General features: G+C 67.7%; 106 protein-coding genes and 2 tRNA genes (1 of these 108 cut by a window edge). 44 read left to right on the top strand and 64 right to left on the bottom strand.

What is annotated here, in order from left to right; translation table 11 throughout:
* The first annotated feature begins 71 nt into the window (after nucleotides 1–71).
* Together ACQHI0_RS24020 and pth are read left to right on the top strand one after the other, a co-directional pair.
* A complete protein-coding gene (locus ACQHI0_RS24020) occupies nucleotides 72–683 on the top strand; it encodes a 50S ribosomal protein L25/general stress protein Ctc (RefSeq protein ID WP_427904085.1) in 612 nt (203 codons plus the stop codon).
* Between the two features lie 21 nt (nucleotides 684–704).
* Complete coding sequence (gene pth, locus ACQHI0_RS24015) at nucleotides 705–1,283, top strand: aminoacyl-tRNA hydrolase (protein WP_266293272.1); 579 nt, start codon at nucleotides 705–707, stop codon at nucleotides 1,281–1,283.
* A gap of 418 nt (nucleotides 1,284–1,701) precedes the next feature.
* Here pth and ACQHI0_RS24010 read toward each other — a convergent pair whose 3' ends face one another.
* Nucleotides 1,702–3,345 carry a fatty acyl-AMP ligase gene (locus ACQHI0_RS24010; protein WP_427904084.1) on the bottom strand — a complete coding sequence of 548 codons (1,644 nt, stop codon included), beginning with the start codon at nucleotides 3,343–3,345 and terminating at the stop codon, nucleotides 1,702–1,704.
* Between the two features lie 116 nt (nucleotides 3,346–3,461).
* Nucleotides 3,462–4,124, bottom strand: coding sequence for a lysophospholipid acyltransferase family protein (locus ACQHI0_RS24005; RefSeq protein WP_427904083.1), 663 nt, complete (start codon nucleotides 4,122–4,124; stop codon nucleotides 3,462–3,464).
* Between the two features lie 96 nt (nucleotides 4,125–4,220).
* Here ACQHI0_RS24005 and ACQHI0_RS24000 point away from each other — a divergent pair, with 96 nt between their 5' ends.
* Nucleotides 4,221–4,781, top strand: coding sequence for a TetR/AcrR family transcriptional regulator (locus tag ACQHI0_RS24000; RefSeq protein ID WP_427904082.1), 561 nt, complete (start codon nucleotides 4,221–4,223; stop codon nucleotides 4,779–4,781).
* On the opposite strand, the gene ACQHI0_RS23995 is transcribed toward ACQHI0_RS24000, so the two are convergent.
* Nucleotides 4,771–5,949 carry an aminotransferase class V-fold PLP-dependent enzyme gene (locus tag ACQHI0_RS23995; RefSeq protein ID WP_427904081.1) on the bottom strand — a complete coding sequence of 393 codons (1,179 nt, stop codon included), beginning with the start codon at nucleotides 5,947–5,949 and terminating at the stop codon, nucleotides 4,771–4,773. The two genes, ACQHI0_RS24000 and ACQHI0_RS23995, sit on opposite strands and share 11 nt — an antisense overlap.
* Nucleotides 5,950–6,071: 122 nt before the next feature.
* Between ACQHI0_RS23995 and egtA the strand changes: the two genes are divergently transcribed.
* From egtA to egtD, 4 genes are all read left to right on the top strand, one after another.
* Entirely contained in the window at nucleotides 6,072–7,361 is a 1,290-nt protein-coding gene (gene egtA, locus ACQHI0_RS23990; protein ID WP_427904080.1) for an ergothioneine biosynthesis glutamate--cysteine ligase EgtA, read from the top strand.
* Between the two features lie 244 nt (nucleotides 7,362–7,605).
* A complete protein-coding gene (gene egtB, locus ACQHI0_RS23985; protein ID WP_427904079.1) occupies nucleotides 7,606–8,940 on the top strand; it encodes an ergothioneine biosynthesis protein EgtB in 1,335 nt (444 codons plus the stop codon).
* On the top strand, nucleotides 8,940–9,914 hold the full coding sequence (locus tag ACQHI0_RS23980; protein ID WP_427904078.1) for a class II glutamine amidotransferase: 975 nt from the start codon (nucleotides 8,940–8,942) through the stop codon (nucleotides 9,912–9,914). The genes egtB and ACQHI0_RS23980 overlap by 1 nt, the downstream gene beginning before the upstream one ends.
* On the top strand, nucleotides 9,911–10,882 hold the full coding sequence (egtD, locus tag ACQHI0_RS23975) for an L-histidine N(alpha)-methyltransferase (protein ID WP_427904077.1): 972 nt from the start codon (nucleotides 9,911–9,913) through the stop codon (nucleotides 10,880–10,882). Before ACQHI0_RS23980 ends, egtD begins: the two co-directional genes overlap by 4 nt.
* 38 nt (nucleotides 10,883–10,920) lie before the next feature.
* Here the strand turns inward: egtD and ACQHI0_RS23970 are convergent, their stop codons facing one another.
* From ACQHI0_RS23970 to ACQHI0_RS23945, 6 genes are all read right to left on the bottom strand, one after another.
* Nucleotides 10,921–11,295: a hypothetical protein gene (locus ACQHI0_RS23970; RefSeq protein WP_427904076.1), complete on the bottom strand. Its 375-nt coding sequence runs from the start codon at nucleotides 11,293–11,295 to the stop codon at nucleotides 10,921–10,923.
* Between the two features lie 54 nt (nucleotides 11,296–11,349).
* Nucleotides 11,350–12,015 carry a DUF2461 domain-containing protein gene (locus ACQHI0_RS23965; RefSeq protein WP_427904075.1) on the bottom strand — a complete coding sequence of 222 codons (666 nt, stop codon included), beginning with the start codon at nucleotides 12,013–12,015 and terminating at the stop codon, nucleotides 11,350–11,352.
* A 73-nt stretch (nucleotides 12,016–12,088) separates the two neighbouring features.
* Nucleotides 12,089–12,706 (bottom strand): hypothetical protein, encoded by a 618-nt coding sequence (locus tag ACQHI0_RS23960; RefSeq protein ID WP_427904074.1) that lies wholly within the window; start codon nucleotides 12,704–12,706, stop codon nucleotides 12,089–12,091.
* 207 nt (nucleotides 12,707–12,913) lie between these two features.
* Nucleotides 12,914–13,894, bottom strand: a complete 981-nt coding sequence (locus ACQHI0_RS23955; protein ID WP_101465805.1) for a ribose-phosphate diphosphokinase — start codon at nucleotides 13,892–13,894, stop codon at nucleotides 12,914–12,916.
* A complete protein-coding gene (glmU, locus tag ACQHI0_RS23950) occupies nucleotides 13,891–15,381 on the bottom strand; it encodes a bifunctional UDP-N-acetylglucosamine diphosphorylase/glucosamine-1-phosphate N-acetyltransferase GlmU (RefSeq protein WP_378940722.1) in 1,491 nt (496 codons plus the stop codon). Before glmU ends, ACQHI0_RS23955 begins: the two co-directional genes overlap by 4 nt.
* A gap of 91 nt (nucleotides 15,382–15,472) precedes the next feature.
* Nucleotides 15,473–15,543 (bottom strand) — tRNA-Gln (locus ACQHI0_RS23945).
* A gap of 225 nt (nucleotides 15,544–15,768) precedes the next feature.
* Between ACQHI0_RS23945 and ACQHI0_RS23940 the strand changes: the two genes are divergently transcribed.
* Nucleotides 15,769–16,407 carry a TetR/AcrR family transcriptional regulator gene (locus ACQHI0_RS23940; RefSeq protein WP_427904073.1) on the top strand — a complete coding sequence of 213 codons (639 nt, stop codon included), beginning with the start codon at nucleotides 15,769–15,771 and terminating at the stop codon, nucleotides 16,405–16,407.
* Between the two features lie 160 nt (nucleotides 16,408–16,567).
* Nucleotides 16,568–17,215 (top strand): TetR/AcrR family transcriptional regulator, encoded by a 648-nt coding sequence (locus tag ACQHI0_RS23935; RefSeq protein WP_358071707.1) that lies wholly within the window; start codon nucleotides 16,568–16,570, stop codon nucleotides 17,213–17,215.
* A gap of 1 nt (nucleotide 17,216) precedes the next feature.
* Here ACQHI0_RS23935 and ACQHI0_RS23930 read toward each other — a convergent pair whose 3' ends face one another.
* Nucleotides 17,217–17,840 (bottom strand): TIGR03085 family metal-binding protein, encoded by a 624-nt coding sequence (locus ACQHI0_RS23930; RefSeq protein ID WP_427904072.1) that lies wholly within the window; start codon nucleotides 17,838–17,840, stop codon nucleotides 17,217–17,219.
* 60 nt (nucleotides 17,841–17,900) lie between these two features.
* A complete protein-coding gene (locus ACQHI0_RS23925) occupies nucleotides 17,901–19,184 on the bottom strand; it encodes a hypothetical protein (RefSeq protein WP_427904071.1) in 1,284 nt (427 codons plus the stop codon).
* A 218-nt stretch (nucleotides 19,185–19,402) separates the two neighbouring features.
* Between ACQHI0_RS23925 and mfd the strand changes: the two genes are divergently transcribed.
* The 4 genes from mfd (at nucleotide 19,403) to ACQHI0_RS23905 (ending at nucleotide 24,998) form a co-directional block, all read left to right on the top strand.
* Entirely contained in the window at nucleotides 19,403–23,011 is a 3,609-nt protein-coding gene (gene mfd, locus ACQHI0_RS23920; protein ID WP_427904070.1) for a transcription-repair coupling factor, read from the top strand.
* On the top strand, nucleotides 23,008–23,745 hold the full coding sequence (locus ACQHI0_RS23915) for a MazG family protein (RefSeq protein WP_427904069.1): 738 nt from the start codon (nucleotides 23,008–23,010) through the stop codon (nucleotides 23,743–23,745). The genes mfd and ACQHI0_RS23915 overlap by 4 nt, the downstream gene beginning before the upstream one ends.
* Nucleotides 23,746–23,898: 153 nt before the next feature.
* A complete protein-coding gene (locus ACQHI0_RS23910) occupies nucleotides 23,899–24,384 on the top strand; it encodes a hypothetical protein (protein ID WP_427904068.1) in 486 nt (161 codons plus the stop codon).
* Nucleotides 24,385–24,422: 38 nt separating this feature from the next.
* A complete protein-coding gene (locus tag ACQHI0_RS23905) occupies nucleotides 24,423–24,998 on the top strand; it encodes a TerD family protein (RefSeq protein WP_301903359.1) in 576 nt (191 codons plus the stop codon).
* Between the two features lie 55 nt (nucleotides 24,999–25,053).
* Here the strand turns inward: ACQHI0_RS23905 and ACQHI0_RS23900 are convergent, their stop codons facing one another.
* From ACQHI0_RS23900 to ACQHI0_RS23880, 5 genes are all read right to left on the bottom strand, one after another.
* Nucleotides 25,054–26,445: an MATE family efflux transporter gene (locus ACQHI0_RS23900; protein ID WP_427904067.1), complete on the bottom strand. Its 1,392-nt coding sequence runs from the start codon at nucleotides 26,443–26,445 to the stop codon at nucleotides 25,054–25,056.
* 118 nt (nucleotides 26,446–26,563) lie between these two features.
* On the bottom strand, nucleotides 26,564–27,595 hold the full coding sequence (locus ACQHI0_RS23895) for a PLP-dependent cysteine synthase family protein (RefSeq protein WP_427904066.1): 1,032 nt from the start codon (nucleotides 27,593–27,595) through the stop codon (nucleotides 26,564–26,566).
* Between the two features lie 36 nt (nucleotides 27,596–27,631).
* Complete coding sequence (locus ACQHI0_RS23890) at nucleotides 27,632–28,921, bottom strand: Y4yA family PLP-dependent enzyme (RefSeq protein WP_427909276.1); 1,290 nt, start codon at nucleotides 28,919–28,921, stop codon at nucleotides 27,632–27,634.
* Between the two features lie 143 nt (nucleotides 28,922–29,064).
* Nucleotides 29,065–30,075, bottom strand: a complete 1,011-nt coding sequence (locus ACQHI0_RS23885) for an ornithine cyclodeaminase family protein (RefSeq protein WP_427904065.1) — start codon at nucleotides 30,073–30,075, stop codon at nucleotides 29,065–29,067.
* Nucleotides 30,047–31,123, bottom strand: a complete 1,077-nt coding sequence (locus tag ACQHI0_RS23880) for a TauD/TfdA family dioxygenase (RefSeq protein ID WP_427904064.1) — start codon at nucleotides 31,121–31,123, stop codon at nucleotides 30,047–30,049. The genes ACQHI0_RS23885 and ACQHI0_RS23880 overlap by 29 nt, the downstream gene beginning before the upstream one ends.
* A 327-nt stretch (nucleotides 31,124–31,450) precedes the next feature.
* Between ACQHI0_RS23880 and ACQHI0_RS23875 the strand changes: the two genes are divergently transcribed.
* From ACQHI0_RS23875 to ACQHI0_RS23835, 9 genes are all read left to right on the top strand, one after another.
* Complete coding sequence (locus ACQHI0_RS23875; RefSeq protein WP_427904063.1) at nucleotides 31,451–32,956, top strand: ABC transporter substrate-binding protein; 1,506 nt, start codon at nucleotides 31,451–31,453, stop codon at nucleotides 32,954–32,956.
* A 5-nt stretch (nucleotides 32,957–32,961) separates the two neighbouring features.
* Nucleotides 32,962–33,891 (top strand): ABC transporter permease, encoded by a 930-nt coding sequence (locus ACQHI0_RS23870; protein WP_427904062.1) that lies wholly within the window; start codon nucleotides 32,962–32,964, stop codon nucleotides 33,889–33,891.
* Entirely contained in the window at nucleotides 33,888–36,314 is a 2,427-nt protein-coding gene (locus tag ACQHI0_RS23865) for an ATP-binding cassette domain-containing protein (RefSeq protein WP_427904061.1), read from the top strand. Before ACQHI0_RS23870 ends, ACQHI0_RS23865 begins: the two co-directional genes overlap by 4 nt.
* 179 nt (nucleotides 36,315–36,493) lie before the next feature.
* The gene (locus ACQHI0_RS23860) at nucleotides 36,494–37,600 is read left to right on the top strand and encodes an LppU/SCO3897 family protein (RefSeq protein ID WP_427904060.1); all 1,107 of its coding nucleotides are present in this window, start codon (nucleotides 36,494–36,496) and stop codon (nucleotides 37,598–37,600) included.
* 40 nt (nucleotides 37,601–37,640) lie between these two features.
* Nucleotides 37,641–38,369, top strand: coding sequence for a lytic transglycosylase domain-containing protein (locus tag ACQHI0_RS23855; RefSeq protein ID WP_427904059.1), 729 nt, complete (start codon nucleotides 37,641–37,643; stop codon nucleotides 38,367–38,369).
* A 114-nt stretch (nucleotides 38,370–38,483) separates the two neighbouring features.
* A complete protein-coding gene (gene eno / locus ACQHI0_RS23850; protein WP_427904058.1) occupies nucleotides 38,484–39,770 on the top strand; it encodes a phosphopyruvate hydratase in 1,287 nt (428 codons plus the stop codon).
* A 23-nt stretch (nucleotides 39,771–39,793) separates the two neighbouring features.
* Nucleotides 39,794–40,372 (top strand): FtsB family cell division protein, encoded by a 579-nt coding sequence (locus ACQHI0_RS23845; protein WP_427904057.1) that lies wholly within the window; start codon nucleotides 39,794–39,796, stop codon nucleotides 40,370–40,372.
* Nucleotides 40,369–40,884, top strand: coding sequence for a DUF501 domain-containing protein (locus ACQHI0_RS23840; RefSeq protein WP_427904056.1), 516 nt, complete (start codon nucleotides 40,369–40,371; stop codon nucleotides 40,882–40,884). The genes ACQHI0_RS23845 and ACQHI0_RS23840 overlap by 4 nt, the downstream gene beginning before the upstream one ends.
* Nucleotides 40,885–40,923: 39 nt before the next feature.
* Entirely contained in the window at nucleotides 40,924–41,883 is a 960-nt protein-coding gene (locus ACQHI0_RS23835; protein WP_427904055.1) for an exopolyphosphatase, read from the top strand.
* Between the two features lie 52 nt (nucleotides 41,884–41,935).
* Here ACQHI0_RS23835 and ACQHI0_RS23830 read toward each other — a convergent pair whose 3' ends face one another.
* Both ACQHI0_RS23830 and ACQHI0_RS23825 read right to left on the bottom strand, forming a co-directional pair.
* On the bottom strand, nucleotides 41,936–42,955 hold the full coding sequence (locus ACQHI0_RS23830) for a hypothetical protein (RefSeq protein WP_427904054.1): 1,020 nt from the start codon (nucleotides 42,953–42,955) through the stop codon (nucleotides 41,936–41,938).
* A 26-nt stretch (nucleotides 42,956–42,981) separates the two neighbouring features.
* Nucleotides 42,982–43,248 carry a YdeI/OmpD-associated family protein gene (locus ACQHI0_RS23825; protein WP_427904053.1) on the bottom strand — a complete coding sequence of 89 codons (267 nt, stop codon included), beginning with the start codon at nucleotides 43,246–43,248 and terminating at the stop codon, nucleotides 42,982–42,984.
* A 96-nt stretch (nucleotides 43,249–43,344) separates the two neighbouring features.
* On the opposite strand from ACQHI0_RS23825, the gene ACQHI0_RS23820 reads away from it, so the two are divergent.
* The 3 genes from ACQHI0_RS23820 to ACQHI0_RS23810 are packed head-to-tail and all read left to right on the top strand — an operon-like array spanning nucleotide 43,345 to nucleotide 46,472.
* Nucleotides 43,345–44,577, top strand: coding sequence for a cytochrome P450 (locus ACQHI0_RS23820; RefSeq protein ID WP_427904052.1), 1,233 nt, complete (start codon nucleotides 43,345–43,347; stop codon nucleotides 44,575–44,577).
* A gap of 43 nt (nucleotides 44,578–44,620) precedes the next feature.
* The gene (locus ACQHI0_RS23815; RefSeq protein ID WP_427904051.1) at nucleotides 44,621–45,199 is read left to right on the top strand and encodes a TetR/AcrR family transcriptional regulator; all 579 of its coding nucleotides are present in this window, start codon (nucleotides 44,621–44,623) and stop codon (nucleotides 45,197–45,199) included.
* Between the two features lie 52 nt (nucleotides 45,200–45,251).
* Entirely contained in the window at nucleotides 45,252–46,472 is a 1,221-nt protein-coding gene (locus ACQHI0_RS23810) for an acyl-CoA dehydrogenase family protein (RefSeq protein ID WP_427904050.1), read from the top strand.
* A 49-nt stretch (nucleotides 46,473–46,521) separates the two neighbouring features.
* Here ACQHI0_RS23810 and ACQHI0_RS23805 read toward each other — a convergent pair whose 3' ends face one another.
* The 3 genes from ACQHI0_RS23805 to ACQHI0_RS23795 form a co-directional block, all read right to left on the bottom strand.
* A complete protein-coding gene (locus ACQHI0_RS23805) occupies nucleotides 46,522–47,070 on the bottom strand; it encodes a carboxymuconolactone decarboxylase family protein (protein ID WP_427904049.1) in 549 nt (182 codons plus the stop codon).
* Between the two features lie 123 nt (nucleotides 47,071–47,193).
* On the bottom strand, nucleotides 47,194–48,108 hold the full coding sequence (locus tag ACQHI0_RS23800) for an NAD-dependent epimerase/dehydratase family protein (protein WP_427904048.1): 915 nt from the start codon (nucleotides 48,106–48,108) through the stop codon (nucleotides 47,194–47,196).
* Nucleotides 48,109–48,137: 29 nt separating this feature from the next.
* Entirely contained in the window at nucleotides 48,138–48,953 is an 816-nt protein-coding gene (locus tag ACQHI0_RS23795; RefSeq protein WP_427904047.1) for an SDR family NAD(P)-dependent oxidoreductase, read from the bottom strand.
* Between the two features lie 125 nt (nucleotides 48,954–49,078).
* Between ACQHI0_RS23795 and ACQHI0_RS23790 the strand changes: the two genes are divergently transcribed.
* Together ACQHI0_RS23790 and ACQHI0_RS23785 are read left to right on the top strand one after the other, a co-directional pair.
* Entirely contained in the window at nucleotides 49,079–49,831 is a 753-nt protein-coding gene (locus ACQHI0_RS23790; RefSeq protein WP_427904046.1) for an IclR family transcriptional regulator, read from the top strand.
* Between the two features lie 229 nt (nucleotides 49,832–50,060).
* Nucleotides 50,061–50,768, top strand: a complete 708-nt coding sequence (locus ACQHI0_RS23785) for a histidine phosphatase family protein (protein ID WP_427904045.1) — start codon at nucleotides 50,061–50,063, stop codon at nucleotides 50,766–50,768.
* 39 nt (nucleotides 50,769–50,807) lie between these two features.
* On the opposite strand, the gene ACQHI0_RS23780 is transcribed toward ACQHI0_RS23785, so the two are convergent.
* From ACQHI0_RS23780 to ACQHI0_RS23770, 3 genes are all read right to left on the bottom strand, one after another.
* Nucleotides 50,808–50,881 (bottom strand) — tRNA-Leu (locus tag ACQHI0_RS23780).
* Between the two features lie 116 nt (nucleotides 50,882–50,997).
* On the bottom strand, nucleotides 50,998–52,509 hold the full coding sequence (locus ACQHI0_RS23775) for an APC family permease (RefSeq protein WP_427904044.1): 1,512 nt from the start codon (nucleotides 52,507–52,509) through the stop codon (nucleotides 50,998–51,000).
* Nucleotides 52,510–52,563: 54 nt separating this feature from the next.
* Nucleotides 52,564–54,051, bottom strand: coding sequence for a peptide MFS transporter (locus ACQHI0_RS23770; RefSeq protein ID WP_427904043.1), 1,488 nt, complete (start codon nucleotides 54,049–54,051; stop codon nucleotides 52,564–52,566).
* A gap of 164 nt (nucleotides 54,052–54,215) precedes the next feature.
* Between ACQHI0_RS23770 and ACQHI0_RS23765 the strand changes: the two genes are divergently transcribed.
* A complete protein-coding gene (locus ACQHI0_RS23765) occupies nucleotides 54,216–54,662 on the top strand; it encodes an SRPBCC family protein (protein WP_427904042.1) in 447 nt (148 codons plus the stop codon).
* A gap of 123 nt (nucleotides 54,663–54,785) precedes the next feature.
* Here ACQHI0_RS23765 and ACQHI0_RS23760 read toward each other — a convergent pair whose 3' ends face one another.
* The 9 genes from ACQHI0_RS23760 to ACQHI0_RS23720 form a co-directional block, all read right to left on the bottom strand.
* Nucleotides 54,786–54,998, bottom strand: coding sequence for a hypothetical protein (locus ACQHI0_RS23760; protein WP_427904041.1), 213 nt, complete (start codon nucleotides 54,996–54,998; stop codon nucleotides 54,786–54,788).
* Between the two features lie 35 nt (nucleotides 54,999–55,033).
* The gene (locus tag ACQHI0_RS23755; RefSeq protein WP_427904040.1) at nucleotides 55,034–55,189 is read right to left on the bottom strand and encodes a DUF6131 family protein; all 156 of its coding nucleotides are present in this window, start codon (nucleotides 55,187–55,189) and stop codon (nucleotides 55,034–55,036) included.
* 148 nt (nucleotides 55,190–55,337) lie between these two features.
* The gene (locus ACQHI0_RS23750) at nucleotides 55,338–55,610 is read right to left on the bottom strand and encodes a hypothetical protein (protein ID WP_427904039.1); all 273 of its coding nucleotides are present in this window, start codon (nucleotides 55,608–55,610) and stop codon (nucleotides 55,338–55,340) included.
* Between the two features lie 86 nt (nucleotides 55,611–55,696).
* Nucleotides 55,697–56,428 (bottom strand): GntR family transcriptional regulator, encoded by a 732-nt coding sequence (locus ACQHI0_RS23745; RefSeq protein ID WP_427904038.1) that lies wholly within the window; start codon nucleotides 56,426–56,428, stop codon nucleotides 55,697–55,699.
* 107 nt (nucleotides 56,429–56,535) lie between these two features.
* A complete protein-coding gene (locus tag ACQHI0_RS23740; protein ID WP_427904037.1) occupies nucleotides 56,536–57,843 on the bottom strand; it encodes a serine hydrolase domain-containing protein in 1,308 nt (435 codons plus the stop codon).
* Between the two features lie 81 nt (nucleotides 57,844–57,924).
* Nucleotides 57,925–58,464: a hypothetical protein gene (locus ACQHI0_RS23735; protein ID WP_427904036.1), complete on the bottom strand. Its 540-nt coding sequence runs from the start codon at nucleotides 58,462–58,464 to the stop codon at nucleotides 57,925–57,927.
* Nucleotides 58,465–58,620: 156 nt separating this feature from the next.
* Nucleotides 58,621–59,220, bottom strand: coding sequence for a DUF305 domain-containing protein (locus tag ACQHI0_RS23730; RefSeq protein WP_427904035.1), 600 nt, complete (start codon nucleotides 59,218–59,220; stop codon nucleotides 58,621–58,623).
* A gap of 65 nt (nucleotides 59,221–59,285) precedes the next feature.
* A complete protein-coding gene (locus ACQHI0_RS23725; protein WP_427904034.1) occupies nucleotides 59,286–59,846 on the bottom strand; it encodes a hypothetical protein in 561 nt (186 codons plus the stop codon).
* Nucleotides 59,847–59,870: 24 nt separating this feature from the next.
* Nucleotides 59,871–60,452, bottom strand: coding sequence for an AMIN-like domain-containing (lipo)protein (locus ACQHI0_RS23720; protein ID WP_427904033.1), 582 nt, complete (start codon nucleotides 60,450–60,452; stop codon nucleotides 59,871–59,873).
* 402 nt (nucleotides 60,453–60,854) lie between these two features.
* Between ACQHI0_RS23720 and ACQHI0_RS23715 the strand changes: the two genes are divergently transcribed.
* Both ACQHI0_RS23715 and ACQHI0_RS23710 read left to right on the top strand, forming a co-directional pair.
* Nucleotides 60,855–62,003, top strand: coding sequence for a class I SAM-dependent methyltransferase (locus ACQHI0_RS23715; RefSeq protein ID WP_427904032.1), 1,149 nt, complete (start codon nucleotides 60,855–60,857; stop codon nucleotides 62,001–62,003).
* Nucleotides 62,004–62,144: 141 nt separating this feature from the next.
* Nucleotides 62,145–63,002, top strand: coding sequence for a Bax inhibitor-1/YccA family protein (locus ACQHI0_RS23710; protein WP_427904031.1), 858 nt, complete (start codon nucleotides 62,145–62,147; stop codon nucleotides 63,000–63,002).
* A gap of 188 nt (nucleotides 63,003–63,190) precedes the next feature.
* Here ACQHI0_RS23710 and ACQHI0_RS23705 read toward each other — a convergent pair whose 3' ends face one another.
* Nucleotides 63,191–64,411, bottom strand: a complete 1,221-nt coding sequence (locus ACQHI0_RS23705; protein ID WP_427904030.1) for an acetyl-CoA C-acetyltransferase — start codon at nucleotides 64,409–64,411, stop codon at nucleotides 63,191–63,193.
* 62 nt (nucleotides 64,412–64,473) lie between these two features.
* Nucleotides 64,474–65,343, bottom strand: a complete 870-nt coding sequence (locus tag ACQHI0_RS23700) for an SGNH/GDSL hydrolase family protein (RefSeq protein WP_427904029.1) — start codon at nucleotides 65,341–65,343, stop codon at nucleotides 64,474–64,476.
* A gap of 160 nt (nucleotides 65,344–65,503) precedes the next feature.
* Here ACQHI0_RS23700 and ACQHI0_RS23695 point away from each other — a divergent pair, with 160 nt between their 5' ends.
* Complete coding sequence (locus ACQHI0_RS23695) at nucleotides 65,504–66,886, top strand: cystathionine beta-synthase (RefSeq protein ID WP_427904028.1); 1,383 nt, start codon at nucleotides 65,504–65,506, stop codon at nucleotides 66,884–66,886.
* A gap of 82 nt (nucleotides 66,887–66,968) precedes the next feature.
* Here ACQHI0_RS23695 and erm read toward each other — a convergent pair whose 3' ends face one another.
* From erm to ACQHI0_RS23680, 3 genes are all read right to left on the bottom strand, one after another.
* Nucleotides 66,969–67,793: a 23S ribosomal RNA methyltransferase Erm gene (gene erm, locus ACQHI0_RS23690; RefSeq protein WP_427904027.1), complete on the bottom strand. Its 825-nt coding sequence runs from the start codon at nucleotides 67,791–67,793 to the stop codon at nucleotides 66,969–66,971.
* Between the two features lie 203 nt (nucleotides 67,794–67,996).
* Complete coding sequence (locus tag ACQHI0_RS23685) at nucleotides 67,997–69,175, bottom strand: NAD(P)-binding protein (RefSeq protein ID WP_427904026.1); 1,179 nt, start codon at nucleotides 69,173–69,175, stop codon at nucleotides 67,997–67,999.
* On the bottom strand, nucleotides 69,172–69,837 hold the full coding sequence (locus ACQHI0_RS23680; protein ID WP_427904025.1) for a TetR/AcrR family transcriptional regulator: 666 nt from the start codon (nucleotides 69,835–69,837) through the stop codon (nucleotides 69,172–69,174). The genes ACQHI0_RS23685 and ACQHI0_RS23680 overlap by 4 nt, the downstream gene beginning before the upstream one ends.
* Before the next feature lie 196 nt (nucleotides 69,838–70,033).
* Between ACQHI0_RS23680 and ACQHI0_RS23675 the strand changes: the two genes are divergently transcribed.
* Complete coding sequence (locus ACQHI0_RS23675; protein WP_427904024.1) at nucleotides 70,034–70,867, top strand: mechanosensitive ion channel family protein; 834 nt, start codon at nucleotides 70,034–70,036, stop codon at nucleotides 70,865–70,867.
* 55 nt (nucleotides 70,868–70,922) lie between these two features.
* On the opposite strand, the gene ACQHI0_RS23670 is transcribed toward ACQHI0_RS23675, so the two are convergent.
* Nucleotides 70,923–71,267, bottom strand: coding sequence for a DUF6401 family natural product biosynthesis protein (locus ACQHI0_RS23670; RefSeq protein ID WP_427904023.1), 345 nt, complete (start codon nucleotides 71,265–71,267; stop codon nucleotides 70,923–70,925).
* 158 nt (nucleotides 71,268–71,425) lie between these two features.
* On the opposite strand from ACQHI0_RS23670, the gene ACQHI0_RS23665 reads away from it, so the two are divergent.
* On the top strand, nucleotides 71,426–72,727 hold the full coding sequence (locus tag ACQHI0_RS23665; RefSeq protein WP_427904022.1) for an NtaA/DmoA family FMN-dependent monooxygenase: 1,302 nt from the start codon (nucleotides 71,426–71,428) through the stop codon (nucleotides 72,725–72,727).
* Nucleotides 72,728–72,839: 112 nt separating this feature from the next.
* Entirely contained in the window at nucleotides 72,840–73,142 is a 303-nt protein-coding gene (locus ACQHI0_RS23660) for a hypothetical protein (RefSeq protein ID WP_427904021.1), read from the top strand.
* 1 nt (nucleotide 73,143) lies between these two features.
* Here the strand turns inward: ACQHI0_RS23660 and ACQHI0_RS23655 are convergent, their stop codons facing one another.
* The gene (locus ACQHI0_RS23655; RefSeq protein ID WP_427904020.1) at nucleotides 73,144–74,325 is read right to left on the bottom strand and encodes an acyl-CoA dehydrogenase family protein; all 1,182 of its coding nucleotides are present in this window, start codon (nucleotides 74,323–74,325) and stop codon (nucleotides 73,144–73,146) included.
* 98 nt (nucleotides 74,326–74,423) lie between these two features.
* Here ACQHI0_RS23655 and ACQHI0_RS23650 point away from each other — a divergent pair, with 98 nt between their 5' ends.
* Complete coding sequence (locus tag ACQHI0_RS23650; protein ID WP_427904019.1) at nucleotides 74,424–75,566, top strand: cystathionine gamma-synthase; 1,143 nt, start codon at nucleotides 74,424–74,426, stop codon at nucleotides 75,564–75,566.
* Nucleotides 75,567–75,656: 90 nt separating this feature from the next.
* On the opposite strand, the gene greA is transcribed toward ACQHI0_RS23650, so the two are convergent.
* Nucleotides 75,657–76,148, bottom strand: a complete 492-nt coding sequence (gene greA / locus ACQHI0_RS23645) for a transcription elongation factor GreA (protein ID WP_056813695.1) — start codon at nucleotides 76,146–76,148, stop codon at nucleotides 75,657–75,659.
* 225 nt (nucleotides 76,149–76,373) lie between these two features.
* Nucleotides 76,374–76,835, bottom strand: coding sequence for a DUF4307 domain-containing protein (locus tag ACQHI0_RS23640; RefSeq protein ID WP_427904018.1), 462 nt, complete (start codon nucleotides 76,833–76,835; stop codon nucleotides 76,374–76,376).
* 120 nt (nucleotides 76,836–76,955) lie between these two features.
* On the opposite strand from ACQHI0_RS23640, the gene mca reads away from it, so the two are divergent.
* Both mca and ACQHI0_RS23630 read left to right on the top strand, forming a co-directional pair.
* Nucleotides 76,956–77,822, top strand: coding sequence for a mycothiol conjugate amidase Mca (mca, locus tag ACQHI0_RS23635; RefSeq protein ID WP_427904017.1), 867 nt, complete (start codon nucleotides 76,956–76,958; stop codon nucleotides 77,820–77,822).
* Nucleotides 77,822–78,070 carry a hypothetical protein gene (locus ACQHI0_RS23630; protein WP_427904016.1) on the top strand — a complete coding sequence of 83 codons (249 nt, stop codon included), beginning with the start codon at nucleotides 77,822–77,824 and terminating at the stop codon, nucleotides 78,068–78,070. Before mca ends, ACQHI0_RS23630 begins: the two co-directional genes overlap by 1 nt.
* On the opposite strand, the gene ACQHI0_RS23625 is transcribed toward ACQHI0_RS23630, so the two are convergent.
* The 8 genes from ACQHI0_RS23625 to ACQHI0_RS23590 form a co-directional block, all read right to left on the bottom strand.
* Nucleotides 78,067–78,261: a hypothetical protein gene (locus ACQHI0_RS23625; protein WP_427904015.1), complete on the bottom strand. Its 195-nt coding sequence runs from the start codon at nucleotides 78,259–78,261 to the stop codon at nucleotides 78,067–78,069. The genes ACQHI0_RS23630 and ACQHI0_RS23625 overlap by 4 nt on opposite strands.
* Nucleotides 78,262–78,331: 70 nt before the next feature.
* Complete coding sequence (locus ACQHI0_RS23620; protein WP_427904014.1) at nucleotides 78,332–78,730, bottom strand: NUDIX hydrolase; 399 nt, start codon at nucleotides 78,728–78,730, stop codon at nucleotides 78,332–78,334.
* 75 nt (nucleotides 78,731–78,805) lie between these two features.
* Entirely contained in the window at nucleotides 78,806–79,687 is an 882-nt protein-coding gene (eutC, locus tag ACQHI0_RS23615; protein WP_427904013.1) for an ethanolamine ammonia-lyase subunit EutC, read from the bottom strand.
* A gap of 62 nt (nucleotides 79,688–79,749) precedes the next feature.
* Nucleotides 79,750–81,162 carry an ethanolamine ammonia-lyase subunit EutB gene (locus ACQHI0_RS23610; protein WP_427904012.1) on the bottom strand — a complete coding sequence of 471 codons (1,413 nt, stop codon included), beginning with the start codon at nucleotides 81,160–81,162 and terminating at the stop codon, nucleotides 79,750–79,752.
* A gap of 72 nt (nucleotides 81,163–81,234) precedes the next feature.
* Complete coding sequence (gene eat, locus ACQHI0_RS23605) at nucleotides 81,235–82,662, bottom strand: ethanolamine permease (RefSeq protein WP_427904011.1); 1,428 nt, start codon at nucleotides 82,660–82,662, stop codon at nucleotides 81,235–81,237.
* Nucleotides 82,663–82,825: 163 nt separating this feature from the next.
* Nucleotides 82,826–83,203, bottom strand: coding sequence for a DUF779 domain-containing protein (locus ACQHI0_RS23600; RefSeq protein ID WP_427904010.1), 378 nt, complete (start codon nucleotides 83,201–83,203; stop codon nucleotides 82,826–82,828).
* Nucleotides 83,203–84,720, bottom strand: coding sequence for an aldehyde dehydrogenase (adh, locus tag ACQHI0_RS23595; RefSeq protein WP_427904009.1), 1,518 nt, complete (start codon nucleotides 84,718–84,720; stop codon nucleotides 83,203–83,205). The genes ACQHI0_RS23600 and adh overlap by 1 nt, the downstream gene beginning before the upstream one ends.
* A gap of 87 nt (nucleotides 84,721–84,807) precedes the next feature.
* Entirely contained in the window at nucleotides 84,808–86,010 is a 1,203-nt protein-coding gene (locus ACQHI0_RS23590) for a transcriptional regulator (protein WP_427904008.1), read from the bottom strand.
* Nucleotides 86,011–86,596: 586 nt separating this feature from the next.
* Between ACQHI0_RS23590 and ACQHI0_RS23585 the strand changes: the two genes are divergently transcribed.
* Nucleotides 86,597–87,172 (top strand): Fic/DOC family protein, encoded by a 576-nt coding sequence (locus tag ACQHI0_RS23585; RefSeq protein WP_427904007.1) that lies wholly within the window; start codon nucleotides 86,597–86,599, stop codon nucleotides 87,170–87,172.
* 114 nt (nucleotides 87,173–87,286) lie between these two features.
* On the opposite strand, the gene ACQHI0_RS23580 is transcribed toward ACQHI0_RS23585, so the two are convergent.
* Nucleotides 87,287–88,072: a helix-turn-helix domain-containing protein gene (locus tag ACQHI0_RS23580; RefSeq protein ID WP_427904006.1), complete on the bottom strand. Its 786-nt coding sequence runs from the start codon at nucleotides 88,070–88,072 to the stop codon at nucleotides 87,287–87,289.
* Nucleotides 88,073–88,158: 86 nt separating this feature from the next.
* On the opposite strand from ACQHI0_RS23580, the gene ACQHI0_RS23575 reads away from it, so the two are divergent.
* Nucleotides 88,159–88,779 (top strand): alpha/beta fold hydrolase, encoded by a 621-nt coding sequence (locus ACQHI0_RS23575; protein ID WP_427904005.1) that lies wholly within the window; start codon nucleotides 88,159–88,161, stop codon nucleotides 88,777–88,779.
* 178 nt (nucleotides 88,780–88,957) lie between these two features.
* Here the strand turns inward: ACQHI0_RS23575 and ACQHI0_RS23570 are convergent, their stop codons facing one another.
* Genes ACQHI0_RS23570 through ACQHI0_RS23555 form a run of 4 tightly spaced genes read right to left on the bottom strand, consistent with a single transcriptional unit; the run spans nucleotide 88,958 to nucleotide 92,836 of the window.
* Nucleotides 88,958–90,385 carry an MmgE/PrpD family protein gene (locus tag ACQHI0_RS23570; RefSeq protein WP_427904004.1) on the bottom strand — a complete coding sequence of 476 codons (1,428 nt, stop codon included), beginning with the start codon at nucleotides 90,383–90,385 and terminating at the stop codon, nucleotides 88,958–88,960.
* Nucleotides 90,382–91,221: a cyclase family protein gene (locus tag ACQHI0_RS23565; RefSeq protein ID WP_427904003.1), complete on the bottom strand. Its 840-nt coding sequence runs from the start codon at nucleotides 91,219–91,221 to the stop codon at nucleotides 90,382–90,384. The genes ACQHI0_RS23570 and ACQHI0_RS23565 overlap by 4 nt, the downstream gene beginning before the upstream one ends.
* The gene (locus ACQHI0_RS23560; RefSeq protein ID WP_427904002.1) at nucleotides 91,218–92,057 is read right to left on the bottom strand and encodes an HpcH/HpaI aldolase/citrate lyase family protein; all 840 of its coding nucleotides are present in this window, start codon (nucleotides 92,055–92,057) and stop codon (nucleotides 91,218–91,220) included. The genes ACQHI0_RS23565 and ACQHI0_RS23560 overlap by 4 nt, the downstream gene beginning before the upstream one ends.
* A complete protein-coding gene (locus ACQHI0_RS23555) occupies nucleotides 92,054–92,836 on the bottom strand; it encodes an IclR family transcriptional regulator (RefSeq protein WP_427904001.1) in 783 nt (260 codons plus the stop codon). Before ACQHI0_RS23555 ends, ACQHI0_RS23560 begins: the two co-directional genes overlap by 4 nt.
* A 242-nt stretch (nucleotides 92,837–93,078) precedes the next feature.
* On the opposite strand from ACQHI0_RS23555, the gene ACQHI0_RS23550 reads away from it, so the two are divergent.
* Genes ACQHI0_RS23550 through ACQHI0_RS23535 form a run of 4 tightly spaced genes read left to right on the top strand, consistent with a single transcriptional unit; the run spans nucleotide 93,079 to nucleotide 98,501 of the window.
* The gene (locus tag ACQHI0_RS23550; protein ID WP_427904000.1) at nucleotides 93,079–94,446 is read left to right on the top strand and encodes an FAD-dependent oxidoreductase; all 1,368 of its coding nucleotides are present in this window, start codon (nucleotides 93,079–93,081) and stop codon (nucleotides 94,444–94,446) included.
* 39 nt (nucleotides 94,447–94,485) lie between these two features.
* Nucleotides 94,486–95,946, top strand: a complete 1,461-nt coding sequence (locus ACQHI0_RS23545) for a dihydroorotase (protein ID WP_427903999.1) — start codon at nucleotides 94,486–94,488, stop codon at nucleotides 95,944–95,946.
* Nucleotides 95,947–95,957: 11 nt separating this feature from the next.
* On the top strand, nucleotides 95,958–97,175 hold the full coding sequence (locus tag ACQHI0_RS23540; RefSeq protein ID WP_427903998.1) for a CaiB/BaiF CoA transferase family protein: 1,218 nt from the start codon (nucleotides 95,958–95,960) through the stop codon (nucleotides 97,173–97,175).
* A 33-nt stretch (nucleotides 97,176–97,208) separates the two neighbouring features.
* Nucleotides 97,209–98,501: an MFS transporter gene (locus ACQHI0_RS23535; protein WP_427903997.1), complete on the top strand. Its 1,293-nt coding sequence runs from the start codon at nucleotides 97,209–97,211 to the stop codon at nucleotides 98,499–98,501.
* Between the two features lie 92 nt (nucleotides 98,502–98,593).
* Here the strand turns inward: ACQHI0_RS23535 and ACQHI0_RS23530 are convergent, their stop codons facing one another.
* The 8 genes from ACQHI0_RS23530 to ACQHI0_RS23495 form a co-directional block, all read right to left on the bottom strand.
* Nucleotides 98,594–100,201, bottom strand: coding sequence for a dipeptide ABC transporter ATP-binding protein (locus tag ACQHI0_RS23530; RefSeq protein WP_427903996.1), 1,608 nt, complete (start codon nucleotides 100,199–100,201; stop codon nucleotides 98,594–98,596).
* Nucleotides 100,198–101,067, bottom strand: a complete 870-nt coding sequence (locus ACQHI0_RS23525; RefSeq protein ID WP_427903995.1) for an ABC transporter permease — start codon at nucleotides 101,065–101,067, stop codon at nucleotides 100,198–100,200. The genes ACQHI0_RS23530 and ACQHI0_RS23525 overlap by 4 nt, the downstream gene beginning before the upstream one ends.
* An 88-nt stretch (nucleotides 101,068–101,155) precedes the next feature.
* Nucleotides 101,156–102,166 (bottom strand): ABC transporter permease, encoded by a 1,011-nt coding sequence (locus ACQHI0_RS23520; RefSeq protein ID WP_427903994.1) that lies wholly within the window; start codon nucleotides 102,164–102,166, stop codon nucleotides 101,156–101,158.
* Nucleotides 102,167–102,346: 180 nt separating this feature from the next.
* A complete protein-coding gene (locus tag ACQHI0_RS23515; protein WP_427909275.1) occupies nucleotides 102,347–103,984 on the bottom strand; it encodes an ABC transporter substrate-binding protein in 1,638 nt (545 codons plus the stop codon).
* Nucleotides 103,984–106,152, bottom strand: a complete 2,169-nt coding sequence (locus ACQHI0_RS23510; RefSeq protein WP_427903993.1) for a biotin carboxylase N-terminal domain-containing protein — start codon at nucleotides 106,150–106,152, stop codon at nucleotides 103,984–103,986. The genes ACQHI0_RS23515 and ACQHI0_RS23510 overlap by 1 nt, the downstream gene beginning before the upstream one ends.
* Nucleotides 106,149–107,714 (bottom strand): acyl-CoA carboxylase subunit beta, encoded by a 1,566-nt coding sequence (locus tag ACQHI0_RS23505; RefSeq protein WP_427903992.1) that lies wholly within the window; start codon nucleotides 107,712–107,714, stop codon nucleotides 106,149–106,151. The genes ACQHI0_RS23510 and ACQHI0_RS23505 overlap by 4 nt, the downstream gene beginning before the upstream one ends.
* Nucleotides 107,711–108,946 carry an aminotransferase class I/II-fold pyridoxal phosphate-dependent enzyme gene (locus ACQHI0_RS23500; RefSeq protein ID WP_427903991.1) on the bottom strand — a complete coding sequence of 412 codons (1,236 nt, stop codon included), beginning with the start codon at nucleotides 108,944–108,946 and terminating at the stop codon, nucleotides 107,711–107,713. Before ACQHI0_RS23500 ends, ACQHI0_RS23505 begins: the two co-directional genes overlap by 4 nt.
* Before the next feature lie 5 nt (nucleotides 108,947–108,951).
* A complete protein-coding gene (locus ACQHI0_RS23495) occupies nucleotides 108,952–110,130 on the bottom strand; it encodes an MFS transporter (RefSeq protein WP_427903990.1) in 1,179 nt (392 codons plus the stop codon).
* Nucleotides 110,131–110,394: 264 nt separating this feature from the next.
* Here ACQHI0_RS23495 and ACQHI0_RS23490 point away from each other — a divergent pair, with 264 nt between their 5' ends.
* Entirely contained in the window at nucleotides 110,395–112,446 is a 2,052-nt protein-coding gene (locus ACQHI0_RS23490; RefSeq protein ID WP_427903989.1) for a thioredoxin domain-containing protein, read from the top strand.
* Nucleotides 112,447–112,464: 18 nt separating this feature from the next.
* Here ACQHI0_RS23490 and ACQHI0_RS23485 read toward each other — a convergent pair whose 3' ends face one another.
* Nucleotides 112,465–112,905 carry the final stretch of an adenylate/guanylate cyclase domain-containing protein gene (locus ACQHI0_RS23485; RefSeq protein ID WP_427903988.1) on the bottom strand. 1,041 nt of this gene lie beyond the right edge of the window, so only the last 441 of its 1,482 coding nucleotides appear in the window; the start codon falls outside the window, past its right edge; it ends in the stop codon at nucleotides 112,465–112,467.

Genomic DNA, 112,905 nt, shown 5'->3' with positions numbered 1-112,905 from the left:
TCTTTCGTCCGACGAGTAGACCTTGACCCCGGAGTTGGGTCACCCATGACCAGCCGTAGGAGCGCATCAGTATGTCCGACGCCAATCTGATCGAAGCCGCCGTTCGCACCGAATTCGGTAAGGGTGCCGCTCGCCGTACCCGTCGCGACGGCAACGTGCCCGCCGTGCTGTACGGCCACCACGCCGAGCCGCAGCACCTGTCGCTGAACGCCAAGGCGTTCGCCGCGATCCTGCGTCTGCACGGCACCAACGCCATCCTGAGCCTGCAGATCGACGGCAAGCCGCAGCTGGCGATGACCAAGTCGGTCGTCGTCCACCCGATCCGTCGCTACATCGAGCACGCCGACCTGCTGATCGTCAAGCGTGGCGAGCGCGTCACCACCGACGTCAACGTCGTGGTCGTCGGCGACGCCGTCTCCGGCGCCCTGATCACCCAGGAACTCAACACCCTGTCGATCGAGGCCGACGCGATGAACCTGCCCGAGACCATCGAGGTCTCGGTCGACGGTGTCGCCACCGGCACCCAGATCCTGGCCGGCGCCATCGCGCTGCCCGAGGGCGTCACCCTGGCCGGTGACCCGGAAGCGCTGATCGTCAACGTCATCGAGGCGCCGTCCGCCGCGAAGATGGACGAAGAGGGCGAAGAGGCCGCGACCGCGGAGACCGCTCCCGAGTCCGAGTAATACTGCGCTACGGTTCGGCCTGTGACCGAATCTTCCGGGCCCGCGCTCGTAGTCGGACTGGGTAACCCCGGCCCCGAATACGAGCGCACCCGCCACAATGTGGGCTTCCTGGTCGCCGATGTGCTCGCCGAGCGCGTCGGCGGCCGTTTTGCCGTGCACAAGAAGTCCGGCGCCGACCTGCTGCAGGCGCGGCTGGACGGCCGTCAGATCCTCATCGCGAAGCCGCGCACCTACATGAACCTGTCCGGTCGGCCGGTCGCCGCGCTGGCGAAGTTCTTCTCGGTGCCGGTGGACCAGGTGATCGTGGTCCACGACGAGCTGGATCTGCCGTTCGGGACGCTCAAGCTCAAGCAGGGCGGCGGCGAGGGTGGGCACAACGGGCTGCGGTCTATCTCGCAGGCGTTGACCACGAAGGAGTACCTGCGGACGCGGATCGGGATCGGACGTCCGCCTGGGCGGCAGGATCCGGCCGATTATGTGTTGAAGCCGTTCGCCGCGCCGGAGCGTAAAGAGGTTCCGGTGATTGTGGAGCAGGCGGCTGATGCGGTGGAGTTGCTCTTGAAAGTCGGGCTGGAAGCGGCTCAGAACAATCTGCATTAGGGGGTTTGGTGGTCCCGGGGCGGGTTGTGTGGCAGGGCTCGGGGGCGGGTTGTGTGGCAGGGCTCGGGGGTTTGAGTAGTCCCAGGCAGGTTTGACGCTGTGTTTATTGGAGCGCTGGCGCGCTCGAGTCGCGGCCCCGAGGGGCCGCCGGTTAGCCACCGGGGCTTGCTCCTTCGTCGCGTACGCCCCGGCGGCTAACCGGCGACCCGGCCGCGACCGGCCACTTCGTGGCCGCCGCTCCCTATGGGTCGCGGGTGGGGGCTGGGAGTGCGGTCATGGCGGATCTGGGGTGGGGCTATGTCGACTACGCCCCGGCGGCTAACCGGCGGCCGGCCGTGACCGGCTAACTTCGCGCCGCCGCTTCCTATGGGTCGCGGGTGGGGGCTGGGGGTGCGGTCATGGGGGGTCTGGGGTTGGGCTACCGGAGGTGCACCGCCGTGGCGGAGCGGCGGAGTTTGCCCGATGACGTCTTCGGGAGGGCTCCTGGGCCTAGGACGGCTACGGTGCGGGGGCGCGAACCTACTTCGGCGAAGACCTCGTGCACGATCTCGCGCTCGATGCGTTTCACCTCGTCAGGGTTCTGGTAGTCGTTGGTTTCGACTACCACCGCGAAGCTTTCGCGCTTCTCGCCCGCGTCGAGGCGCACCGCCACCGCGTTGCCGGGGCGGACTCCGGGCACGCGCAGGGCGGCTCGTTCGATGTCGGTGGGGTAGATGTTGCGGCCGCCCATGATGATCACGTCCTTCATGCGCCCACACACCACCATCAGGCCACCTTCGGTGAAGTAGCCGATATCGCCGGTGTCGAGCCAGCCTTCGGCGTCCTGGGCGGGGCGGAAGCCGTCGACGGTGACGTAGCCCGAAGTGACAGCGGGGCCGCGCAATTCGATGACACCGACCGAGCGGACCGGCAGCGGCTGACGTTCGGCGTCGACGACGCGACCCTCCAGGTCGTCGACCAGGTGCCCCAGCGTCGGCAGCCTGCGCGGGGTGCCGTGGTGACCGTCCTCGGCGATCGGTACCGCCTTGCCGACAACCTCGAGCAGGTCGGCATCGATCACGTCGAGCACCTGTCCGTGGCCGGGGTCGGGAATCGATACGGCCAGGGTGGTCTCGGCCATGCCGTACACCGGCGTGAGGGCCATCGGGTTGAGCCCGAACTGTTTTCCGGCCGCCGCGAGGGCGATCATGGTGTCGGGGTCGACCGGTTCGGCGCCGTTCCACATGTAGCGCACGCTGGACAGATCCATGGTGCCCGGTTCGGCCTGACGCAGCCGCCGCGCCAGCAGGGAATACGCGAAATTGGGTGCGGCGGTCACGGTTCCGCGATACTTGTCGATCAGCTCGGCCCACAGCAGTGGCCTGGCCAGGAAGTCCAGCGGCGTCACGCATACCACTTCGGCACCGAATTGCATGGGCACGCTGAGGAATCCGACCATGCCCATGTCGTGGAACAGCGGCAGCCAGCTGATCATCACGTCGTCGTCGGTCTGGAATTTCACCCGGTTGAACATCGCGTACGCGTTGACGTAGAAGTTGCCGTGGGTTATTCGCACCGCCTTGGGCGATCCGGTCGACCCAGAGGTCAACTGCTGCAACGCGATATCGCTCTCGGTGGTGGGCACCGGGTCGGCGTCCGCGCCGGTGTGCAGGTCCTCGATCCGCACCACAGTGATTCCGCGTTCCAGCAATACGGGCTCGGCCGCCGCGAACGGCGCGCCGAGGACCACGGCCTTCGCGTCGATCATGCGCAGCACCGTTTCGGTGTCGCGCACCCAGACCTCGAGGTCGGTGCGCGGCGTCGGCTGATGCAACATCGTGATCGACGCGCCACGCATCCAGATGCCCTGGCAGGCGGGCGCGATGTCGACGGGCAGACCCGCCAGCACGCCGACAGCGTCGCCGTGCCCGATCCCGGCGGCCGCGAGACCACCCGCCATCCGCCGCGCCTGCCTGTGAATGTCCCCCCAGGTCTGCCGCAGTGGCGCCTCCGGCTCTCCGGTGACCAGCCCCTTCGAGCTGGTCAACGCTGTGCCAAACATTTCGTCGGTGAACCTGCTCAACGTCGGTCTCCCTTTACGCCAACGATCGGTTACGGCCGTGCTTTGCACTCCCAACAGAAATCCCGCCCCGCCCCGCGCGTGTTAACCCGGGCTGACAACTCCAGCACCCCTGCTGATCAGCCCTCGACAGCGAAGGTAGCTGCGTAGCGGTCTACGTATGGTCTACCCGATAGCGTGGCAATTTCCCGCATCAGCAGATCTGTTGCCGTTCTGACCTGGGCATGATGATCTGCTGCGGGATAGTGCCGCGGGGGGTGGACGGTGATGCGTACCTTGGTGAAACGCAACAGTTTCCGACCGCGAGGGTTCATGCGATCGGTACCGTCCAGGACCACGGGCACCACCGGTGCCCCGGTGGCCATGGCAACGCGCAGCGCCCCGGTGCGACCACGATAGACCCTGCCATCCCGTGAGCGTGTGCCCTCCGGGTGAATTGCCCAGACACCGCCGCCATCGAGGATTCCGGTGGCCGCGGCGAGCGCGTCGGTGGCCGCGTCACCGCCGGTTCGGTCCACCGGCACCTGGTTCGCGGCGGTAAAGAACCAGCGCTTGCACCGCCCCCGCAATCCGGTGCCCGAGAAATACTCCTGTTTCGCGAGGAAGGTGAGCGGCCGTGGAATCACCAGGGCCAGGTAGAGCGAGTCGACGACGGCCAGGTGGTTGGCCGCGATGATCACCGGGCCGGTGCGGGGAATGTGTTCGAGTCCTTCGACATGTGGGCGTCCGAGCAGGCGCAGCACCGGGCCGATGAGGACGTATTTGCACAGCAGATACCACATGGGCAACCCTTCGTAGACAGTGTCTACCGAAGATTAGTAGACAGTGTCTACGGATGCCACGGATGGCCGTACCGACGGTGCGTGCAGAATTGCGGGATGCCTGATTCGTTGCGCGAGCGCTTGATCGACGTCGGCGTCGACCTGCTCGAAACCGACGGGTTCGGCGCACTCGGACTACGGGCGATCGCGCGGGCCGCCGGTGTCTCGCACGGCGCGCCGCGACGGTGGTTTCCCACGCACGCGGCGCTGCTCGCGGCGATCGCCGCGCGTGGATTCGGGGAGCTGATCGAGCGGTTCGCGGCCCTTGCCACCATCGATGACCCGCGGGAGCGGTTGCGCCGGATGGCCGTCGACTATGTGGATTTCGCGGTGTCGCGGCCGGAGATGTTCACGCTGATGTTTCGCCACGATCTGCTCGTCGGCTCCGGTGCGAACCTGCGGGCGACAACGCAACCGCTGTACGGGCAGGTGGTCGAGCTGGTCGCGGCGGTGGCGCCGGAGTCGGCGCCGCAGCGGGCCCTTGCCCTGTGGACGAATGTGCACGGATTGGCGACGATCGCCGTCAACCGGACGCTGGAAATCGTTGCGCCCGATCAGGATCCGCGGGTGCTCGTGGACCGGATCGTCCGCGAGCACCTCGCGGGGCTCAGCGGGTGAGCTCGGCCAGTGTCGTGACGAAGCGGTCGAGGTCGTCCGGGCTGACGAAGTAGTGCGGCGAGGCGCGCAGGATGGCGGGCAGGGTGCGCTCGGACATGTCGAGCAGGGTGGAGCCCGCGTGGCTCACGGTGACGGTGATCGCGTGCTCGGCGAGGCGATCGCGCAGCCGTTCGGGATCGTAGCCGTCGACGGTGAACGAGACGATGCCGCTGTGCTCGGTGCCGAGGTCGCGCACGGTCACGCCGGGTAGCTCGGGCAGGGTTTTGCGCAGGTACGCGGCGCGGGTGGCGACGGCCGCGTAGACCTCGCCGGGGCCCTGTTCGAGCAGGTAGTCGACGGCGGCTCCGAGGCCGAGGCGGGCGGCCACGCCGCATTCCCAGAATTCGAAACGGGAAGCGTCGTCGGCGAGGCGGTATTCGCCGGGGCTCACCCATTGCGCGCTGTGCAGGTCGAGGCGGGCCGGTTCCATCGTCTTGGCCAATTCGGAACGGACGTAAAGGAATCCGGTACCGCGGGGCCCGCGCAACCATTTGCGGCCGGTGCTCGACATGGCGTCGACCCCGAGTTCGGTGACGTCGATGGGCAGCTGGCCGGTCGATTGGCAGGCGTCGAGCAGCACCAGCGCACCGGCTTCGTGGGCGATTCTGGTGGTCTCGGCGACCGGGTTCACGAGACCGCCGTTGGTCGGCGCGTGCTGGAGCGAGACCAGCCGCACGCGGTCGTCGAGCATATCGGCGAGCGCGTCGGTGTCGAGGCGTCCGGTGTCGTCGCTGGGAATGCGCTCGACCACCGCGCCCGTGTGCTTGGCCCGCTGTAGCGCGGCGATCGCGTTGCTGGCGTAATCGGCACCCGAGATGAGGATTCGGTCGCCGGGACGCAGCGGGACCGAGTACGCGAAATCGGCCCATGACCGGGACGCGCTGTCGCTGAGCGCGATGGTGTCCGGGGTGGCGCCGATCAGGGTGGCGATCGAGGATTTCACCTTCGCCAGATCGTCGAGACGTTCGTTAGCGGCACGGTAGCCACCGATCTCGGCTTCGCGGTGCAGGTGGGCGATCATCGTGTCGAGGACGACCTGAGGGGGCAGCGATGATCCGGCGCTGTCGAGGAAGATCTGACCGTTGGCAAGTCCTGAGGTGGCGGCTCTGATCGCGGCGAGGTCAAGCATGGTGACGACGATAGCGCCCCGATTCGTTCCCCTTTTCGTCACTTTTTCTGTCGGTGGTCCTCGCTACTCTGGAATGAGCGAAACGCAGGTTCCCCGGCAGCACACAGCACGTGGAGGTTGGTATGGCGGTCACCCTGGAGCGGTCATCGTGGCCAGATTATGCCCCCGACCAGGGCGAACTATCGTCAAGGGCGGCTGCGGAGGCCTATGTCGGCGGGGTCTGTTTCAAGCTCGGACCACCTGCGCTGATCGGCGCCGAACTGGAGTGGCTCACCGCCGGGCCCACCGGTTCCCGCCCCTCGCTCGACCAGCTGGCCGCGGCCCTCGGGCCGCACGCACCCACCTCCATCACTGCCGATTCCGCCGCGATTCCCCTGCCCGGCGGGAGCCTGGTCACCATCGAACCCGGTGGTCAGATAGAACTTTCCAGCGCACCGTTCGCCGATCCGGCCGCGCTGACCCAGCATCTGCGCGCTGATGCAGCCCGTTTGCGGGACTTGCTCGCCGCCCGAGAGATCAGCATCTTCGCCGCCGCCGCCGATGCGGGCCGTCCCGCCGAGCGCCTGCTCCGATTGCCCCGTTACGCCGCGATGGAACGCCATTTCGGCGGTGTCGGCCCGTTCGGCGCGCTGATGATGTGCAATACCGCCGCCACGCAGGTCAGCGTGGACGCGGGCGCCGATGCCGCCGAAGTACGGGCCCGCTGGACGGCGCTCTACGTCCTCGGCCCCACTCTGATCGCGGCGTTCGCCTGCTCACCGCGTCTGCACGGCGTTCCGCGCGGCGAGTGGGCCTCGCAGCGAATGCGCACCTGGTTGCGCCTCGACCCCGCCCGCACCAGACCTCCGGTGGCGGACTGGGCCGACCCGATCACCTCCTATGCGCACTGGGCGCTCGATGTGCCGCTGCTGTGCGTGCGCTGCACCGACATCGACGCCGACTGGTCGCCACCCCCCGGTGCCACGTTCGCCGATTGGTTGTCCGGCGCGCTCGACGACGAGGTCGGCCGCCGCCCCACCCGCGCCGACCTGGACTACCACCTGACCACGTTGTTTCCTCCGGTTCGAGCCTCCGGTCACCTGGAAGTCCGCTACCTCGACACCCAGCCCGGTGCGGCGTGGACCACCCCGATCCACCTCTTCGACGCGCTGCTGTCGACCCCGTCCGTCGTCGCCGAGGCAACAGCGCTCGCCGCGCCCACCGCGGGGGAGTGGCTGACGTCGGCCCGGTGCGGACTGCTCGACCCGCAATTGCGCCGCGCGGCCGTGGAGGTGCTGGATCTGGCCGCCGCCCATGCGCGAACACCCTCTGCTGCTGCGGAATTGGCAGCCGCCGCGCGCCGATGTCGGTCCGGTCGCAGTCCGCTCGCCGAGGTCGAATCGGCCAGCGATGGTTCTGGTGGGCCGCGATGACGTTGTCGCCGACCGCGTGTCTCGGGGACGAAACCGCTGATCGCTTGTCCGGCAGCAACGGTTGTGGGCCGGCGAGGGGCTCGTTCGGGTACGCCGACGGTTGCGCGCCCGCCGAGGTGAACCGCGCGCCTATGTGTTGTCACCGGCGACTTGTCCGCGCGGGTGAGTCACCTGCAGGTGCCGTCGATTCAGCTTCCGCCGTCTCGTCTGAAATCGTTGTCTACCAGTCTGTTTCGGAGATCTCGTGACTCTTTCCGCCCCCGCCGACCACAGTGATCGTGACCGCACGCGCGCCCGGATCGCTGAGGTCTTGCAGCGCGCTCGTCGCCGCACTGCCTTGCTCACCGACAGTGTGGACGAGGCCGATCTCGTCGCGCAGCATTCGCCGTTGATGTCGCCGCTGGTGTGGGATCTGGCGCATATCGGGAACCAGGAAGAGCTGTGGCTGGTACGTGATGTCGGTGGGCGCGAGGCGGTGCGTGCCGATATCGACGAGCTCTACGACGCGTTCAAACACGCCAGATCGAACCGGCCCGCGCTGCCGCTGCTCGACCCCGAGCAGGCGCGCGGTTATGTGGGCTCGGTGCGCGAAAAGGTACTCGACGTTCTCGATTCCAGTGACTTTTCCGGTAATCCGCTGGTGGACAAGGGTTTTGCCTTCGGTATGATCGCCCAGCACGAGCAGCAGCACGACGAGACGATGCTCGCCACCCATCAGTTACGGATCGGCGCGCCGGTGCTGTCGGCTCCGCCCGCGCCTGTTTCGCGGGTGCCGGTCAGTGGCGAAATCGTCATTCCGGCAGGCGAATTCCTGATGGGCACCTCGGCGGATCCGTGGGCGCTGGACAATGAACAACCGGCCCATCCGGTGCATGTCGACGGCTTCGCCATCGCTGTCGCTCCGGTGACCAACGGGCAGTTCCTCGCGTTCATCGGCGATGGCGGCTACGACCGTCCCGAGCTGTGGTCGGAGCGTGGTTGGGCGCACCGGCAGGAGGCGGGGTTGGTCGCGCCGCAGTTCTGGGAGCGCGACGGTGACGGGTGGACGCGCACGGCCTTCGGCGTCCGCGCTCCACTGCGACTCGATCAACCGGTCGTGCACGTGTGCTGGTTCGAGGCGCAGGCCTACGCTCGCTGGGCAGGGAAGCGATTGCCGACCGAGGCCGAATGGGAGAAGGCAGCCCGATTCGACCCGGAAACCGGAGCGTCGCGGCGCTATCCGTGGGGCGAGGATCAGCCGGACGCGCACCTGGCCAACCTCGGCCAGCAACACCTGGAACCCGCCGAGGTCGGCGCCTATCCGGCCGGTGCGTCGGCCACCGGCGTGCACCAGCTCATCGGCGATGTCTGGGAATGGTGCTCATCGGGTTTCGAGGCCTACCCCGGCTTCCGCGCCTTCCCCTATCGCGAGTACTCGGAGGTCTTCTTCGGCGGCGACTATCGCATCCTGCGCGGCGGCTCGTTCGGCACCGACGAGGTCGCCTGCCGCGCCACGTTCCGCAACTGGGACCACCCGATCCGCCGTCAGATCTTCGCCGGGTTCCGCCTGGCCAGAGATCTGCGTGCGGACGAACTCTGATGTGCAGGCACCTCGGCTATGTCGGCCCGCCGGTGGGGGTCGGCGAGCTGGTGCTGCGCGGCCCACACTCGCTCTACGCCCAGTCCTGGGCGCCTACCGACATGCGCGCGGGCGGCACCATCAACGCCGACGGCTTCGGCGTCGCCTGGTGGCGCCGAGCTGATGTCGGCATGGAAGGTGCCCGCGACGCGGTAACCCGCTATCGCAATCACGCCCCGATCTGGACCGACCCCGCCGTTGCCGAAGTCCTCGGTCAACTCGAATCCCGCTCGGTGATCGCCGCCGTCCGTTCGGCCACCGTGGGAATGCCGGTAGAGCGCTCCGCCTGCGCCCCCTTCACCGACGAACACTGGGCCTTCAGCCACAACGGCGTCATTCCCGACTGGCGAAACACTCTCGTCGCCGTCCTCGCCGACCTGAACGAGGTCTTCGCCGCCGGACCGTCGTATGCGCAGCCGGCGAACATGTCCGCGTCGCCGGTTCTCGGTGACACCTTCGTTCCCGCTGAGTCGGTCACGGACGAGATACCCACCGCCACCACGCTGGATCTCGATGCATTGCCCGGCGCCGCAGTGCTGTTCGATTCGCCTGCTGTGCTGTTACAGGCTGAGTCGCTCACTGATTCCGCCGCACTGTGGGTGCTGCTGCGCGGCCTGCTCGGGGCGATCGCCCCCGCGGGTCCGGTCACCTCGCCGGACCAGGCCCTGCAACTTCTGGTTGCGGCCGTGCTGCGGCACCAACCCAGCGCCCGGGTGAACTTGTTGCTCGGCAACGGGGTCCAGCTGTGGGCCACGACCTGCTGGCATGCGCTGTCGGTGCTGGTCGCCGACGATTACACCGTGCTGTGCTCCGAACCCTACGACGCCGACCCGCGCTGGCAACCCGTCGACGACCACCAGTTGGTCACCGCCACGCCCGGCCACTGCACCATCACCGCTCTCGAACTCCCCGCCACCGAAAGGGTCCGTTCATGACCGCGCCGCTGCTGGACATCCACCTCACCGACGACGATCTCACCGCGGCCTTGCGCACCGACGCCCGCACCGGCCTCACCTCCACCCCGAAATCCTTGCCGCCCAAGTGGTTCTACGACGCGCGCGGCAGCGAACTCTTCGAGCAGATCACCGAACTCCCCGAGTACTACCCGACCCGCACCGAACGGGCCCTGCTCGAGCGGGTCGTCGGCGAGATCGCCGCGGCCGCCCACGCCGAGGTGCTGGTGGAGCTCGGCTCGGGTTCGGCCGCAAAGACCCGTCTGCTGCTGGATGCTCTCACCGCCGAAGGTTCGCTGAAAACCTATGTACCGCAGGATGTCTCCGCCTCGGCACTGCGCGGTGCGGCCGACGAGATAGCGGCCGAATACCCGAACCTGTCCGTGCACGGAGTGGTCAGCGACTTCACCGACACCCTCCACAACCTGCCCCGCGGCGGCCGTCGCATGATCGCCTTCCTCGGCGGCACCATCGGCAACCTGGTCCCCACCGAGCGCGCCGAATTCCTGGCAGGCATCAACGAAGTCCTCGAACCCGGCGAACTACTCCTCCTCGGCGCGGGCCTGGTCATCGATCCCGCGATCCTGGTCCCCGCCTACGACGACGCCGCAGGCGTCACCGCCGAATTCAACCGCAACGTCCTGCACGTCCTCAACACCCGCCTCGACGCCGACTTCGTGGCAGAGAAGTTCGACCACGTCGCCCTCTGGGACCCCGAGAACGAGTGGATCGAAATGCGCCTGCGAGCCACCGAGGCAATGACCGCCACCGTCAAAGCCCTCGGCCTCACTGTCGACTTCGCCGCAGGCGAGGAGATGCGCACCGAGATATCCGCCAAATTCCGACCGGAATCCCTGTCCACCGAACTGGACACCGCAGGCTTCACCCCCACCCACACCTGGACCGACCCCGACGACCGCTTCATTCTGACCTTGGCCGAACGCCGCTGATCAAGGGGCAGGTAACCGGACCTACGGCGTAGGTCCGGTTACAGGTCGAGCTCGTCGGCGAGGTATTCGCCGCTGGTCAGGTTCTCATCACCCTCGAGGTCCTTTTCGACGCTCTCCTCGCCGTTGACGGCGTCGTCGTCGAAGAGGTCGCCGTCGACGGCGGTGTCGCCGCGCACTCCCATCGCGCCTTCCTCGGCGGGGCGTTCGTCTTCCTCCATGGCCTCGTGGCGGGAGCCGCCCTCAGACCATTCCTCGGCGACTTCCTCGTTGATACCGAGGAAGCCGTCAGCGTCGGCTTCGTGGTTGCGGATCACGTGGTCGGCGGGCGGGTCTTCGACGTAGCGCTCGTATTCGACGATGTCGTCGGCTTGATCGTCGTCGCCCATGTCCATGTCCAACGGTTCACGGCTCATGGTTTCCAGTATCGGCCTCCATCGGCCGTCCGTCACGAGCCACGCTCGCACGGCCTACGGGCGTCGGCCGCTCGTGTCCTCCGGGACGCCCTCGAGGACGGCAGCGAACCATTCGACGAGCGGGCGCAGGTCGTTCCAGGCGCGGCGGATCTCGGTCGCGGCGACCGGAGTGGTGAGCCAGTCCGGGGCGCCGAAGTCGCGGTGCACGGTGAGTGACTTGTGGCGCAGCAGGTCGATGCGGGGATGGTCGATCGGGTAGCCCTTCGGCTTGGTTTTGAGCTTGTCGCCGCCGAGGGCGAAGCCGGCTGCCGTCGTCGCGGCCAGGATCTTTTCCAGTTCCGCGCCGCGCACGTCGTCGTCGATGGTGGCCCGCAGGACAGCCAAGGCAGTGGGTGAGGGCCGGAAGCAACCGCCCGCGATGAACAACCCCGCCGCCCCGATCTGCACGTACCAGCCGACGCCCGGCGATACCCCGGCCACCGCACCCTGATGCGTCTTGTAGGGCAGCTTGTCGGCGGAGAACCGCACATCACGGTAGGGCCGAAAGATCTTGGCCTGTCCGAATTCCGCCGCGAGTTCGGCGGTGAGTGCGGTCATGGGGGCGCGCACGGCTTCGTCGTAGATGTGTTTGTGCGCGTTCCAGAAGGCCTTCGAATTGTCGGCCTCGAGGTCTTCGTAGAAGTCGAGTCCGGCGAGCGGGAATCCGGTGAAAGCGTCCATCGGTGCGGCGATTCTCAGTTCTGTTCGGGGATCAGAGGTCCAGCTACCGCCTACCAGTATCGCCCTCCGACGCTCAAACACCGCCGATCAGTGCCACGAACACGAGCACCAGAACCGCGGCCAGCGCCGCGACCACCCCGTTGGCGGTCGCCGCCCACTTGCCCATCGACTCACCCTTGGCATGCCCGACCAGCCCGAGCACGACTCCCGTCGGCGCGGTCACCAGTACCGGCAGCCCGCACAGCATGGCCCCACCGAGCAGCGAGGCCGCGACACAACAGAAACTGACGATCGACCACACGGGCGTGTTGTCCTGATAGCCATAACCCGGCGGCAGCGGCGCCGGGACCTGCCCGGGGTACTGCGGCGCACCGTAGGGCGCCCGTCCAGGCGGCGGATAGCCATAAGCGGGATATATCGGCGAGGCATTGCCGACAGCGGGATAGCCGGGCGCGGGAAACATCGGCCCCGGCGGCGGCGGCGGATACGGCGGAAGCTCGACAGCCGGACCAGGATTCGCGCCCCCACCCCAAGGCTGCTGTGCCGCCGCCGGCGGCGGCGGATAAGGCACCGCATCATCGGCGGGCACCGGCCTCGCGATCCCACCCCACGGCTCCCCACCCGAGGAATCCGGCGCATCCTGCACCCGGTCTTTCCCCAACTCGACCGGCCGTTCCGATTCGCTACTCACAATCCCCCCTCACGTCCCGGACTACAGGACCACCATGCCCGAAGACCAGCCGCCGCGCCACGTCCGAAGACAAAGCGCACCGACTGGTCTCGAGAGAACATGGGTAACTCACGGGGTACGAGCTAACCCTCCACCAATGGAGGCTTGCCGCGTCCCCAATTCACCCGCACCTAGGTCTGGCCAAAAGACCCGGAGAGGCGGAACAGCTCAAGCGTTGCCGTTGAACAAGCCCGTGACCGAGCCGTTCTCGAAGACCTCGCGGATGGTGCGGGCCAGCAGCGGCGCGATCGACAGCACCGTCAGCGTCGGGAACTTCTTGTCCTCGCTGATCGGCAGCGTGTTGGTGATGACGACTTCCCTGGCACCACAGTTGGCCAGACGCTCGGCGGCCGGATCGCTGAGCACACCGTGGGTGGCCGCGATGATGACGTCGCCCGCGCCCGCTTCCTTGAGGACCTTCACCGCGCCGGCGATGGTGCCACCGGTGTCGATCATGTCGTCGATCAGCACGCAGGTGCGGCCTTCCACGTCACCGACGACGCGGTTGGACTTCACCTGGTTGGGCACCAGCGGGTCGCGGGTCTTGTGGATGAAGGACAGCGGCGTGCCACCCAGCGCGTCGGCCCACTTCTCGGCGACCTTCACGCGGCCGGCGTCGGGGGAGACGACGGCGAGGTTGTCGGTGGAGTAGTTGGTGCGGATGTAGTCCGAGAGCTGCACCAGCGCGTGCATGTGATCGACGGGGCCGTCGAAGAAGCCCTGGATCTGGTCGGTGTGCAGGTCGACGCTGATAATGCGATCGGCGCCCGCGGTCTTGAGCAGGTCGGCGACCAGGCGGGCCGAAATCGGCTCGCGGCCGCGGTGCTTCTTGTCCTGGCGCGCGTACGGGTAGAACGGCAGCACCGCGGTGATCCGCTTGGCCGAACCGCGCTTGAGCGCGTCGATCATGATGAGCTGTTCCATCAGCCACTGGTTCAGCGGCGCGGGGAAGCTCTGCAGCACGAAGGCGTCCGAACCGCGGACCGACTCCTCGAACCGGACGAAGATCTCGCCGTTGGCGAAGTCCGTCGCGGTCTGCGGCGTGATGTCGACATCGAGTTCCTTGGCGACCTGCTCGGCCAGCTCAGGATGTGACCGGCCGGCGAAGAGCATCAAGTTCTTCTGGTTGTCGATCGAGAACGCGGTCACTGCTGGTTGCCATCCTTTTGCTCGATTGTCTTCGAAGACGTCTCGTCTGCCGCGATGGCTTCCGCCGCCGCGCGCGCCGCAGCGGTTCCTGGACGGTAGCGCTGCACCCAGTTTTCAATAGTGCGCTGTGGCCCACCCGACACAGCAAGTGCACCCGGTGGAACGCTTCTGCGCAGTACAGTACCCGCACCCGTATATGCCCCGTCACCCACCGTTACCGGTGCGATAAACATGGTGTCGCTACCTGTTCGCACATGGGAACCAACCACGGTGTGGTGCTTGTTCACTCCGTCATAGTTCACAAAAACACTGGAAGCGCCGATGTTGCTGTACTCGCCGATGGTCGCGTCGCCGACATAGGTCAGGTGCGGAACCTTCGAGTGCGCGCCGATCGAGGCGTTCTTGGTTTCGACGAACGCGCCGAGCTTGCCTTCCTCGCCGACAACCGTGCCCGGCCGCAGATAGCTGAACGGCCCGATGGTGGCGCCCTCGCCGATCTCGGCGCGCTCGCCGTGGGTGCGGATCACGCTCGCGCCCTCGCCGACGAACACGTCGGTGAGCGTGGTGTCCGGCCCGATCTCGGCGTCCTCACCGATGTGGGTCTCGCCGAAGAGCTGGGTGCCCGGCCGCAGCACGGCGTCGCGTCCGATGCGCACGCTCGCGTCGATCCAGGTCGTCGCGGGGTCGATGATGGTGACGCCCGCGCGCATGTGCCGTTCGAGAATGTAGCGATTGAGAGTGGCGCCCGCCTGCGAGAGCTGCACCCGGTCGTTCACGCCGGTGACCTTGTTCGAATCGATCAGCCGCGCGCCGTGCACGGGATGGCCGGCCTCGCGGGCCAGCCGCAGCACATCGGTGAGGTAGAGCTCGTGCTGGGCGTTGGCGGTGGACAGCCGCCCGATCATGGTGCGCAGTACCGACGCGTCGAAGGCGTAGACGCCGGAGTTGACCTCTTTGATCTTGGCCTGCACGGGCGTCGCGTCGGCGTGCTCCACGATCTCGGCGACCTGACCGTCGTCGTCGCGCACGATCCGGCCGTAGCCGTTGGCGTCGTCGGGCACGAAGGTCAGGACGGTGACGGCGGGCCGGTCGGCGTAGCTGCGGTGCTCGTCGAGCAGCGCGGAGAGGGTGTGCCCGTCGAGCAGCGGCACGTCGGCCGAGGTGACGAGAAGGTCGCCGTCGAAGTCCGCGGGGATCGAACCCAGTGCGCACTGCACCGCGTGTCCGGTTCCGAGCTGCTGCTCCTGCACCGCGCACACGATCTCGCGGCCGAGTTCCTTACCCACGTCCGCCACGGCGGCGCCGACCTTCTCGCGGTCGTGCCCGACAACGGTGATCAGGTGGGTCGGATCGATCTCGACGGCGGCGTGCAGCGCGTGCGAGAGCATCGACCGGCCTGCCAACGGGTGCAGCACTTTCGGAGTCTTCGACCGCATTCGCGTCCCAGCACCTGCTGCGAGAACGACGACGGCGGTCTGCGGTGGCATGGATCTCCCTCGGCTGCCTGTCAGCGAGTGCTGTGGCGGGTTCGGTCGGTAGATGGTGCGGGCCGACGATACGTCACTGTGTGTCCGTGTGCTCCGCCGCCAGGACTCGAACCTGAACTATCTGAACCAAAATCAGAGGTGCTGCCATTACACTACGGCGGATCGCCACACCAGTGGGCCGGGTAAGCCCACCACTGTGCTACGGCACGGCATGATCCTCGCACACGATCCCGCCCTCCGGCGAATCTAGTGTGTGCCTGTCGCGCCCGAGCTCGGATGACGTTGTTAGCCTTCTGGAACGCACGTACTGATTCTCGTGAGTCGAAACGCGGAGAGGCGGGGGAACGCATGTCGTCTGGTGAGCCAGGGCGAACAACGAGGCCCAGGATGACCGGTACGCAGCGCAGGCAGCAACTGATCGAGATCGGTCGCGCGTTGTTCGCCGAGCGTGGGTATGACGCGACATCGATCGAGGAGATCGCGCAGCGCGCGCAGGTGTCCAAGCCGGTGGTCTATGAGCATTTCGGCGGCAAGGAAGGCCTCTACGCGGTGGTCGTCGATCGCGAGATGTCGATGCTGCTGGAGATGATCACCTCCTCGCTCACCCAGAATCGTTCCCGGGTGCGGTTGGAGCAGGTCGCGCTGGCCCTGCTCACCTACATCGAGGAGCGCACCGACGGCTTTCGCATCCTGGTCCGCGACCAGCCCGCGAACAACGCCGACGGCCGCTACTCGAGCCTGCTCAACGAGGCCGTCAGAGAGGTCGCGCACATCCTGGCCGGCGATTTCGGCCGTCGCGATTTCGACACCAGCCTCGCTCCGCTCTACGCCCAGGCACTGGTCGGCATGGTCTCGACCACCGCCACCTGGTGGCTCGACGAGCGCACCCCGCCCAAAGAGGTGGTCGCGGCGCACCTGGTCAACCTGTGTTGGAACGGTTTGAGTCATTTGGAAGCCGAACCGGGTCTCAGCTCCGAATGGAATACGGGGACTACGCCGACAATCGGTGGGGTAACCGGACGTTAGCGCACGCAGTGTGGACCGAATCCATGATTCGGCTGCCACTTTGCCGCCTGGTGGTACGGTTCACCCATCCTTTTGGGTGCTGCCGGGCGGTATGTCGAGCAAATTTCGGGATGTCGGTCTACTTCAGGATGGCTGGATTATTGGATGACAGGCGGATCTGATGGCTAGGCAAGCACGCGCGGAGATCACCCGCGACTCCGTCCTTGCTGGCGCTGCCGATGTCTTTCTCCGTTTGGGGTACGCCAACGCGAGCCTCAGCGAAATCATCGCGCAGTCCAATGTGACCAAGGGCGCCTTGTACTTTCACTTCGGCTCCAAGGAGGAGCTGGCCAGGGCGGTGGTCGATCAGGGCAACGAGCGCCTGACCGGATCCTGTCAGGGCTTCTTCGATTCCCGGGTGCCCGCGCTCGAGGCGGCCGTCGGGATCACCTATGTGGTGGCCGACCTGTCGATGAACGATCCGATGGTCGGTGCGATGCTCAAGCTCACCCACCAGATCGGTGACTATCGCGGTGCGCAGGGCGACAATATCGCCAAGACCTGGGGCGAGACCTACCGTTTGCTGTCGGAGCGGGCCATCGCCCAGGGTGATCTGATCGCCGACCTCGATCCGGAGGTCGTCGGTGTGCTGCTCCAGGAACTGACCGCGGGCGTGCACATCGTCGCGGTCGGCACCGAGTCGATGGAGCAGATGGCGGCGCGGATGGAACGGGCCTGGTACTTCCTGCTGCCCTCGCTGGTGCCGCCGGAGAAGCTGTCGTACTTCCGGGAGTTCGCCGCGCGCAGGCTGCGTCGCTACGTCGTCTAGGTCAGACGCTGCGGTCGGTGGCGAGCACCGCCCGCACGTCGGTGTCGGCCCCGGTCGGCGTGATCCGGACTTCGTCGCGGCCGAACGCGTGCAGTAGCAGCTCCGACGGCGGTCCAGTGAGCACCACCCCGGCGCCGTCACCGCGATGTGCGGTGATCGTGGCGCCCTGCGGCGTCGCGAGGACGACCGGAACCGGCGACTTGCGGTAGGCCGCGCGGGCGACGGCGCGCAGCGCGCTCCACAGGCGATCTTCGTCGCGCGCCGCCAATTGCCTTGGCTCCCAGCCCGGTTCGGACCTGCGGACGTCTTCGTGGTGGACGAACATCTCGCTGAGATTGGCCACCGCGTCGACCGGGCGCAGCGGCGACCACCAGGGCGGACCGGTGCGCACCAGCTCGAGCAGTTCGGCGAACGGTCGCTGCGCGATCTGCGCCTGCTTCGCGTCGAGGTAGCCGGCCATCGGCCGGAAGACGATGCCGATCGACGCGTCGGGCCTGCGCTCGCGGACCACCAGGTGGGCGGCGAGGTCGTGCACCGTCCAGGTGCCGCACAGGGTCGGCGCGGCAGGGCCGGCCTCGGTCATTGTCGCCACGAGGGCGAGGCGTTCACGTCGAGCCAGACTCACGCCTCGACCTTACGCGCGTCGCGACGTTCAGCACCGAGCGATCTCATCCGGCGGTGCGTTTCAGCCGCCGTTCATCCACTGTCGCTTCAGGTTCCAATGGTTGGCCCACCACGCCTGTTCCGCCGCGGGGTCCGAGCCCGCCGCCGGGGGTGGCGATTCTCCTGGGAACAGCCCCGCCGGACCAGGGGCGCCGACCTTTGTCGGTGTCGGAGCCTCGCTCGGCGCGACCGCTTCCGGTGAACTCGGTGGCGCGGAGGGGTCTGTGGGGCCGGCCCCAGGTGCTGGAACCCAAGTGGGCGGTTCTGGATCGCGAGGCGCGGTGGTGGCGGGGGCCGCAGCGGTCGAGGGCGGCGCCGGAGCAGCGGCTGCGGGTGGGCCGTGGTTCGGCGCGGGTGCCAGGGGTGGGGCGGGCTGATCCGGTGATCGCGGCGAGCCCGCGGGCGAGGTCGGAAGCCGGGCCTCGACGGATGGCGGCGCCGAGGACGACGGTGGCGAAAGGCTGGTCGTGTCCGCCGAACCCGCGGTCATGGTCGGCGCGCTGTCGTCCAGTACCTGTGACACCGCGAATCCGGACACCCCGAGGAAGGCCGCGAGTGCCGCCGCGGCCAGCAGTAGCCGCTTGGGGCGCCCGGGAGCGCGCGGAGGTTCGGTGTATTGCTGTCGTACCTGGTCGGCGGCGATCAGCGCGGCTCCGCGCGCCGTTGCCTGCCCGAAGTCCGGCACGAGAACGACGCGTGCGGTGAGTTCGTAGCGCAACGCGCCCGCGATCTCGGGATCGGCCGCTGATGTACCGCAGAGGGCAACCACGTCGGGACGCGTCGGGATCGACTCCAGCATCGAGCGCACATGACCGATCGTCTCGGCCATCGCGTCGGCATCGAACGCTGCCAGGGAGCCCTCGTCCGAGGTGCCGTCGGCGAGTCCAGTGGTCCAGGTCCGCGATGCCAGGACTTGCCGGCGATCCGGCCCGGCCACTACGGCGGTCGCGGTGCGATCAGCGAGGTTCAGCAGCACAACGGTCCCGAACTCGTCGAGTTCCGGCATGGCGCCGACCAGTGCGAACAGTGCCGATCGGGTCGAAACCAGCGACGATGCCCGCCACTGCCCGTCCGCCAGCTGTGACACGATCCGCTGCCGGTCCTCCGCCGTGTGATAGGCCACCGCGACGTCGGCGATGACCGGTGCTGACGCGGTGAGCGCGTCGAGCGCGCCGACGATCGAGCCGCCGTCTTCGACACGCTGCTCGACTGTCCGCAGGACCTCGGACTGTCTTCCCGATCCGCTGGACAGGAGTATCCCCCGGACGACAGTGCGTTCCGCTGATATTCCGACCGTGGTCGTCATGGATCACCTACTCGATAGATCTATAGCTTTCTGGGATTCGTGGCGAGCGCGTTCGGCGACTGGTCGATATTCCAACTGTGATGTCTCTCATAGGTCACCTACCGCCCCTGCGGCAGCTCGCACTCCGGGGTCAGCCGCGGACCAACCCCCCGGAATCACTCATCTAGACTCCGAGACGGCTACCTCGCCCATCCCGACTGCGCATTCAGGAGCGAACAATGTCCTCCCTTCGTCCTCCGCTCGCCGGTCTGGCCGAAGTGGTCGCGGGTGATGCCGCGCTGCGGATGGTCACCGACCTGGTCGGCAAGTCCGGGGTGGAGTTGGTCGCGCCGTCGGCTGTGCGGCCGTTCGTCGCCGCGACGATCGCCGATCAGCGCCCCTTGGTGGTGGTGACCGCGACCGGTCGTGAGGCCGACGATCTGACCGTGGAGCTCACCGAGATGCTCGGCCCGTCGGTGGCGATGTTCCCGTCCTGGGAGACCCTGCCGCACGAACGCCTCTCGCCCGGCCCCGACACGGTGGGCCGCAGGCTCGAGGTGCTGCGCCGGCTCGCTCACCCGGAAGATCCTGTTTATCCCGATCCGCTCCGGGTCGTGGTCACCACGGTGCGTTCGCTGATGCAGCCCATGACGGCCGGTCTCGGCGATATCGAGCCGGTGGTGTTGCGCGTCGGCGGTGAGTCCGATTTCGACGAATTGCTCGCTCGCCTGGTCGAATTCGCGTATACCCGGGTTGACATGGTCGGCAAGCGCGGTGAGTTCGCGGTGCGTGGCGGGATCCTCGATCTGTTCGCGCCGACCGCGGATCATCCGGTGCGCGTGGAGTTCTGGGGCGACGAGGTCACCGAGATCCGCCCGTTCTCGGTCGCCGATCAGCGCTCGCTGAGCGAGAACACCGTCGACTTGGTGGTCGCGCCCCCGTGTCGTGAACTCCTGCTCACCGCTCCGGTGCGCGAACGTGCCGCCGCCGTCGCCGCCGACAACGAGGCCGATGCGTCCCTGGTCGAGATGCTGGACAAGATCGCCGATGGCATTCCGGTCGACGGTATGGAGGCGCTGCTGCCGGTCCTCGCGCCGGGCAAGCTCAGCCTGCTCACCGAGGCACTGCCTGCCGGTGCCCAGTTGCTGCTGTGCGATCCGGAGAAGATCCGTACGCGCGCAGCCGATCTCGTGCGCACCGGCGAGGAATTCCTCGAAGCCTCCTGGACCGCGGCGTCTTTCGGTAGCGACGCTCCGCTGGGTGCCAACGGCCTCGATCTGGCCGCTTCCGGTTACCGCAGCCTGCCCGAATTGCACACCAGCGCGGACGAACTCGGCCTGCCCTGGTGGACGCTGAGCCCGCTCAGCTCCGGCGATCCGATCGAGGTGAACCTGCCGGTGCAGGCCGGACCCACCGCGCGCGGGTCCGAGGAACTGGTCGCCACCATCTTCGCGTCGCTGCGCGCGCACGTCGCCACCGGTGGCCGCGCGGTCGTCGTGGTCACCGGCCACGGCACGGCCCAACGCGTGCTGGAGCGGCTCGGCGAGGCCGAAGTACCCGCCGCGCTGCTGGCCTCCGGGGCTGCCCCGGAGCCGGGAGTCGTCGGCGTGCTGTGTGGATCGCTGCACGACGGCCTGATCTTCGACGACGCCGGACTGGTTGTCGTCGCCGAATCCGATCTCACCGGCAACCGGGTCACCGCGCCCACCGAGGGCAAACGGCTGCCCGCCAAGCGCCGCAACCAGGTCGACCCGCTCGCGCTGGCCTCGGGCGACATGGTGGTGCACGACCAGCACGGCATCGGCCGGTTCGTCGAGATGATCGAGCGCACCATCGGCGGCGCGCGCCGCGAGTACCTGGTGATCGAATACGCGCCGAGCAAGCGCGGTCAGCCCGGCGACCGCCTGTTCGTGCCGATGGAATCGCTCGACCAGCTCTCCCGCTATGTCGGTGGCGAACTGCCGAGCCTGTCCAAGCTCGGCGGCTCCGACTGGGCGAACACGAAACGTAAGGCGCGCAAGGCCGTTCGCGAGATCGCCGGCGAGCTGGTGCAGCTCTACGCCGCGCGGCAGGCCGCGCCCGGTCATGCCTTCGCCCCGGACACCCCGTGGCAGCAGGAGATGGAGGACGCGTTCGCGTTCACCGAGACCGTCGACCAGATGACCGCCATCACCGACGTGAAGTCGGACATGGAGAAGGCGGTGCCGATGGACCGCGTGGTCTGCGGCGACGTGGGCTACGGCAAGACCGAGATCGCCGTGCGCGCCGCGTTCAAGGCGGTGCAGGACGGCAAGCAGGTCGCCGTGCTCGTGCCGACCACGCTGCTCGCGCAGCAGCACCTGCAGACCTTCACCGAACGCGTCGCGGGCTTCCCGGTGACGGTGCGCGGGCTCTCCCGCTTCACCGATGTCTCTGATTCGAAGGAGATCCTGGCCGGGCTGGCCGACGGCTCGGTCGACATCGTGGTCGGCACGCACCGGCTGCTGCAGACCGGTGTGCGCTGGAAGGACCTCGGCCTGGTGGTGGTCGACGAGGAACAGCGCTTCGGTGTGGAGCACAAGGAACACATCAAGGCCCTGCGCACCCACGTCGACGTGCTCACCATGTCGGCCACCCCGATCCCGCGCACCCTGGAGATGAGCCTGGCCGGCATCCGCGAGATGTCGACCATTCTCACCCCGCCCGAGGAACGTCATCCGGTGCTCACCTATGTGGGCGCCTACAACGACAAGCAGGTCACCGCCGCCATCCGCCGCGAGCTGATGCGCGACGGCCAGGTGTTCTACGTGCACAACCGGGTGTCCTCGATCGACAAGGCCGCCAAGAAGATTCGCGATCTGGTGCCCGAGGCGCGGGTGGTCGTGGCGCACGGTCAGATGAACGAGGACCAGCTGGAGAAGACCGTGCAGGGCTTCTGGGAGCGCGAGTACGACGTACTCGTCTGCACCACGATCATCGAGACCGGCCTCGACATCTCGAATGCGAACACGTTGATCGTGGAACGTGCCGACTCCCTTGGCCTTTCGCAGCTGCACCAGTTGCGTGGTCGCGTCGGTCGTTCGCGCGAGCGCGGCTACGCATACTTCCTGTACCCGCCGGAGAAGCCGCTCACCGAGACCGCCTACGACCGGCTGGCCACCATCGCGCAGAACTCCGATCTGGGTGCCGGTATGGCCGTGGCGATGAAGGACCTCGAGATCCGTGGCGCGGGCAACGTGCTCGGCGCCGAACAGTCCGGTCACGTCGCCGGTGTCGGCTTCGATCTGTATGTGCGACTGGTAGGCGAGGCGGTGGAGGCCTACCGCGCGGCCGCCGACGGCAAGCCGATCGTCACCGAGGAGAACAAGGAGGTGCGCATCGATCTGCCCGTCGACGCGCACATCCCGCCCGACTACATCGCCAGCGACCGCCTGCGGCTGGAGGCTTACCGCAAACTCGCCGCCGCCCAGGACGATACGGCCCTGTCGGCGGTGATCGAGGAACTCGCCGACCGGTACGGCCCGCTACCGGTGGAGGTCGGCCGACTGGTGTCGGTGGCCAAGCTGCGCCTGCTCGCCCGCGAGTACGACGTGTCCGAGATCGTCGTCACCGGTTCCTCGCTCAAGATCGCGCCGCTGAATCTCCCCGATTCCAAACAGCTTCGGCTCAAGCGGATCTACCCGGCGGCCAATTACCGTCCCGCGAGTGGGCTGATCACGCTGCCGCTGCCGCGGATCACCGACAGCGTCGGTGCCGATCGGGTGCGCGATGTGGCAGTGCTGCAGTTCGTCGCGGATCTACTGCTGGTGCTCGATGGTAAACCCCAAGGGATGGTGGATCTTTCGGTTCCGGTGGAAGCCGTCCGATGAGCCGGGAGATCTCCCAGGAGCAAGCCGACACCGCGGTCGTCGCCGCGGGATTGTCCGACGCCGTCGAGGTGATGGACCGTCTCTGGCACTTCGGCGGTTGGGAACGCACCCAGACCCACGACTCCCTGCGCCCCTACCTCCTCGAGGAGACCTACGAACTCCTCGACGCCATCGGAGCTGGCGACGCCGAAACCATCAAGGAAGAATTGGGCGACCTCCTGCTCCAGGTCCTCTTCCACTCCCGAATCGCCGAACACGCAGGCGAATTCACCGTCGACGACGTCGCGGCAACCCTTGTCGGCAAACTCGTCCACCGCAGCCCCTACCTGACCGACGCCGATTTCTCCTCGGGTACCTCGACGGCCGACAAGATCGCCGCACAGGAAAAGGCTTGGGAAGAGCGCAAATCCGCGGAGAAGTCCCGCCGCTCCTGCCTCGACGGCATCGCCATGGCCCAACCCGCCCTCGCTCTCGCCGAAAAGATCCGTACCCGCAGCGCCGCCGCGGGCCTGCCCGCCGATCTCGTCCCTGACACCCTGCGCGTGGTCGAGCTCGGCGGCCCCGAATCGGCGGAGGAATGCCTCCGCAAAGCGGCCATCGCCTTCGCCACCGCCATCCGCGCCGCCGAAGATGCCGCCGAAGCCGCACGCGGCACCCGGTCCCCGCTCACCCCGGACGACTGGCGCGCCTACTGGCCCGCCGCGCATCGAGACCATCAGTTACCGATGAGCTAACGACGTTTCGCGGGTGCGCGGCATCTGAGACGTTGCTGAGATCTTGTGGACAATCTCGCGCGCGCCAGCGAGCAAGGCGCACACCGCTTTAGACTCGTAGCAGCTCGCCGTGCGCGGCGGGGCAGGGGTCCGGCGATCGTCGAGGTGAGGTTGATGGGTACAGAGGTAGATCCGGCAGGGCAGGACGTGATGGCCGAGCATCCCGAGCTGGACGTGCTGCCGGTGTGGCCGCAGGAAACCATCGCGGTACTGGTCACCACCGATCCCGCGCCGCACGCGATTCCCGTTTCGTGGCCGGTGCGCGCGGGTGACCGGCGGATTCTCATCAGTTTGAAGTCCGATCGCGGGTCGCTGGCACGGTTGCGGGCGCGGCCGGAGGTGGCGTTGCTGATCCTGGGCGGCGGCAATGTGGCGTTGTGCGCGCGCGGGCGGGCGAAAGTCGTCGCCGAGCAGATGCCGGGGGCCGAGGACTACACCGCGGTGCAGCTGGACGTCGACGTGATCGACGACCATCGGCAGTCCGCGTTCGCCGTCGACCGTGGCATCCAGCGCACGGTCCTCGACGACTCCGAATTGCGGGCGCTCGAAGGTCGGGTCGAGACCCTGCGAACCTGGGCCGACCACGGACCTGCAGCGTAAGTTCTTCTACGGCACACCATCTGGACAGAAGGGTTCTCATGAGCGTCACACTCGCCAAGGGCGGCAATGTCTCGCTGTCGAAGCAGACCGACAACCTCACCAAGGTGGCGGTCGGTCTCGGCTGGGACGTGCGCACCACCACCGGTGCCGACCACGACCTGGACGCCAGCGCGCTGGCCACCGGCACGAATTTGAAAGTGCTCTCGGATCAGCACTTCATCTTCTACAACAACCTGCGCTCGCCGGAAGGCACCATCGAGCACACCGGTGACAACCTGACCGGCGAGGGCGACGGCGACGACGAGATCATCAACGTCGACCTGGCCGCCACCCCGCCGACGATCACCAACATCTTCTTCCCGGTCTCGATCCACGACGCCCAGGCCCGCGGCCAGTCGTTCGGTCAGATTCGCAACGCCTACATCCGCGTCACCGACGCGAACACCGGCGTCGAGCTGGCCCGCTACGACCTGTCCGAGGACGCGTCCACCGAGACCGCCATGGTCTTCGGCGAGCTGTACCGCCACAACAACGAGTGGAAGTTCCGCGCGGTCGGCCAGGGGTACGCCTCGGGTCTCGCGGGCATCGCTCGTGATTACGGCGTGAATCTCTGACGAACCACGACACAGGCGGGCGACGTGGTGTCGCCCGCCTGTGTCGTGTGTGTCCCTATCTCGACTGGCTGACGGGCACGCGCGGCGGCCGCGCCGTGCTGGCCTGATCGAGCAGCGCGAAGTACTTGCGGAGCATGAGCGCGGCGGTGGTCGCCAGGCCTGCCGTCAGGCCCCACCACACGCCCGCCGCGCCGAGATGCAGCGGGAAGGCGAGCAGCAACGCCGCCGGAAGCCCGACGCCCCAATAGCCGACCAGCGAGAGCCGGAAGCCCGCGGATGTTTCCTTGAGCCCGCGCAGCAGCCCGGTGCCGATGTTCTGGGCGGCGTCGAAGAACTGCAGCACGATGCCGATGAGCAGCAGCGTGTGCGCGATCGCGACCGTGTCGGTATCGGACGCGTCGAGGAACGGCGCCAGCACCAGGTCCGGTGCGAGCACGTAGACGGCACCGGTGACGATCGCGAGCACCGCGGCCATCCGCAGCGCCAGCCAGGCCAGTGCCCTCGCGTGGCTGTACTCGTCACGCGCGACAGCATCGCTGACCAGGATCGACGCGCCATGGGACAGGCCGATCGCCACCTGGAACACGATGTAGATGATCTGGTAGACGACATTGTGCGCGGCGAGCGCGGCGGGCCCGAAACTGCCCATCACCAGCGCGAGTACCGAGAACATGCCCGCTTCCGAACCGTAGGTGAGCGCGATCGGCGTGCCGAGCCGCAACTCCTCGCGCACGGTCGACCAGCGCACCGGCCACGGCGTCGACGGCAGCGTGCGGCCGAGATATTCGTCGTGGCGCACCATCGCCCAGAGCACCCCGAAGGTGATCAGGAAGACCAGCGAGGTCGCGATGCCCACACCCGTCAGGCCCATCGCCGGAATGCCGGCCCAGCCGTGGATGAAGGCCAGCGCGAGCACCACGTTCAACGCCACCGAACCGAGCGTGACCAGCAACAACGCCTGCGGACGCTGCATGCCGACGGTGTACTGCCGCAAGACCTGGAACCACAGGCACGGCAGCAACCCGGGCGCGAGCGCGATCATCATCGGCCGGGCCAGCTCGAGCACCGCCGCATCCTGGCCGAGCCATGGCAATACCCAGCCCAGCCCGACCAGCAGCGCACCACCGAGCAGGCCGGCGATGGTCGCGATCACGAACGCGGCACGCACCACCGCGCGCACTTCGTCGTCGGCCGAACCGCCACGCTTACCGGCCGCACCGAGCGCGCCGGCGATCTGATTCCCGGTGCCGGTGATCAGCCCGACGCACATCGTCCGGATCTGGTTGAACAACACCAGCGCCAGCCCACCCGCGGCGACCTCGCGCACCCCGAGCGTGCCCATCAGCGCGAGATTGGTCGTCGAGACCGCGATCTGCGCCAATTGGGTGAGTGCGATCGGCGTCGCCAGCCTGGCCAGCGCGCCGCCGTCCGCGCGCGCGGCGCTCATCGGCTCGCTCCGGCGTGGCTCTTCCGGTTGACGTTGGCGCTCCGGCTGGCGAAACGGGTAGTGACGTTCACCCGGATGCTCCGGGGCAGACGCTCGGGTGGCGCGCGATCGCGCTCACTCAGACCTCCATCAGTTCGTTGTGGCGCCGCAGCGGTGAATAGCGGCGCAGCAGCGTGGTCACTTCTTCTTCGGCGGCGGGATCGAGCAGGTCGCGGGCGCGCATCCAGTCGTCGTCGAACACGGTGTCGAGATACTTCTCGCCACCATCACACACGATGGTCACCACGGTGGACCCGGCCGGGAACTCCGCGAGCCGCGCCAAGGCATTGTGCACCGAACCGCCCGCTGAACCGCCGATCAACAGTCCGTGTGTCCTGGCGACGGCGCGCGTGGTGGCGAAGGCGTCGACATCGCTGACCTTCACGCCCTCGTCGAGCAGCGAATAGTCGACGGCCGTGCCGATGGTCGCGCCGGGCGGGGTGCCCGTGCCCGACTGCCAGTACGGTCCGCCCTCGCCGCCGAAGGCGATGGAGCCGACCGGCTCGACGCCGATCACCCGGGCGGGCAGACCGAGGTCGCGCAAGCGGGTGGCGGTGCCGAACAGCGAGCCGCCGGTGCCGACCGCCGAGAGCAGGATGTCGACCCGGTCGACCTCGGCCAGCAACTCCTCGGCGACGGCGTAGTAGCCGACGGCGTTGGCGTCGTTGTTGTGCTGTTCGGTGAAGTACGCGTCCTCGCGCGCGGCGGCCATCGCCTCGGCGAGATCTTCTCGTGCCGAGGTGGCCAGTTCGTCGCTGTCGTCATCGGCGACGAACACCAGGTCGGTGCCCATGGCTCGCATCGCGCGCAACTTGTCCTTACAGGCGTGGTTGTCGACCACGGCGGTGAATCGATAGCCACGTTCGGCCGCGACCACCGCCAAGCCGAGTCCGGTGTTGCCGGACGTCGACTCGATGATATGCCCGCCATCGCGCAGCAAACCCCGCTGCTCCGCGTCGAGCACCATCGAACGGGCCATTCTGATCTTGGCGGCGCCGGTGGGATTGAACTGTTCGAGCTTGAGCAGCAGCCGCGTGCCGGTGTCGGTGACGGCGAGTTCGAACAGCGGGGTGCGGCCGATCAGGTCCGTCACGCGCGTGACGAGAGCCATGGGGTGTTCCTCCATCGGATCGATATCTCGGGTGGATCAGCGGGCTGTGCCGTCCAGACTCCAGCGCAGTCGGTCGGCGTCTGCGCGCAGCACTACTTTCGGCGGGAGCGGGAGTTCGTGGAAGCCGGACTCGTTGGAGTCCATCTGGTACCCGGCGGTGTTCGGGTAGACGAGCAGGTCGCCGGTGCGTGCGCGGCGGGGCAGCGGGATGCGCCGTCTGCTCAGCAGGTCGGACTCCAGGCAGGTGGTGGCGCCGACGCAGGTGGGGGTGAGGTGGCCGGTGGTTGGCGGCCACAGCACGGGATCGGGCAGGTATTCACTGTCGAACCACTGTTCGGACAGACTGAGGCTGGTGCCGTCGACGGTGAGGATGTCGTACGGGTTTCCTTGTGTGGTCCGGGTTTTCACGCCTTGGACGCGAAAGACGGAGCTACCGGCGCGATCGAGCAATGCCCGACCCGGCTCGACAGCGAGTCGTATTCCGGCGGCGCGCAACAGTGTCGCGAGATCGTTATGCGCCAGGATCGCCTCGAGCATGGCCGCGCCGGGAACCGGGAAATGGTAGGGGTAGTAGTCGCCGGGCGGGTTGGTGTGAAACCAGTTGTCGCTGAGGGTGTTCTGATACTCAGCCCAGGTCGAGGCGTCGAGATAGTCGACCCCGAACCCGCCACCGATCGAGATCGTGTCCGCCGGATGGCCGTCGGCCCGCGCGCGCCTGCAGTGTCCGACCAACGCGGCCGCTTGCTCGGAGCGGGCGACGGCGTCGTATCCGGAAAGGTGAAAGCTGAAGCCCGACAGTGTGATCGGTGCGCTGATGGCGTGGATCGCCTGTTCGAGTTCCCTGGGATCGAGTCCGAACCGGCTGGTCGAGCCTGCGGGCAGCACCCGCAACAGCACGCGTACCGGCAGATTCAGCGCGGTGAGCCGGTCGAGTTCATCGAGGGCGTCGATCGCCATCAGCGCGCGATGCCGAGCGGCCAGCCACAGCAGATCGTCGGACTTGGCGGGTCCGGTGACCACCAGATCCTCGCCACGCACCCCCTGGGCCATGGCCGCGATCAGCTCGCCGGTACTGGCGACATCGATCCCCGCCCCGTTCTCCGCGCACGCCCGAGCCACACATGCCGCCTTGTTCGCCTTCTTCCCGAAGTAGACGACACCGTCGACACCCGCGTCGGCGAATGCTGACTGAAAAGCGGCGATATTCACCGAAACCCGCTCTGGGAACAACACGTGAAACGGTCCGCCGACCGCCTCGGCGATATCGCTGAGCAGTAATGGATCCGCGAGCAGTCGCCGCTCGATCGGGTCGATGTCAGCCGGCATCGGCGGAGCGCAGTGCTCCGGCACGCTGCCGCTGACGGGCCGACCGGCGGTGGTGTGCTGTGCGGGCACTCGCGCCGACGGGGTGTACAGGTTTGCCGCCGTGTCAGGTGGCGACGCGCTGCCTTCCCCGGTCTGCGCACCCGTCAGTCCCACAACGGCACCTCCGTGCCGCGTCCTTCGGCGATCGCCCTGGCCGCCAACGCGTGCGCGACCGCGATATCGGTGAGGACCAGCCCGCTGTTGTAGACGAAGATCTTCTCGTCCTCGTTGCGGCGGGCCACGGCACTGCGGGTGAGGACCTGCGGGAGTTCGGCATCCACCGAGCGCAGGGTCCCGTCGGGGCCCACCATGTCGGTGCCCGTGAGCGCCATCTGTGCCGCACTGGTGGCGACGACCCGATCGGCTTCGACCAGCGTCGACGGGGCGAGTCCGTAGCCGACCAGCACGGCCACCGAACCCGGTGCCAGATGCGAGGATTCGAGCGCGACCTCGGTACCCGGTCCCGCTGTCGCCAGCACCACATCGGCGGACGCCGCCGCCGCGTACGGGTCGTCGACCACGTCGAGCAGCGCGTGCGGCGCCGCATCGGCCAGTTGCGAGTGCACCGCCGCCAGCCCCTCGGGATGGGTGCCGTACACCATCAGCTTGCGTAACTGCGGGTTCGCGGCGAGCAAGTGCGGCAACGCATTTCGCCCCTGCGTGCCGGTACCGATGAGCAGTACGCTCTCCGCCCCGCGCCGCGCCGTCTCGCGCACCAGCAGCGCCGACACCGCGGGCGTGCGCAACGCGCCGACCCGCGAGCAGTCCATCATCGCGATAGGGGCGCCGGTGGTGTCGTCGTAGAGCGTGATGGTGGTGTAGTACCGCTTGGTGCTGCGGTCGTGGCCGGGATCGAATTTGTAGGAGGTCTTCATCGCCACCACCCGGCGGCGCCCGTCGCGGCCGAGCATGGCGTAGGACACCGACGAGCCGCCGGGGTCGGCGACGCTCAGCTTGCGTGGATTGTCGGACTCGCCCGCCGCGAAGGCGAGATAGGCCTCCTCGACGGCGCGCACCACTTCGGCGGGGCTGATCGGCACGTCGGCCAGATCGCTGCGGGAGAGTACTCGCAGTCCGATGCCGCGGTCACGGTTGTTCAACGGATCCTCGTTCATCTGCAATGCCCCGCTCTGCTGTCCGATCAGCGGTCGCCCGGAACGGCGAGACCACTCGTTGGCCATACCCATTCTCGGACGACTCCTGCGCACGCCGACGGCGTTCGGGCAGCCGGATATTGACGCGTTTGAGCCAGCGGTCGGTGCCGTCGTAGCGCGCGCGGAACGGAACGCGCCCGTGCACGGCCACATCGTTGTCCACCAGCAGGATCTCGCCGGGGGCCAGCGCGGGGGCGTGACTGACCCTGGCGAGTTCGGCGGTGAGCCGGGTGTAGGCGGCGCCGAAGACCTCGTCGGCATCGTCGAGCGGAGTGTAGGCGGGGTCGTAACGTGCTGTGGCAGCGCCGTTCTCGTCGAGCCACAGCGTGGGCAGCGGTGCGAGCCGATCGAAGCCGGTGCCGTAGGAGACATCGGGCAGGATCGGCAGCGTCGGGGTGGTGAGCGTCCGCAGATCCTCGTCGGACAGGCACACCTCGCGCACCGAGGAGACCGTGGTGGCGACCCGGTCGGGGTTGCGCAGGCAGGTCAGCATCAGCAGGTTGGCGCGTTGCGCGTGGAAGGCGTCTTCGGTGTGCGGGCTGAGCAGGGTGGAACTGCTCGCGCCCGACTGCTCGTCCTCGTGGCCCGCGGCGGGCACGATGTTGTTCACCAGCCTGCCGTTCTGCTGTCCCTGCCAGCCGAACGGTTCGCCGACACACCGCGCGAGCAGCAGCATCGTGATGTCCAGTTCGAGCGAGCCGTCGTGCGCCTGCTCGGCCGCGGCCTGCCAGTGCGCCGGTGTCGGACCGAATTCGGCATCGTCGACGGGCAATCCGCGCACCACCGTCGCGCCCGCCGCGGTGGCGGGTGGTCGAACCGCGTGGCGCACGCTGTCGGGAAGTTCGCCGACGCGCTCGGTGATCTGGCCGATCAGCGCCGGGTCGTGCAGGGTGGTCGTATGGGGTGCGTCACCTAAGCGGTGGCGAATATCGGTCGCGAGCGATCGGAGCGCCGCAGCGGCGGCGGGATCGAGCTCGCGGTATTCGATGTCGTGCTGGTGAATCGTCATACGTTCGGAGAGAACGCTTTTCACCGGCTTCCCTTCTTCGCATCAGTCGAACGCGGGTGGTCTTCAGGCTCGATGTGCGAAGGTAGTGCCTACCATCTGATTAGGCAAGACTTACCTAACGTGTCGGCAAGGGAAATAGCCGATCCATATAACGTAGCTTTCTACCCGAGCGGTCGTTGTCAGCGCTGACCGGGGTGTCGCGGGTCGCTGCGGTTCGGTGACGGTCGATGTGAACCTCCCCACTCGGGTTCGGTTTTAGGCTAGCCTCGCCTAGTTTGCGGCGTCGGGAAAGGGGTTTCGGCGCGCGCGGTTCGAGGAGGCAAAACGATGGGTTTCACTCGCAGGCAGCTCTTCCAATCCGGCGTCGGCGTCACCGCGCTACTCCTGGCCGCCGCGTGCACCAGCGATGATCGGTCCGCGACCGCGCAACGCGGTGGCACGCTGCGCGTCGGCGCGCTCGGCACCGCCGCGCGCAGCGAACGAGATCCGCACGCCAACCTCAGCAACGACAGCGACTTTCTCATCACCTCGCTCGTCTACGACGCGCTCACCGTCCCCGGCGCCGATCCGACCGTCGCCCCGCGGCTCGCCTCGAAGTGGGAGCCCAGCGCCGACAACCGGCGCTGGACCTTCACCATCGCCGACGGCGCGACCTTCCACAACGGCGCACCGGTGACCGCCGACGACGTGGTGTGGTCGATGCGGCGCCTGCGCTCGGTCGGTGGCGCGTCGAAGATGCCGGTGGCCGAGAACGATATCGTCGCCGACGGCGCGAATCGCGTCGTTTTCACCGTGCCAGAGCCCAATACCCAACTGCCACTGCTGCTTCGGCTGATGACGTTCACCGTGCCGAAGGGCACCACCGACTTCGCCGCCGCGATCGGCACCGGTCCGTTCCGGCTCGAGTCCTATCAGGGCGGCAATGCCAGGCTGGTGCGCAACGAGCGCTGGCACGGCACGCCGCCGCTGCTCGACGCCATCGAGGTGACGATGTTCGACAGTGTCACCGCACTGGGTAACGCGGCGCTCGGCGGGCAGATCGACCTCGCCTCCAATGTCGGCGCGATCGCCGGGCGCACCGCCGCCGGACGCGGTGACCTGCAGGTCATCCGGCGTGCCAACGACACCATGCTCGGGGTGGCCATGCGTACCGCCGACGGCCCGTTCGCCGATGCCAGGGTGCGCTCGGCGCTGCGCCTCGGTGTCGACCGGACGGCGCTGGTCAACCAGGTGCACTCCGGCTACGGCACCGTCGCCGCGGATGTGCTCGGCACCGCCGACCCGCTCTACGACACCTCGCTGCGCCGCGACCGCGATGTCGAGCGCGCGAAAACCCTGCTGCGCGAAGCGAATTTCGACACCGGCCGCAGCTACCCGTTCGTCACGAAGGCCGAAGTGCCGGGCGAGGTCGAATCGGCGAAGGTGATCGCCACTCAGCTCGCCGAGATCGGTGTCCGGCTCGACGTGCAGGTGGCGGAATCGGCCGCGTTCTACGACCAGACCTGGCTGAACGCGCCGCTGTACACGGTGTCGTGGGGGACCAACGACTCGGTGCTGTTCCTGGCCGACAAGCTGATGACGTCGGGCTCCAACCGCAACGAAACCGCGTTCCGCGACACCGAATTCGACGCCGCTAATGCCAAGGCGCTGGCATCTTCCGGTGACGAGTACACCCGGGCTACCCGTGACCTGCAGCGCATCGAGTTCGAGCGGGGCGGCTATCTGGTGTGGGGCATGGCCGACGGTATCGACATCGCCGCGTCGACGGTGCGTGATCTGCCGACCCTCGGTGGGTTCGCGCGCGTTCAGCTGGAACGCGCCTGGCTGGCGTGACGGCGATGAAAACCTTTGCCGTGCCGATGTTCCGGCGGATCGCGCTCCTGGTGACATTGCTGGCGATCGTGTTCGTCGCGGTGGATCTACTGCCGGGCAACGCGGCCCGTTCGGCGCTCGGTAGGGACGCGGACCCGGCCGCGCTGGCGGCGAAGGAACACGAGCTCGGCCTGGATCGCGCACTGCCGGTGCAGTTCCTGGATTGGATCTCCGGGGTGTTCACCGGAGATTTCGGGCAGACCGCGCGGGGGAATTCGATCGGCGCACTGCTGGCCGACAGGTTCCCGCAGACACTGCTGCTCGGTGGGATCGCGTTGCTGCTCACCATTGTGCTGTCGTTGGCGCTCGGTTGCTGGTGGGCGATGCGCCCGACCGCGGTCGGATCGCGAATCCTGCAGCCGGCCAGCACTGTCGCGGTCGCCGTGCCCGAATTCGTCGGCGGGACCTTGCTGATCCTGGTGTTCTCCCTGGCTACCGGCTGGCTCCCGGCCGTGACCATCACGGGGCGCTCCGGTTTTCCCCTCGGTCCCGAGATGCTGGTGCTGCCGGTGCTGGCGCTGGCTATTCCGCAGATCGGCTGGAACGCCAGAGTCGTACGCTCGGCTCTGCTCGACGTGGCTGCCGCACCACATGTGGAAAGTGCCGTGCTGGACGGGCTCGCGCCCCGCACGATTCTGCTCCGGCACATGCTGCCGTTCGCGGCGCCGACCATCGTCGCCGGCTACGCCACCTCTGTCGGCATGCTGTTCGGCGGCGCGCTGGTGGTCGAGACACTCTTCAACTATCCCGGGGTCGGCGCCGTGCTCGCCGGGTCCGTCGCCGACCGCGACGCCACCATGGTCGTCGCGGTGGTCGCCCTGACGGCGATCGTCATCATGGCGTTGCTCGCGATCGCCGACGTTGTCCGGGCATGGGCGGCAGGGAGCGCGCGATGAACAGGCCGATGTCGACGCCACAGCCTGGTGAACAGGCGTCCAGATCTGGTGTCGCATGGTGGCGGTACCCGGTGGCGGGCGGTGTGGGGCTTTTCGTCCTGCTCGCGGTGGCAGGGCCGCTGTTCGCGCCGTATTCGAGCGACCAGGCTGTCGGGATGCCGTTCGCGCAGCCGGGTGGGGGAGCGCTGCTGGGGACCGATCGGCTCGGGCGGGATGTGCTGAGTCACCTGCTCACCGGCGGCACCCAGCTGCTGGCCGTGTCCGCGGTGATCGCGGTGGCGGTGACCGTGCTGTCGGCCGTCGTCGGCGCGATCGCCGCGGTGCGCCCGCGCGCGGGCAAGGTCATCGAATTGTGCGGCGACCTGGTCATCCTGCTGCCCGCGGTCCTCGGCATCCTGCTCGTGCTCACCGCATGGCCCCAGGGCGGTGTCGCCGCGCTGATCGCGGTATCGCTGCTCTTCGGCGTTCCCTACTGCGCCAGGATCTTCGCGGCCTCCGCCTCGACCATCGCTGCCTCCGGCTACGTCGAAGCCGCAGTCGCCAGCGGAGAATCCCTGTCCCACCTGGTCTTCCGTGAGATCCTTCCGAACCTTCGGGCCGTCTTCACCACTCAGCTCGGCCTTCGCTTCGTCGTCGCCGTCTACCTCGTCAGCACCATCGCCTTCCTTGGTGTCTCGGCGCTCGGCCCGGACAACTGGGCGATCATGGTCCGCGACAACGCCTCCGGGCTCCTCTTGAACCCCTGGGCGGTCCTGGCGCCGAGCGCTGCCATCGCCATCGTGGCGGTCGGAGTGAATCTGGTGGTGACGAGTGGGCCAGGGAAACGCCGGACCCCGAAAACCGCATCGGATGCGCGGGGATGTGGGATCTCCGTGGTGGATTCCGGGGATGCGGCGGTGGTGGACGGGCTCCGCGTTGTCGCCGACAGCGGAGCGGTGTTGCTGGCGCCGTTGTCGTTTCGGTTGAAGTCGGGGACGGTCACCGCGCTCACCGGGGCGTCGGGGGCGGGAAAGTCGACGGCGATGCGTGCGCTGCTCGGGCATCTGCCCGTTGGTGCTCGCGGGCAGGGCGCGGTGCTCGTCGCGGGACATGATGTGTTCGCACTCGACACGGGCGCACTGCGCACGTTCCGCCGCGAACACATCGCCTACGTCGGCCAGGATCCCGGATCCGAGCTCAACCCGCTGCTGCGCGTCCGCGCGGTCCTGGCGGAGGCGGCGCCCGACTCTTCCGATGCTGACCGCCTTGCCGTCCTCGAACAAGTAGGACTCGACGCTACGCATCTGCGCCGCCGCTGCGCCCGCCTCTCCGGTGGTCAGCAGCGCCGTGTCGCCCTGGCTCGAGCCATCCTCCGTCGCCCCCGAATCCTCGTCCTCGACGAACCTCTGGCCGGCCTGCACGGCACGCTTCGCACCGACATCGCCCAGCTGATCTCGGACCTCGCCACCGAGAACTCCACCACCGTCCTGCTTTCCGGGCACGACACCGAGGCGGTCACTGCCATCGCCGACACCGTGATCGAACTTCACCCGCCCAGCGAACGGTCAGTGGGCACTGTCGCAGAGCCTGATATCGGTGACGATCCGTTGGGCGAGGTGCCGGCGGGCCGCAACGGCGACTCCGGAGGTCAGGCCACTGACCTCGCCGCGACCGCATCTGCGATCAACGATCCGTCGAGTTCCGAACAGGCAATTGCCCTGCACGCCATGGGCATCAACGCTGAAGCAGGCGGCCGAGTGGTGCTCGAGGGCGTCGGGTTCAGTCTGCCCGCAGGTGCCGCCCTCGCGGTTGTGGGGCCTTCCGGGGCAGGGAAGACGACCCTCGCGCGGGTGATCGCGGGCTTGCATGCCGACGCGGCCGGGTTGCTGGAGGTAGGTGGTGTCCGGATCCCGGTCGGGCAGAAGCGACGAATCAAGGTCGGCGCCAACGGGATTCAGCTCGTAACACAGAACCCGCGCGCGGCGTTGAACCCGCGGCGCACCGTCGAGCAGACTCTGGCTCGCCCACTCCGTCGCATCGCGCGGGTGCCCAAGCGTGAAACGCCCGCTCGCGTCACCGATCTCCTCGCCGCCGTCGAACTCCCCGCCCACTTCGCCGCGCGCCGACCCCACGAACTCTCCGGCGGACAACGCCAACGAGTAGCCCTCGCCCGCGCTCTCGCGGCCGACCCGGCCGTCCTGATCTGCGACGAGATCACCACCGCCCTCGACACCGCTACCGCCGTCGCCATCATGACCCTGCTTGACCGCCTCCGCGCCGACCGTTGCACCGCGATCATCCTGATCAGCCACGACATGACCCTGGTCCGCGGCCACTGCACCGACCTCCTCGTCCTCGACCACGGCCGAATTGTCGAAACAGGCGCCCCGGCAGCGGTTCTCGCCGCACCATCGCACCAGGCCACCGCCGACCTGTTGGGCTGACACGTCGCGCCGCGCCCGCCGAGCCGCTGGTCGTGTCCCTGCGCCCGGGCGGCTCCGTGTGCTGATCCCCTCCGGCGTGTTGACGCGGCCACACCGGCCGGCGACGGTCTGTAACGGCTACTACCCCACCTCCGACTAAATCGGGTTGTCCTCCAAGCGATTTCAGGAGACGGACCTCGATGATGTACCCACCCCAGCACAGCGAGCTGATGCAGGCGCCCGCCGCACCGCCGTCCGCACCACCTCCGACTGCTGGTTCCACGCGCAGGCGGTGGGTGCTATGGCTCGTGCTCGGTGTCGTTGTCGTCCTCGGTGCGGCTGCCGGGGTGGCGGGGTATGCGCTCACCCGCGCCGAACCACCGGCAATGGCGGTGGGGGACTGCGTGTCCGGTGCTGATGTCCCGGTGGAGTACAGCTGTGCAGACGCGCAGGCGACCTACCGGATCGTCGCGAGGGAGTCGGCGCAGTGGCCGTTCGGGATCCTCTGTATGAAATACGCCGCTGCCACCCGTGCGGTCCTCGACCCGAAGCCGGATGAGTCGAATCCCGCTGCCGCCCTGTGCTTGTCGCCCACCCGCGCCAACACCACCGATCCCGGCTCGCTGCTCGCCGGGGACTGCGTCGACGTGAAGAAGGGCGGCGCGACCATCGTGCGGATGACGTGCGGCGCATCGGCCGCCACCCTCGCCGTCGTCGCCATCGAAATCCACGCGAAGATCCCCGTCACCGACCAAGCCTGCAAAGCCCACGCCTCGACGCGCGACGCCGTTGCCCAGGTTTCGCTCGGCGGTCGCGCGGTCGTCGTGTGCGCCCGGCCCGCCGTGACATCGACCGCGATGACCAGCAGCAAAGTCGGTGATTGCGCCGCTGAAACGACGATGACCCTGGCCCCGTGCGACCAGCCGGGGGTTCGTCATCGAGTGCTGTCGGTGCGAACCCAGCACGTCGAACCGGTATCGCCGCAGTGCCCCGACGACGGCAATGTCAGCGCGGTGGTCGTCAACGGCGGTGGGACGACCGATCTGCGCGTGGTGGTCTGCCTCGGTCCGGCGAATCTCGATCACCTGGGATATGGGAAGCCGGGCGATTGCCTGATCGGGTTCGGCGGCACGGGCGATTCGGCCCCGGTGCTCGTCGATTGTGCCGACCCGGCCGCCAATGCGACGGTGAGCGAGGTTCTCCGGGGCGCGGGCGCGGAATGTCCACGGCCGGTGGGCGCCTCGGGGGCGTTCACCCTGAAGCCCGCGGCGTCCTCAGGATTGGTGGTTTGCTACGTGCCACTCTGAGAAGTGCCTGTGAGATGTGCACAATGCGCGCTGGATCTGGATGATTGAGCAGGTGACAGTGCAGAAAGTCGGCGTGCTCGCCGCAGTCGCGATCAGCGCCCTCTTAGCGGGGTGCAGTTCGCTCGCGTCGATCCCCGGCGACATGCCGCCGGGGCCCGGTGTGCCCCTGCCCATGATCGATGTCGACGCACCCGGCCGCGCCTCCGAGCAGTTGCGCGGCTGGGCCGACGAGCAGTCCGACGCGATCGGCATCCAGCCGGTCGCACTCGAGGCCTACGGGTACGCCGCGGCCGTGCTGGCGAAGTCCAAGCCCGAATGCGGGATCGCCTGGACCACCATCGCCGGTATCGCCAGCGTGGAGAGCGGACACGGCACCCACCGCGGCGCGGGCGTCGACGCCGACGGGACGGTGCGCCCTGGGATCATCGGCGTCGCCCTCGACGGCACCAAGGGCAACGCCGACATCCGCGACACCGACGGCGGCAGCCTCGACGGCGACACCACCTACGACCGCGCCGTCGGCCCGCTGCAGTTCATCCCCGAAACCTGGAAGCGCTGGGGCGTCGACGCCAACGGCGACGGCGTGGCCGACCCACAGAACATCGACGACGCCGCCCTCACCGCCGCCCGCTACCTCTGCACCCGCGGCGGCGACCTGACCTCGGCCGACGGCTGGCAGCGCGCTCTGTTCGCCTACAACCAGTCGAACAAATACATGCATGTGGTGCGCGATCGCGCCGCCATATACAGCATCGGCCGCCGCGTGTAGTTGCGCACGGCCCGGAGTGCCGGTTACTCCACACTCCGCCGAGACGATAGGCTCGACCGCGCACGGCCCTTCCCGTGATACCTACCGTGCCTTCCGTCGTAAGGAGCAGTTTTCGTGGCCATTATCGAACAGGTCGGAGCTCGCGAGATTCTGGATTCGCGCGGCAATCCCACCGTCGAGGTCGAGATCGCCCTCGACGACGGCACCCTGACCAGGGCAGACGTACCTTCCGGTGCGTCCACCGGCGAGCACGAGGCCGTCGAGCTGCGTGACGGCGGCGACCGCTACGGCGGCAAGGGTGTGACCAAGGCCGTCGAGGGCGTCCTCGACGAGATCGCGCCCGCCATCATCGGCCTCGACGCCGTGGAGCAGCGCACCGTCGACCAGGTCCTGCTTGATCTGGACGGCACCCCCGACAAGTCCCGCCTCGGCGCGAACGCCCTGCTCGGTGTGTCGCTGGCCGTGGCCCGTGGTGCCGCCGAGTCCTCGGGCCTCGAGCTGTTCCGCTACCTGGGCGGCCCGAACGCCCACGTGCTTCCGGTGCCCATGATGAACATCCTCAACGGTGGCGCGCATGCCGACACCGGCGTGGACGTGCAGGAATTCATGATCGCCCCGATCGGCGCACCCACCTTCCGCGAGGCGCTGCGCTGGGGCACCGAGGTGTACCACACGCTCAAGGCCGTGCTGAAGGAAAAGGGCCTGGCCACCGGTCTCGGTGACGAGGGCGGCTTCGCTCCCGACGTCGCGGGCACCGTGGAAGCGCTCGACCTGATCAGCGCCGCCATCGAGCGCGCCGGCTACAAGCTCGGTACCGATATCGCGCTGGCTCTCGACGTGGCCGCCACCGAATTCCACACCGAGGGTTCGGGTTACAAGTTCGAGGGCAAGGTCCGCACCGCCGCCGAGATGGGCGAGTTCTACGCGGACCTGCTCACCCGGTACCCGCTGGTCTCCATCGAGGACCCGCTGTCGGAAGACGACTGGGACGGCTGGGTGGCACTCACCGACGCCATCGGTGACAAGGTGCAGCTGGTCGGCGACGACCTGTTCGTCACCAACCCCGAGCGCCTCGAAGAGGGCATCGCCAAGGGCGCCGCGAATGCGCTGCTGGTGAAGGTCAACCAGATCGGCACGCTCACCGAGACCCTCGACGCTGTCGAGCTGGCGCACCGCAACGGGTACAAGACCATGATGTCGCACCGTTCGGGCGAGACCGAGGACACCACCATCGCCGACCTCGCGGTCGCCGTCGGTTCGGGCCAGATCAAGACCGGTGCTCCCGCGCGTTCCGAGCGGGTCGCCAAGTACAACCAGCTGCTGCGCATCGAGGACGCCCTCGGTGATTCGGCACGCTACGCGGGTGACGTGGCCTTCCCGCGTTTCACCGGCGAATTCTGAAGGCAGTACAGGGGCGGTAGCGAATGACCGAGCGACGTGCGCGTGGAACCAGTCCGGGTGGACGAGGTGACAGGCGTACGTCGCGGGCCGCGCGCTCCCGCCCCAGTCTCGACACGCCGGGCCGCCCCACCGCGGCCAAACGGCCGACGCGCCGTCGCCCGGAAACCGCGGGCGCGAAGCGCAAGGCGAGCGGCAAGCTCGACCACAACGAGCACACCATCCTCGGTCTCTCGACCGGCAAAGCGGTGATCCTGGCGGCGGTACTGTGTGGTCTCGCGCTGACGTTGGCGGTGCCGACGCGCACCTACTTCAGTCAGCGCGCCGAGGCCGTCGCCCTGGCCAAACAGCGGACCGAACTCGAGGCCGACCTCGCGGGTTTGCGTGATCGTCGTGCGCAACAACAGGATCCGGCTTATATCCGTTCCGAAGCGCGCGACCGTCTGCGTCTGGTGATGCCCGGCGAAACCCCCTACATCGTGCAGATTCCCGGCATCGAAGCACCGGCGCCGCCGCCGATGAGTACCCGATCAGCGGCGCCCGACCCCTGGTACACCGACCTGTGGCGCAGCATCTCCGAACCAGCCCCGGAAGGACCACGGTGACGACACCGAACGCCAGCGACCTCGAGATCATCGCGAAGCAGTTGGGCCGCGAGCCTCGCGGTGTGCTCGAAGTCGCCTACCGCACCCCCGACGGCCTGCCCGCCGTGGTGAAGACCGCGCCCCGCCTGCCCGACGGCACCCCGTTCCCCACGCTCTACTACCTGACCGATCCCCGCCTCACCGCCGAGGCGAGCAGGCAGGAGTCGGCCGGAGTGATGCGCGAGATGACCGAACGCCTCGCCACCGATCCTGACCTCGCGGCCGCCTACCGTCGTGCGCACGAGAGCTACCTGGCCGAACGCAACGAGATCGAGTCCCTCGGCACCGATTTCACCGGGGGCGGCATGCCGGACCGGGTGAAGTGCCTGCACGTACTGATCGCGCACTCCCTCGCCAAGGGGCCCGGACTGAACCCCTTCGGTGACGAGGCTGTCGCGCTGGCGGCCGCCGCCGGCTTCCGCGGGACCGCGATCCCGGCCGACTGGCCCGCCGCACCTGGCGAGCAGGCATAATCGCGGGAGTGCCCGGCGCACGAGACCTGGAGGAACGCCATGAGTGAGCGCATCGCCGCAGTGGACTGCGGCACCAACTCGATCCGCCTGCTGATCGCCGAGGTGGGCGCCGACGGCTCGCTCACCGACGTGCACCGGGAGATGCGCATCGTGCGGCTCGGTCAGGGTGTGGACGCCACCGGCCGTCTCGCGCCCGAAGCCATCGAACGCACGCGCCTGGCGCTGGCCGATTACGTCGATGTGATGGTGGCGCAGGGTGTTTCGCGCGTCCGCATGGTCGCCACCTCCGCCACCCGCGACGCCGCCAATCGCGACGACTTCTTCTCGATGACCGGCACCGAACTCGGTCGTGCAGTGCCGGATGCGGTCGCCGAGGTGATCACCGGCGACGAAGAAGCCCGGCTGTCGTTCGCCGGTGCCGTCGGCGAATTGTCCGCTGACGCAGGGCCTTTCGTGGTCGTCGACCTCGGCGGCGGCTCGACCGAACTGGTCGTCGGCGACGAAAACGGCGTCCAGGCGGCCCATTCCGCCGACATCGGCTGCGTCCGCATCACCGAACGCTGTCTGGCAGGCAACCCACCGACCGCCGATCAGGTCGCTGCCGCAAGAGAATTCGCCCAGCAGAAACTCGACGAGGCATTCGAGAAGGTCCCCGTGGACAAGGTCCACACCTGGGTCGGCGTGGCAGGCACGATGACCACCATCACCGCCGTAGCCCTCGACCTCCCCGAATACGACTCCGCGCGGGTACATCTGACCCGCCTCAGCCTCGCCGAGGTCCACCAGGTCTGCGACCGCCTGATCGCCATGAACCACGACGAACGCGCAGCCCTCGGCCCGATGCACCCCGGCCGCGTCGACGTGATCGGCGGCGGCGCGGTGATCACCGAAGTCCTCGCCGACGAATTGTCCAGCCGTGCGGGAGTTTCCGAACTCATCGTCAGCGAACACGACATTCTCGACGGCATCGCCATGTCGATCGTGAACACCGCGGCCTGACGTCGTTCTCGTCGGTCGACGACGCCGCAGCCCCCGGCGCGGGCGCACCGTGTCAGAGGTCGGCGGCCGCGAGCGCCTCGGCTTCGGCGCGAAGCTCGGCCGCCTCGGCCGTCCGCTCCAATGCCGTCAGTCCGGTGGCCTGGGTGGTCAGCGTGGTGACGAGCGACGCCGTCAACCCCTGCCCGAACAACTGGACCGCCACCACCTTCTGCTTCGTCTCGGTTTTCGCCCGCGGCCGGGTGGCTTTCGCGACCAGCTTCGGAAACCGCTTGTCGAAGCGGCGGACGAGCTGACGGCGCACGTCGATCTCCTCGGTCCGAACGTCGACGGCTTCGCGCCTGCGCTGGAGTTGGTCGAGGTAGAACGCCTCCTCGTAGAGCGACTGCGCCAAGTCGACCATCTTCGCGTACCCCAGCGGCCCGCTGACCATCTCGCGGTACGCCGCCGACGATTCCGCCGCGTGCAGCAAAGCCATGTCGGTCTCGGCGCTGATCCAGTACCGACGTGCCATCCTGGCGTGATAGCCGCCGAGCTTGTTGTTGAGCTGGTAGGCCCCGAACGCGAACGGTGGTAGCCGGAGCCCGAGCGTGGACCGCGAGCCGTACATCGACGACCGATCGACGCCCGATGTCTCATCCGGATGTGCTGTCGTCCAGGCGATCTCCGCTTCAACGCGCTGCAGCGCGGCACCGTGCTCGAACAGCCAGCCGCCTGCCACCTCCGAGGCGACCGCGAGATAGGTCACCGCGCCGAGAACGAGCGCCCCCATAGCGGCGACCGGCCACGTCCACCCCGACGGCGACAGCTTCCACACCGAGATCGCCACCGCGTCCGCGACGGCGACCGACACGAAAAACCATCCGGCGACGAGGGTTCCGCGACTGGACAGGGTGGCCAGCGCCACCCACACGACGCCACGGCCGACGCCGGTGAGGCCGATGCCGGGGAGTACCAGGATTATCAGCCAGGCGTCCTCGCCGGTCCACAACCACAGTGGCGCGCCGATCGTCCAAGCGAGCAGTGCCCAGATGAACGCGGCTCCCCAGCTGCCGAAATCCTCCCCGGAATCCATGCCTCGATGGTGGCAGGCGGGTCCGCTCAGCTGCCGGTGCGCTCGCGATGCTTGCAGCCAGGCCAGCAGCACGGGCGTCGCTGACCTTCTTCCAGCTCCTCCTGGGTGCGCCGAATCCGCCGTGCACGGGTCGCGTCCTGTTTCGCGTCCTCGACCCAGCAGATGAATTCGTTGCGGGCCAGCGGGGTGATGTCCTGCCAGGCGGTGAGCGCCGCCGAGTTCGCGAGCAGTGCCGCACGCAGATCCGTCGGCAACTCGTGCACCACACCACCGGAGACTTGTCGACTGCTCATCAGTCCACGGTAGCGCGCATGTTGCTCGACCTGCGGTTACCGGGAAGATCCGCGGCGAAACTAGACAAACAACCACATGTGTCTCACCATAGAGTCATGAGTACAACGACGTCTCATTCGGTGCGGTTCGAACTTCGCTCCGGAGACACTTGGCGCGATCCCTGGTCCATGTATTCCGCACTGCGCGAGCATGATCCGGTCCATCGGGTAATCCCCGACGGGCGGGAATCCGATGACTTCTACGTGCTGTCCCGGCACCCCGATGTGTGGGCGGCCGCCCGCGACCCCGAGACCTTCTCCTCGGCCTCTGGTTTGACCGTCGACTACGTCGACCTGGCCGCGGCCGGGTTCGGTGGCGTCCGGCCGTTCGTCTTCATGGACCCGCCGGAGCACACCGATTTCCGCCGCCGAGTGTCGCCGGGATTCACTCCGCGCCAAGTGAATTCGGTCGAGCCCGCAGTGCGCAGGTTCGTCGTCGAACGCATCGAGCGACTGCGCGCGGCGGGTGGCGGCGATATCGTCAAAGAGCTGTTGAAGCCACTGCCCACCATGGTGGTAGCGCACTACCTCGGGGTTCCCGAACACGATCACGGCAAATTCGACGAGTGGACCGAGAACATCGTCGGTGGCGCCGTCGCGGGCGCCGGGATCGCCGCGGGCGACCAGAACGCCTTCGCGGCTGTCGGCGAACTGGTCGGCTACTTCACCGAACTGATCGCCCGCCGTCGCGTGGAGCCGGGCGACGACACCATCTCGCACCTGCTGGCCTCCGGCCTCGGCGCCGAGGGCGACAACGACGGCCTGATCGCGATTCTCGGCTTCGCGTTCACGATGATCACCGGCGGCAACGACACCACCACCGGCAATCTGGGCGGCGCGGTTCAGCTCCTCACCGCCAACCCTGACCAGCGCAGACAGCTCGCCGACGACCCGTCGCTCATCCCGGATTCCATCGAGGAGTTCCTGCGGATGACCTCCCCGGTGCAGGGGCTGGCCCGCACCACCACCCGCGACGTCGAACTGCACGACACCACCATCCCGGCCGGCCGCCGTGTGCTGCTGCTCTACGGCTCCGCCAACCGCGACGAGCGCGAATTCGGTGCCACCGCGGCCGAACTCGACATTCGCCGTAACCCCAAGCGCATCCTCACCTTCAGCCACGGACACCACCACTGCCTCGGTGCGGCCGCCGCCCGCATGCAGGCGCGGGTGGCGCTCGAGGAACTGCTCTCCCGGTGCCCGGATTTCACCGTGGACCTCGATGCGGTGCAATGGTCGCAGGGCAATTACGTGCGCTGGCCCGTCTCGGTGCCGTTCCGCGCGGCATGAGCGGTAGCTCGCGTCACCACGCGGCATGTCGAGAGGGAACAGTATGAGCGGTGACTGGCTGGCCACCGACCGGGCCGACCTGGCCGCCGAACGCATCATCGACGCGGCCGCCGAACTGTTCGCCGAACACGGGGTGGCCGCGGTCGGGATGGCCGAGATCGCCAAGGCCGCCGGGTGTTCTCGCGCCACCCTGTACCGCTACTTCGACAACCGGCACGCGGTGCGTCTCGCGTTCGTGCACCGCGAGACCCGTCGCATCGTCGCCCAGCTCGACGAGCGGTTTCGCGACATCACCGACCCGGGTGAACGGATCATCGCCGCGATGCTCGGCGCGGTCGAGGAGGTTCGCGCCAACCCCCTGCTCATCGCCTGGTTCCGCCCTGCCGACTCCGGCACGGCGGGCCGCATCAGCCAGGACTCCGACGTCATCGAATCCATGGCCGCGACCATCTTCGCGCCCACGGACCTCACCGACCCGGAGCGCAGCCGCCTGGCCCGCTGGCTCACGCGCATCATCGTCTCGCTGCTCTCGGCGCCCGGCCGTGACGCCGCCGACGAACGCGCCATGCTCGAAGAGTTCGTCGCGCCGGTCGTCACCCGGACCTTCGTCGCACCGAACTAGAACGTGTTCTATATTCGAGGGAAAGTTCCGGCGATCCCTCGGGAGTCCAGATATGTACCAGTGGTCAGACGAAGACCTGATGTTCCGCGACGCTGTGCGCGGCTTCATCGCCAAGGAGGTCACCCCGCACGTCGACCAGCTGGAGAGCGGGGCGCTGCCGCCGTTCGACATCATCCGCAAGCTGTACGCCACCTTCGGGCTCGACGAGATGGCGCGCGAAGGGCTCGAGAAGGCGCTCGCCCGCGAAGAGGCTGGTACCGCCGGCTCGGGTAAGCCGGGCTTCAGCGGCGCGGGCAGCATGGGTGTCGTCCTCAACAGCGAGCTCGCCGGTGTGAGCCTCGGTCTGGTGGCGTCGATGGGGGTGAGCCTCGGTCTCGCCGTGGGCACCATCCGCAGCCGCGGCACCCTCGCGCAGAAGAAGCGCTGGCTGCCGGAGCTGGTCACCATGGCGAAGGTCGGCGCCTGGGCGATCACCGAACCCGATTCGGGCTCGGACGCGTTCGGCGGCATGAAGTCCTACGTCCGCCGTGACGGCGAGGACTACATCCTCAACGGCCGCAAGACCTTCATCACCAACGGCCCGTATGCCGACGTGACCGTCGTCTACGCCAAGCTGGACGAAGAGGACGGCACCGACCGCCGCGATCGCAAGGTGCTGACGTTCGTGCTGGACAAGGGCATGCCCGGTTTCGCGCAGAGCCCCCCGTTCAAGAAGATGGGCATGAACTCCTCGCCCACCGGCGAACTGTTCTTCGAGAACGTCCGCATCACCCCCGACCGGTTGCTCGGCGAAACCGAGAACCCGGCCAAGGGCGACGGAAAGGACAGTGCCAAGGAGTCTTTCGCGGCCGAACGCATCGGCATCGCCTCGCTGGCGCTCGGCATCATCAACGAATGTCACCGCCTCTGCGTCGATTACGCCAAGTCCCGCAAGCTGTGGGGCAAGGAGATCGCGCAGTTCCAGCTCATCCAGCTCAAGCTGGCCGAGATGGAGATCGCGCGAATCAATGTGCAGAACATGGTGTTCAACGCCATCGAGCGCACCGCCGCGGGCGACAAGGTAACCCTCGCCGAGGCCTCGGCGATGAAGCTGTACTCCTCCCGCGCCGCCACCGAGGTCGCGATGGAGGCTGTGCAGCTGTTCGGCGGCAACGGGTACATGGCCGAGTACAAGGTCGAACAACTCGCCCGCGACGCCAAGTCACTGATGATCTACGCCGGTAGCAACGAAATCCAGGTCACCCACATCGCCAAGGGCCTGATCGCCGGGTAATACGCCAGATTCTCCGGGAGCCGCGCACACTCCCGGAGAACGCGTCCTTTTACTGGGCCCGCCGTGGTTCCGGCATCGCGCACGCCAGCCCATCGGCCATCCCGGTCGGCTGCACACCGAGACCTTGGTTGAGCCGGGCCCGCTGGTTCTCCCACGCGATACTCGCCGCCAACTCGGCCAGCTGCGCCTTCGACAGATGGGTGAGCAGGGTTTCGCGCAATTCGTCGATATCGACCGCCGGAGTAACCGTCATCGCCTCCGCGAACGCGATCACCAACTTCTCCAGCTCGGTATATGCGTCACTGGTCTGATACCAGTGCAGATCGGTGAGCTGCTTCTCGGTCAACCCGGACGTATGCGCCAGCGCCGAAGCGATATCGAGACAGAACTGACAGGCCACCAGCCCCGCCGTCTTCAGCTCAGCCAACTCTTTGAGCCGAGGATCGAGCCGGTTGCTGAACAATAACGCCGTCTCATAAGCCACGGTCGCCACCCCGATCTGCGGCCGCCGCCCGAGCCACCCCGCCAGGTCACCCCGATTCCGCCGAGCCTGCCCGATAACCTTGGCGTACGCCCGAATTCGCTTGGCCACCCGCATCGAAAACACCTCTTCGTGTCGACGGTTCGCTTATCTAGGAACCTACGCCGGGAGACAGCGAAACCCCAGGGCTCGGCAGCCCCTGAATGATGGGTCGGATCACAGTCCGTTCGGGGGACGGTTTCAGTGCGAGGCGGCGACGACCACATCAACGAGCGCGGTGACCGCCCGCGTGCAGTCGGCGCGGGCGTAACCCAGCAGCCGCGTCTCGTCCGCGTCGGGTTCGTAGGCCAGCGTTTTGCCGCGGCCTTGGATGATGGCGCCGTCCGGAAGCAGGGGGTGTTCCTCGTCGCGTTCGGTGATCACACGCTTGCCGCCCGCGGCGTCGACGACCATCTGGAAGAACTCCCGGTAGGAAAGGTTCTGGTCGCCGACGAGATACGCGGTGCCCGGTGTCGCGTTGCGCAGGGCACCCGAGATGGCCTGCGCGAGCGACGCGGCGGACATGAAGTTGGTTCCACCGATCGGGGCGAAGTCGGGGATGTCCGGCTCGTTTCCGGCCGCCCAGGAGATCATCCGCCGATAGCGCCGGGCTGACGCGCCCGGCACCGCACCGATGATCGACGGCGGATTGAGGGTGGAGACGGTGAACGATTCGTCCGCGAGCGCACGGGCGCCTTCGTCGGCCGCTTGCCGAGCCGTGATGTAGGGGTTGCCGGCCGCGAGGTCTGGTCGCAGCTGGTGGTAATAGCTCCCGACCTGCACGAAGCGGCCAACGCCAGCCTCCTTGGCGAGCGCGGCGAAGCGTGGCACGCCGACGCTCTGGGTGTTCTCCCAGAACGTTCGGTCTTCGTCCTCGGACTTCTTGTGCCGTACGTCCTGCCCGGCGGCGAAGACGATGCCGTCGAACCCCGACAGTTGCGCACGGGTGAACGAGGGCACGGTGTAATCGCCCGTCAGGAGCGGAAAGTCGGCGACCGGCGAATCGTCGGGTACCGAACTTCGAGCCGCCACGGTGACGTCGTCGCCTTGCGCACGCAGGTGGAGCGCGGCGTGCGCGCCGATCATGCCCGTGCCGCCGATGATCAGAATCTTCATGGTGAGGTGCCTTTCGGTGGTTTCGCGGGTCAGGGATTGCGGGGGCGGTTGGTCCAGCCGCCGGAACCGCGCGGCACCCAGCCGCCGGCGGCGTGGGTGCCCCCGTCGACGTGGACGGTGCCGCCGGTGACGAAGCGGGACAGATCGGAGGCGAGAAAGAGCGCGACCCCGGCGACATCGTCGGGCTGCCCGGGGCCGCCGAGCGGCGACCAGTTCGGCCACAGCGGCCGGTCCTCCTCTGGGATGAGCGTCGCGTAGGGCACCTGCACCGATTCGATGAGGTCCGGAGCGATCGCGTTGACCCGGATACCGGAGGGGCCGACCTCCGCGGCCAGCGACCGGGTGAACTGGGTCAGCGCCGCCTTGTACGCGGAGTACACGGTGTGGCCGGGAATCGCCCGGTGGGCCTCCACGGTGGTGAGGTTGATGATCGAGCCGCCTCGCCGCTCGATCATGCCCGGCAGCAACTCCTGCGTCAGACGCAGGACATGGGCGAAGTTGATCTCGTGCAGGTCGTCCCACAACGAAGGCGCGTTGGTGGCGAACGTGTGCGGCGGCCGTAGGTAGTGACCGACATTGTTGACCAGGACATCGGGACGGTGCTCGACGATTTCGGGTGGGCACGTCGTCGCCCGCACGTCCCACTCGAGCGCTGTGATCGAGCCGCCTGCCGAGCTGTCGAACTCGAGCGAACCGTTCGGTTCGAGATCTGCGACAAGAACGTCGGCGCCGTGCGCGGCGAACGCCCGTGCGATCGCGGCACCGATAGCCGCGCCGCCACCGGTGACGACCGCGCGCCGACCGGCCAGCATGGCGCCGGGAGTGAAGGGCATGAGATGGGGCATGGACCGATTACAGAATGTCCGCCAGCGGGCCGACAGCCATTATCCCGGCAGGTGGAAGAACTCGTCGGCGCGTGAGCGCGATGTGCTACCCATGACGGGAATTCTCGCGAACCGAAGGAGCCCGGATGCGACCACACAGTTCCGGCGACGCACCGACCGGAGTTCTGCAGCGAGCCGCACTGATCCTCGACGCGTTCGATGGCGCGGACTGTCTCAACCTGTCGCAGATCGTCGCCGCCACCGGACTGCCACGATCCTCTGTGCACCGCATGCTGGAGCAACTGGTCGCGCTCCAGTGGGTACACCGTGACCACATGAACTACCAGCTGGGCATGCGCATGATCGAACTGGGGGCGACAGCCGCCCAGCAGAACTCGCTACGCCGGGCCGCGCTGCCCAGCCTGCGCTGGTTGCATCAGACGACAGGATGCATCGTGCACCTGGGCGTACTCGACGGCGCCGATGTGGTGTACCTCGAGAAAGTCGGTGGGGAACTCGTTCCCAGCATCAGGTCACGAGTGGGTAGCCGCATCCCCGCGCATTCGTCGACGATCGGGAAAGCGTTGCTGGCTGTCGACGGGTCAGCCCGCGTCGGCTCGCCGGACATCCAGCGTGTGCGTGAATCCCGCATCGCCTTCGGGCGCGAGCAGTGCATGAAGGGCTTCAGCTGCGCCGCCGCCCCGATCGGGCAGATAGACCACGAAGGCGCCGCCGCCGTCTCGGTTTTCGGTTCGGCCACCAAGATCGGCCCCGACAAGCAGCTGAGGCTGGCGGTGCAGACCGCGGCAGCCGACATCTGGCACCGGGTGCACGCTCCCCGGCAGGGCACGCGGGCGGCCCGCTCTCCCCGGTATCGGCACAACCGGGTGGGCGCGTAGCCACGTTCTCCCAGCAGCCAGTTCAGCCATGATCCGCCGGCGCGCGGTCAAGTGCGCGAAAGATCCCGATGAATGGGAAACCCGGCATTTGTTTCGGGCGAATAGCTGCTTCTGTGTGAGACGCGACACTCCGAATTCCGGTTCTTCGGCATACCTGAATTGGCGTTCGCCACGATGAAAGGCATTTCCACCCATGCGAATCCGATCTTTTAGATTGTCCATTGCGGTCATGGCGGCCGCGGTCGCGGCCACCACCGCTACCACCGGCGTCGCGTCCGCCGATATCGACCTCGGCAGCTCCGGCAGCAGCTCCGGCAGCAGCGGCGAGATGGTCATCACCCTGGTGCGCCATGCCGAGTCGCTCGGTAACACCTCCGGCCTGGTCGACACCAAGGTGCCCGGACCCGACCTGACCGCACGCGGCCGGACACAGGCAGACAATCTGGCCATCCAGCTGGCCGACAAGAACTACGACTGCGCCTTCGCGTCCAACATGGTGCGTACCGAGCAGACCGCGGCACCGACCGTCGCCAAGCAGGACCTGAGCCTCGACATTCAGCCCGGTTTCCGGGAGATCGAGGCAGGCCAGTACGAGGGCACCCCGGAGGCCGAGGCGCTGTCCGGGTACCTACAGGCGCCGATCAAGTGGCTCTCCGGCGACCTGAACGCCCGGATCCCAGGCTCCATCGACGGCAACGAGTTCGACGGCCGCGTCGATCAGGCACTGCTCGATGTGCAGCGCCGCGGCTGCGCCAGCCCGGTGATCTTCTCGCACGGCGGCACCATCATGTTCTGGTCGATGATGAACGCCGACAACGCCGACAAGAACAAACTCGGCACCGATCCGATGCGCAACGGCGGCCGCGTCGTTCTGAAGGGCAGCCCGCAGAAGGGCTGGACGATTGTCGAGTGGGTCGGCCACCCGGACCTGGGCTGACCCACCCTCCCGCGCCCCGGATGTCACCGACGCAATATGTGCCCCCACAGGGACTCGAACCCTGACTGTGCGGATTTTAAGTCCGCTGCCTCTGCCAATTGGGCTATAGGGGCGTCCCGGATAGCGTAGCGAATCGTACGGGTGTACCGGAATCCTGTTGGTCGACAAGGTCGGCCCGGCGTGTCGGAACGGACCACGCCGGGACCGATCATGTCATCGAAGGGGCTGGTCAGTCGCCACTCGCGGCCTTTTTGCCGAGGATCGAGTGGCGGCGGCCATAGGCGAAGTAGACGGCGAAGCCGAGGGCCATCCAGATCACGAAGCGCAGCCAGGTTTCCACCGAGAGGTTCACCATCAGCCACAGGCAGGACCCGACGGCCAGGATGGGGATCAGCGGAACCAGGGGGACGCGGAAGCCTCGGGGCAGGTCGGGGCGGGTGCGGCGCAGGATGAGGACGCCGACCGACACCAGCACGAAGGCGAACAGCGTGCCGATGTTGACCATTTCTTCCAGCGTGCCGAAATCGACGAAACCGGCCAGCACGCAGCAGACCACGCCGACGATCACGGTCAGGCGCACCGGCGTGCCGCGCTTGCCGGTGTGGGCGAGCCAGCGGGGCAGCAGGCCGTCGCGCGACATCGCGAACAGCACGCGGGTCTGTCCGAGGAACAGCACCATCACCACGGTGGTGAGGCCGGCCAGGGCGCCGATGGAGATGACGTTCTTGGCCCAGTCCACGCCGTGGATCTCGAATGCCGTTGCCAGCGTGGCGTTCTCGCCCGCCAGATCGGTGTAGGGCACCATGCCGGTGAGCACCAGCGTCACCGCCACGTAGAGCACGGTGACGATCAGCAGTGAACCGAGGATGCCGCGCGGCACCGCCTTCTGCGGGTTCTTGGTCTCCTCGGCGGCGGTCGCCACGACGTCGAAACCGATGAACGCGAAGAACACGATGCTCGCCGCGGCGAGCAGGCCGTACCAGCCGAAGCTGGTGTCACCCGCACCGGTGACGAACTGGAACAGCGTCTGGTGCAGCCCGCTGGCGCTTTCCTCGGCAGGCTGCGACGGCGGGATGTACGGGCTCAGGTTGGAGGCCTTGAAGTAGGTGATGCCGAGCACGAGCACCAGCGCGATGACGGCCAGCTTGATCGCCACCGCGACCGCCGACACCCGCGAGGACACCTTGGTGCCGACGGCGAGCAGCACACCGAGCACCGCGAGCAACAGCACCGCGCCCCAGTCGAACGTGATCGACCCGAATTGCACAGTGGCGGAATCGAATCCGAATACCGTGCCGAGATACTGCGACCAGCCCTTCGCGACCACCGACGCGGCGAGCGCGAATTCCAGGATCAGATCCCAGCCGATGATCCACGCCACCAATTCACCGAAGGTGGCATAGGAATAGGTGTACGCACTACCGGCGACGGGCACGGTCGATGCGAATTCCGCATAACAGACCGCGGTGAGACCACAGGCGATGGCCGCGAAAACGAATGCCAGCGATACCGACGGCCCCGCGATATTGCCCGCGGTGCGTGCGGTCAACGTGAAGATGCCCGCGCCGACGACAACGGCCACACCGAAGATCGTGAGATCCCAGGCTGTCAGATCTTTGCGGAGTTTGGAATCGGGATCATCGGTATCGAGAATCGACTGCTCGACGGATTTGGTGCGGAACAACCCGCTGCCTCGGCTGGGCGATCGGCCCACCCCTGGAGCGTCCTGCGGTGTCGGCACGGTATTTCTCCTTCTGCTGCGAAAATCGTAATCGGGGATTACCCGGAAATCAGGTCAGTGCACGCCCTGCATACGACGCTTGATCCAGGGCGCACACGCGACGACGACGAGACCGGCCACGATGGCGGCGCCACCGCTGAACCCGAAGTAGGCGGTCTCGCTGTCTGGGCTGTAGAAGCGGGCCAGCGTGCCCGCCATCGACGTGCCGATACCGACGGAGAAGAAATACAGCGCCATCATCTGCGAGCGGAACGCGGCGGGCGCGAGATGTGTGGTCACCGCGAGTCCGATGGGCGAGAGCAACAGCTCCGAGACGGCGAAGCCGCCCAGGATCACGAAGACCGCGAGGACCGGCACTGTCTTGCCGTCGAACCCGCTGAGCAGCGCGAACAACCAGAACGCGATGCCCATGCCGATCACGCCGAGCGCGAACTTGATCGGCGTGCTCGGCGCGCGATTGCCGAGCTTGGTCCACATCAGCGCGAACAGCGGCGAGAGCGCGATGATCCACACCGGTTCGACCGAACCGATCCAGCTGGCGGGGGCCTCCCAGCCGAAGATCCGCCAGTCGACGCGCTCGTCGGAATACACCGCGAGCATGGTGAACATCTGCTGGAACAGCGACCAGAACACCGCGTTGGCGAGGAACAACGGAATGAACGCGACAACCCTGGTCCGCTCGACCTGGGTCACCTTGGCGCTGCGCAGCATCACCGCGAAGTAGACGATCGAGGCGACCACGATGACGCCGGTGGTGACATCGGAGAGATTCTCGAGGGTGACCAGCTTCGTCAGCACGGCGACCAGCACCACGACCGCGGCGACCGCGACCCCGATCAGTATCGGGGTGAGTTCGCGGCGGGTGATGGGATTGGGCACCTCGCGCCCGTGGGTTCCGAGATTGCGGCGGAAGATCACGTACTGGGCCAGGCCGAGCGCCATGCCGATCGCCGCGGCCCCGAAGCCGACATGGAAACCCCACTCGCGCTGCAACAGGCCGGTGAGCAGCGGGCCGCAGAACGCGCCGATATTGATGCCGAGATAGAACAGCGTGAAGCCACCGTCGACCCGCGCGTCCGTCGGGGCGTAGAGGGTGCCGAGCAACGACGACGCGTTCGCCTTCAACCCGCCGCTACCCAGCGCGACGAGCACGAGGCCGACGCCGACGCCGGCCAGCCCAGGCAATACCGCCAGCGCGAGATGTCCGGCCACGACCACGACACCGCCGTAGAAGACCGTCCGCTCCATCCCCAGCACCCGGTCGGCAATCCAGCCGCCGAGCACGGTGGACAGGTAGACGAGGCCGCCGTACGCGCCGACGATGCCGAGCGCGGTGCTCTGGGCGATGCCGAGGCCGCCCTCGGCGGTGGAGTAGTACAGGTAGTAGCCCAGGATGGTGAGCATGCCGTAGAAGGAGAAACGCTCCCACAGCTCGACGCCGAACAGGTTGGTCAAGCCGATGGGATGACCGAACAGGGTGTGTTCGGCCGCCGCGTCGGCGGGGTCCGGCGGGTCGCCGAGCCGTGTTTCTTCCGTGGACATGACGGCAACGATCCCACGCCGAAACGGTGGACAGCAATTTTCCCGCATCATCGCGGCTTCGGCGTGCCGCGCCCGGTGGGCCGGTGCGAACACGTCCGGCGGCGGTCGCCGAGACGAATTACGCTGGGGTGAGGAGGATCCCGCGACGGACGAGGAAATCAGACGTGCTGACAGCCGAGGTGACCGTGCCCGTGCGGCCCGACCGGGCGTTCGCGACCCTGGCCGACGGCTGGCTCTACGCGAGCTGGGTGGTCGGTGCCTCCCACATCGGCAAGGTCGACCCGGACTGGCCCGCCGTCGGCAGCCGCATCCACTACCGCTTCGGGCTGTGGCCGGTCCTGATCAGCGATACCACCGAGGTGCGCGCGATCGAGCCGCCGCACCGGCTCGAATTGGAGGCGCGGCTGTGGTCGGTCGGCTCGGCGTGGATCACGCTCACGCTGGTGGAACAATCTCCGGGACACACGACGATCCGGATGGTCGAGCGCGCTGCCCGCGGACCCGCGCAGCTGATTCCCGGGGTGGCCCAGGATCTGCTCTTCGCGGCTCGCAATCAGGAATCCCTGGATCGGTTGGCCGATTTGATCCGGGCACGTTCGCAGAATGAATGACTCGATCGAAATGCCGAGGATTTCGCGCCGAAATCAGCTGAATGGAATTCCCGGTCGCAGCAAGCACTGGCCGCGTCAGCCGGATTGACGCCGTGGCCCAACAGCTCGGCCACGGCGGATCCATCAGCTCGGCTGGGGTAGGTCGCAGTTGTCGACCTTCGGATTGGCGCCCACGTAGTTCAATGGGCCCGCGATTATCGTCACCGCGATGGTGCCGAGGGTCGCGCAATTCTGGTCGCGTTCGGTGTAATAGCCGCGTTGGCCCGCGGCCAGGATGCCGATCAGTAACCACACCAGCACGACGATCGAAATGATGCGAGAGCTACTGCCTGACATGGCTTTTCCTCTAGTTCGACGGATTCTGCGCATGATCAGTAGTAGTGCCGACGGCCGCCGACAGCGCGCCCGGTGCTGCCGATCAAGGCCAGCACGAGGCCGACCACTAGGAGGATGACCCCCACCGTGCTGAGAAGGGATATGCCGAATACGAGTCCGGCTATGAGAAGAACTGCGCCGAGAAGAATCATCAGAGCTCACCTTGTTCGGTGTCGGGACTGTGGAATACCGGTAGGCATCCACACTGGCCGCATGCCCGGTTTTCCCGATCCGAAACAGGTTGTGCCGCAGAGGATGGGTCTGAGCCGCCGTGGTCGAGCACGGCGGCTCAGGGACGGGTCAGCGGGCGAAGATCGGCAGCACGGCCGAGCCCGACGAGGGCGGGGGCGCGCTGGAGCCGAGGTCGGCGTCGAACGAGCCGGTGCCGCTGCCCGCGTCGACCGAGCCCATCGAACTGCCGGTGGGCGGACCGATCTGGACCGAACCCGAGGGGAACAGGTCCCAGTCGGCGCCGCCGATCGCGTTCGCGGTGCCCGCGGTGCCGAGCAGGGTTCCCGCGGCGAGCACGGCCAGCAGGCCTGCCCTGGCGGCGGTGGATTGACGGATGGACATGGGTGATACCTCCGAGAGCTTCGCTGTGATAGCCCCCAGACGGTAACTGAAACATGTTGATTTCACACCAGATCGGCTTGGTTCCGCTAGGCCTGCGGCCGCTGACCCACTTCCATCTGCACGCGATAGCGGTCGGCGCGGTACCAGCTCTGGGTGTGTTCGATGGGCAGCTCCGCGCTGAACGAGACGCGGTCGAAGTGCAGTACGGGACCGCCCTTCTTGACCCCGAGCAGGGCCGCGACACCGGCCTCCGCGGCCTGGGCGTCGACCGTCTGCACGGCTCGTTCGATCGGCCTGCCGTAGCGATCGGCGGTGGTCCGGTAGATCGAACTGGTGAGGTCGTGTGAGATCAGGCCGGGGACGAGTTCGGGATTGAACCAGGCATCGTCGACGCTGATCGGATCCTCGTCGGCCAGCCGCAATCGGCGCACGTGATAGGCGAGCACGCCCTGGGGCAGGCGCAGCGCGCGGGCGGTGGCCTCGGGCGCGATCGCTTCCTCGGCGACGAGCACCAGGGTGGTCGGATGGTGGCCGAGCGCGCGCATCTCCTCGGTGAACGAGGCCAGGTGCAACCGCGATTGCACGGGCCGGTGCGCGACGAAGGTGCCTTTGCCGCGAACCCGGACCAGATACCCTTCGTTGACCAGCTGACCGACGGCCTCGCGCACCGTGATCCGGCTGACGCCGTAGTCCTGCATCAGGTTTCGTTCGCTGGTCAGCAGATCGCCGGGCTGTAGCTCGCGCGTGCACTTCTGCAGCAGAATCGCGCGTAGCTGTTCGTGTTTGGGCACTGCGCTGTCGCGCAGCGGTGCGGGCATCGCCAGTGGCTCCTTTTTCCTGGTAGGCCGACCGGTCCCTACTGGTCCTATCCGGTTGATTCGAGAGTACGCGACCGGCGCCTCGGAGCCCAGAGATCTGCCACGCCTCAGCGGATGCCCGGCGTACGTGGGTCGGTGCCGATGCATCCCAGGATGACGCATCCCGGCGGCGAATCAGCGAACGGGGCCTTCGGCGTCTCGCCGAGGCAGTCGAGGAAGTTGCAGCCGGGGTAGGCGTACGGGCCGACGCCGAGGGTGCCGAAGAAGGCGTCGGGCCGGGCGATCATCGGGTCGGTCACGCTCACGTCGGGACGTTCCCGATACGGACCGGGATCGGGGATCTGCTGGTCGCGGAACGCCGAGACGAGTGTGCGCAGCACGTCGTGGGTGTAAGTGGTCGAGGCGCCCACCGTCGCGACACCGGTCCAGTTCAGCACCAGGCCCAGGCTTGGCACGATGAAGCTGTCGTTGCGCAGCATGCCCGACATCTTCACCGCGTCGTCGGGCAGTCCGGGAAACTCGAGGCGACACGGTGCGCCGTTGAGCACGAACAGGAATCCGTAGCAGGGCATGCTCGCCGATGGCGATACCGCAGCCCGCATGTAGTCCTCGGAGATCACCTGCTGAGCGTTCCAGTGCCCCCGATTACCTACGAGCAGACCGAGTTTCGCGAAGTCGTCCGGCGGCAGCACCAAATGCGCGTGGCCGTAGGTGTTTCCGGCGCGGTCGCGGGCCCAGTAGTAGTCGCCGCGGGCGATGCCCAACGGGTCGAACAGCTTTCGCTGGGCGAAGGCCTGGAAGTCTTCGCCGACTGCCTGCCCGATGACATACACGAGCAGGTCGACCGCGCGCTGGCTGTAGCGGAACATCGTGCCCTGCGGGCGCTCGATCGGCATCGCGAGTGCCTGCGCGACGACATTGGGATCGAGCTGCGCCAGCCCGGTCGCGCCCTCGGCGGCAACGGCGACCTCCATGCCGGAGGACTCGGTGAGCAGGTTGCGCACGGTGATCTCACGGTGCGCGGCGTCGCCGAGACCCGGCGGCAGATAGCGGCCGATCGGCTCGTCGATCCGGAGCCGTCCCTCGTCGACGGCCGCCCCGGCGACCAGGGCGACGACGCTCTTGGTCCCACTCCACAGATTCCACGCCACCCCGCCGGATTCGGCATTGCGTGGGCCGGTCGCGATCAGGCAGTTGTTGCGATACAGCTGGATATTGAACCGGGTCACGTCGGTGGCGCGCGCCATCGCCGTGGCGAGCACGGCGGGGTCGAGCGCGGCTTCGGCCGGTGTCGCGGACTGCGGGGTACGGCCGGTGGTGACCTCGCACTGTTTCGCGGTGACCGGGTCGGCATCCGCCGGGCCGGAATGCCAAGCCCCCAAAAGTAGGGTCAGTGCGGTAATCGTCGCTGCCACAACATATTTCGGATAGTGCACGTAACCCTCCAGTGGTGTCGGGAGGGGAATCGTGAACGGTCACGTTCTTGTTACGAGCGATCAGCTGCCGTACGGCGTGCACACCCCGATCGCGATGTCCTTGGACGCGTTGAAGGTGTCGATCACACCGTTGAGTTCGTCGGTGGCCGCCCTGCGCTCGAGGGTGTCGGCGAGGATGTTGGTCTTGGCGACGTAGTCGCGCAGCGGCTCGGCCAGATCGGGGATCACATCGCCGGTGATCCGGCGATCCAGATCCTTGGCACTGTTGCGCAGAGTGGTGACCGCCTCGGTGGCCTTGGCGTCGGCATCGGGCGCCTGATCGTTGGAGGCCTCGATGTAGGCGTTGAACGAGCCGACCGAGGTCTTGTTGGCCGAGCGAAGGCCGTCGCACGCGGTGTCGTTGGCCGCCTCGATCTTCGCCGCCCGCGACGACGATGCCGCCGCCGACGAGGCCGCCACCTCGGAGGTATACGAGGCGAGCTCGCCCTGGTTGACCTCGGCGGTGCCCGGCACCTGCTTGGAGCAGGCGCCGATGAAGATCACTCCGGTCACGGTCGCCGCGATCGCGGTCCCGAGTCCCAGCCGTTCCAGTACTCGCATTTCTCTCTCCTGCCTCGAGATTGCAGGCACCGGTTGGGCCGGAGCCGAACATATCGACCGTACTGGCTGGTTCCGGGTGATGTCAGGTCACGGTGGCGATTTCGATGACGAACTTCCGGCGCGGCGCCGGGCTGCCGGGCCCGGCGCCGCACTCGATCAGTTCTGCCCCAGCATGCCGCGCATGGTGGCGATTTCGGCTTCCTGATCAGCCACGATCTTGGTCGCGAGCTGCCTGGATGCCGGGTTCACCCCGCCGTTCAGTTCGACCTGAGCCATGTCGACGGCGCCCTCGTGATGGGCGATCATCATCTCCAGCCACTGCTTGTCGAAATCGGCGCCGCTCGCGGCTTCCAGGCTGCTCATCTGCGCGTCGGTCATCATGCCGGGCATGTCGTGCCCGCCGTGGCCTTCCGTCGCGCTCGGCGCGGGTTTGCCGAAGCCGGTGAGCAGGTCGGTGATCTGCTGCATCTCCGGCGCCTGGGCCTTCTCCACCTGCGCGGCCAGTGCGATGAGCTGCTGGTTCTGGGTGCGGCTCGGCACCATCTTCGCCATGTCGACGGCCTGTGCGTGATGCGGGTACATCATCTGCAGGAAGCTGACGTCGGCGTCGTTGAAGTCGGTGCTCGCGGTGGCGCTGGTCGTTGTCGAGGTGGCGTGCTCGGTCGGATGGGTGGTGGTGCTGTCGTCGCTACAACCGGCCGCGAACAAGACGGTGGCGGCCGCGGCGACGAGAACGTGGATACGACTGATGGACATGGTGATCCTCCTGGGGATTCTGGTGGGGTGTCGACACTGGCGAGGCACGAGCTGTGCCGCGCCTGTCAGATCCGCAGAATCGCCAGTTGGGAAAGGGTGAGGACGGTCCACGGTGGTGGGCGCGTCCGTCTGCCGCGCCATACCTTCGAGGCGAGCCGGGCGGTTCGGGCGGTGTCGCCGAGGCGGTAGAGCAGGACCAGGGTCAGTGCGATGGCGAGTGCGACGAGAACGAAAACGCAGCCGTGGACGGCAGCGTGCTCATCGCAGCCTGCCGCGCCGCAGCCGGTGTGCGGGTCGGACGGAGCGGCGATGGGCGTCGAGGCGGGCGGTGCTCCGGCGAAGGCGGGGGAGCCCTTGGCGGAGTGGTCGGACGGCGCTGCCGCGAGAACCACGTCGTGGCTGTCGGTCGCGGCGGAAGGTGGTTCCGGGTGGTCGGACGGGGCGATCGCGGCGGCCGGCGCATCGTGACCGTGCGCACCGTCGCTCGCATGGGCGGTGCCGAAGACCGCGGAGTGCATGGCGACGATTCCGGCCAGCAGCATCAGCACGGCGAGCGCCCTGGCAATGCCGGGTGCGCGCGCGGGCGGATGCTGGTCCATCACGACGACCAGTCTAGCGATCGCCATCACGATACCGGGTAGGGGTAGGAATCACTGGGTGGCGATGTCGACGACCAGGCGCGGCGGATCGGCCAAGGTTGTGACGGCGAACGGTGGCTGATCGGCGTCGATGCCGATGAACGACTGGGTGACGCCCTCGTAGACCAGCTTCTTGTAGACGCCGGTGATGGCCGGTGCGCTCGGATCGGTCACCGGATCCGGCCCCGCGAACGGGGGGACGACCGAGTCGAACGGGTACGCGGAGCCGAGGATGCGCACCTCGAGGATCGCTCGGCCCGCCACGTCGACGGTTTTGCCGCTGCCGTCCTGCACCGCGCGATCGGTGTAGGACACCTGCCACCCGGGAGAGCCTGTGCCGCCGAGCGCGAAGACCACCCGGTCGAAGCCCGGCTGATGGCCGATCCGGATATCGCTCACCGTCAGCGCCGCACCCGGCGAAGCCGCGCCGGACTTCGGGCCCGCGTCGGTGGGTACCTCGCCGGTGGCGTCGGCGAAGGTGCTGGTGGTGCTCGTCGTTGCCGGCGGCGCCGTGGCCGGTGCGTCGTCGGTGCCGCAGCCGGACATCGAAACCGCAGCCGCGGCGATCAGCACGAACACGAGGGCGTTGCGCATGAGGCTGATGGTACGCACGGACGATGGTGTGGTGGGCGCAGGAAGGCGGGGTGTGTTCGGGCTACGGAAAGTTTGCTGGCGGCTCGGAAATGGGAGCTGTTCCGGTCGATGCGCGCAGGTCGCAGCCCGGATTTTCGGTGAACGCGTACCAGATCGGAAGTTAGCGCCACCTGCGATGATCGGACGTGACGCGCGGGAATCGCGGGCCGCGACCAAAGCATTGGGGAACAACGGGATTCGTCGATTCCGCGAATTCGAGGCGATCTGCAAGGACGTCGCAAATCGATGAGACCCGTTATTGTTCAGCGGAATACATCCCACGACCCCCCGTTGTGAGCGACCCGAGCCGCCGATACCGGGCCCGGATGTGACGGTGGGGCAACGATCTAGCACACTTGCCGGGTGGACAGTGTTGAGGACGTATTCGATCGACTACGCCGGTACCCGGATGTGGAAGCGCCGAACCTCTATGCCGTCGACGCCGCCGACCGGCTGATCCTCGACACCGCCGCGGACACCCTCGCGACCGCGGGTAGCGGCGAGGTTGCGGTGATCGGCGACGCGTACGGCGCGCTCACCCTCGGCGTCGCCGCGCGGCGCGGTCTCGCCGGGCTGCGCGTGCACCAGGACCTAATCACCGGCGAATCGGCCCTCGCGGCCAATGCCAAGACCCTCGGGCTCACCGATCGCTACACCACCCACGCCCTCGACGCTGACCTGCTCACCGGCGCGCGCGTGGTCCTGATGCGATTGCCGCGGATGCTCTCGGGTGTCGCCGAGATCGCCGAGGCCATCGCCCGCTACGCCGCCGGCGACGTGGTGGTGTTCGCGGGCGGTCGCGACAAATACCTCACGCCCGCCATGAACGAGGTGCTCGCCGAATCCTTCGCGCGGGTCCGTGCGGGCCGGGGCAGGCAGAAGTCGCGCGTGCTCATGGTCAGCGAACCGCTGCCGGTGGGGGAATCGCGATTTCCGGTGCGTGAACACGTGATCGAGATCGACGGCGATGTCGTCGCGTTCGGTGCGGCGTTCTCGGGATCGCGCCTCGACATCGGCACCCGCTTCCTGCTCGAACACATGGACCGGATGAAGCCCGACGCGCGCGACGCCGTCGATCTCGGTTGTGGCACCGGCATTCTCGCGGTCGCGCTGGCCAAATCGCGCCCGCACATCAGGGTGGTAGGCACCGACCAGTCCGCTGCCGCGGTGGCCTCGGCCAGGGCTACCGCCGAAGCCAACGGCGTGGCCGACCGGGTGACGGTGGTGCGCGACGACGCCATGTCCTCGGCCGCCGACAACAGCGCTGACCTGGTGCTGTGCAATCCGCCGTTCCACGTCGGGGCGGCCGTGCACACCGGCTCGGCGATCAAGATGTTCGTCGAGACCGGGCGGGTGCTCCGGCCTGGCGGCGAGCTGTGGACCGTGTACAACTCGCACCTGAACTATCGCGGCGTGGTGGAGCGGATGGTTGGCCGCACCGATGTGATCGGGCGGAACCAGAAGTTCACGGTCACGCGGTCCGTTCGTGGTCTGCGCGACGTACAACGATAGGGCGACCCGAAAGCGGTAGAGTCCGAATTGTCCGAACGGGCGGTGGTGCGGTCCAAAAACCGGATCGCTGGGAACTTTGTCCGATCGTGGCGCGTTGAACAGGGCAGTTGGAGCTTTTTGTAGCTACAAGAAAGGCGCACGGTGCGTACCTCATCGAATCCGGTGTTCAAGAACCTTCCCCGCCAGGAGGGTGTCGGCGGTTACGCGAACTTCGGTTCGGGCGTAGCCGGCGCGGGTCAGGTCGGTAACCAGCAGTACGGCGAGTACGGGCAGCAGTACGGCCAGCAATTCCAGCAGGCCCCCGCCACCCGTGCGATGACCATCGACGACGTGGTCACCAAGACGGGCATCACCCTCGCGGTGCTCACCGTCTCGGCGATCGCCTCCTACGCGCTGTCGACGGCGAACCCGTCGCTGGCGCCGCTGTTCGTCATCGGCGGCGGCATCATCGGCCTGGTGCTGGTCCTGATCGCGACCTTCGGCCGCAAGATGGACAACCCCGCCATCGTGCTGTCCTACGCGGCCTTCGAAGGCCTGTTCCTCGGCGCGCTGTCGCTGATGTTCACCGACGTCACCTTCGGCGGTGTCGGCGGTAGCGCCCTGATCGGCCAGGCGGTGCTCGGCACGTTCGGCGTGTTCGCGGGCATGCTCGTCGTCTACAAGACCGGCGCCATCCGCGTGACCCCGCGCTTCACCCGCATGCTGATCGGCGCCATGGTCGGCGTGCTGGTGCTGATGGTCGGCAACCTGATCGCGAGCTTCTTCACCGACGGCGGCTTCGGCCTGCGCGACGGCGGCCCGCTGGCGATCGTGTTCAGCCTGGTCTGCATCGCCATCGCCGCGTTCAGCTTCCTGCTGGACTTCGACGCCGCCGACCAGCTGATCCGCGCCCAGGCCCCCGAGAAGGCCGCCTGGGGCGTCGCCCTCGGCCTCACCATCACCCTGGTCTGGCTCTACATCGAGATCCTCCGCCTGCTGAGCTACTTCCAGCGGGATTGATCCAGAAGCACAAAAACAAATCGAGCGGCTCCCTACGAACTGTGGGGAGCCGCTCGACTATGTCCAGCGAGTACATGGGTAACTCACCGGGTACCAGCTAACCTGGCCGCCTCCGGAGTCTGGCCGCCACAGATGTCTCGCGGCACCCGAGTCTGGCCATAAGTCGCGGAGAGGCGGAGGAGCCTATCTCAGCTGAGGCGCTCGATGACCAGTGCCATGCCCTGGCCGCCGCCGACGCACATGGTCTCCACGCCGAACTGCTTGTCGTAGGTCTGCAGGTTGTTCAGCAGGGTAGTGGTGATGCGCGCACCGGTCATGCCGAACGGGTGACCCAGCGCGATCGCGCCGCCCGAGACGTTGAGCTTGTCCTCGTCGATCTTCAGCTCACGCGCCGAGCCGAGCACCTGCACGGCGAAGGCCTCGTTGATCTCGAACAGGTCGATGTCGGAGACCGACTTGCCCGCGATCGCCAGCGCGCGCTTGACGGCCTCGACCGGGCCGAGGCCCATGATCTCGGGCGACAGGCCCGAGACACCGGTCGACACGATGCGGGCCAGCGGGGTCAGGCCCAGCTCCTTGGCCTTGGTGTCGCTCATGATGACCAGCGCCGCGGCGCCGTCGTTGAGCGCGCAGCAGTTACCGGCGGTGACGGTGCCGTCGGGACGGAACACCGGCTTGAGCTGGCTGACCGCCTCGTAGGTGACGCCGGCGCGCGGGCCGTCGTCCTTGCTCACGATGGTGCCGTCGGGCAGCGTCACCGGGGTGATCTCCCGCTCGAAGAAGCCGGCCTTGATGGCCGCTTCGGCACGGTTCTGCGAGCGCACGCCCCAGTGGTCCTGGTCTTCGCGCGAGATGCCGGTCAGCGACGCGACGTTCTCGGCGGTCTGGCCCATCGCGATGTAGGCGTCGGGGAGCAGACCGTCCTGACGCGGGTCGTGCCACACGCCCGCGCCACCTTCGGCGGCCTTGGCGGTACGGGCGACGGCCTCGTCGAAGATGGTGTTCCGGGTGTCGGGCGAGCTGTCGGCCGAGCCACGGGCGTAGCGCGACACGGTCTCCACGCCGGCGGAGATGAATACGTCACCCTCGCCTGCCTTGATCGCGTGGAAGGCCATCCGGGTGGTCTGCACCGACGACGCACAGTAGCGCTGCACGGTGGTGCCGGGGACGACATCGAGGCCGAGCTCGATGGCGATCATGCGGCCCATGCCGAAGCCGCCCTCGCCGGCGGGGGAGCCGGTGCCAAGGATGATGTCGTCGATCTGCGTCGGATCCAGCGAAGGCACCTTGGCCAGCGCGGCACGAACCATCTGCGTGGTCAGGTCGTCCGGGCGCATTCCCGCCAGTGAACCCTTGACGGCACGGCCGATGGGGGAACGGGCGGTGCTGACGATGACGGCCTCGGGCATGAGGACTCCTTTTCGCATTGTTCGACGTGAACGGCTGTTTAGCTGCCGGTCATCCTTCGAATCTACGTCTCCAGTTGCGCGACCGGAAGGGCAGGGCGGTCGCGCACCTGCGCGATCAACACCGGAAGCAGCTGCGCTGCCGCCAATTCGTAGCCCGCCGCGGATGGGTGGAATCCGTCGGTGGCGAACAGGATCTCGGGCGATGCCCGGAACTCCGAGGCGACAAGTGGCGAGCCCATCGGCACCGCGATGCCGCCCGCGATGGTGGTCGCGACCGTCTGCGCCTTGGCCAGCCGCACGCTCCAGTTCGCGACGATCGTGCGCAGCGGCTGCTGGATCGCGGTGACGGTGCCGAGGTTCGGGCAGGTGCCGACCACGACCAATGCGTCGGCCTCACGCAGCCGCGAGACGGCCGCCGCGAGCCTGCGCGCCGAGGCCCGGATGGAGTGCTTCTTGGTGATGTCGTTGGCGCCGACCAGGATCACCGCGGCGTCCGGCGGCGGGCCCGCGACGAACATCGCGTCGACCTGTCCGGCCAGGCCCTTCGATGTGGCACCCGAGATCGCCTTGGTGCTCAATCGGATTCGCATGCCGGTGGCCTCGGCGAGCCCGCGGGCCAGCCGCACGCCGGGGACATCGGTGGCGCCGAGGCAACCGAGCCCGGCCGCGGTGGAATCGCCGAAGATCATCAAGTGCAGGTCGACCGGCGTCGTCTTGCGCCACGGCTCGGGAACGGTCGCCCCTGGCGCGTACACGCCGTCGGCCTCGGGCGGCTTGGAGGTGTCGCGACCGATCACGGCGCGCGCCGCACCGGCTTGGGTCATCAGCAATCGATACGTCGCCCAGGAGACCGTTCCGGCGCTCGATCCGGCGAGCACCGTCGTCGCTCCGGTAACGACCGCGGTCCGCCAGCTGATTCGAGGTGCGCTCACATTCAAAAATTCTACGACTGATCCGCCTCTCCGGGCCGGTGGCCGGACCCGGGTGCCGCACCGGTCCGCACGCGGCCGGGGGTTCGGAGGTGTGAGTTGGCCCGTGCTCGACGAGTTACCCATCTACTCGCGAGATCGGGGGTTCTGCAACGATGGAGCTATGCGCATCGCGGATCATGTGGTTGACCTCATCGGCAACACGCCCCTTGTTCGGCTGAACTCGGTGGTCGGCTCCAACGCGGGCCTGGTGGCCGCGAAGGTCGAATACCTGAACCCGGGCGGCAGCTCCAAGGACCGGATCGCGGTCAAGATGATCGACGCCGCCGAGCAGGACGGACTGCTGAAGCCGGGTGGCACGATCGTCGAGCCGACCTCGGGCAATACCGGTGTCGGCCTGGCGCTGGTCGCGCAGCAGCGCGGGTACAAGTGCGTGTTCGTGTGCCCGGACAAGGTCAGCGAGGACAAGCGCAACGTGTTGCGTGCTTACGGCGCCGAGGTCGTGGTCTGCCCGACCGCCGTGCCGCCGGAGCACCCCGACAGCTACTACAACGTCTCCGATCGCCTGGTCCGCGAGATCGAGGGCGCCTGGAAGCCCAACCAGTACTCCAACCCGGGTGGCCCCGACAGCCACTACGAGACCACCGGCCCCGAGATCTGGGCCGACACCGAAGGCAAGGTCACCCACTTCGTCGCGGGTGTCGGCACCGGCGGCACGATCTCCGGCACCGGCCGCTACCTCAAGGAGGTATCCGGCGGCAAGGTGAAGATCATCGGCGCCGATCCCGAAGGCTCGGTGTACTCCGGCGGCACCGGTCGCCCGTACCTGGTCGAGGGTGTCGGTGAGGACTTCTGGCCGAGCGCCTACGACGCGTCGATCCCCGATGAGATCATCGCCGTCTCCGACGCCGACTCCTTCGAGATGACCCGGCGCCTGGCTCGCGAGGAAGGCCTGCTGGTCGGCGGTTCCTGCGGCATGGCCGTGGTCGCCGCGATCGAGGTCGCCCGTCGCGATCCCGATGCCGTGGTGGTCGTGCTGCTGCCCGACGGTGGCCGCGGCTACCTGTCGAAGATCTTCAACGACAAGTGGATGAGCTCCTACGGCTTCCTCCAGACTCCCCTCGAAGCGGGCCCGGAACCGCTGGTCGGCGACGTGCTGCGCGGCAAGTCCGGCGCCCTGCCCGACCTGGTGCACACCCACCCGTCGGAAACCCTGCGCGACGCCATCGAGATCCTGCGCGAATACGGCGTCTCCCAGATGCCCGTCGTCGGCGCCGAGCCGCCGGTCATGGCAGGCGAGGTCGCGGGCAGCGTCACCGAACGCGACCTGCTCTCGGCCGTCTTCGAAGGCCGCGCCAACCTCACCGACTCCGTCGCCCAGCACATGAGCCCGTCCTTCCCGCTGATCGGCTCGGGCGAACCCATCTCGACCGCCACCAAGGCCCTGTCGGATTCCGACGCGCTGATGGTCGTCGAAGACGGCAAGCCGGTCGGCGTCATCACCCGGCACGATCTACTCGGCTTCCTCAGCACCGGCTCCATCTGACGCCGAGGCCTCGCGAGACACCGCTGAGCGGCTCCCACACCTGATGTGGGAGCCGCTCAGCTGGTTTGTGGCGCCGCTCGGGTCAGCGGTCGAGTGCTGAATGCAGTGCCACCCATTGCTCCGGATGGACGTAGGCGACCACAGTGCCGGGTGCGATCCCCGCTGTCGCCATCGCGTCGTCCACACCCTGGTAGCGGGTGCGCAGGGACGCGCGGACCGTACCGCCGACTCCGGAGAACGCGGCCCGCACCAGCTCCGTGTAGGAATCCCGGTGGGGGACAAGGGGTTGCGCCCGTCGGGTGATTCGCAGGATCGCCGAGTCGACCGAGGGGATCGGGCGGAAGTGGTGGCGGGGTACCTGCCCGCGGAGTTCCCAGGCGAACCAGGGCCAGGTCGATGCGGTCAGCAGGCTCCAGCGGCCGTAGTCGCCGGTGCGTTTGCGGGCGTATTCGCGTTGGGTGAGCAGGGTCGCCGAGGTGAGGGTGGGGGCGGTCAGGCACCAGTCGACGATCTCGGCGGTCACCGAGTACGGGATGTTGCCCACCACGGCGAACGGCTCGCGGGGAGCCTTGGCCTTGGTGAAATCACCACGGACAACCCGGATTCCGTTCTCGGAACGCGTTTGCGCCGAGAGCTTGGCCGCGAGGAGTGGATCGATCTCGTACGCGGTGACCTGTGCGCCCCGGCGGGCAATGGCACGCGTGAGAATGCCCGCACCCGCACCGGGCTCGAGGACGGTCCCCGTCGGTTCGGCGACCGTCACGATCGAGTCGACTGCGGCCTGATTCACCAGAAAGTTCTGTGACAGTGTCCTTCTCGCGTGGTCACGGGCGGTACGGCCACCGCGCTGAGCGGTGACCTTGCGCTGAGTGTGTGAATAGTTTCGGTGTGAATGATCCTGCGCCACGGCAGTTGCCCCTTCGGGTCTTCGAGTTGATGGAGGCTCGAAGGGCCCTGGGCGCGCCGGTGGACGCCGATGAAGTTATCCGCGTCCGCTAGCGGGCCCGAGCCCGGCTGTAGCGGAGGCGAATGAAGTAGTTGCACGACATGGGAACGAACTCTAGGAATGCGGGGAGCCGCGGCGCAACCGGATTTCGGTTCGGCCGGTGATCAGGCGGGTCCGGTGCGCGCGCGGCTACGGGCCCGTACCTCGGCGACCGCCGATGCGGCGGCGCGGATCGCGCTGTTGATGGAGATCTCACCGCGCATGCCGGGTGCGGCGACCATGTCGCCCGCCAGATAGATGCCGTCGCCTCGATCGATGGCGTGCCGGTCACGCCAGGTGGTTCCGGGTAGATCGAGTGCGCCGGTCCGGCCTTTCGAGGTGGCGGTGCGGTGGAAGGTGTTGCGGGAGCGCCAGTCCGGGATGGTGGCATCGGCGAACTGTTCGAGGCGCTCGTGAGCGGAGTCGCGGGATTCGTTGTCGCGCAGCGGCATCTGGAGTTGGTACAGGGATTCGCCTGCGGGAGCGATGGTGTCGTCCTGCATGGTGTAGCTCTCGTGGAAGCCGCCCTGGTCCAGGTCGAAGACGATGCTGCGGTCTCGGCGGTCTTTGATGACGCCGAGGTCGAGAAGCGCCGCGAAACCGCTGGTGCCGTGCAGGGTGTCGTCGCCGAGCAGGCGACGGGCGGAGTCGAGGTCGGTGGCGACGATGACCGGTCCACCGGCGGGCAATTCGGTGACCCGCGAACCGGTTTCGATGCGCACCCCGAGTTCGGTCGCGCGCGCGGCCATGCGATCCATCGTCTGCTGCCAGCCACCGCGCACCCAGCGCACCGCGGGGACGGCGGGGCCGAGTGCCCGCTGGAACAGATCCCAGACGAAGGCGGCGGAGAGCCTGCCGGTGTTCGCGTCGTAGGTGACCACGCTGATCGCGTTGGCGACCTGGGTGGCCGTGCGCTCACCCCAGCGACCGGCGGCCCAGGTGTGGAAGTCGACGTCGACCGGGGCCTGCAACCACTTGCGTGACTGCGCGCGCAACATCCCGAGCGGAGGCACGCGGCGGATCGTGCCGTCCGTGCGGAACCCGAGTCTCGTGGCGTCGGCGAGCCCCGGCCAGCCGAGGCCGGCCACGAAACCGCGCTCCTTCAACCAGGTGTAATGCGGGCCGTCGGCGTAGAAGACATGCGCGCCTTCGTGGGCGACGTGCGGTGGTGGCGTCGCGCGACCACGTCCGCCCAGCGCCTTGTGCGCTTCGAAAAGCTGGACCGGCACGCCGGTTTCGGCGGCGGCGATCGCGGCCGTGAGTCCGGCCAGTCCGCCTCCGACCACGGTGATGGGTGTGTTCATCCTCGGTCCTCTCCTTCGGGAACCGCCCAGTCGAGCCGGGCGGCGATCAACTCTGCGGTAGCTCGTAGGTATCGGTCGGTGTCGACGTCGGCCGGGTGGTCGCCGTCGAAGATGTCGCGAATCATCCAGAAGTGGGCGAGCGCGCCGACCAGGACCGCCGCGGTGGCGTCCCAGTCCTGCTCACCGGCCCGGTCCCCGGCGAGCTCGACCAGCCCGCGGGTGACCGCCGACATCACCACCGCGTACTCCTGCTGCCGGAAGACCTCCAGCAGGGAAGTGGGGATCGAATTGTCCCGCAACAGAATTCGGGTGACGTCGCGATCGTGATCCAGACGCGCCAAGCCGATCCCGCACAGCGCGACGATCTTGTCGACGGTGCTGCCCGACGGCGTGATCGCCTCGAGCGCCGCCGCGACGGAGAACGTGGGCGCCAGGAACTGGTCCCACTCGCCGCGATCGCTCAGCCGCGTGTCCACCGCGGCCACCAGCAACTCGTCCTTGGACTTGAAGTGCCGGTACAGCGCGCCGGACCCGCCGGAGAGCCCGGCCGCCCGCTCGATCTGCGCGACCGAGGTCTTGGCGAAGCCCTGTTCCCCGAACAGGCGCAAGGCCTCGGTCAGGATCCGCTCCCGCGACGTAGGCGACTCGCTGTAAGTAACCACTTACTCACGGTGACTCGAGTGTGCGACGAACACAAGACCCCTGCGGTGAGTAGTGGGTCACTGTGCCGCTGACCGGCCGTGAGCAAATTTATCGCTACTCGACCGATTCGATGAGTATTACCTGGGTAAACACCACGAACAGGTGCTTCGGCAATTCAGCCGCCCTGATCAGCAAGAGCGAGCGAAAGGACTGGCCGTGGATACCTCCGTCGTTGCGATAGATTTCCAGCAGGGCTTGACCGACGCGTGGAGTTCGGTCGCGCAGTTCGTCCCCAAAGCGGTGGCGTTCATCGCCATTCTTCTTGTCGGCTGGATCATCGCGAAGGTGGTCGCCAAGATCGTGAACGCGGTGCTGGAGCGCGTCGGATTCGACAAGCTCGTCGAACGCGGCGATCTGCGGAAAATGCTGTCCCGCAGTAAATATGACGCTTCCGACATTATCGCCAAGATCGCCTATTACGCGATTCTGTTGATCGCGCTACAGATCGGTTTCGCGGTATTCGGGCCGAACCCGGTCAGTGCGCTGCTCACCAGCATCGTGGCATGGCTGCCCAAGGCCGTGATCGCGATCGTGATCGTGGTGATCGCCGCGGCCATCGCGCACGCGGTGAGCGACCTCGTCTCCAATGTGCTCGGCGGGCTGTCCTACGGGACCATGCTCGGCCGGATCGCGGCGGTGTTCATCTGGGGCATCGGCATCATCGCCGCGCTGAACCAGATCGGTGTCGCGACCTCGGTGACCACGCCGATCCTGATCGCCGTGCTCGCCACCATCGGCGGCATCCTGGTGGTCGGTGTCGGCGGCGGCCTGGTGCGGCCCATGGAACAGCGCTGGAGCAACTGGCTCGGCAATCTGGAATCGGAGATGCCCGCGATGAAGGGGCATGCCCAGGCCTACCAGCGTGGACGCGAGGATGCCGAGCGTCAGGGTGAGCGGGTGGCACCGAGCACGACCCAGCAGGCATGGGCCACGCCCGGCGCGAGCGCCACGGAAACCGAGCCCGGCTGGGGTGGCGAAACGGCTAGATGACCAACCGGCGTCGGCGCACCGTCAGCCTGCGGGAGGCGGGGCGCCGTCGTCGTTCTCAGTCGTCGGCGTACGCGCACACCGCGGCAAGGCGCAACTGCAGCCAATCGGCATCGTGCCAGTTGTCCGGCGCGCCTGCGAAGAATCCGTCGGCCCGCTCGGCGAAATGATCGAGTAGTCCGCGGACATAACCGGCGAGCAGCACGATGAGCGGCACCCGGGCCGAATCCTCGACGCCGAGCTCGAGAATGTCGCGCACCGCGGCGGCATGCTGATCCAACTGCGCCGACAACGCGGGCACCGCCGCGGCGACGACCGCCGCGGGTGCTCCGAACTCGGTGTTCAACTGCTGTATTTGTCGTTGCGCCGAAAGTTCGAGCAACGCGCGACCTGGCGCAAACATCACAATATGATAGCAATCTATACGGTGATGCTGAAATTGGATTGTTTCAAGATCAAACTCATGGCCTGGCGAATATGACGCAACATCGAGCACGCGCGATCGAATTCCGGTGAGCGCAACCATGGTCGCTGTCCAGGTGTTCTGCTGGACTGTCGAACATGGGCAGCGAACGTCGGAAATTGAAGACCGTCACCGGGGTCAGCGGATCGCGCGACGTGTACGCGGCGGCGCTCGACCCGACCCGATCGACCCTCGACGAAGCGGTACGGATCGCCCGGATCGCGCAGGCCAACAAGATCGGTGCGCTCTTCGCGGCGGACCTGCTCAGCTTCGGTGCCCAGGGCGCCATCGGTGCGCAGGAACCGCTGATCCAGCTCGCCGCCCTCAGCGCGGTGACCACCGATGTGGGCCTCATCGCCACGGTCACCACCACCTTCCACCATCCCTACAATCTGGCCAGGTTGTTCGGCACGCTCGACCACATCAGCAACGGCCGCGCGGCGTGGAACGCGGTGACCTCCTCGCTGGGGGAGGAGAACTACGGCGATGAGGACCTGCCGAGCCCGGAGCAGCGCTACGCTCGCGCCACCGAGTCGCTGGAAGTGGTCAACGCGTTGTTCGACAGCTGGCAGCCGGGTGCGCTGCGGCAGGACAGCAATGGTGTTGTGGCACTGGACGAATCGCTCGTGCGGCCGATCGGCCATGTCGGACAGTATTTCTCGGTGCGTGGTCCGCTGAACATTCCACCGCTGCCCCAGGGCAGGCCGGTCCAGTTCCAGGCCGGTCAATCCGCGGGCGGGGTCGAGTTCGGTGCGCGATTCGCGGAGGTGGTGTTCACCTCGCTGCCGACGCTGGAGGATGCGATCACCTACACGAAGAAGATCCGCACCCGTGCTACCGAATTGGGCAGACCGGACGGACTTCCGCTCATCTTCAGTTCCTTGCACGCCACCTATGGCGCGACGGAGGAGCAGGCCCGCCGGCTGGTTCGCGAGGCGGCCGAAGCCACCGATTTCGAGGCGGGGCGCCGTCAGCTGGCCGACATGCTCGGCGGCGACATCGATTTGTCCGACCTGCCACTGGACAAGCCCATCCCGGAAACCCTTCTACCGCAACTGGGCTCGGTCCACCGGCGCCGCGGCCGCGTCGAGATCTTCGGCAAGCTCGCCGCGTCCGGCGCGACGCTGCGCGAACTCGTCATCGCCGCCAAGGACACCGGCCACTGGGCCGTTGCGGGCACGCCCGAACAGCTGGCCGACGCGATCGAGGAGCGCTATCGGGCGAATGTGCTCGACGTGATCTCCCTCGGCGGGCTCACCGACGAGCGCACCCACGATTTCGTCGTCAACGGTCTGCTGCCCGAACTGCGTCGCAGGAATCTGCTCGATACCGACTATCTGGGCGCGACCTACCGGGAGAACCTGGAACTGCCCGCGCCGACCGCGGCGGCCAGGGCGTAGCCGACACGACAGCGCGGAGTTGCGCGAACCGGGCGCCCGATGGACTCTGAATGGGTATAACCGTTCCGAGACAACTTTCGGCAAACCAGCTCGGCGAGCGAAGGGATCCGCAGTGCAGGTCACCGACCCGGCCGTACAACTGTTCGGCATGAGCCCGGTTATCGCTGCTAGCGCAGGGTATTCGGCGCAGACGAGGATCGCCGAGGCGTGGCGGCGCTCGCCCTACGCGCCAGTACTCGGACGTCTCACCGCCGCGATCATCTGGGGTTGCGGCAGTGTGGCCGGTCTGACCGTGCTCGGCATTCCCACAGCGATCACCGTGCCCATCGCGCTGACCGTCCTCACGGTGGTGATCGTCGTGCTCGCCGCGGCCTTCGCCGGCGGCATGATCAGGCCGAGACCGGCCGGTACCTGACCTACCGGAACGCGTTCGCGTCGGTGAGCGCCTTGCCGATGACCAGCTGGTGCACCTCGGCGGTGCCCTCGTAGGTCAGCACCGACTCCAGGTTGTTGGCGTGCCGCAGCACCGGGTAGTCGAGGGTGATCCCATTGGCGCCCAAGATGGTTCGGCATTCGCGAGCAATCTTGATTGCCTCGCGAGTGCTGTTCAGCTTGCCCGCACTGATCTGCTCGCCGGTGATCTCGTGACGATCCTTCAACCGGCCCAGGTGCAGCGCGAGCAACTGTCCCTTGCCGAGCTCGAGCGCCATATCGGCCAGCTTGGCCTGAGTGAGCTGGTAGCCCGCGAGTGGCTTGTCGAATACCTCGCGGCTGCGGGAGTAGTCGATCGCCGCGCTGAGGCAGTCGCGGGCAGCGCCGAGCGCGCCGAAGATGATGCCGAACCGCGCTTCGCTCAAACAGGCCAGCGGCGAACTCAGCCCGCGTGATTCGGGCAGCACCGCGTCGGCGGGCAAGCGGACGTCGTCGAAATCGAGTGCGGCGGTGATCGATGCGCGCAGCGACAGCTTGCGGTGGATCTCGCGAGTGGTGAAACCCGGTGTGCCCGAGGGCACGAGGAAGCCACGCACCCGCGGCTTGTCCGCGCCCGGCTCGTCCGCGTAGGCCCAGACGATCGCGATATCGGCGACCGACCCGTTCGTGATCCACATCTTGGACCCGTTCAGCACCCAGTCGTCACCATCGCGACGCGCCCGCGTGCGCATCCCGCCGGGGTTGGACCCGAAGTCGGGTTCGGTGAGTCCGAAGCAGCCGATCACCTCGCCGGCCGCCATCGCGGGCAGGTACTGCTGCTTCTGCTCCTCCGACCCGAAGAAGTGAATCGCCGCCATCGCCAGCGAGCCCTGCACCGACACCATGCTGCGCACCCCGGAGTCGACCGCTTCGAGCTCCTGGCAGGCGAGCCCGTACGCGGTCGCCGACGAGCCCGCGCAGCCGTAGCCCTCCAGGTGCATGCCGAGCAACCCGAGCTTGCCCAGTTCCGGCGCGATCTCGCGAGCTGGGAACGTGCCCTGCTCGAACCAGTCGGCCAGGTGCGGTCGCAGCCTGCGTTCCCCGAATCGCGCCACCGTGTCGCGGATCTCGCGCTCCTCCTGCGACAGCAACGGATCGATGGCGAACAACTCTTCGACAGTGACCATGGCGTGAGCTTAACCGCAGTACCACGCCCGAATCCGACACTTCGACCAGGCCGATACCCCAGCGATCGCACGCGAAGCGAGCCAACTAGTCTGAGGCAATGAGTGAGCTGGGATTCTCCACCAGGGCCGTGCACGCCGGATATGAACCCGATCCTCAGACCGGTGCGGTCAACGTGCCCATCTACGCGAGCTCGACCTTCGCCCAGGACGGCGTCGGCGGCATGCGCGGTGGCTACGAGTACGCGCGCACCGGCAACCCCACCCGCACGGCACTGGAAGCCAACCTCGCCGCCCTCGAATCGGGCAGTTACGGGCGGGCCTTCGCCTCGGGTATGGCGGCCACCGACTGCGCGCTGCGCGCCATGCTGCGCCCCGGCGATCACATCGTGATCCCCGACGACGCCTACGGCGGCACCTTCCGGCTCATCGACAAGGTCTTCAGCCAGTGGGGCATCGAGCACTCGCCCGCCCACATCGCCGACCTCGACGCGGTGCGCGCGGCCATCCGCCCCAACACCAAGCTGGTGTGGATCGAGACCCCGACCAACCCGCTGCTGAGCATCGGTGACATCCCCGCGCTGGCCGATATCGCCCACGAGTCCGACGCGAAGCTGGTCGTGGACAACACCTTCGCCACCCCGTACCTGCAGCAGCCGCTGCTGCTCGGCGCCGATGTGGTGCTGCACTCGACCACCAAGTACATCGGCGGTCACTCCGATGTCGTCGGTGGCGCGCTGATCACCAACAGCGCCGACCTCGACAAGGATTTCGCGTTCCTGCAGAACGGCGCGGGCGCTGTCCCAGGTCCGTTCGACGCCTTCCTCACGATGCGCGGCATCAAGACCCTGGCCGTGCGCATGGAGAAGCACTGCGACAACGCCGAGGTCATCGCGGAGTTCCTCACCAACCACCCGGCCATCTCCCAGGTCATCTACCCGGGCCTGCCCACGCACCCCGGCTACGAGATCGCGCAGAAGCAGATGCGTCGCAGCGGCGGCATGATCTCGGTGCGCCTGGTCGGCGGCCGGGACGCGGCGCTGAAGTTCTGCTCGCGGACCGAGATCTTCACCCTCGCGGAATCGCTGGGCGGCATCGAATCGCTCATCGAACATCCCGGCGCGATGACGCACGCGAGCACCGAGGGATCGGCGCTGGAAGTCCCCGCCGACCTGGTCCGGCTCTCGGTGGGCATCGAGGACATCAGCGATCTGCTCGCCGATGTCGAGCAGGCGCTGAGCTGAGCAGGGCCAACACACATGACGAAGCGGCCGCATCCGGATTCCGGATGCGGCCGCTTGCGTTCGGGTTCTAGATGTACGGGTTCAGCGCGCTCAGCTGTGGTACGGCTCCGCGCTGACCAGCGTGACCTTCATGGTGTTGCCGTTGGGGAGTGTGTACTCGCGGGTCTCGCCCACCTTGGCGTCGATCAGCGCGCCGCCCAGCGGCGAGTTCGGCGAGTAGGCCTCGAGGCCGGTGGCGCCGAGCCCTTCTTCGCGGGTCGCGATCAGGAAGGTCTCGGTATCGCCCTCGTCGCCGTCGTAGTAGACCGTGACGACCGAGCCCGGCAGTGCCACACCGGATTTGGTGGGGGCGACGCCGACCTTGGCGTTGTTCAGCAGTTCCTGCAGCTGGCGGATACGCGCCTCCTGCTGACCCTGCTCTTCACGCGCGGCGTGGTAGCCACCGTTCTCCTTGAGGTCGCCCTCTTCGCGGCGCTCGTTGATCTCGGCGGCAATGACCGGACGATTGGCAATGAGCGAGTCCAGCTCGCCCTTGAGCCTGTCGTGCGACTCCTGGGTAAGCCAGGTCACATTCTCGGTCATCTCGATCACTCCCTAGTAGTTGTTCCCGGCGCACCGGGATTCCCTGAAACCGGCGCGAGACCCCCCGAAGGAGGGCATGCACCAGCCCGACGGCTGGAGCGATCCTGGGGGTGAACCCGATACCCACAAACAGCACCGCTGGCCGCCAATGCAGCAAACACGGCTCCGAACCCCGGAACCGTGTATCAGACCATTTTAGCATGTCTCATAAATATGCAGGTCAGGCTAGGCGGGCGTGCGCAGGTAGCCCGGAATCTGGTCACTGCAACCATAGATGTCGCCCGCCGAAGCGCGGGCTGATGACTTCACCGTAGTGCTCACCTGCACGCTGGTCGAGTCCGAGCCGGGAACGAGTATTTCGCGCCTGCCCACCTCGGCGCCGTCGCGATCCATCGCGCGCACGAAGCAGACCACTGCCTGCTGTGGGTTGTCGCGGGTCACCTTGATCCGCACGTCCAGGGTGGCGTCGTCGACGACCACATAGCCCAGCTGCTCGGTCTCGACCGCCTTCGGACCATATTTCTGGAAGCCCAGATAGGCCACCGCGAAACCGGCCACCACCACGCCGACACCGAGCAAAACCATCAGCCACAGGCGACGCGCAGGTGGTTTCGTACCGTATCGATCGGCGTGTCGCGCTGCTGCCGCGGCCGAGGTCGCGGCGGAGTCGGGTGCGGGCTCGGTCATCGGTTTCGCGCTCCCGGGGGTGGTCGGAACAAACAGGGGGTCGGATGGAACTATAGGTAACGACATCTGACACCCGCGAGCGAGAGCGACGGTGAACGAGAAGTGAGTGGCCTTCGCCTCATGGCAGTGCACGCCCACCCCGACGACGAATCGAGCAAGGGCGCCGCGACGACCGCCAGGTACGCCGCGGAGGGCGTCGAGGTGCTCGTCGTGACGTTGACCGGCGGCGAGCGCGGCAGCATCCTGAACCCGGCCATGGACACCCCCGGTGTGCTGGACCGGATCAACGAAGTGCGGCGCGAGGAGATGGCCGCGGCCGCCCACGCGCTCGGCGTGCGCCAGCACTGGCTGGGCTTCGTCGACTCGGGCCTGCCCGAGGGCGACCCGCTACCGCCGCTGCCCGAGGGCTGCTTCGCGCTGGTGCCGCTCGAGGAATCCACCGAGGCGCTGGTGCGCGTGATCCGCGAGTTCAAGCCGCAGGTGATCACCACCTACGACGAGAACGGTGGCTACCCGCACCCGGACCACATCCGCTGCCACGAGGTGTCGATGGCCGCGTACGAGGCCGCGGGCGATCCGACGAAGTTCCCCGAGGCGGGCGAGCCGTGGACACCGCTCAAGCTCTACTACGACCACGGTTTCAGCATGAAGCGCCTGGAGGCCTTCGCCGACGAGTACGAGCGCATAGGTGAACCGTTCCCGCTGCAGGAGTGGCTGGACCGGATGAAGCAGTACCAGGCGGCGCGTGGCGACATCATGGGCCGGGTCACCACCCAGATCGAATGCTCGAAATACTTCCCCCAGCGTGACGACGCCCTGCGCGCCCACGCGACCCAGATCGATCCCAACGGCGCGTTCTTCGCGATCCCGTTGGAGATGCAGCAGCGGCTCTGGCCGACCGAGGAGTTCGAATTGGCCAAGACCAGAGTGTCCACCGCTATCCCGGAGACCGACCTGTTCGCCGGCATCGAGGACACTGACCGGTGATGTTGGTCTACCTCGCGCAGCAACCCACCGGCCCCGAGTTCGGCAAGGCCTCCCCGCTCGGCCTGCTGGTCATCCTGATCCTGCTGGCAGGCACGGTGCTGCTGGTCCGCTCGATGAACAAGCATCTCAAAGGCCTGCCCGAAACGTTCGAACCCGAGCACCCGGAACCGGATCAGAAGGCCGACGAGGGCACCGAGCCGGGCGTGATCACCGAGGACGCCGCCGACCCGCCGAAGCCGACCGCTTAGCGGGCTGCGGCGAGATCGGCGACGAGTTCGCCGACGAGGTCGCGTGCGGCGGTGGCGTGTTCGGCCACCGAGCGCTGCGCGCCACTGTTGCTCAGCTCGATCATCGTGTTCATCAGGCCGAACAGGGCGATGAGTCGCCGCAGCGCCGCGCGGCGCTCGGACGCTGTCATGGCTGCCGTGGTCATCGTCATGTTCACAGCTATGGGATCGTCGCAGGTCGTGGGTTCGTTTCGCCCGAGATTGAATCGTTGCTGGAGCGAACTACCAGTCGATGAGGTCGAGTTCGTGCAAACGCCGGAAGACCATCAGCGAGCCGGGGGCGACGTGGTCCATGGCCTCGTATTCGCTGCCGGTGAAGTAGCGGAATTCGGCGATTTCGCCGGTGGCCTGGGGTTCGCCGGTGAGTTCGGCACGGAAACAGGTCATGTGCAGACCGGTGTTGCGGCGGTGGCCGAAGGCTTCGGCCTCGAAGACACCGAACTCGGCGACACCGGCCAGGCCGACGCCGAGTTCTTCCTCGATCTCGCGATGTAGCGCCTGTAAAGGGGTCTCGCCGGGGTCGATCTTGCCGCCCGCCATGTAGAAGACATCCTTGCCTTCGGGACGCGTCTGAATCAGCCTGCGGTCGCGGACATGGGCGAGGGCGGCGGTGCGGATCATGGGGATCACTCTAGGGAGCGATCGGCTCCGGCTCACGTCGAACGTGCTCCGCGTCACCCTGGTGTCTGGGTCAGCTCACGAAGTCGGTGCCGGTGGCGGGTCGACGGTCAAAGTCTCGGCGGCGGCCAGAGAGTCGGCGCGCGAGGTGTCTTTGAGGTCGACTCCAGAGCGGCCGAGTGCGCGGGCCCCCGCGACCAGACCTGCCACCACCCGGGCGGCGTCGGCATAGGCGAGGCCGTCGGGCGGGTGGATGTTGGAGATGCAGTTGCGTTCGGCGTCGGCACGGCCGGGGCGCGGCAGATGGGTGAGGTAGATACCGAGGCTGTCGGCGACCGACAGGCCGGGGCGCTCGCCGATCAGCACCAGGACTGTACGCACGCCCATGGCTTCGGCGATGTGGTCGCCCAGCGCCACTCTGGCCTGGGTGGCGATGACCGGCGGTGCCAGGGTGTAGCGGTCGCAGAGTTCGCCGGCGAGGGCGGCGAGCAGGCCGGGGGCGTGCTCGGACAGTGCCAAGGGGGACAGCCCGTCGGCGAGAACGAAGCCGATGTCCGCGCGGGTAGCGGTGACGGGGGTGAGGTCGTCGGGCACTCTGCCGAGATCGGGGCGGCGCAGGTACTCGGCGCGATCGGCCGCCCTGCTGGCTACGGTGACCGGAGTGCCGAGACCGAGCGTGGCGATCTGCTCGGTGAACGTCGCGACGTCCAGCGGAAGGTGCACGGCGTCGCGGGCCGCAGCGTGGGCGGCGCGCAGTGCGAGGACATCTGTCGTAGGTAGCGCGTCGCCGGTGCGGCCGAGCCCGATCCTGGCTCGCGTGCTGTCCCGGAGATCTCGCCAGAAGTCCTGGGCGACATTGGATTCCGATGGTCGGCCCGCGGGGGATACGGCAGCGTCCTCGGCGTGCGGAGAACCTGCCGGATCGCGCGACGCCGCTACGTCGTCCGTGCTCGGCATCATTGCCTCCAGGCTTCGGTGGTCGTGACCGACTGTGGATAGTTTCGGCGCTGGCCCTGGCGCGGTCACCGGGTGGCCGTCAGTGCGCGCAGAGGTGACGACAGCGGTTCTACTTGTCGCACACGGCCGTTCGCGTCGAGCATGCCCAGGCCCGCCAGCCAGGCCTCGAATTCCGGTGCGGGGCGCAGGTTCAGGACCTGGCGGGCGTAGAGGGCGTCGTGGAACGACAGGCTCTGGTAGCCGAGCATCACGTCGTCGGCGCCGGGCACCGCGATGACGAAGGCGCAACCGGCCGCACCGAGCAGCGTGAGCAGGGTGTCCATGTCGTCCTGGTCGGCCTCGGCGTGGTTGGTGTAGCAGACATCCACGCCCATCGGCAGGCCGAGCAGTTTGCCGCAGAAGTGGTCTTCGAGCCCGGCCCGGATGATCTGCTTGCCGTCGTAGAGGTACTCGGGTCCGATGAAGCCGACGACTGTATTCACCAGCAGCGGTCGCAGATCCCGGGCTACGGCGTAGGCGCGTGCTTCCAGGGTCTGCTGGTCCACCGGCCGATCACCAACGCCCAGATGGGCATTCGCGCTCAGTGCTGACCCCTGCCCGGTTTCGAGATACATCACGTTGTCGCCGACGGTGCCGCGCCGCAGCGATCGCCCCGCCTCGTTCCCCTCCCGCAACAGCGAGATATTCACGCCGAAGCCGGTATTCGCGCCTTCGGTACCCGCCACGGACTGGAACACCAGGTCCACCGGCGCCCCGGCCTCGATCAACCCGATGGTCGTGGTGACGTGGGAGAGCACGCAGGACTGGGTCGGGATATCGAAGCGAAGGCGCACCTCGTCGAGCAGATGCAGCAGATCCGAGGTGGCCTGCGGTGAGTCGGTGGCGGGGTTGATCCCGATCACCGCGTCGCCACAGCCGAGCAGCAGTCCGTCCAAGGTAGCGGCGGCGATCCCGCGCGGATCATCGGTCGGATGATTGGGCTGCAACCGCGTGCTCAACCGGCCGGGCAGGCCGATGGTGGTGCGGAATCCCGCGGTCACCTCGACCGCCTTGGCCACCGCGATCAGATCCTGATTGCGCATGATCTTGCTGACCGCGGCCACCATCTCCGGTGTCAGCCCCGGCGACACCGCGGCCAGGGTCGCCGCGGAATCGGCGGCAGCGGCGACAGCGAGCAGCCAGTCGCGCAATCCGCCGACGGTCAGATGCGAGATCGGCGCGAACGCCGACCGGTCGTGACTGTCGATGATCAGCCGGGTGACCTCGTCGGTCTCGTACGGAACCAGTACGTCGCTCAGAAACGTGGTCAGCGGCACCTCGGCCAACGCCCACTGCGCGGCGGCACGTTCGGCATCGGTGGCCGCCGCGCATCCGGCGAGCTCGTCACCACTGCGCAGGGGAGTGGCTTTCGCCATCAGGTCGATCAACCCGTCGAAGGTGTGGGTCGTAACGCCGATTGTGCTGCGGTACAAGGTCATCGGTCCCTTTCGAGAGTTTCCACGGCCACCGGAGCCCGGCAGTATGCGCGACGCCGCCGGGTGCCTGACGGTCTACTCCAGCTCGGATTCCGCTTTGGCGATCGCCGCGAACTCCTCGTCCGGCGACTTGGCGACCAGGTGTTTGCGACTGTAGAGCGCGAAGTAGGCCATGAAGGCGACGAACACACCGAGCGTCCACAGCGCGGCCTGCTGGTCGACCAGGAACGTCGCCGCGACCGATGCGGCCGCGATGACCAGTGCGAACGCCGTGGTGACGATGCCGCCGGGCGTGCGGTACGGGCGCGGCATGTTCGGTTCGCGCACGCGAAGCACGATGTGGGACACCATCATCAGCACGTAGCTCAGCGCCGCGCCGAATACGGCCATGTTCAGCAGCATCGCGCCCTTGCCGGTGAGCGAGAGGGCGAAGCCGATCATGCCGGGCACGATCAGCGCCAGCACCGGCGCCTTGCGGGAGTTGGTGATCGACAGGACGGTCGGCAGGTAGCCGGCGCGGGAGAGTGCGAAGGTCTGGCGGGAGTAGGCGTAGATGATGGAGAAGAAGCTGGCGACCAGACCGGCAAGGCCGATGTAGTTGACCACCTTGGCCATCGAGCTGTCACCGAGCGCCTCGACCAGCGGGTTGCCCGAGGCGGAGGCGCTCTGGGCGCCGAGCGCGCCGGTCACCAGGAACAGCACCGCCGCGCCGGTGACACACAGCAGCAGCATCGCGACGATGATGCCCTTGGGCACGTTCTTCTCCGGCTCGCTGGCTTCCTCGGCGGCCAGCGGCACGCCTTCGACGGCGAGGAAGAACCAGATCGCGAAGGGTATGGCGGCCCAGATGCCGAGGTAACCGAACGGCAGGAACGACGACGACCCGGTTGCCGCGGGATCGGCCGCGATGTTGGTCAGGTTGGCCGCGTCGAACTTGCCGACGGCCGCGAAGGCGAAGATCACCAGGCCGACGAGCGCGATCCCGGTGATCACGAACATCGCCTTGAGCGCCTCACCCGCACCGGTGAGGTGGACGCCGATGAACAGCGCGTACACCGCCAGATACACCCACCAGCCGTCGGTGATCCCGAACAGGTTCAGCGAGTCCACATAGGCGCCGATGAAGGTGGCGATGGCGGCGGGCGCGATCGCGTATTCGATGAGAATCGCGGTGCCGGTGGCGAATCCGCCCCATGGCCCGAGTGCGCGCCGGGCGAAGGTGTAGCCGCCGCCCGCCGCTGGCAGCGCCGAGGACATCTCGGCCATGCCGAGCACCATCGCCAGATACATCGCGGCGATCACGACGGTGGCGATCAGCAGACCGCCGAATCCGCCTTCGGCGAGACCGAAGTTCCAGCCGGAGAAGTCGCCGGAGATCACGTAACTCACGCCCAGGCCGGCGAGCAGCACCCATCCGGCGGTGCCCTTGCGCAGGGTGCGTTTGGCGAGGTAGTCGTCGACTGGTGCGCCCTCGCCTGCGGCGGGGCTGACTTCTGTACTCATCGGGAGCCTCTCATCAACAAACAGATGCGCGTTCGACCGGCCACGGTGCTCGTCGAAGGTTGAAGAATGATTGACGACTGTTACGGCCGTGGATCCGTCAGGTCAGCGGTGCGTATCGAGCACCGCTGACCTGCGGAAACGAACTGATTACGGGTGTTTCAGATCACCCGGTCGGCGGCGGCGCAGAGTCGAGCGCGGCCGATTCCTCGTCGGTGAACAGGCGTGAGCGGATCAGGAACCGCACGCCTTCGGGGGCCTCGAGGGAGAATCCGCCGCCGCGGCCCGGCACCACGTCGACGGTGAGGTGGGTGTGTTTCCAGTACTCGAACTGATCGGCACTCATCCAGAACGGGGTGTCGCCGGGCAGGTACCCGAGCAGCACGTCCGACCCGCCCACCCGGAACTCGCCACGCGGGTAACACATCGGCGAGCTGCCGTCGCAGCACCCACCGGACTGGTGGAACATGACCGGGCCGTGCTGCCCGGTCAAGTCCCGCAGCAGCGCCGCCGCCTTCTCGGTGAGGTCGACGCGCTGCACCATCAGAAGAAGCCGAGCTTCGTCGCCGAGTAGCTGACCAGCAGGTTCTTGGTCTGCTGGTAGTGATCGAGCATCATCTTGTGGTTCTCGCGCCCGATGCCGGACTTCTTGTAGCCGCCGAACGCCGCGTGCGCGGGGTAGGCGTGGTAGCAGTTGGTCCAGACCCGGCCCGCCTTGATGCCGCGGCCGAGGCGGTAGGCGGTGTTCATGTCGCGCGTCCACACGCCGGCGCCGAGGCCGTAGAGGGTGTCGTTGGCGATGGAGAGCGCCTCCTCGGTGGTGTCGAAGGTGGTGACCGCGACGACGGGGCCGAAGATCTCCTCCTGGAACACGCGCATGTCGTTGGTGCCCTTGAAGATCGTCGGCTCGATGTAGAAGCCGTCGGACAGCCCGTCGACGCTGCGGACCGCGCCGCCGGTGAGCACCTCGGCGCCTTCCTTCTTGCCGATGTCGATGTAGGACAGGATCTTCTCGAACTGATCGTTGCTGGCCTGGGCGCCGATCATGGTCGCCTCGTCGAGCGGGTTGCCGCTGATGATGGCCTTGGTGCGTTCGACGCAGCGGGCCATGAACTCGTCGTAGATCGACGAGGCGATCAGCGCGCGCGACGGACATGTGCACACCTCGCCCTGGTTGAGTGCGAACATGACGAACCCTTCGATCGCCTTGTCCAGGTAGTCGTCATCGGCGGCCATCACATCGGCCAGGAAGATGTTGGGGCTCTTGCCACCCAGCTCGAGGGTGACCGGGATGATGTTCTCGCTGGCGTACTGCATGATCAGCCGGCCGGTGGTGGTCTCGCCGGTAAACGCCACCTTCGCCACGCGCGGGCTCGAGGCCAGCGGCTTGCCCGCTTCGACGCCGAAACCGTTGATCACGTTGAGGACTCCCGGCGGGAGTAGATCCGCGACCAGTTCGACGACCTTCATGATCGAGGCCGGGGTCTGCTCGGCGGGCTTGAGCACCACCGCGTTGCCCGCGGCGAGGGCGGGCGCCAGCTTCCAGGTGGCCATCAGGATCGGGAAGTTCCACGGAATGATCTGCGCGACAACGCCGAGCGGCTCATGGAAGTGATAGGCGATGGTGTCCTTGTCGACCTCGCTGATACCGCCTTCCTGTGCGCGCAGCACCCCGGCGAAGTAGCGGAAGTGGTCGACCGCGAGGGGGAGGTCGGCGGCCAGGGTCTCGCGGACCGGCTTGCCGTTGTCCCAGGTCTCGGCGACGGCGAGGGCCTCGAGGTTGGCCTCGATCCGGTCGGCGATCTTGTTGAGGATGTTGGCGCGCTCGGCGGCCGAGGTCTCACCCCAGGCGGGGGCCGCGCGGTGGGCTGCGTCGAGCGCCAGTTCCACATCGGCGGCGCTCGAGCGGGCGATCTCGCAGAACGGCTGCCCGTCCACCGGGGAGGTGTTCTCGAAATAGCGGCCTTCGACCGGCGGAACCCACTTACCGTCGATGAAATTGTCGTATCGCGGCGCGTAGCTGACGACGCTGCCCTCGGTGCCCGGCTTGGCGTAGATCATGTGCGGTGGCTCCTCGCTGATTCCGATGAATCGTGACGCCCATCACTATCCCCGCCAAGGGTTGATGAAACGTTGAAGCCGGACCGATCAGGCGCGAAGAGCGGTGTGTAGGCGTGCGGTGGCGACGGCACGGCGGGCATCGCGAGTGGGGAGCAGGGCGAGGGCGTGTTCGTGGACGGCGATGTCATCGGGGGCGGAATCCCCGTATGTCAGTGCGTGATTCGCGTCCGGGCTGTTGAGAACCGCGTTACGCATGGCGACTTCGAGGTAGTCGCGCCATTCGCTGATGCCCGGTGTGTCCGAATCAGGAAGCAGCGGACCGTGATACAGCCGCACGGCGGTGTCGAGATCGCCTCGCTCGATGGCGCGCAGCACGTCGACGGCGTCGCAGGACAGGGGAGTGGTGAAGCGGTAGACGCGGCTGGTGATGTCGCCGCCGGTGGCGCGGCGCAGGTACGACATCTCCGATTTCAGCGTGCTCGCGCCGACCGCGCGATCACCGTAGACCGCGTAGTGCAGGCGTTCGTGGCTGTAGCCGTCGTCGTCGAGGGCGAGCAGGGTGAGGATCTCGAGGTGGCGTGGCCGCAACCGGATCTGCTGACCGTCGCGCATCAACCGGCCGGTGCCGAGGCAGGTCAGCCGCATTCCGGCGGGCGCGGGCACGGCGGCGTGCAATTTCGCTTCGATGGCGCTGGTCATGGTGCGCACGGTGGCCATGGCCAGCGGATGCGAGCGTTTCCAGGTGGTCGACAGGTCGAGCACACCGAGCAAGGTCCCGTCGGCGGCGCGGATCGGCGCGCAATAGCAGACCCAACCATGCAGTGCCGCGACAAGATGCTCGGCCGAGAACACGGTGTGCGGTTGGTCGGTGCGCAATGCCAACGACAGTGCGTTGGTCCCCATATGCGCCTCGTCCCATCGCCCACCCGGCGCGAAGTTCACCTGCTCGGCCCGCCTGCGCATGACGGGTCCGCCGTAGGTCCACAGGATCGTCCCCGAAGCGTCGGTGACCGCCGCGACGTACCCCGCGTCATCAGCGACACTGTGCAGTTGCTCTTTCAGCTCGGTCACCGGCCCCCGCAACGGCGACTCCGCCCACCGGGGCCCGATATCGGTCTCACTGACCGGCGCGTGATCCCGCCCAGGATCCACGGTCCGCAACGACCGCGTCCAAGACTGTGCCACCTCGGTCCGCACGCCCGCCCCCGAAACCTCCACCCCGCCCGGCACCCACATCGCCCACTCCCGCTCCAGCGCGGCGCGCTGCGCGGAAAGCGTGAGCTGCACCATCGACGCGACTTCCTATTCGACTGCCCGAAACGAGGATTACACCCCATCATGCCCCACCTCCGCGCGCTGAACAGCCCTTTCGTCAGCCCGAGCGGCCATACGGCGAGGCTCGATTTCCTCGTCGTCTACCAAGCTGCCGATTGCCGCCGCGCGTCCACGGCCATCTCCGCCAGGTCTGCGTGAACCACCCACAGCGTGGGTGGTAAGGCAGGATGGATTCGTAGTCGTGAAGCATGAAAAGTGGGGCAATTGTGTATGCAATTGTGTACACTTTTCTCATGGAGACACTATCGGTGCGTGAGGCGCGGGAGCAGTTGTCTGGTCTTTTGGCGCGGTTTCGCAAAGGTGATCGGCGACCGATCGGGGTCGGATCCCATCGGAAGACCGAGGCGGTGATGGTGCCTGTCGAGGTGTTCGAGGAGTTGACTGCGGAACGGTCCCGGTCGTTGGCCCAGGCTGCGGCTTCGGTCAGGGCGGAAGGTGCGTCGGCGAGTCCGGCTGCCGAGGGAGTTATGGGGCAGTGGGCGCGTGGCGAGATCAGCACCACACGCATGCGGGAGCTGATCCGGGGCATGCACGGCGCAGCGTGACGGTGGATCCGTACCTCGACCCCGAATCGGGAGTGTTGCGTAATCGACTAGGGATCGTCGACGCCGCTTCCTTACGTCAAGCGGAGGCCGATCTGAGTCAGGCTGCGCTCGCGGACCTGGGAATCAGGCCGCTGCCTGGCCGCTATGACCTGGAGCACCTGCGTGTGTTCCATCGTGAGATATTCGCTGACGTGTACCCATGGGCCGGTGAAGTTCGAACGGTCGGCATCGCCAAATCGGATCCGTTCTGCCTCCCGCATCACATCGTGAGTTACGCATCAGAGGTCTTCGCCTCTCTAGCGGCAGATGGGCATTTGCGCGGGTTGGACCGAACCGATTTCATCGTGAAGCTGACGCATTATCTCGGTGAGGTCAACGCGATCCATCCGTTTCGTGAGGGGAACGGTCGTACCCAGCGAGCGTTCTTCCACCAACTCGCTCGTGAGGCCGGCTGGATGATCGACTGGACAGGCCTTGATCCCGAGGCCAACGTGCAGGGGTCGATGGCGTCGCTGCGTGGTGACAACGAACCGATGCGCGATCTGCTGGACCGGCTGGTACGCCAGACTTAGCTCTTGCTGATCCGCTTGTCGTTGTCGCCGCTGTGATCGCCGGGCTCGTCGCACCAGCGGGTGCGGCCGCCGCGGAATCCGTCGCCGCACCTGTCGCTACGACCTCGGCCGCGCTCACCCGCGCTGAACGACCCCGGTGCCGAGGTCGAAGTGGATGCCTGCTCCGAGCATGGTGGTGGCGGGCAGGCCGATCATGGCGCGGAAGGATTCGCTGAAGTGGGAGGGGGTGGCGAAGCCGGCGTCGATGGCGGAGCGGGTGAGATCGTGGCCGTTCACGGCGTTGGTGATCGCGGAGACCATGCGGTTCCAGCGTTGGTAGCCACGGAACGTGGTGCCGCAGTGCTGGGTGAACAGGTGCAGGAAATGGCCGGTGGACAGGCCGAGGTTCGCGGCGATCTGGTCGGCGCGCAGGGCGTTGGCGGGCTGGTCACGGATCGCGGCGGCGAGTCTGGCGATGCGTGCGTCGGTGCCGAGGTTCGCGCCCGCGATCGCGCGGTTGTAGAGCAGATCCGGGTCGACGACGGGTTGGCCACACAGCTCGACGAGTTCGCGCTCGCGGCGGTGGCTGAGACCGAAAGTGCCTTCCGCGGAAGTCATCTCGTCGGCGATCATGGTTGCGGGCGCGCTCGACGGGTCGATGAACAACACCAGGATCCACCCCTGCGTGGCAACGACGCGGTGGGCGGTGCGGGCAGGCGCGAAAGAACTGCCCGTGCGAATCAGACCGCGGGCGGTGTGCACGATCAGCGGCCCGTCCAGCCCCACGGTGAGCATCGCGACCGGCGGCGAATGCGTATCGGGCAGCAGATCCGGGCCGACATACCCGATGTGCCCCGGCCGAGCCCACGCGGTCGGCATCCGAACCGAACCGCGAATCTCCGAACGGGCATTGATGCTCACCCTCACCAGGGTATCGACGCGCCGCCGGGTGCGCCGCGAACAGCACCGCGCACCGTTGTTGTCGGTGGTGCTTGGTATCAAGGTGCATGAGCACATTCATGCTGATCCCGGGCGCCGGATGCGATGCGGGCTACTGGCAGCAGGTAGCCGACGAACTGCGCGGGCTCGGTCATGACGCGGTGCCCGTGTCGCTGCCGAACGAGGACGACACCGCCGGGTTGGCGGAATACGCCGACGCCGTGGTCGAGGCGATCGGCGAACGCCGGGACGTGGTCGTGGTCGCGCACTCGTTCGGCGGTTTCACCGCGCCGCTCGTGTGCGATCGGGTCCCGGTCTCGCGAATGGTGTTGGTATCGGCCATGATTCCGTCTCCCGGCGAGGCGCCTGGCGACTGGTGGGCCGCCACCGGACACGAAACCTCGGGCGATGACGATGTGTTCTACAACCAGCTCACGCCTGAGCAGCAGGCCGAGGCCGAGAAGTACGAGCGTGGGCAGTCCGATACCCCGATGAAGTCACCATGGCCGCTCACGGCCTGGCCCGACGTACCTACCCGGTTCATCCTGCTCCGCGACGACCGATTCCTCCCCGCCGACTTCCTGCGCGAACTCGTCCGCACCCGGCTGGGGATCGAGCCGGTCGAGATGGGTGGCGGACATATGGCGATGCTGTCCAGGCCTGCCGAACTGGCTCGTCTGCTGCTCTGATCGCAGGCTTACGACGAGCACGTCGACAGCGGCGAGCACCGGGCACAGACAGTGCACTCCCTCATGGCCGGGCGAATCACGCGGGATGCTCGATCCGGCTGATCGATATCCGGCCTGAGGGCGGACGAATGTCGTTGCGAGCGCGTTGATTTCGGCTGGGTAGGCGAGGTGCCGCCGGTCAGCCGCGAACGGCCGCCATCAGGGTGTCGAGCGGATCGGCGGTGGGGAGCGCGAGCGCATGACCGACGACGGCCCGCGCCGCCTCCGGGGTCAGCCGACCTTCGACGTTGAGGTTGAATTTCATGGTGAGTTCGTCGTCGGAGAGCGGGTTTGCCGGACCGCCGCGATTGTGGTCCACACGCGCCTGATGCCAGGAACCGTCGCGGGTGCGCACGCGCAGCGCGGCCGGGAACTGGTGGGGGTAGAGCTCATCGCAGCGGTCGTCGCTGTGACTGGTCACCAGCCGCGCGAGTTCCAGCGTGCGCGGATCCTGCGCGGCGGCGTCGGTGAAATCGGCATGTCCCACACCGAGACCCGAGCCGCCGAGCAGCGCGCGAGCCACCGTGAACGGGCCCGAGAACGCCGCGTGGTATCCGGATTCGGGGGCCGCCTTCGCCGCGGGCGGTTCGGCGATGGTGCGCAGCACCGGTTTCGGGACGCCGAGCTCGATCTCCACGATGTCGGCGGGGTCCACCTCACGGCGCAGGATGCGGGCCGCGTCGATGCCCGCGTGGGTGAAGTGGTTGCAGGGGTAGGGCTTGAAGAAGATGCCGGGCAGTTCCCAGTGGTCGCCGAGCCGGTCGAGCACCTTCGCGGTGTCGGCCCGCTCGCCGCAGAAGGCGTGCAGGAAACCGAAGCGGCCCTCGATCACCGTGGGCGGGCCGGTGAGTCCGTGCCGGGCGAATTCCGCGGCCGTGACGCCGGAATGCGCGGCCCAGCCGCAGTGCGCGCGTTTGACGGTGCCGCCGGTGCGGTTGGCCTCCAGCAGACCGGCGCCGAAACTGGCGGCGATACCCATGGCATCGGCGATGCCCTCGGCGTCGAGGCCGTACAGCATGGCCGCGGCGGCGGCCGAGCCGACGGCGCCGCAGATGGAAGTGGCGTGCTGGCCCCGTTCGAAGAACTCCGAGTTCCCGAGTTCCTCGTCGTAGCCGCCCATGCCGAGGCGGACCGCGATCTCGATACCGACACCGGCGGCGTCGAGCACGGCGGCACCCGCGGCACCGGTCGCCTCACCGACCGCGAGCGCGGCGGGGACCACCGACGCCGACGGATGCAGGATCGACGGCAGGTGGGTGTCGTCGAAATCCATCGAATGGGCGAGGGTGCCGTTGATCAGGGCGGCGGTGGCAGCCGGGAACCGTTCCCCGGTGCCGATGCCGGTGGCCCGGGGTGCCCCGGCCCAGTCGCGGGCGACCGCGATGACGGCACGGGCCGATGGCTGGTCCTGCGCGGCGAGGGAGTTGCCGAGAACATCGAGCACGCGGCGGGCGACGTCTTTGCGCAGCTCGCCCGAAAGCCCGTTGGCGCGGGTCCGGTCGGCCAGCGCCGCGAGGCGGCCGACCACCGTGTTCTCGAAGTCGTGCCGAGTGCCTGATTCGCTCATGCCGACACCACCGCGACCGGCCGCACGGGCGAACCGGTACCGCCGGTGATCCGCAGCGGCGCCATCACGAAGGTGAACTCGGTGAGTCCGCGGGCACTGGCAGGCTCGAGATTCAGGTGTTCGATGATATGGATTCCATTCTCTACCAGCAGAATTCGGTGGACGGGCAGCACGCTGTGGCCCTGGCCGGGTGGGATGTGTTCGAAGGCGGTGGTATCCGCACCCGCGGCGACCACCCCGGCCGCGGCGAGCCACTCGGCCGCACTCTCATCGGCGCCGGGGACCCCGTCCTGTTGGCCGAGGTAGCGCTGCGCATCGTCGAAATGGCGAGCCCAGCCGGTACGGATGAGGACGACGTCCCCGCGCCGCGGTGTCACCCCGGCGGCGTCGGCGGCGTCACGCAGATCCTGCTCGGTGACGGCCTGACCGGCCTCGAGCGCCTCGACACCGCGCACCCGCGGTACATCGAGCAGCAGTCCACGGCACAGCATGAACGGGATGTTCTCCGCGCCGAGCTCGGTGAATCGGCCGCCGCGTTGCGCTTGCTCGGCATCGATATCGCCGTGCAGTTTGCCGCAGTGGCTGACGTGCGACAGGGCGTCCACGTGGGTGCCCACGTGCCCGCCCGTCACGATGATCTCGTTGGCGGCCGAACCGCCGTCCGGGCGGACCATATCGCCGTGCCGACGGATGAGGGTCATCCGGAAACCGGGGTGGTTGGGGGAACACGGCATACCCGTCGTATACGGATGTCCGAGCTCGACCACGTCGAGTGCGCCGCCTACCACGGCGTTCAACAGCGTGTCGTGGCCCGCGGTAACGGTTTGTCCGGTCATGCTCTCACTCCTCTTGCTGCTGCGGCCTGTGCTCGGTCGAGGACCACGCGGGCGTTCGCGACCACGGCGGGGTCGATGAATTTGCCGCTCTCGTCGAGAACCGCGGATTCGCCCGCGGCCATGGACGCGGCCGCGCGGTCGATGATCCGGCACGCTCGGTCGTGTTCCTCCGCCGTCGGCGTATAGGCCGTATTGACGATGTCGATCTGATCGGGGTGGATGACGGATCGGCCGAAGAACCCCTGGGCGCGCCCGGCCCTCGAGGTCTCGGCCAGCGCCGCCGGATCGTCCACAGCCGTCCACACGCTCTGGACCGGCGAGGACAGCCCGGCGGCGCGCGCCGCGGTGACGATCCAGCCACGCGCCCAAGTCAATCCCGACGGCTCGACGCGCAGATCGGCGGCGAGATCCGCCTCGCCGAGCGCGATCCCGGTGACCCGCGGATGGCACCGCGCGATCTGCGGGGCCACCAGCAGGCCCGCGGCGGATTCGATGATGGCGTGCACCGGGCAGTCGAGGCGTTGCGCTGTGGCCGCCACCGATTCGGGATCGTCGGATTTCGGCAACCGGGCCCCGGCCGGTGTGGGCCCGGTTGCCAGCGCGGCGAGTTCGGCTTCGAGCCACGGCGACCCGATGGCATTGAGCCGCAACCAGATATCGCGGTCCGGTGGCGCGGCGCGCAGCGCGTCGATGGCATTGTCGAGGGCCCGGTCTTTCGCGCCTACGGGTACGGCGTCCTCGAGGTCGATGACCACGGCGTCGGCCCTGCTGTCGATCGCCTTACCGATGCGGTCCGCGCGATGTCCCGGCACGTACAGCCAACTACGCGGGATCATTTCGCCGTCACCGCCGACCGGTGGCCGAGGGCGCGCGAAACCCGCTTGGCCGCTTCGACGAGCGCGCTCTCGTGCCGGTCGCAGGCTTCCGCTGTCATCCGGTAGCTCGGCCCGCACACGGACACCGAGCCGATCACCGTGCCGTCGGCGCCGAACACCGGCGCCGCGATCGAACCGGCGCCCTCCTGCCGTTCACCGGTCGACCGGCACACTCCGCGTTCGCGGGCTTCCCGCAGGGCGGCGCGGAGCGCGTCCGGATCGACGATGGTGGTGGCGGTGAGCCGCGGCAGCGCGCCGGACAGCACGTCCTCCTGCTCCTCCTTCGAAAGGTGGGCCAGGATGATGCGACCCGACGAGCCGCTGTGCAGTTCGAACCGACGGCCGAGCTCCACGGTCATCTTGATCTCCTGGGTGCTCTCGACCTGGTCGAGGTAGACGCGCCCGCCCGGCAGGCGGCCGGTCACCGTCGCGGTCTCGCCGGTGGCGCGTTGGAGATCCACCAGCGCCTCGCGAGCCATCCGGCGCAGCGGGGAGATGTCCATGGCCCGTGCGCCCAGCGTCGCGGCGGCCGGGCCGAGCAGGTAGCGGCGGGTATCGGGCTCGTAGAGCAGCAGGCCGCAGTCCACGAAGGTGGTGAGGATGCGGTGGGCGACGGCCTTGGACATACCGGTCGAGCGGGCGATCTCCGAGACGCCGAGCGCGCTCGGCCTGCGACCGAACTCGAGCAGTACCTCCGCTGCCCGCGCGGCGGATGTGGTGCCGCCACTCGAGGGCTCCATCGTGGCTCCGTTCTCTGGGGGGATTCGTGTTCCGCCAACCACCGTCACACGCGACGAGATCGACCAAACGCTAAACAAGTTGTACCGCTTAGCGAAACGATTGTCCAGGCGCATTTTGATGACTCGATGCCTGTTTCGCTAGATAGATCCTTGTGCAGGCACTTGTGCGCGAACCATCCAACGTGCATAGTGCAAGGGGTCACATTCTAGTGTTCCGCTAGACGGAACGATTTGGAGGAAGCGTGGACAGTCCGGATTTCGATCTCGTCGTCGCCGGTGCGGGCGGCGGACTGGTCGCCGCGCTGCGCGCGGCCGAACTGGGCGCGAACGTCCTGGTGGTCGACGCCGACGAGCACTTCCAGCGCGGCAACAACACCTCGATGTGCACCGCGATGATCCCCGCCGCGGGCACCCGCTGGCAGGAAGCCGCGGGCGTGCAGGACAGCCCGGACCAGTTCCTCGACGATATCGCCCGCAAAACCTCAGCTACCGCCGACCGGCGGGTGGCGCGTGCGCTGGCCGAATCGAGCGCGTCGCTGGTCACCTGGCTGGCCGACAATCAGGGCCTCGAACTCGAACTGGTCACCGATTTCCGCTACCCCGGCCACACCGCCGACCGCTGCCACAGCATTCCCGGACGGCACGGCTCCCGGCTGCTGCGTCACCTGGTTCAGCGCGCGCAGGCGCATCCGCGGATCGAATTGATCGCGCCGATGAGCCTGTGTCAGGTGCGCGCCGCCGACGGCCGGGTCACCGGGGTCGAGATCGCCACCCCCGACGGCAACAGCGAGCACCTGACCACGTCGGCCGTCCTGCTGGCGACGAACGGGTTCGGCGCCGATCGCGACCTCGTCCGCCGGCATATGCCGGAGATCGCCGACGCCCACTACCACGGCGGCCGGTTCAGTCGCGGTGACGCGCTGCGGATCGGCCGTGAGCTGGGTGCCGACAGTGCCTTTCTCGATGCGTACCAGGGGCACGCAGCGCTGTCCGCGCGCAGCCAGACACTCATCGGCTGGGCCACCGTCGTGCACGGCGGTGTGATCGTCGACAGCACGGGTCGCCGCTTCGCGCCGGAAACCACCGGCTACTCCGAGTTCGCCGCCATTCTCGCCGGTCGGCCGGGCGCGGCTGGCTGGATCGTCATCGACGAGCACATCGCCGAGTTGTGCTCGGTGTTCGACGATTTCCGCACCGTGGCCGAGAGCGGATCGCTGGTCCGGGCCGCTACCGCGGCCGGGCTGGCCGACAGTATCGGAGTGCCCGCCGCGGCGTTCGAGGACGAGCTCGACGCCGCCCGGCGGGCCGCCGCGGGGAAAGAGCCCGACCGGCAGGGTCGCACCGACACCCGCCGCCCGCTGGCCGCGCCCTACATCGCGATTGCCATCACCCCTGCCCTGTTCCATACCCAGGGCGGTCTCGTCGTCGACGAACACGCCCGAGTACTCGCCGGCGAAACACCGATACCCGGCCTGTACGCCTCCGGTGGCGCCGCCATCGGTATATCCGGCCACGGTGCCGGCGGCTACCTCGCGGGCAATGGCCTGATCACCGCCCTCGGCCTGGCCTTCCTCGCCGCCGAGCATGTGGGCAGCGCCGTCACCGCCTGACAAACAGCACGAACATCCAGATATTCGCCAGGAGAAGAAATGACCACCTACCTGATCAAGAACGGCACCGTCGTCCGCACCGACGACGCGGCTCCCGCCGAGGGTGAAACCGCCGACATCCTCATCGTCGACGGCAAGATCGCGGCCATCGGGCCCGATCTGAGTGCCGAAGGCGCCGAAATCGTCGACGCGACAGACAAACTGGTCTTCCCCGGTGTTGTCGACGCGCACCAGCACTGGGGTATCTACAACCCGCTGTCCGAGGACACGCAGACCGAATCCCGCGCCAGCGCGCAGGGCGGTGTCACCACCGCACTCACCTACATGCGCACCGGCCAGTACTACCTGAACAAGGGCGGCGCCTACGCCGACTTCTTCCCAGAGGTGCTCGACGCCTCGGCAGGCCGCAGCTACATCGACTACGCCTTCCACCTCGCGCCGATGTCGAAGGAACATATCGGCGAGATTCCCGACCTGGCCGCGGATCAGGGCGTGACCTCGTTCAAGATCTTCATGTTCTACGGCAGCCACGGGCTGCACGGGCGCTCCACCTCGCAGAGCGATTTCCTGATGATTCCCGAGGACGAGCGCTACGACATCGCACATTTCGAGTTCGTGATGCGCGGGGTCCAGCAGGCCCGCGAGCGGCATCCCGAACTCGCCCCGCACATCTCGCTCTCGCTGCACTGTGAGACGGCCGAGATCATGAGCGCCTACACCAAGCTCGTCGAGCAGGAAGGCACGCTCAGCGGCCTCGCCGCCTACAGCGCCTCCCGCCCGCAGCACTCCGAGGGCCTGGCCGTGACCATCGCGGCCTTCCTCGCGGACGAAACCGGCCTGCCGAATATCAACCTGCTGCATCTGAGTTCGGCCAAGGCGCTGAAGGCGGCCATGAAGATGGCCGAGGCGTTCCCGCATGTGAACTTCCGCCGCGAGGTCACCATCGGCCATCTGCTCACCGATATCGACAACGCGAACGGCCTCGGCGCCAAGGTGAATCCGCCGATCCGCCCGCGCGAGGACGTCGAGGCGCTGTGGGAGCACCTGCTCGCGGGCAATATCGACTGGGTCGTCTCCGACCACGCCTGCTGCAAGGACGAGGTGAAATTCGGCGAGGACCGCGACGATGTGTTCGCCGCGAAGTCCGGATTCGGTGGCACCGAGTACCTGCTGCCCGGTCTGGTCACCGAAGGACGCAAGCGCGGGCTGTCGCTGCGCCGGATCGCCCAGCTGACAGCCTCGAACCCGGCCGACCGCTACGGCCTGCCCGGCAAGGGCCGCCTCGCCGAAGGCGTCGACGCCGATATCGCGATCGTCGACCCGGGCCGCACCTGGACCGTGCATGCCGCGGACTCCGAATCCACCCAGGAATACACACCTTTCGAGGGATTCGAGCTCTCCGCCGCCGTCACCGACACCTTCGTGCGCGGCAATCGCGTGCTGGCCGACGGTGTGGTCACCGGCGAGCCCGAGGGCCGCTACATCTCCCGGCCGTACTGAGGAGTGCGGACTTGACGGACGAAGCGAACGTGAACCAGTCGACCGGCCCGCTGCGAGGCATCAAGGTCCTCGATGCCTCCACCATCCTCGCCGGACCGCTCACCGCGCAGATCCTGGGTGATTTCGGTGCCGAGGTCATCAAGATCGAGCACCCGGAGAAACCGGACGGGATGCGCGGCCACGGCCTCGACAAGGACGGAATTCCACTGTGGTGGAAGATGGTCAGCCGTAACAAGCAGACCGTCACGCTCAATCTCGGTACCGAGGACGGGCAGGCGATCTTCCGGGATCTGGCCGCCGAGGCCGATATCGTGGTCGAGAACTTCCGGCCCGGCACCTTCGAACGCTGGGGCCTTTCCTACCCCGCGCTCTCCGAACACAATCCGGGCCTGATCATGTTGCGGGTCACCGGGTTCGGCCAGCACGGCCCGTATGCCAAACGCCCGGCGTTCGGCACCCTGGTCGAATCGATGAGCGGTTTCGCCCATCTCACCGGCCAGCCCGACGGGCCGCCCACCCTGCCCGCCTTCGGGCTCGCCGATTCCATTGCGGGCGTAGCCGGTTCGTCGGCGGTTTCGATGGCGCTGTTCGAGCGAGAACGCAACGGCGGTACCGGCCAGGTGATCGACCTGGATCTGCTCAGCCCGATCATGACCGCGGTCGGTCCCGGCGTGATCTACGCCGACCAGCTCGGGATCGACCAGCAGCGCACCGGCAACAGGTCACAGAACAACGCCCCGCGCAACCTGTACCGCACCGCCGACGAGCACTGGCTGGCGATCTCCACCAGCGCCCAGGCCATCGCCGAGAAGGTGATGCGGATCGTCGGTCATCCCGAGGTGATCGACGAGGACTGGTTCGCCACCGGTCGCACCCGCGCCGAACACGCCGACCTCCTCGACGAGTACGTGGGTGGCTGGATCGCGGCACGCACCAGCGACGAGGTCACCAGCGTTTTCGAAGCAGCCGGCGCCGCGGTGGCGCCGGTCTACCGGCCGAGCGATCTACTCAAAGATCCCCAGGTCGTCGCCACCGACATGATCACCACTGTCGACGACGACGAACTCGGCCCCATGCGCATGCAGAACGTCATGTGGCGCATGACCCGATCCCCCGGTGCGATCCGACACACCGGCCGACCCGTCGGTGCCGATACCGACAAGGTCCTCACCCAGCTCGGGCGCAGCCCCGAGGCTATCGACGACCTGCGGGCCCGCAGGGTCATCTGACCCCGCGACTTTGCTTCATCCGAGGAGTTCGCTATGAAATCGCGTTGGTGGATGATCACCATCATTCTGGGCCTGGTAGTGGTCAACTATATCGATCGCAGTGCCATCTCGTACGCGGCAACCGATCTGAAGGCCGAATTCGGGATCACACCCGGGCAGTACGGCATCATCAGTTCCGCATTCTCGATCGGCTACATGCTGTTCGCCCTGCTCTCGGGACCGCTGGTCGACCGGTACGGTTCCCGGAAAGTGCTCATGGTCGGCATGTTCATCTGGGCCGCCGCCACCGCGCTCACCCCGTTCGCGGGTGGGTTCATCGGGCTCATCCTGCTGCGCATTCTCCTCGGCGCCGGTGAAGCACCCTGCTTCCCGGCGGCGACCCGGCTCGCGAGCCGGTGGCTACCGGCGCACGAACGAGGTAAGGCGCTGGCGCTCATCGGCGGTGTCGCGGTATCGGGCAGCCTCCTCGTCGGTGGCCCGATCCTCACTCAGCTGATCGCGCTGACCGGCTGGAAGGGCATGTTCTGGGTACTCGCGGTCGCCGGCCTCGTCTGGGTTGTGGTCGCCTACCCGTTCCTGAAGAACTCGCCGAGCGAGTCCGCGTTCGTCTCGAAGGAAGAACTGGACTACATCCGGTCCGGGCAGACCGAGGGCGAGGACAGCGGCCACGAGTCGACCACCGACTGGGGCGAGATCCTGCACAACCGCAACCTGTGGCTCGTCGGCGTGGGCTACTTCGCGTGGGGCTTCATGTTCTGGGCGTTCATGTACTGGCTACCGCAGTACCTGGAACACGAATTCGGTCTCTCCATCAAGGAGGTCGGCGGATTCTCGGTGGCGCCGTGGGCGGCAGGCGTGGTCGGCGCGTTCGCCGGTGGCGTCCTGGTGGACCGGGTGTACAAGCGCACCCAGAGCATCCGGTCACGCTTCCTCATCATCGGCGCGGCACTGCTGCTCGCGGGCACCTCGATCATCCCGATCCTGTTCTTCCCCGGCAATCTGACCGTCGCGTTGATCTGCATCTCGGCCGGTGTCGGCTTCGGCTTCATCACCGGCGGCATCTGGTGGGTCGCCTCGATCGATGCCGCCCCCACCCAGCCCGGTACGGCCGCCGGTTTCGCGGACGCCTGCTTCGCGCTGTCCGGCATCATCGCCCCCTCGGCGATGGGCTTCATCGTGGGTCGCACCGGCACCTACAACGGCGGGTTCATCGTGATGACGGTCCTGTGCCTGATCGGCGCGGCGGCGATGATCTTCTTCACCGAGGAGCCCGAACGCCCACCGCTCGCGGCCGAGCCGGAAGACGCGCTCGCCCCCGTCGAGTGATCCGGGCGGTGGGGTGCCACCGCCTGCCGAACGACGTGCCGCGTAACCCGATGAGGGGTTACGCGGCACGGTCGTCTGGTTGTCGCCCTCGGTCATTCGGCGACCTCGGGTAGGCGCGGGACCGAGGCTACGAGCTGGCGGGTGTATTCGTGTCGGGGGGAGCGCAGGACAGTGTCGGCCTCGCCGGATTCGACGATCTGGCCGTTCTTCATCACGAGGACGCGGTCGGCGAGGTGGTGCACTACGCCGAGGTCGTGGGAGATGAGGAGCAGGGCGGTGCCGAATTCGGATCGGAGTTCGGCGAGCAGATCGAGGATCTGGGCTTGGACGGAGACATCGAGGGCGGAGAGGGGTTCGTCGGCTACCAGGAGGGCGGGGTTGGGGGCAAGGGCGCGGGCGATCGCCACGCGTTGGCGTTGGCCGCCGGAGAGGGTGCGGGGGTGGCGGGGGAGCAGATCGCGGGCAAGGCCGACCGCGTCGAGAATTTCGCGGACGCGCTGGGTGCGGGCCTTTCCGCGCAGGCCGACCGTGTCGAGGCTCTCGCCGATCACGCGCTCCACGGTGTAGCGGGGGTCGAAGGAGCTGAGTGGGTCCTGGGCGATCAGCTGCGCCGCGCCACGGAGGGGGCGTAATGCCCTGTCGGAGAGCTCGCTCCACGGTTCGCCGTCGACGACCACCCGCCCCGACGACGGTGCGATGAGCCGCAGTGCGAGACGAGCCGTGGTGGTCTTGCCCGAACCCGATTCGCCCACGATGCCGAGGGTTTCGCCGCCGAACAGGTCGAAGTCGACGTTGTCGACCACGGTGCGGGCGGCCGATCCGGAGCCGTAGGTCTTGCGCAGGTTGCGGACCGAGAGCACGACCCTGGTGTTGTCCACCGAGCGCGGCGGCAGCGGTGAGCGCTCGGACACCGACAGTTTCGACCCGCGTGAGGCCGCCGACGGCACGGCCGCGAGCAGCTTCTCGGTGTACGGATGCGTCGGACGGGTCAGCACGTCGTGCGTGCTGCCCTCCTCGACAACCTCCCCGTCGCGCATGACCAGCACCCGGTCGGCCACCTCGGCCACCACTGCCAGGTCGTGGCTGATCAGCAGCAGAGCCGTGCCCTCGGCTTTGCGTGCGCGAAGCAGGTCCAGGATCTGTTGCTGCACAGTCACATCGAGCGCGGTGGTCGGCTCGTCGGCGATGATGAGACGCGGATCGCCCGCGAGTGCCGTCGCGATCAAGACGCGCTGGCGCAGTCCGCCCGACAGCTCGTGCGGATATTGGCGCAGTCGTAGTTCGGGTTCGGGGACACCGACGTCGGTGAGCAGCCGCACGCTACGTGCGGTGAGCGCCTGCCCGCGCAGCTCGGTCAGCGCGCGTTGCGCTTCGGCGAGCTGGCTGCCGATCGAGTACAGCGGATCGAGGGAAACCAAGGCGTCTTGCAGTACGAAGCCGACGTCGGAGCCCCTGATCCGCCGCCATTGCCGCTCGCGATGTCCACGCGCGTCCTGGCCGAAGAGCTCGAGCCGATCGGCGCGCACGGCAGCACCTGGTCCCGCGAGGCCGACCAGCGTGCGTGCCGTCACCGACTTGCCCGACCCGGACTCGCCGACGAGGGCGACGGCCTCACCCGGCTCGATCCGCAGATCGATGCCGCGCACTACCTCCTTCGCCGCGAACCCGACCCGCAGATTCTCGACCGCGATCAGACTCATACCGATGGCCTTCCGTCGTAGTGCCGCTGCCAGCGCCGGCCGAGCGAGCTCACCGCGATGACCGTGGCGGTGACGGCCACACCGGGCAGCACGCCGATCCACCAGGCATTACGCAGGTAATTGCGTCCTTCGGCGAGCATCGCGCCCCATTCCGGTTCCGGCGGTTGCGGACCCATCCCCAGGAAGCTCAGCCCCGCCGCGCCGAGAATGGCGGTGCCCAGGCCGATGGTGGCCAGAATCGGGACTTGCGCGACGGCGTGTGGCAGGACATGCCGCCGCACCAGCGTCGTCCTGGTGAGTCCGAAAGTTCGTGCCTGCTCGACATATCCGGACTCCTGCACCACGAGGGTCTGCGCCCGCACCACCCGGGCGAATCGGGGGATCGAGGCGACACCGAGCGCGAAGATCAAATTCGTAGTGCCTGGCCCGGTGAACGAGATCAGGACCAGCGCGAGCAGTAGATCGGGGAACGACGAGACGACGTCGAGGAACCGGGTGATCAGCTCGTCGAGCGGCCCACGCGCCAACCCGGACAGCAGGCCGAGCGCCGTGCCAGCCACCACCGCGATCGCGACGGCGGTGACGCCGATGAGCAGCGAGTAGCGCGCGCCGTGGACGACGCGGGTGAAGACGTCACGCCCCAGGTGGTCCGTGCCGAACCAATGCCGCGCGCTCGGTGGCAGTTGGGCGGCAAGGGGATCGGCGGCGAGCGGATCGGCACCGGTCAGCAGGGCGGGGGCAACCACCGCGATGGCGACCAGCCCCACTGTCAGCGCTGCGATGGCAACGCCCGGCGTCACCGCGAAACCCTTCGCACGCAGGCTGATTCGGTCGACGGTCGTGCGCGGAAGATCTGCGATCGTCATAGCGCCGCTCCACATCGGCAGTCGGGCAGTGCGCGTGAAGATGTTGTGTGCAGGGCGATTCGGCCCCTTCGACGCATTCCGCCGGCAGTCATCGTTGCCCTCCATTGCGTGAATCGCGGCGCAGCCGTGGGTCCAGCCACAGGTAGAGCAGATCGACCAGCGTGCTGATCACGACGTAGACGAACGCCGAGAGAATCGCCACCGCCACCACCACGGGAAGATCCTGTGCGAGAACAGCTTCGACAGTCACCCGGCCGAGTCCCGGCCTGCCGAAGACCTCTTCGATGATCACCGCCCCACCGAGCAATCCGCCGACCAACCAGCCGGTCAAGGTCACCGCGGGCAGGGCCGCGTGGCGCAATCCGTGCCGCAGCCGCAACGCGCTCTCGCGCACCGACCACGACCGCACCGTCACCGCGAACGGTTCGTCGAGCGCCCGCTCCAGCCCGTCACGCAGCACCTGGGAGATCACCGCGCCCAGCGAAAGGCCGAGCGCGAGCGCGGGCAGGACCAAGGCCGCCAGTCCCTTGTTCGCCGCCACCGGAAAGATCTTCAGCTGGAAGCTGAATACCGACAGCAACACGATGCCGAGCCAGAACGCTGGCGTCGAAACAAGAGCCAGCTCAACAGCATTCGCGATAGCACGCGATCGCCGCCGCTGCGCTGTGGTCGTCGCGACGACCACCGCGAACACCAGCGCTACCAGCAACGCGGCGCCGGTCAGCGCCAAGGTGGGCCCGGCCTGCGAGCCGATCACTTCCGACACCGGCCGTTGCAGCACATAGGAACGCCCGAAATCCCCCTGCACCACATTCCACAGGTAGCGGGCGTACTGGACAACGGCCGGACTGTCGAGTCCCCATTCGGCGCGGATGGCCGCCTCAACCTCCGGGGTGCGCGGCTGTTCGCCGAGCAACACGTCGACCGTGTCGCCCGGCGCCAGCCGCACACCGAGGAACGACAGCGTGGTCGCACCCCACAGCACTCCGATCCCCGTGATCACCCGCAGCACAACTGTTTTGGTGATCCCAGAGCGCCCGCCACGCTCGCTGTCCGCGATCGGCGCCGCTGTTTCCGGGGCGACAACCTTCGCCGTCACGGTCGCAGGACCGATCCGGTACACCAGCGATCCACCGGAGCTGAGCCGACCGCCGACTGCCGGGCCGAACCTCCTGGCCTACCCTGATCGCCCCGGCGGACGGCCACGACAGACCGCCGACGCGACCTACACGCGCCGCCGCGCACAGCGGGCCGACCCCCGCGCCCGCCGCGGGTCCCGCTATCCACGATCGACCCAGATGTCGTACGCGTTCTCCGGAAGCTGCTTGTACGGCCGGTATCCCGCGCCGTACACGTGGGCGCCCGTCGCGATCTGGTTCTCGGGGATGTAGAGCGGCAGCCCGTAGGCCTTGTCGACGAGCGCGAACCGCTGCAACTGCGCGTACTGCTTCGCCCGCTCGGTGGTGTCGGTGGTCGAGGCGGCGGCCCGCAGCCAGCTGGACAGTTCGGGATCGGTGGCGCGGCTGTAGTTCAGCGTGCCCAGCGGCGTCGGCGGGTACCAGTGGTTCTCGATGTCGATGCCGCCGGTGATGGTGTCGGAGTTCGCGATCGACCCGAAAGCGTTCTTCTTGCGGAGCTCGCCGTAGGTGCCCAGGTCGACGTAGGACAGCTTCAGATCGATGCCCGCGTTCTGCTTGGCCTGCGCCTGCACCGCCTGCAACAGCACCTCACGCTGGTCGCGGACCGTCGACTGGGCCTGCACCAGTTCGATGGTCAGCCGCTGGCCGTCCTTGGTCCGGAAGCCGTCGGAATCCTTTGCTGTCCAACCGGCTTCGTCGAGCAGCCGGTTCGCGGCGGACTTGTCGGCACCGTAGGTACCTTCGATGCTCTTGTCGTAGAACAGCGTGTCGACGCTGGAGGCGATACCCCAGCCGCGGGTGCGCTCGCCGCGATAGATCGACTGCAGCACCGCGTTGACATCGACGGAGTTGTTGAGCGCCTTGCGGACTCGCGCATCGGTGGCCGGGCCGAAGGTCGAGTTCCAATACAGCGTGTACGGGCTGCCGTTGTTCAGCCCGGTCGAATAGGTGAAGTCGGGGTTGTCCCGGAACAGGTCGGCGTCGTTACCCGAGACGCCCTCGATGAGGTCGACCTGACCGGAGGTGAGCGCCCCGGTGCGTACCGACGACTCGGGCAGGAAACGGTAGGTGACCTCGTCGAGGTAGGCCGGACCCTGATGCTTCGCGCTCTGCGGCGCCCAGTTGTAGTCGGGGTTCTTGCGGAAGTGCAGTTCCTGACCCTTCACGTAGCGGTCGAGGACGAACGGACCGGTACCCGCGATCTCCGGCCCACCGGCCTTGAGCTGCGGCTTGTCCCACGCGGCCGGGGAGATGATGGGGAATCCGGCGGCGAAGTCGAGGAACGGCGCGTACGGGTCCTTCAGGGTGAACACCACGGTGCGCTCGTCGCGGGCGGTCACCGCGGCCAGGTGTGAGAGCGGGCCTGCGGACCAGCCGCCGGAATAGGACACATCCTGCATCGTGGTGAAGTTGCGGGCCACGGCGGTCGCGGTGAGCGGGTTGCCGTCGGTGAACTTCACGCCCTCGCGCAGCGGGAAGGTGTAGGTGAGCCCGTCGGGCGAGATCTCGTGGCCGGTGGCCAGCCACGGGACGAAACCGCCCTCGGTGGTGCGCGCCAGCAGCGACTCGAAGATGTTGCGCAACATCAGGTGCGTGTTGCTCTGCCCGTTGAGGTGCGGATTCAGCGTGGTCGGCTCGGTCTCCACTCCCCACGTCACCGAGCCGCCGCTGACCGGTTGCGCCGATTCGCGTGCCGCGGTGTCCGTTCCACCACACGCGGTCGCCAGCACGGCCACCGCCGATACCAGAGCTGTGGCAAGTAGTCGCCGATGTCGCATCACAGCGCGGCGCCCCTCTCTTCGATGAGAAACAGTGATTGAGCGGTGGTGACGACGGCGCCTTCGGCCGCGGTCACGGTGACGATCCCCGCATGGGTGGCGGTGAGTTCGTGTTCGAGCTTCATGGCCTCGACCACGCCGAGCAGCTGTCCTTTCTCGACCGGGTTGCCCGATTCGACGTGGAGCTGCACGAGAGTGCCCGGCATGGGCGAGCGGATCTCGGGATCCGTCGCGGTGGTGCCGAGCGAGCGGTATTCGGCGTAGCGCACCTGCCGGGAAACCCCGGCTACCTGGCAGATCCAGCCCTCGCCTACGCGTCGTAGGACACACGGGATGGAGCCGACCGTGATCGTGTCGCCGACGGTTCGCAGGGCTGCGACCCCCACCTCGATATGCGCGGGTCCGGTGATGGTCTGCTGGGCGCCTACTTGCGCACCGGTGGTTGGTCGCGGGCCGATACCCGGCCGCGCGATGGATTGCGGAGCAGCCACTTCCGGGCTGGTCGGGATGGAGGCTGGGTCGGTGGCGTCTGCGCGGACCAGCACCGCGTCGCCGTCATAGCCGCTGACCCACACCGTGAACGCGCGTCCGTCGACCGACAGGTCCAGGCTGCCGAGATCGCGATCAGCGGGATCGAGCCAGGCCCGATCGCCACCGGGAGCGCCGGTAGACCATGGCGTCGTCCGGTCGGGTGCGGTGAGCGCGGCGGCTACCGCGAGGGCACTCAGCTCGTCGGGATCGGCGAACTCGACGACCGGATCGATCCGGTCCAGATAGGCCGTGTCGTGCTGGGCCGCCGCGACGATCGGAGCGGCCAGGACACGCGCCACATAACCGAGGTTGGTCGAAATGCCTTGCCAGCGAAGGTCTTCGCATGCCCGCCGCGCCGCAGCGAGCGCGTCCTCTCGGGTGGCGCCGGTGGCGACGAGTTTGGCGATCATCGGATCGAACCCGCCGGTGACATCGAGACGGCGGTCGAAGGCGCGTTCGACGCGAACCTCCGGCCAGTGGGTCACCTCGAGCTCGCCCGGGCACGGCAGGAACGACCGGAACGGATCCTCGGCATACATCCGCACCTGTACCGAAGCGCCCGTGTACGCGATCTCGGCCTGGTCGGCGGGCAGTGGTTCGCCCGAAGCGACCCGCAACTGCCACTCCACCAGATCTACGCCGGTGATCTCCTCGGTGACGGTGTGCTCCACCTGCAACCGCGTGTTCATCTCGATGAAGAAGAACTCGGCACCCACCAGCAGGAACTCGAAGGTGCCCGCGCCCACGTACTGCAAAGCCTTCGTGCCCTGCACCGCGGCGTCGAACATCGCCGCGCGCACCGCATCGGGAATCCGTGGGGCAGGCGCTTCCTCGATCACCTTCTGATGCCGCCGCTGCAGCGAGCAGTCCCGATCGAAAAGGTGTACCGCGTGGCCGAATTCGTCGCCGAACACCTGAACCTCGATGTGCCGCGCGCGCTCGGCATACCGCTCCAGATGCAGTCGCCCATCAGCGAAAGCCGCTGTCGCGGTGCGGGAAGCCGACGCCAGGGCCTCGCGCAGCCCGGCGGCCGAGCGCACCACCGACATGCCCTTGCCGCCACCGCCGCCGGCGGGCTTGACGATCAGCGGATACCCGATATCGGCGGCCACACCGACCAGCGCATCGAGATCCTCGCTCGCCCGCGCCGTGCCCGGTAGCACTGGCACTCCCGCCTCGGCCATCACCTGACGCGCGGAGGACTTGTCGGCCATGGTCTCGATCACCCGCGAGCTCGGGCCGACGAACACCAGCCCGGCGGCACGCACCGCACGCGCGAAATCGGCGTTCTCGGAGAGGAATCCGTACCCGGGATGCACGGCGTCGCACCCGGTTTCGACGGCGGCACGCACCAGCGCGACCGCGTCCAGGTAACCGGGGGGTCGCGATCGGTGCGCACCGCGTGCTGTGTCAGTGGGTGCGGTGCCGGTGTTCACCGGGCCCGGATGGCCAGTGGCCACGGCGTTGTCGTGTGCGGGGTCGACGAGGTTCACCGTCGCCACCGCGGCCGCGTGGTAGGTGAGCGCGCGGTCCTCGTCGACGCTCACCGTCACGTACTCGATGCCGAGCCGATCGCAGGTGCGGGCGATCCGGGCCGCGATCTCGCCCCGGTTCGCGATGAGCAAGCGTGAGATCACAGCCGGAACACCCCGAAATTCGAACCGGCGGGTTGCGGCCGATCCCACCGCTCGTGCGCCAGCGACAAGCACCGCGCCAACCACGACCGGGTGTCCTCCGGTTCGACCACGGCGTCGATCCACATCCGCGCCGCGATATAGGTCGGCAGCGATTGCCGCTCGAAACTGTCGATGATCGGTTGCTTGATGGCCGCTTCCTCAGCAGCGCTGAGCTCCTTGCCTTCTCGGCGCAACCGGTCACGCTTGAGGATCGCCATCACCGCCGCGGCCTGCTCGCCACCGACACCGGTGGAGCGGGCGTTCGGCCACATCGCCATGAACTGGCCGCCCATCGACCGCCCCGACATCGCGAAGTTGGCGGCGCCGAAACTCCCGCCGATGACAAGGGAGATCTTCGGCACGGTGGCGCACGAGACCGCGTTCACCATCTTCGCGCCGTGTTTGGCGATCCCGGCCCGCTCGTACTCCTCGCCGACCATGAACCCACTCACGTTGTGCACGAACAACAGTGGAATGCGCCGCTGCTCGCAGATCTGGATGAAGTTGGTGGCTTTGAGCGCGCTGTCGGGGAAGATCACGCCCTGATTCGCGATGATCCCGACCTCGTAACCCGCGATCCGCGCGGTCGCGCACACGATCGTGATGCCGTAGTCCTTGCGATACTCGACCCACGAGGTGGCATCGACCACGCAGCGCAGGATCGCGCGGACGTCCATCTCCTTCTTGGTGGTCGCCGGAATCAGATCCGGCAGCCGCGCCGGATCGTCGGCGGGCTCGAGCGCCGCGAACGCGGGAGGACGCACGCGGTCACCGGGCGTGCGTGACACGATGTCGCGCACGATCGCCAGCGCTTCCAGCTCGTTCGCCGCGAGATGGTCGGCCACCGCGGTTTCGCGCACGTGCAGCTCGGCGCCGCCGAGTGTTTGCGCGTCGACCACCACGCCCGTGGCGGCTTCCACCAGCTGCGGCCCGCCGAGGAACACGGTGCTGAGATCGCGCACCATCACCGTCTCGTCGCTCATCGCGGGGATGTAGGCGCCACCCGCCGTGCAGATGCCGAGCACCGCCGAGATCTGCGGCAGACCCAGCGCCGACATCTCCGCGATGTTGCGGAACATCTTTCCGAGGTGTTCCTCGTCGGGGAAGATCTCCTCCTGCAACGGCAGGTAGATGCCGCCCGAGTCCGCCAGGTACACGCACGGTAAGCGGTACTCCCTGGCCAGCTTCTGCCCGCGCAGGTGCTTCTTGATCGTGAGCGGATAGAAGGTTCCGCCCTTGACGTGCGGATCGTTGGCGAACACCATGCAGGGCCTGCCGTGGATGGTGCCGATGCCGACGATCAGCGCGGCGGCGGGCAGGTCGGTGTCGTAGACCTCGTGCGCGGCGAGCCTGCCGATCTCCAGGAACGGCGTGCCCGGGTCCAGGATGCGGTTGACCCGTTCGCGCACAGGCAGTTTCGTGTCCCCGTGGCGCCGGCGCGGCGCCACGATCCCGGCGGTGTGATCGCGCAGCAGGCTGCGCTGGGCTTCGAACCCGATGGTGTTCTCGATGACTGCGGTCATGCCGGCTGTTCCTCCCGGTCCTGATGCGCGGCGAGGCGGGCGCTCAGGGTGTCGGCGAAGCGACGGATCGTGTCGGGCTCGAGGTCGGCCCGCAGCATCAGCCGCAGGCCCGCGCTGCCGCGGCGGATGATCGGGAAGAACACCGGCGAGGTGTAGAACCCGGCGTCGAGCATGTCGCGTGCTACGGCGACCGTGACGTCCTCCTGGCCGATGCTCACGAACCGGATCGGCAGTCCGTCACCGGCGAGGTCGGTGTCGACCAGGGAGTCGAACAGGCGGATCCGCTCCTGGAGCGCGACCTGCAGTCGATCGACGGTGCCGTCGTCGTGCAGCTCGCACGAGGCGATGATCGCGCCGAGTCCGGCCGTGTTGACGCGCTGCGACCACATCAGCGGGCCACTCGTGCGCAGCAGGGTGGGTAGCCGGGAGGCATCGCCCGCCGCGCCGAAGAAGATCACGCCACCACTGGCGCCGAAACCCTTGTTGAGCGAGGCGATCACGAGCGTCCGCTCGCGCCAGCCGCCGTAGGCGCCGAGGACGAATCCGCGGCCACCGCTACCCAGCGTCGAAATACCGTGTGCCTCATCGAAATACAGGAACAAGCCGTATCGGTCCTGGAGCCGGTGCAGCTCGGCGAGCGGTGCGCCGCCACCTGTGCTGTAGACCCCGTCGGCGACATAGGCCACGTGGGAATGCTTGCGGCACAGCTCTTCCAAGGCGGCGATGTCGTTGTGCTCGATCGTCACCAGTTCGGTCTCGTCCGCGACCAGCGGCTTCATCGCGTTCAGGCAGAAGTGCGCGTTCTTGTCGAAGACCACCAGCGGCGGGTGCCCGTCGGTGAGCTCACCGGAGGCCAGCAGCGGCAATGTCGCCCAGGCGGCGGCCGCGCACGACGACACCGTCACCGCTTGGGCGTCGAAGGTCCGGGTCAGGCGGTGCTCGGCCGCTTCCAACAGACCGAGCCGGATGCGCATTCGGGAGATGGAGGAATTGATTGTCGCGGTTTCGTCGAGTCCGCGATGAGCGCCCTCGATGATTCGCGGATCGCTGTCGAGGCCCAGGTAGGAATAGGACGAGAAGTTGACGATCGTCCGGCCGTCGCGCGAGTTGACTATTCCCTCGCGCATATCATCGGCGATGATGTCGACCAGGCCGTGGGCGGTGCTGTCATTCCAAAATGTATTGCTCAGTTGTAACTGTCTGCGGATATTGGCGAATTGGTGTCGGGCCATTTCGTTCATTCCTTTGCAACGACGAGCACGTTTACAGCGGCGAGCACAGTGATGGCGATGGACCAGGCCAGAAGCCCGGATAAGGTGGGGCCTGCCAGCGAGGCGATGCCCGCGAGGCCCTGCTGGACGAGTGCGCACCACGAGACGGCGATGGCGGCCCCGGTGGCCAGGTGACTGACGGCGTGCGCGGCGCTGTTGGGGAACAGCGTCGCCTGGCCGAAGGTCGTCGTGACATACCCGGCGAGGAAGACCGGCAACGCGATCGCCCGTGGCAGCTCGGCGGCCCACACGACGGTGATGAGCGCGCAGCCCGCGAACATGATCCAGGCGCCCTGGCGCATCATGGCGCGCGCGCCCACCTGCCGCACGCGCCGGCGCACGTAGGTCGCGCCGCCGAGATAGGCCGCACCGTAGAGGACGCCGAACAGCCCGAACACCCAGGGCGAGAGCGCGAATCGGTCGGTGAAGATGAACGCGGACTTCTGCTGGATCATCACGATGACGGCGAATCCGATACCGCCCGCGACCGCGCTGACGACGAAGACCCGGTCGGTGAAAAGGCGCCTGGCTGTGCCTTTGTCCTTCGGACCGGATTCGCGCCGGGGGAGCGCGATGCGCAGGGCGAAGGCCACCGGCACCGCGGCGAGCACCGCGAGCACGACGAATCCGTACCGCCACCCGACCGTCGAGGTGACGATGCCGCCGATCACCTGACCGCCGCCGAGCGCGACGACGAACGCCATCGACAACAGCGCGAGTTGGCGCGCGAGCTCCGCGCCGGTGAACAGGTCCTTGATCATCATCCGGCCGACGACCGCGATACCGCCCGCACCGATGGCCTGGACGACGCGCAAGCCGAGCAGTTCCGGCGCGTTGGTGATCAGCGCCAAGCCCGCGCTGGCCAGGACGAACAACAGCCCGGCCGCGACGAAGGCGGGCACCCGCCCGAACCGCTGCGCCGCCCTGCCCCACGCGACCACCGGAAGCGCGGCGAACACCACGAACACGGCCACCGACAACTGCAGAACGCTGTCACTGGCACCGATATCGGGACCGAGCGCGGGCATGCTCGGCAGATAGATGGTGGTCGCCATTTGCGCGACCGCGACCGCGACACATGCCGTTGCGACAACTGCTCGGCGTGTTGCCGCGGAAGCCGGAGTCTCGCCGGTTTCCGCTTGCACAAACAATGCACTCCCCTATGGCCGAGCGAATCGCGCGGACGCTTGATCCGGCTACTTAGATATACGGACCGGGGAAGCGGCCGAACACCGTTGTGATCGTGGTGATTTCAGCCGCAAAGACGGTGTTCGAGCATGGATTCGCGGCGAACCGGCGGCGCCGCGCGCCGGGGGCCGAGGAATTGGCACTGGCGTCGGATCGAACGCAACGGGCGTCACACACCGGGGCCGCGGGTCTGCGCGCGGCAGGTGTGGCAGGGTGGAACTGTGAACCGATTGGCCGGTGCGACCTCGCCCTATCTGCGTCAACACGCCGACAACCCCGTCCACTGGCGGGAGTGGGATGCCGACGCGCTAGCCGAGGCCGCCGAGCGGAATGTGCCGATCCTGCTGTCGATCGGGTACGCGAGTTGCCACTGGTGCCATGTGATGGCCCACGAGTCCTTCGAGGACCTCGCGACCGCCGCGCAGATGAACGCCGACTTCGTGTGCGTGAAGGTCGATCGGGAGGAGCGTCCAGATCTGGACGCGGTGTACATGAACGCCACCGTGGCCATGACCGGGCAGGGTGGTTGGCCGATGACGTGCTTCCTCACGCCCGACGGTGCGCCGTTCTACTGCGGCACCTACTACCCGAAGGCCCCGCGGTCCGGCATGCCGTCGTTCACGCAGCTGCTCAGCGCGGTGACCGAGACCTGGGTCAACCGACGCGACGACGTGGACAAGGCCGCGCGTCAGGTGACCGAGGCACTGCAGGAGCAGGCCTCGGGGCTGCCCGACGCCGAATTCACTGTTGTCCCTGAGCTTCTCGACCAGGCTGTGCTGGCGATCGCCGCTGATGAAGACGCCACGCACGGCGGATTCGGTGGGGCGCCGAAGTTTCCGCCGTCCGCGCTGCTGGAGGGACTGCTGCGGCACTGGGAGCGCACCGGCGACCAGGCGGTGTTCGACCTGGTCGAGCGCACGGCCGAGGCGATGGCGCGGGGTGGGATCTATGACCAGTTGCGCGGTGGTTTCGCGCGCTACTCGGTCGACGCGGGGTGGCTCGTACCGCACTTCGAGAAGATGCTCTACGACAATGCCGTGCTGCTGCGCGCCTACGCCCACCTGGCCCGCCGGGCTCCGGAGACTCCGCTGGAGTCGTTGCCGCACAGGGTGACTCGCGAGACGGTCGAATTCCTGCTCGGTGATCTCGGGACAGCCGAGGGTGGTTTCGCCTCGGCACTCGATGCCGACACCCACCTCGAACCGGGCGGTCCCGGTGTCGAGGGCGCTACCTACGTATGGACGCCCGCCGAGCTGATCGGCGAACTCGGCCCGCTCGATGGCATGTGGGCCGCCGATGCTTTCGGCGTCACCACCGCGGGCAATTTCGAACAGGGCACCTCGGTGCTCACCCGGCACAGCGACCCCGTCGACGTCGAGCAGTCGTCGCGCTTCGATCGACTGCGTGCCCAGCTGTTCGAGGCCCGCACGAAACGCCCACAGCCCGCCCGTGACGACAAGGTGGTCACCGCCTGGAACGGCATGGCCATCACCGCGCTCGCGGAATCCGGTGCGGCACTGGAAGAACCGTCGTGGATCGCCGCCGCGGTGCGCTGCGCCCGCTATCTGCTCGACGTCCATCTGGTCGACGGCAGGCTGCGGCGCGCCTCCCTCGACGGTGTCGCGGGGTCCCCGCCCGGCGTCCTCGAGGACTACGCCTGGTTCGTCACCGGCCTGCTCGCCCTCTACCAGGCCACCGGCGAACCGGACTGGCTCGCCGCCGCGCAGTTGTTGCTGGACAACACGATCGACCACTTCGCCGACCCCGACCGGGCCGGCAGCTGGTTCGACACCGCCGACGACGCCGAAACTCTGGTCGCCCGCCCGCGCGACCCCGTCGACGGCGCCACCCCGGCCGGCGCCTCCGCCCTGGCCGAGGCCCTCCTCACCGCCTCGGCAGTCGCCGACCCCGACCGTGCCGTCCGCTACCGCGAACTCGCCGACCACACCCTCACCCGCGGCGCGATCCTGCTGGCTCGCGCGCCCCGCACCGCGGGCAACTGGCTCTCCGTCGCCGAAGCCTCGGTCCGTGGCCCCTACCAGGTCGCGATCGCCGCCACCGAAAAGTCCTCCACCGCAATGGAACTCCTCGCTGCCGCCCGCGCCTACGCCCCTGGCGGCTCGATCATCCTCGCGGCGCCGCCGAACACCGCCCCCCTCCTCGCCGATCGCCCCCTCGTCGACGGAGCTCCCGCGGCCTACGTCTGCCGAGGATCGGTCTGCGATCTCCCGGTCACCGATCCCGTCGCCCTGACGGCCTCGCTCAGGCGGTAGGTAGCCCCGGCGTTCGCCTCACTTGCCCGGCGAGATGTCTGTCCAGGTTCGGGTTCGGCCGGGGATGCCGCGCAGCCGTAAGTCCTTGTAGCGCTTCCACTTGGCTCGCTCGGCCGGGGTAGCGGCCTGCCAGATCGCATCGCTCACCAGCACCCGCCGCGGGGCTTCCTTCGCTACCGCGGTGAGCCGGGCGGCTTCGTTCACCGCGTCGCCGATGACCGTGAACTCGAGGCGGGTGTCGGCGCCGACGTCGCCGGCGAAGACCTGGCCACGAGCCACACCGATGCCGACATCGAGTTCGCCGGTGGCCACCACCTCGTCGCGGATACGGCGGGCGGCGCGCAGGGCCGGGGTGGCGTTGTCCTGCAGGGCCGATGGGGCGCCGAAGATGCACAGGGCGGCGTCGCCCGCGAATTTGTTCACCAGGCCGCCGTTGTCCTCGGTGGCCGCGACGACCGT

This window comes from Nocardia sp. FBN12, assembly GCF_050320175.1.
GTDB lineage: Bacteria > Actinomycetota > Actinomycetes > Mycobacteriales > Mycobacteriaceae > Nocardia.
The sequence above is the reverse complement of the archived record's forward strand: the minus strand, read 5'-3'. Positions and strand labels throughout refer to the sequence as shown.

Excerpts from the sequence above, each read along its gene's own strand:
- ACQHI0_RS23535 (WP_427903997.1), top strand. The coding sequence starts at position 97,209 with ATGAAATCGCGTTGGTGGATGATCACCATCATTCTGGGCCTGGTAGTG.
- ACQHI0_RS23575 (WP_427904005.1), top strand. The coding sequence starts at position 88,159 with ATGAGCACATTCATGCTGATCCCGGGCGCCGGATGCGATGCGGGCTAC.
- ACQHI0_RS23970 (WP_427904076.1), bottom strand. The coding sequence starts at position 11,295 with ATGAGCCGTGAACCGTTGGACATGGACATGGGCGACGACGATCAAGCC.
- ACQHI0_RS23695 (WP_427904028.1), top strand. The coding sequence starts at position 65,504 with ATGCGCATCGCGGATCATGTGGTTGACCTCATCGGCAACACGCCCCTT.
- ACQHI0_RS23685 (WP_427904026.1), bottom strand. The coding sequence starts at position 69,175 with ATGAACACACCCATCACCGTGGTCGGAGGCGGACTGGCCGGACTCACG.
- ACQHI0_RS23965 (WP_427904075.1), bottom strand. The coding sequence starts at position 12,015 with ATGGACGCTTTCACCGGATTCCCGCTCGCCGGACTCGACTTCTACGAA.
- egtD (WP_427904077.1), top strand. The coding sequence starts at position 9,911 with ATGACCGCGCCGCTGCTGGACATCCACCTCACCGACGACGATCTCACC.
- ACQHI0_RS23640 (WP_427904018.1), bottom strand. The coding sequence starts at position 76,835 with ATGACCGAGCCCGCACCCGACTCCGCCGCGACCTCGGCCGCGGCAGCA.
- ACQHI0_RS23855 (WP_427904059.1), top strand. The coding sequence starts at position 37,641 with ATGATTGAGCAGGTGACAGTGCAGAAAGTCGGCGTGCTCGCCGCAGTC.
- ACQHI0_RS23665 (WP_427904022.1), top strand. The coding sequence starts at position 71,426 with ATGGGCAGCGAACGTCGGAAATTGAAGACCGTCACCGGGGTCAGCGGA.
- ACQHI0_RS23910 (WP_427904068.1), top strand. The coding sequence starts at position 23,899 with ATGGGTACAGAGGTAGATCCGGCAGGGCAGGACGTGATGGCCGAGCAT.
- ACQHI0_RS23885 (WP_427904065.1), bottom strand. The coding sequence starts at position 30,075 with ATGAACGAGGATCCGTTGAACAACCGTGACCGCGGCATCGGACTGCGA.
- ACQHI0_RS23795 (WP_427904047.1), bottom strand. The coding sequence starts at position 48,953 with ATGCCCCATCTCATGCCCTTCACTCCCGGCGCCATGCTGGCCGGTCGG.
- ACQHI0_RS23805 (WP_427904049.1), bottom strand. The coding sequence starts at position 47,070 with ATGCGGGTGGCCAAGCGAATTCGGGCGTACGCCAAGGTTATCGGGCAG.
- ACQHI0_RS24020 (WP_427904085.1), top strand. The coding sequence starts at position 72 with ATGTCCGACGCCAATCTGATCGAAGCCGCCGTTCGCACCGAATTCGGT.
- ACQHI0_RS23515 (WP_427909275.1), bottom strand. The coding sequence starts at position 103,984 with ATGCGACATCGGCGACTACTTGCCACAGCTCTGGTATCGGCGGTGGCC.
- ACQHI0_RS23915 (WP_427904069.1), top strand. The coding sequence starts at position 23,008 with ATGAGCCGGGAGATCTCCCAGGAGCAAGCCGACACCGCGGTCGTCGCC.
- mfd (WP_427904070.1), top strand. The coding sequence starts at position 19,403 with ATGTCCTCCCTTCGTCCTCCGCTCGCCGGTCTGGCCGAAGTGGTCGCG.
- ACQHI0_RS23815 (WP_427904051.1), top strand. The coding sequence starts at position 44,621 with ATGAGCGGTGACTGGCTGGCCACCGACCGGGCCGACCTGGCCGCCGAA.
- ACQHI0_RS23925 (WP_427904071.1), bottom strand. The coding sequence starts at position 19,184 with ATGACGACCACGGTCGGAATATCAGCGGAACGCACTGTCGTCCGGGGG.
- ACQHI0_RS23735 (WP_427904036.1), bottom strand. The coding sequence starts at position 58,464 with ATGCGAGTACTGGAACGGCTGGGACTCGGGACCGCGATCGCGGCGACC.
- ACQHI0_RS23810 (WP_427904050.1), top strand. The coding sequence starts at position 45,252 with ATGTACCAGTGGTCAGACGAAGACCTGATGTTCCGCGACGCTGTGCGC.
- ACQHI0_RS23720 (WP_427904033.1), bottom strand. The coding sequence starts at position 60,452 with ATGCGCAACGCCCTCGTGTTCGTGCTGATCGCCGCGGCTGCGGTTTCG.
- ACQHI0_RS23940 (WP_427904073.1), top strand. The coding sequence starts at position 15,769 with ATGACCGGTACGCAGCGCAGGCAGCAACTGATCGAGATCGGTCGCGCG.
- ACQHI0_RS23845 (WP_427904057.1), top strand. The coding sequence starts at position 39,794 with ATGACCGAGCGACGTGCGCGTGGAACCAGTCCGGGTGGACGAGGTGAC.
- ACQHI0_RS23820 (WP_427904052.1), top strand. The coding sequence starts at position 43,345 with ATGAGTACAACGACGTCTCATTCGGTGCGGTTCGAACTTCGCTCCGGA.
- eat (WP_427904011.1), bottom strand. The coding sequence starts at position 82,662 with ATGAGTACAGAAGTCAGCCCCGCCGCAGGCGAGGGCGCACCAGTCGAC.
- ACQHI0_RS23725 (WP_427904034.1), bottom strand. The coding sequence starts at position 59,846 with ATGGCGATCGCTAGACTGGTCGTCGTGATGGACCAGCATCCGCCCGCG.
- ACQHI0_RS23755 (WP_427904040.1), bottom strand. The coding sequence starts at position 55,189 with ATGATTCTTCTCGGCGCAGTTCTTCTCATAGCCGGACTCGTATTCGGC.
- ACQHI0_RS23875 (WP_427904063.1), top strand. The coding sequence starts at position 31,451 with ATGGGTTTCACTCGCAGGCAGCTCTTCCAATCCGGCGTCGGCGTCACC.
- ACQHI0_RS23980 (WP_427904078.1), top strand. The coding sequence starts at position 8,940 with ATGTGCAGGCACCTCGGCTATGTCGGCCCGCCGGTGGGGGTCGGCGAG.
- ACQHI0_RS23835 (WP_427904055.1), top strand. The coding sequence starts at position 40,924 with ATGAGTGAGCGCATCGCCGCAGTGGACTGCGGCACCAACTCGATCCGC.
- adh (WP_427904009.1), bottom strand. The coding sequence starts at position 84,720 with ATGATCTACGCCAAGCCGGGCACCGAGGGCAGCGTCGTCAGCTACGCG.
- ACQHI0_RS23935 (WP_358071707.1), top strand. The coding sequence starts at position 16,568 with ATGGCTAGGCAAGCACGCGCGGAGATCACCCGCGACTCCGTCCTTGCT.
- ACQHI0_RS23560 (WP_427904002.1), bottom strand. The coding sequence starts at position 92,057 with ATGATCCCGCGTAGTTGGCTGTACGTGCCGGGACATCGCGCGGACCGC.
- ACQHI0_RS23625 (WP_427904015.1), bottom strand. The coding sequence starts at position 78,261 with ATGACGATGACCACGGCAGCCATGACAGCGTCCGAGCGCCGCGCGGCG.
- greA (WP_056813695.1), bottom strand. The coding sequence starts at position 76,148 with ATGACCGAGAATGTGACCTGGCTTACCCAGGAGTCGCACGACAGGCTC.
- eutC (WP_427904013.1), bottom strand. The coding sequence starts at position 79,687 with ATGATGCCGAGCACGGACGACGTAGCGGCGTCGCGCGATCCGGCAGGT.
- ACQHI0_RS23760 (WP_427904041.1), bottom strand. The coding sequence starts at position 54,998 with ATGTCAGGCAGTAGCTCTCGCATCATTTCGATCGTCGTGCTGGTGTGG.
- ACQHI0_RS23620 (WP_427904014.1), bottom strand. The coding sequence starts at position 78,730 with ATGATCCGCACCGCCGCCCTCGCCCATGTCCGCGACCGCAGGCTGATT.
- ACQHI0_RS23785 (WP_427904045.1), top strand. The coding sequence starts at position 50,061 with ATGGCGGCCGCGGTCGCGGCCACCACCGCTACCACCGGCGTCGCGTCC.
- ACQHI0_RS23900 (WP_427904067.1), bottom strand. The coding sequence starts at position 26,445 with ATGAGCGCCGCGCGCGCGGACGGCGGCGCGCTGGCCAGGCTGGCGACG.
- ACQHI0_RS23705 (WP_427904030.1), bottom strand. The coding sequence starts at position 64,411 with ATGCCCGAGGCCGTCATCGTCAGCACCGCCCGTTCCCCCATCGGCCGT.
- mca (WP_427904017.1), top strand. The coding sequence starts at position 76,956 with ATGGCAGTGCACGCCCACCCCGACGACGAATCGAGCAAGGGCGCCGCG.
- egtA (WP_427904080.1), top strand. The coding sequence starts at position 6,072 with ATGGCGGTCACCCTGGAGCGGTCATCGTGGCCAGATTATGCCCCCGAC.
- glmU (WP_378940722.1), bottom strand. The coding sequence starts at position 15,381 with ATGCCACCGCAGACCGCCGTCGTCGTTCTCGCAGCAGGTGCTGGGACG.
- ACQHI0_RS23895 (WP_427904066.1), bottom strand. The coding sequence starts at position 27,595 with ATGGCTCTCGTCACGCGCGTGACGGACCTGATCGGCCGCACCCCGCTG.
- ACQHI0_RS24000 (WP_427904082.1), top strand. The coding sequence starts at position 4,221 with ATGCCTGATTCGTTGCGCGAGCGCTTGATCGACGTCGGCGTCGACCTG.
- ACQHI0_RS23505 (WP_427903992.1), bottom strand. The coding sequence starts at position 107,714 with ATGACCGCAGTCATCGAGAACACCATCGGGTTCGAAGCCCAGCGCAGC.
- ACQHI0_RS23880 (WP_427904064.1), bottom strand. The coding sequence starts at position 31,123 with ATGACGATTCACCAGCACGACATCGAATACCGCGAGCTCGATCCCGCC.
- ACQHI0_RS23565 (WP_427904003.1), bottom strand. The coding sequence starts at position 91,221 with ATGACCGGACAAACCGTTACCGCGGGCCACGACACGCTGTTGAACGCC.
- ACQHI0_RS23790 (WP_427904046.1), top strand. The coding sequence starts at position 49,079 with ATGCGACCACACAGTTCCGGCGACGCACCGACCGGAGTTCTGCAGCGA.
- ACQHI0_RS23555 (WP_427904001.1), bottom strand. The coding sequence starts at position 92,836 with ATGGAGCCCTCGAGTGGCGGCACCACATCCGCCGCGCGGGCAGCGGAG.
- ACQHI0_RS23590 (WP_427904008.1), bottom strand. The coding sequence starts at position 86,010 with ATGGTGCAGCTCACGCTTTCCGCGCAGCGCGCCGCGCTGGAGCGGGAG.
- ACQHI0_RS23745 (WP_427904038.1), bottom strand. The coding sequence starts at position 56,428 with ATGCCCGCACCGCTGCGCGACAGCGCAGTGCCCAAACACGAACAGCTA.
- ACQHI0_RS23545 (WP_427903999.1), top strand. The coding sequence starts at position 94,486 with ATGACCACCTACCTGATCAAGAACGGCACCGTCGTCCGCACCGACGAC.
- ACQHI0_RS23750 (WP_427904039.1), bottom strand. The coding sequence starts at position 55,610 with ATGTCCATCCGTCAATCCACCGCCGCCAGGGCAGGCCTGCTGGCCGTG.
- ACQHI0_RS23800 (WP_427904048.1), bottom strand. The coding sequence starts at position 48,108 with ATGAAGATTCTGATCATCGGCGGCACGGGCATGATCGGCGCGCACGCC.
- ACQHI0_RS23500 (WP_427903991.1), bottom strand. The coding sequence starts at position 108,946 with ATGGCCCGACACCAATTCGCCAATATCCGCAGACAGTTACAACTGAGC.
- ACQHI0_RS23525 (WP_427903995.1), bottom strand. The coding sequence starts at position 101,067 with ATGACGATCGCAGATCTTCCGCGCACGACCGTCGACCGAATCAGCCTG.
- ACQHI0_RS23730 (WP_427904035.1), bottom strand. The coding sequence starts at position 59,220 with ATGTCCATCAGTCGTATCCACGTTCTCGTCGCCGCGGCCGCCACCGTC.
- ACQHI0_RS23830 (WP_427904054.1), bottom strand. The coding sequence starts at position 42,955 with ATGGATTCCGGGGAGGATTTCGGCAGCTGGGGAGCCGCGTTCATCTGG.
- ACQHI0_RS23610 (WP_427904012.1), bottom strand. The coding sequence starts at position 81,162 with ATGACCTTGTACCGCAGCACAATCGGCGTTACGACCCACACCTTCGAC.
- ACQHI0_RS23650 (WP_427904019.1), top strand. The coding sequence starts at position 74,424 with ATGAGTGAGCTGGGATTCTCCACCAGGGCCGTGCACGCCGGATATGAA.
- ACQHI0_RS23890 (WP_427909276.1), bottom strand. The coding sequence starts at position 28,921 with ATGCCGGCTGACATCGACCCGATCGAGCGGCGACTGCTCGCGGATCCA.
- ACQHI0_RS23600 (WP_427904010.1), bottom strand. The coding sequence starts at position 83,203 with ATGGTGCAGCGCGTCGACCTCACCGAGAAGGCGGCGGCGCTGCTGCGG.
- ACQHI0_RS23825 (WP_427904053.1), bottom strand. The coding sequence starts at position 43,248 with ATGAGCAGTCGACAAGTCTCCGGTGGTGTGGTGCACGAGTTGCCGACG.
- ACQHI0_RS23870 (WP_427904062.1), top strand. The coding sequence starts at position 32,962 with ATGAAAACCTTTGCCGTGCCGATGTTCCGGCGGATCGCGCTCCTGGTG.
- ACQHI0_RS23630 (WP_427904016.1), top strand. The coding sequence starts at position 77,822 with ATGTTGGTCTACCTCGCGCAGCAACCCACCGGCCCCGAGTTCGGCAAG.
- ACQHI0_RS23860 (WP_427904060.1), top strand. The coding sequence starts at position 36,494 with ATGATGTACCCACCCCAGCACAGCGAGCTGATGCAGGCGCCCGCCGCA.
- ACQHI0_RS23865 (WP_427904061.1), top strand. The coding sequence starts at position 33,888 with ATGAACAGGCCGATGTCGACGCCACAGCCTGGTGAACAGGCGTCCAGA.
- ACQHI0_RS23905 (WP_301903359.1), top strand. The coding sequence starts at position 24,423 with ATGAGCGTCACACTCGCCAAGGGCGGCAATGTCTCGCTGTCGAAGCAG.
- ACQHI0_RS23670 (WP_427904023.1), bottom strand. The coding sequence starts at position 71,267 with ATGTTTGCGCCAGGTCGCGCGTTGCTCGAACTTTCGGCGCAACGACAA.
- ACQHI0_RS23570 (WP_427904004.1), bottom strand. The coding sequence starts at position 90,385 with ATGAGCGAATCAGGCACTCGGCACGACTTCGAGAACACGGTGGTCGGC.
- ACQHI0_RS23770 (WP_427904043.1), bottom strand. The coding sequence starts at position 54,051 with ATGTCCACGGAAGAAACACGGCTCGGCGACCCGCCGGACCCCGCCGAC.
- ACQHI0_RS24005 (WP_427904083.1), bottom strand. The coding sequence starts at position 4,124 with ATGTGGTATCTGCTGTGCAAATACGTCCTCATCGGCCCGGTGCTGCGC.
- ACQHI0_RS23995 (WP_427904081.1), bottom strand. The coding sequence starts at position 5,949 with ATGCTTGACCTCGCCGCGATCAGAGCCGCCACCTCAGGACTTGCCAAC.
- ACQHI0_RS23655 (WP_427904020.1), bottom strand. The coding sequence starts at position 74,325 with ATGGTCACTGTCGAAGAGTTGTTCGCCATCGATCCGTTGCTGTCGCAG.
- ACQHI0_RS23530 (WP_427903996.1), bottom strand. The coding sequence starts at position 100,201 with ATGAGTCTGATCGCGGTCGAGAATCTGCGGGTCGGGTTCGCGGCGAAG.